This is a genomic window from Streptomyces sp. bgisy130 (assembly GCF_057708345.1).
On the sequence record NZ_JBYISA010000007.1, the window covers coordinates 57,454 to 172,796 of the forward strand.

Below are 115,343 nucleotides of genomic sequence, written 5' to 3' on the forward strand. Positions count from 1 at the left end.
GTACGCGCCGGGATCTGGAAGATCGCCGAACCGATGTCGATCCGCTCGGTCTGCGCCGCGACCCAGGAGAGCACGGTGGCGGCGTCGGAGCCATACGCCTCCGCCGCCCAGCAGACGGAGTAGCCGAGGCGATCGGCCTCCTGTGCCACCGCGAGATTGTCGGAGTCCATCCCGGCGCCCCAGTAGCCGAGGTTGATGCCAAGCCTCATGCCGCTCCCCTTACCCATCAGTAACGTCGCTGTTCCGGGGACTGTAGCCGCCGGCCGCGCCGGCTGTCATCGGCGGGTTGTCCACAGGTCCCCTGATGCCGGCTTCGGCCCAGTAATCTCAAGGCCCATGGAGCAAAGGCACCTCGGCCGTACGGGCCTGCGCGTGACCCGCCTCGGGCTCGGCACCCTGAACTGGGCGCGCGACACGGACGAGCAGGAAGCCGCCGAGCAGCTCAAGGCGTTCTGGGAGGCCGGCGGCAGCCTCGTGGACACCGCCGACATCTACGCCGACGGCGGCGCCGAATACCTCCTCGGCCGGCTGACGGAAGAGCTGATTCCGCGCGAGGATCTGGTGATCGCCACCAAGGCGGGCAGCGTCCTGGAGACGGACCGCCGGGTCGACGGCTCCCGGCGCCATCTCCTCGCCGCCCTGGACGCCTCCCTGGAGCGGCTGGGCACCGACTACGTCGACCTGTGGCAGCTGCACGCCTTCGATCCGCACACCCCGCTGGAGGAGACGCTCCAGGCCCTCGACCTCGCCGTCACCAGCGGCCGGGCGCGCTATGTGGGGCTGGCGAACTTCTCCGGCTGGCAGCTCGCCCGGGCCGGCACCTGGCAGCTCGCGGCGCCCGGTGTACGCCACCGTCTCGCGAGCGCGCAGATGGAGTACTCCCTCCTTCAGCGCGGCATCGAACGGGAGGTGCTGCCCGCGGCACTCGACCTCGGCATCGGCCTGCTGCCGTCGTCGCCGCTCGGCCGTGGGGTGCTGACGGGCAAGTACCGCCATGGGACGCCGACCGACTCCCGTGGTGCCTCGGAGCATCTGGCGGCGTTCGTCGCGCCCTATCTCGACGAGACCGCGAGCCGGGTCGTCGAAGCGGTCACCACCGCCGCCGACGGACTGGCCGTCACCCCGCTCCAGGTCGCGCTCTCCTGGGTCCGCGACCGCCCCGGCGTGACCGCGCCGATCCTGGGCGCCCGCACAGCGCAGCAGCTCAGAGCCGCATTGTCAGTGGAGACCCTTAGTCTTCCTGACGAGATCCGCCAGGCGCTGGACGATGTTTCGGCGCCGGTGCACCACTACCCCGATCACGACTGGAGCACGCTGTGAGCACCGACCGCCTCGCCGGCGAAACCCCGCCCGGGCAGGAGGCCGCACCCGGCACCGCGGAGGCTCGGACACCCGATGCCGCGGCGGGGCCGGGAGACGCGGAAGCGCCGGAGAGCGCGGCGGCGCCGGGCGAGGAGGCGACGGGGCGCGAGGAGGGCGCCGACGTGGCCGGAGCGGAGGCTGAGGCGGCCGGACCGGAGACCGTGGCTGCGGCTTCCGGGGCGGAGGCCGGCGCTGCGGCGGCCGGGGAGGAGCGCGGCACGACGGCTCCTGAGGCGGAGTCCGCCGCTCCGGCATCCGGGGCGGAGAGCGGCACGCCCGCAGCCGGGGGCGAGACCGCGGACCCCGGTGCGGCAAGCGGAAGCCCGGAAACCGGTACGCCGTCTTCTGGCTCGGAATCCGGTCCGCCGTCTACTGGCGCGGAGACTTCCGGCCCGGCGTCCGGAGCCGAGGCGTCAGCACCCGGTGCGGCGAAGGGAACCCCGGCATCCGGCTCGGCCAAAGCAACCGCCGACGCGCTGGCGGCGGCCGTGCGGGCCGTGGAGAGCGGCGAGCGGTCGGCCGCTTCGTTCTTCAATGCGGCACCCCGCCCGGCCCGGCCGGCCGCATCCGCCGCCCAGCCGGCCAAGGCCGCGCCGCAGGGCGCAGCGCAGGGCGGGTCCACGGGCCCGGGCCCGGAGGTGGCCCGGCAGCGCACCACGCAGGAGCAGGAGAACGGCGGACCGGCCCGTCCGGGCGGGCCGCAGGGCAGTGCCACCGGCCCGGCCGCCGCCGCTCCGGCAGCCACCGGCCCCGCCCCCGCTCCCCGGCCCGCCGTTCGGGCCCTCCCCGGGGTCGAGGGCGTACGGCAGGTGCTCGCGGCGGGCGGTGCCCCCGAGACGCTGGCCGAGCAGATCGCGGAGGTCCTGGGTGAGCGGGCCGCCGAAGCGCTGGGCGAGGACCCCTGGCTGCTGCTCGGGGTGCCCGGGGTCCGCCCCGAGCAGGCCGACGGTTTCGCGCGGGCGCTGCTCGGCCCCGCCTGTGGGCCGGGCGACGAACGGCGCGCACAGGCGCTGGTCGGCTGGCTGCTGGAACAGGCCGCGCTCGCGGGCCACTCCGCCCTGGAGGCCACCGCGCTGCGGGCGGCCCTCGCCCAGCGCGCGGTGCCCGAGCCGGATGACGCCCTTCAGGCGGCCATCGCGGACGGTGCCGTGCTGGTCTTCCAGGACGCGATCGACGAGCCGGGCGGCCGACCACGTCCGGCCACGGGTGACGACGACGAGGAGGAGGAGCAGCCGGTCCGGATCCTGCTCGGCCTGGACCGGTTCGCGATGGCCGAGGAAAGCGTCGCCGACGGTCTGGCACGGCTGCTCAACACCTTCGCAGCGGTGGCCGAGCCCACCCAGGACCCGGATCCGGCCGAGGCCGAGGCCGGCGAGGCCGACGCCGACGGGGCCACGGCCGGCGGAGAGGCGCAGGTCGCCGACGGGGCAACGGCCGGGGAGAGCCCCGCCACCACGGCCCCCGCCACCGACGCCCCCACCGGTACGCCCACCGACGACGACCCGTCCCCCCGGCCCGCCCGGCCCTCCGCCGCCCGCTGGGAGGCCGTGGCGGCCGCCGCGCCCTCGCCGTCGGCCGCCGAGCTCATCCGTGCCGCCGCGCACAGCGGCCTGGTGGCCCACACCGGTGCGGAGGCGGCCCGCACCGAGCCGGCCGCGCTGATCGCCGCGGCCCGCTCGCTGGGGCTGCGGGCCTTCGGCGCCACCCACACCGAGAACGGCCGCCGCCGCCTCGCCGCGCACCTCACCGGGAGCGCTCCCGACGCCCCGGCCGCCGGCTCCCCGGACCCCGCCACCGCAGCGGTGACCGTCTCCGGCCTGCTGTCCGGACGGGAGGGGCCGGGACGGGACGCGGACGGCGCCCTCGCGCTCGATCTGCTGGTCGTGCTGGACGCCCCGCAGCTGGATCTGGAGACCGCCGCCCTGCTCGTCGAGTCGCTGACCGACGGGACCCGGCTGGTGCTCAGCGGGGACCCGGGCGTGCTGTGGTCCGCCGGGCCCGGCCGGCTGTTCGCCGATCTGCTCGCGGCCCGTTTCTGTCCGCAGGTCGCCTCCCGTACCCCGGACTTCGGTCCCATCGGCGAGCTGGTGTCGGGGATCGGCATCGGGGAGCTGAGCCAGGTCGAGGCGCCCGGCAAGGAGGTGGTGATCGTCCCGGTGCGGGATGCCGGTGAGGCGGTGCACCGTAGCGTCCAGCTGGTCGCCGATTCCGTGCCCCGGGCCTTCGGTGTCCCCGCGGATCACACCCAGGTCATCACGGTCGGCCACGGCGGCGCGGCCGGCACCCGCGCGCTCAACGCCGCCCTCAAGGAGCGGCTCAACCCCGGCCCCGGCCGGTTCGGCGGCTTCGACCCCGGCGACCGCGTGGCCTACACCCCGGCCCCCGGCCGCACGGTGCCCGGCACGGTCACCGGCGCGGACGCGGCCGGGCTGCATCTCGACTGCGACGGCTCCGCGGTCGTGGTGCCGCGCGAGCAGGTCGGCACGGGAGCGGTACGGCACGGCTGGGCGCTCACCGCCCACCAGGCGGCCGGCACGCGCTGGCCGGCCGCGGTGGTCGTCCTGCCCGGCGACGCCACCGGCGGGTTGACTCGCGCCTGGGTCTACACCGCCTTCAGCCGCGGTGAGCGGCATCTGTCGGTCGTCCAGGGCGCCGACCAGGCGCTGGCCCGCGCGGTCGCCGAGGTGCCCGTGAAGGAGCGCACGACCCGGCTGCGCAGCCTGCTCCAGCAGAGCGTGCAGACCGGCGAGGAGCCGGCGGCCGACTGAGCCCTGGGGGCTTCGGCGCCCTCCGCTCGGCCCCTGTATGCCGCTGCCCCGGCCCGTCCGCAGAACAAGCGGACGGGCCGGGGCAGCGGCGTATGCGGATCAGCGGGCGGCGCCGGGGCGGCACAGGGCAGCCCGGCGCCTCCCTCACCGTTCGTTGTCGAGCGGCTCCATCAGGTCGTCCTCGCCCAGTCCCTCGTCGAAGACGGCGCTGACGTCGAAGCGGCACACCACCCGCTGGGGATCCGCCTGGTCGAACGGGGCGGACAGCCACTCCCCCGGCTCGGCCGGGTCGTCGGCGGCCGCCACCCACAGGGTGGAGTCGCCCTCCTCCAGGCCGAACTCCTTGTGCCGGGTGGCGATCTCGTCCGGTTCGAACTCTCCGAAGAGGACGCCGAGCGCCGCATGCACGCTGGTGCCGACGACCGCGGCGGCATCGGCGGCGCTGCCGGCCGCCTCGTCGGCGGCGTCCGGATCAAGATCGGCGATGCGCTGTGCCTGATGCAGCAGTCGCTGCGGTGCGGCGACGGTGTAGTCCCGGCGGATCAGCACGCTCAGCGCGCTCGGCTCTTCCGGGCCCGCGTATGCGGGCAGCGCCTCGTTTCCGGGGATCTCGAAGGGGGTGACCTCGTCGTAGGTGTCGTAGAGCAGCTCGTCATAGACCTCAGCCGCCGCGGCGAGCTCGTCGAACGCGGCGTACACGGCCGGATCGTCCTGCCCCGAGCGGCGTTCGACCGCGTCGAGGTGACGGTCCAGTGCGGCTTTGACCGCCTCGGCGGCGGCACGTACCTCGGCAGCGGAAGGCTGCGCAGCATCAGACATAGTGCAGACGCTATCCGTACCGGGGCCGGTCCCGCACAATAGATGCGATGCCGGAATACGAATTCTGCGATGTGTATGTGCCCCGGGGAGTCTCCCGGAAGGCCACCACACGCCTGCTGACGGACCATGCCGAGTACGGACACTGGGAGTTGGACCGACTGCGTCTGAACCCCGACGGGAGCCGTAAGGTACGGCTGCGCCGCCGGATCATCCGCCAGCTTCGCGCGACGTGGTGAGCGTCGCCGGGGGCTGAGAACAGCAGAGCGGGTCCCGTCGAGACGGGGCCCGCTCCATGAGCTGCCGGTGGGCTAGCTGCTGATGATCACCGGCGGGCGGCGCGCGTCTTGCGGTAGAGCAGGACGCCACCGAGCAGCATTCCGGCGCTGGCCGGAACCGCGTAGCCGATCGAGCCCGCACCGGTCTGCGCGAGGTGCCCGACGGGCTTGGCGGGCGCCGCCTGCTGGCTGTGCCCCCCGGTCTGCGGCTTGCCCGGCTTGTGCGGGGTCTGCTGGCTCGGGTTACCCGGCTGGTGCGGCTTGCCGGGGTGGTGCGGCGTGCTCGGGTGGTGCGGCTTACCCGGCTCGTGCGGCTTACCCGGCTGGTGCGGCTTGCCGGGGTGGTGCGGCGTGCTCGGGTGGTGCGGCCTGCCCGGGGTCGCCGAGGACCCGTTGGCGCAGTGGTTGCCGAAGGCGGGGTTCAGCAGCCCGCCTGCCGAGACATTGTTGCCGCAGGCGTTGACCGGTACGTCGACCGGAGCCTGGACATTGTTGCCCGACACGACACCCGGCGAGTTCGCGGTGGTGCCGGCGGCGCCGGCCCCCGTGTGCCCGCCCTGGTGGTGGTTCCCACCCTGGTGCCCACCCTGGTGCCTGCCACCGCCGTCGTTGGCGCAGCGGTTGCCGAACGCGGGGTTCAGCAGCGCGACCACATTGACGGTGTTCCCGCAGGCGTTCACCGGCACATGGACCGGTACCTGAACGTTGTTGCCGGATCCCACGCCCGGCGAATTCGCCGCCCCTCCGGCGGCTCCCGCGTCGGCCTGTGCGTAGCCGGCGGCCATGGCGAGTACGCCACTGGCGGCGGCCGCGGTGATCAGGCCCTTTCGTGCGACCTGTCTCATAGGTTGTTCCCCTGCCTAGTGCCTTACAGGAATAGGGACGAGTGGCGGTCCTCGAAAAAGACCGCCCCGCCCGCCGAAATACTCAGCGCCTCCGGAATGCGTGGCACGCCTCCGGAGAGCCGAGTCAGCCCCTTACGGGTGTAAATACAACGCCAAAGGACGTCAGAAGGTCACTTGTTGACGCAGCCGCCACCGAAGTCGGAGTTCAGCAGACCCACCACGGAGACCGTGTTGTCGCAGACGTTCACCGGGACCTGGACCGGCACCTGAATGGTGTTGCCGGACACCACACCCGGAGAGTTCAGGGCCGCACCCTGGGCACCCGAGTCGGCAACGGCCAGGCCGGCACCGGCGAGTACGACGCCACCAGCGACTGCCGCAGCTGCGACGACCTTCTTGATCATTAGTCCTCCTTGTAGGCAATACGATCCCAGCCGCGGACCGCACTGACTGCAACGAGGAAAATGCCGTTCAAGCTACGAACACATCGGTGCGTTCACTCTTTTCAGCGAAGCCGGCGCGAAAGGCAGGAAAATCGCGCCGAATTCAGCTCTGGTCGATGAACCGGTCGAGCACCCGCACCCCGAACTTCAGTCCGTCCACCGGCACTCGCTCGTCCACGCCGTGGAACATCCCTGCGAAGTCCAGCTCCGGCGGCAGCTTCAGCGGAGCGAAGCCGAATCCGCGGATCCCGAGATCGTCGAAGGACTTGGCATCCGTACCGGCGGAGAGCATGTACGGCACCGCCCGCGCGATCGGGTCCTCGGCCTGGAGCGCCGACTGCATCGCCTGCACCAGCGCACCGTCGAAGGTGGTCTCCAGCGCCTTGTCCGCGTGCACGTCCTCGCGCCTGACGCGCGGGCCCAGGAGCCGGTCCACGTCGGCCAGGAACTCCTCCTCGTAGCCCGGCAGGAAGCGGCCGTCGACATGCGCGGTGGCCTGCCCCGGGATGACATTGACCTTGTAACCGGCGCCCAGCTGCGTGGGGTTGGCGGTGTTCTTGAGCGAGGCGCCGATCAGCTTGGCGATGCCGCCGAGCTTCGCCAGCGTGGCGTCCATGTCCTCCGGGTCGAGCTCGGTGCCCAGCGCGTCGCCGAGCTGGTCGAGGAAGGACCGCAGGGTCTTCGTCACCCGCACCGGGAACTCGTGCCGGCCCAACCGTCCCACGGCCTCGGACAGTTCGGTGATGGCATTGTCCTTGTGGATCATCGAACCGTGTCCGGCGCTGCCGTCCACGGTCAGCTTCATCCAGTGCATGCCCTTCTGGGCCGTCTCGATGAGGTACAGCCGCACCTGCTCGTTGACGGTGAAGGAGAAGCCGCCGACCTCGCTGATCGCCTCCGTGACGCCCTCGAAGAGGTGCGGGTGGTGGTCGACGAGGTAGCGCGCGCCGTAGGTGCCACCCGCCTCCTCGTCCGCGAGGAACGCCAGCACGATGTCGCGCGGGGGCTTGCGGCCGGTGCGCAGCCGGTCGCGGACGACCGCCAGCGTCATCGCGTCCATGTCCTTCATGTCGACCGCGCCACGGCCCCAGACACAGCCGTCGGCGATCTCACCGGAGAAGGGGTGGTGGGTCCAGTCGTCGGCGTTGGCCGGGACGACGTCGGTGTGGCCGTGGATCAGCAGTCCTGGCCGCGAGCGGTCCTCGCCCTCGATGCGGGCGACGGTCGAGGCACGGCCCTTGTGGGACTCGACGATCTGCGGCTCCAGGCCGACCTCGGCGAGCTTCTCCGCGACGTACTCGGCGGCGACCCGCTCACCCGGGCCCGAGTGGTCGCCGTAGTTGCTGGTGTCCATCCTGATCAGGTCCCGACACAGGTCGACCACCTCGTCCTCACCGGTGACCGTGCGCGGCGGCTGCGACTCACTCATGCCGAAACCTCGTTCCGCCCGGCTCCGCACTCGCGCGGCGCGCACCTCTCCACGGTGCGCTCGGCCAGCTCGCTGAGCTCCCTCACAGTGCCTCCTCTGGGTTCACGGCCGCATGGCACGCCCTGAGGAGCGCGACCCGCGGCGGGGGTCCACTGCCATCCTCCACCCGTCGCCCGCTGGGCCCAAGGCCGCAATACTCCCGACATGCCCTGGTCACAGGCCCGCATCCGGCCACATGTGCGGGTGATCGACCACCCTCGAATGTTTGCTATTGTTTTCCACGTCGGAACGGCCCAGGGCCACAACGACAGACACCTTGTCCGGGTGGCGGAATGGCAGACGCGCTAGCTTGAGGTGCTAGTGCCCTTTATCGGGCGTGGGGGTTCAAGTCCCCCCTCGGACACGTAGATACGCACATGTCAGCGGGTTGTGACCGTACGGTCACAACCCGCTGATTTGCGTGGTATTCCAGCTCAAGGCCGAAGTCGGCGTAGAGCGGGGCTTTGTCCTCGGGGTCGGCGGCCTGGAGCCGGTCAGTCATGTTGCCGAGGGTCTTGATCATGTGGTGGATCTGTTCCTCGGTGAGGATCTCCCGCTGAGCGTCGGACGCGCCGGCGAGCTGTTGGCGGGCGGCTGTCTGCTCGTTCTGGGCGGCGGTGATCCAGCCGGCTACGACCGCGGGGTCGGCTCCGGCATCCAGTGCGGCGCGGTATCGGTCGATGCGTCGATTCGTCTCGGTGATGGTCCGCCGTGCGGCTTCCAAGGCGGGGGCGGCAGCCGGTTGCCGCTGCTGGCTCTCACACATGGCCCGGATGGTGCGGCCAAGATGTCCGGGCGCGAAGACGCGGGCGAGCCATGTGTCGAGCGCTGGAAGGATCGCATTCTGGCGCACGTAGACAGTCAGCGGATGTTCCAGGGCGGCGCTCTTGGCGTACTCGGCGGTGTAGCGGCAGCGGTAGTAGGGCTGACCGTTGTTGTAGTTGCCCTGCATCTTGCGGCGGCAGATGCCGCAGCGCAGTCGGCCACGAAGTGGGTAGGCGCGGTTGGTGGTGCGGGGGCTGCGCTCGGCCACCCCCGATCGGCGGGTGAACGTCTTTGCCCGGGCGCGGGTGAAGGTCTCCATGCTGATCAGCGGCTCATGGACCGGCTGCGCCGACCAGATCCACTGGTCTGGTGTGTTCCAGCTGAGTTTGGTGCGGTGTCCGAGGGTGACGTCGTCGATATCGAGGAGGATTTCTTCCTTGTGCTGTTTGTTCCAGACTTCGTGGCCGGTGTAGCGGGGGTTGGCGAGGATGGCGCGCACCGCGCCCTTGGACCAGGCGTGGCCGTCACGGTGCCGGTTGCGGGCGCGGTCATGGGCGGAGGGGCACGGGATGCCGTCGCGGGTCAGTCCTTCGGCAATGGCGTAATAGCCCTTGCCGCGGAGGTACTCGGTGAAGATGCGGACGACGACCGGGGCGGTCTCGGGGTCAGGTTCAAGGCGGCGGAGGTGTTTGCCGTCGGCGGCTTTGGCTGGATTGGGGTGCGGGCCCGCATCGACGAGCTGGTAGCCGTAGGGGGGTCTGCCGCCGAGGTAGCGGCCTTCGATCTTTACCTGGGAGGACATGGCAGTACGAACACGGATCTTGATGCGGTTGCGTTCGCCCTTGCTCATGCCGCCGAAGACGGACATGACCAGGTCGTGGGCCTCGTTTTCCGGGTCGATGGCCCCGCCGACCTCGGGAACCCACAGCGAAACGCCGAAGTGAACGAAGAGGGGGAAGGTGTTGCCGAACTGGTTGCCGTAGAAGGTGCGCTGGGGTTCGCCGATGACGACGGCATCGAAGCCCCTGTCCGGGGTGCGGAGCGCGTTGAGGAGGGCGGCGGCTCGTGGGCGGCGTTTCCAGGGCAAGGCGCGGGAGTGGCCGGCGTCGAAGTACTCGGCGACGATCTTGCCCCCGGCTGGTTCGATGAGCGCGCGGGCACGGGTGAGCTGCCAATTTCGGGAGGTCTCGGGGTCCTGGAGGTCCTCGGTGGAGCAACGTCCCGCGAAGGCGAAGTGGAGCATGGGCGGCTCTCTGGGCTCTGTGCGTCGGGGCACGGCGGATGACGGTGGTCCGTGGTACCTCCTGCTCTGGCCAGAGGGCCAGCCGTCCGCCGTGCCCGGTTGTCTAAGGGGTCGACTGATCCGATGTCGCGTCCCTGCGGCGCTGCCACTCCTTCTGGATGAAGCGCAGTAGTGCTGCTGACGTGTTGTCAGTGAGCTGCGGAGGTGAATCCGGGAGGCTCACCGTCAGCTCAGGAGACGGAGCGGGCGAAGGCTCCAGTCGCTCGGCCTCGGAGGCCATGAGGTTGTTCGCCCTGTTCAGCGGCATCGGTACCTCCTGTCCGTGGGGTCGGCCAAGAGCCAGGTGGGCCGTCAACACCCTCCATGGCCGCCACGCGGGGCTCTGGGGAGGCAGGTTCAAGAGCGGAAACGAGCTACGGATGCTCGCGCGTTGATGTCGCTTGGCAGCCGAGTGAAGACCAGGACGTCCTCGTGCTGGATCACTGAGAGGGGGATGCCTTGTCGGCGGGCGTCACGAACGTTCTTCATCTGGAAGAACGACGGGCGGGAAATGAGTCGGCCGTCGCGGACGCCTGCGAGGAGGGCGACGCACCGTTCGGAAGGCGTGAGGCCAGCGGCTTTGCCTGCGGCGAGGACGGCTGAGGGCAGGTCGATGAGTTCGCCGCGTTCTCGCCAGGGGCGGGTGGTGACGACGACGGTGCCGCCGGGGCGCAGCATGGTGCGGCACTGGGCGAGGATCTCGGTGAAGGCCTCAAGGAGGTGGGTGGTGGAGACGTGGGCGAGATTGTCCTGATCGTGGCCGTAGCGGAAGTTCTTCTTGACGACGCCGCGTTCGCCGGTGTCCCGGGTGGAGCGGACCTGGCCGTGGACGCTTGGACCGTAGGGGGGTGAGGTGAGCACGAGATTTGCCTCGCCGTGGAGCGTGGCGGGGATGAACTCGGTGAGCCGGCGGGCGTCGCCGCGGTGGACGGCGCCGGTGGCTTTTCCTTCTGCTTCCTCGGCGAGGCTGGCGTTGCGGGAGGCGAGGCTGGACCACTTCGGTTCGTATTCGATGCCGAGGGCGTTGCGGCCGAGGTGGAGGGCTTCAACGAGGGTGGTGCCGATGCCGCACATCGGGTCGAGGACCAGGTCGCCGGGCTTCGTGTACGTGGCGACGGCGTGGGCGGCGATGCCTGGGTGCATCTTGGCGGGGTGGGCCGCCGACCCAGGGGTATAGCGGCCTTTTCGTTGAGCGGGGGCGGAGGTGGGCGCGGTGTTCCACACCGAGTCGTAGCAGGGCACGGGAACTCCTCGGGGGTTCAGGGGTGGTGGATCGGCGTGAGGACGATCAGGTCGCTGTGGATGACACCGGGGTCGGCGTCGGCGGGCGGCGTGGGGATGAGCTGGTCGGCGCTGGGGTGCGCGTGGGCGACGATGATGTGCTGCAGGTAGCGGAAGCCAGCGGTGCGTGCGCAGGCGATGAGCGAGCCGAGCGGGTCGGTGAGACCCGCGTCGTCGTCCCGGCGCTGGCGGGTGGCCAGAAGCAGGAGTCCGTCCGCGGGCACGATGCGGTGCACACGGTGGAAAAAGCCGGACCAGCCCTCTTCCATGGCTCCGGGCATCTCTCTGACGGCCCCGCCTGTGAGGGCGTCTGTGGGTGCCGGGAGGACGTCGGGGTGGAGCTCGGCGAGCAGCATCGACATCCTGCTCGGCGTGCCGTCGCCATAGGCGACCATGTGGGCCCGGGCATCCATGCCCGGCCCGGTGTCCCGGATGGAGATCTTGAGCAGGGACGCCGGAGGCTGGTCCGGGCGGTGAGTGAACTCGGTGCGGATCTGCTCGATCGCCCAGGCGGGCAGCACAGCGCCCGGTGCGGGCACGGCGTTCGGCTGATCGGGGGCAGGGAGCCAGATCGTGGTCGGCAGGGGACGAGCGGTGTGGCGACGAGCCGTTCCTGGAGCGCGGCGGCGGGTGGAGGACATAGGCAAGCGGCGCCCGAGAACGGGGTCCAAGCCGTCTGGTGCTGACGTGAAGTAATAGGGAAAGGCGCGGGCGATCTCGTCGTGGCCGCGAGGGGCGTTCGAATCGAGAAGCCAACAGCAGGCCTCTCGCGCACGGTAGGAGTCGGCGCTCGGGCGGCTTCCGGCTTTGCCCCAGGTTGGACGATTGGCGGTCCAGTGGCGAGCCACCTGCGAGCCACTGCCGAGCCGCCCTCCGAATGGCGCGGTGCGTTCAGCGAAGACGGGTCGAAAATTCTTTGTGTTCGATTCTGGAGGTACGCCTAGAGGAGCAGTGCTGGTCACCGGAGACGGGCCGGTGGCTGGCCCTCGTACAGACCGGGCCAGTGGTCCGGCCGGCGCGCGGAGCGGGCTCGCGGCCGGTCCGCGGGTGGCACGCGGCGGTGAAAGGGCTTGCGGCGAACGTTGTCCGCCACTCCCGCGAGGAGATGCACATGCGCCACACCCCCTGCTCCGCCAGCCACCGCGTCGCTTGTACGCGTCCGCTCGACCACTCACCGCTGCAGATGTTGGAGGAGTCCTTCCTCGCGCTCGCCACTGCGCCGCAGCCGCTCACGCTGCCCGCGCGCCTGGTTTGTGAGGAGCCTGAGCAGGACGTGCTGCCGGTGGACCAGGTCCGTACCCGGCTCGCTCACGCCGCGACCTCCCCGGCGCTGCGCGAGCAGACCTGGTGTGAGGTGATCCGCCGCGCCCAGCGCCTGGGCGAGCCGTGGGACACGGTGGCCGTCGCGATGACGGTGCCGGTTCTGCGCCGGATGCTGGCGCGCCTGGCCTACCCGGCCCACCTGGAGCGCGCCGAAGTCGAGCAGGAGGCTCTCGCCGCTGTCGCCGTCGCCCTGCCTTCCGTGAACGCGGACGCCGCAGACGTCGCCAGGGAGTTGTTCGCGGCGGCCGACCGGGCCGTGCACCGGCTGGCCTACGCTGCGCGCCGCCGAGCCGAACGCGAGACCGGCCAGAATGCTGCTCACCTGGGCCGCCTCGCCGGCACTGCCCATCGCACGGATCACGCTGGCTGCCACGTCGACGTTCCCGGGGACGAGGTTGGTGAGGAGGGAGACGAGTACGCGGTACTGGTCCACGCCGTGCGGGCCCGGGTCGTAGGCATCGCCGAGGCGCAGTTGATCGCCCGGACGCGGCTGGGAGGCGAGTCGATGCAGCATCTGGCTTCCGAGCGCGGGGTGAGTGTGCGTCAGCTCTACCGCCGCCGTGCTGCCGCCGAGCAGCAGTTGGCCGTCCATCTGCGTCACCAGCTGCGCGAGCAGTAGAGCCGGCGTCGAAGGTCAGAGGCATTCAGTGGCGGACGTCAATTTCCGAGCTGTGAGTCTCTATTAGGGGTACGGCTCCCCGGGTGCGCGCCACGCACCCGGGGCCGTGGCCCCGGCGCAGGCCGCTCGTGGTCTGCTGCCAGGCCGCAGACGTGTGGGGTGGATGCACCGTCTCGTGCTGACACCCGAGCACCGTGTTCCCGCTGCCGCTCCTGAAGGAGGTCGGCCCCGGGCCGGGATCCGTGTTCACCCCACACCGCGCGGCGCCTTGTCGATGAGGTCGCCGCGCCCCCTCTTCCCGTTGCGTTCGTCTCTGCCCACGAGTGCTGGGCCTGCTGGAGGTGCGTCCGTCATGCTCGCAAGGCTTCGTCGGCCGCGCCGACGGCTGATCCGGCTGTTGGGCCGCTGGACGGTCCGGCTCACCATCGTCACCGCGTTCATCTGCTGTGTACTGCTGGTGAGCCCGCCGCAGGTGTGGGCGGTCGCGGACATCCCGACCGTGATCAAGAACCTGCGGAACTGGGTCGTCGGCATGCTCTCCGGGCTCGCCACGCTGTTTCTCACTTTCGGCGGGCTGCGCTATCTGATGGCCGGGGGTGACCCGGGGGAAGTCGAGTCCGCCAAGCGGGCTCTGAAAGCCGCGGCCATCGGCTACGGCCTGGCGATCCTGGCCCCGGTCCTGGTCACCGTGTTGCAGAGCATCGTCGGTGCGGGCACCGATGGCGGTGGCGGGAAGTGAACCCCGGCAAACGCCTCGTACGGGCCGCCCTACTTCTCATCGTCGCCGCCCTCGTTCCGTTCGCACCGTCGGCCTCACCGGCCTACGCGTACGCGGCACCCCATGCGCCCGCTGTCCCGGAACCGCCACGGCCCGAGCCACGCCCTGGGCCCGGCCCCTCCGCCACGCAGCCGCGCACGGGGGCGCCGAAGCCGGATCCCGCCCCTGGCCCGACTCCCGCACCGGGGCCCCCGTCCCCGAAGCCTTCGTCGAAGCCTTCTCGCCCGGCGTCCCCGGAGCCGGCGCCAGGGCCGACGCCGCCGGCGTGCGAGGTGATGGGGAAGGAGTGCGTCAAGGACACCTCCTCGGGCTGGGACGTACTCACCGACTTCCCCGACATGATCGTGGACGCGATCACCTCGTTCCTGGGCATGCTGATCGAGCAGGTCATGAAGCCGGTCCGCGAGTTCCTCGCCGACACTCTTCTGGCAACTCCGGACGTCACCAAGCACGCCGACGTCAAACGGCTGTGGGCCGCCATGCTGAAGATCACCTTCGGCATCTACGTGCTGTTCGTCTCTGCCGGCGGCATCACGGTCATGGGCTACGAGACCGTCCAGACCCGCTACGCGCTCAAGCAGATCCTGCCGCGGCTGCTGTTGGGGATGGTCGCGGCCACCACCTCGCTGACCGTGATGGGCAAGGCGATCGGCCTGTCCAATGCCCTCGCCCACGCGATCATGGCTACGGACATGGCGGATGCCGGGCAAGGCATGGTCGAACGCGTCCTGCCGTTCGCACTGTTCGGCGTCGCGGGACTGAAGCTCTACCTGCTTCTGCTGGCGATCTTGATGGTGGCGCTGGTCCTCGCGGTCCTGATCGGCTTCATGGTGCGCGTCGCGGTATTGGCGCTGCTGGCCGTGTGCGCACCCCTCGCCCTGGCGTGTCATGCCCATCCGCTGAGTGATCCGGTGGCCCGGCTGTGGTGGCGGGCTCTGGGCGGCTGCCTGGTCATCCAGGTCGCGCAGTCGATCACGTTCATTCTCGCCGTCAAGCTCTTCTTCGCTCCCGGGGCGACGACGCTGGGTATCCCGAAGTCCGACCAGCTCGGCACGATGCTCGCCGGTCTCGGCCTGTTCTGGGTGCTGTTCAAGATTCCCGGATGGGCATTGCAGGTGGTCCTGCGTGGCGCCCCCATCCACCAGCCGCACGCGCCTGCTGCCGTACGGATGGTGCGTCACCTGGCGTTGTACCGGCTCATGGACCACTACCTGCCCGGCATCGGGCTGCTGCGGCGCCGCCCCGGTGGCGGACATGGCGGCGGAGGCGGGGGCGGGGGCCGTGGCGGTCTGTCGGGGCTCGGTCCGCGACATGGCGGACCAGGGGGTGGGGGTGGCCGCCCGGGACGTGGCGGGAGGCGTGGTGGCCGGTCTGGTGCGCCCGGATCTGGGAGTGGCGGGGACGGGCGAGGCCGGGCGCCGGTCGCCCGTGGCCGGGTTGGCTTGCATCGCGCCGAAGGGCGAACTGCTGCGCACCGGCTGGCGCTCACAGCCCCGGAGGCTGGTCCAACGCACCAAGCCGGGGCTGCCGGCGTGACGCCCCCACCACCCGGGGGGCCGAAGCGTCGCGGCATCACGTCCCGTGCGCCTGGAGGCCCGGCGCCTCGAAGCCCTGGACCGAAGGGAGCCCTCCTCGCCCCTGCATCAAAGGGCCCCCGTGTGATCCATCCCGCCCAGGCCACCCCCCGTCGCATGCGGCCACTCTCGCCGCCCATCCCCACCGAAGCCGCCCCCGTCCAGCCACTGCCGTCTTCCCGGTGCTTGCCGCCACCGCAACCCTCGCGCCCTGCACCAGCACCGGCGCCGCGTGCGCGCCAAATGCCGCTGCGCGCCCCCGCCGAGCATGTACGCGTGCGCCCGCCCCAGCCCATCCAGCTACGGCTCCCCTTCGAAATGCCCTGGAGGTAACCCCGTATGAATGACCCCGACACCCCGGCAGGCGCGCCGCACTCCACGCGCATTCCCGCGGACATCTCCCGCCCCGACCGGCTCCTGGGCCCCTTCACCGCCCGGCAGACCGCCATCCTCGCCACCGCAGCCGGAGCCCTCTACGGCGGCTGGTGGGTGACCCGGGCCTTCATGACACCCCTCACCTACGCGGCGCTGGTGATCCCCGTCGCCGGGGCGGTGGCCGCGCTGGCGCTCGGCCAGCGGGAGGGCATCGGCCTGGACCGCTTCCTGGCAGCTGCCCTCGCCCATGCCCGCACCCCCAAACGCCGGGTCGATGCTCCCGAAGGCGTCCCACCGCTGCCTGCCGTCGTCCCCTCCCGTTGGGCGAAGGCCGCTGGACCGCCTCCGGCCGCCATGCGTATGCCGTACGACGGCGTGACCGCGGACGGAGTGCTCGACCTCGGTGCCGAGGGCCGTGCCGCCGTGGCGACGTGTTCCACCGTCAACTTCGAGCTGCGTTCGGGCGCCGAGCAGCAGGGGCTGACCGCTGCCTTCGCCCGCTGGCTCAACTCTCTGACCGGCTCAACCCAGCTGCTGGTGCGCTGCCACCGTGTCAACCTCACCTCCCTCGCCGGCGCGCTTCAGCGCAACGCCGCTGCTCTGCCGCACCCGGCGCTGGAGCAGGCCGCCCGCGCCCACGCTGACTTCCTCGCCGACCTGGCCGCCGGCGACAACCTGCTGAGCCGGCAGATTCTCCTGGTTGCCCGCGAGCAGCCCCCGCCCCGCGACGTGCGGCACGGTTCGGGCGAAGGTCGGGTGTTGCAGCGCCTCGACGAAGCCGCCCGCGCCCTGGCATCGGCCGAGATCACCGTTACTCCCCTGGAAGCCGACCGCAGCGCCCGCCTACTCGCCGCGGCGTGCAACCCCGATACCCCCGCCCTCCCTGCCAGCGGATCGGAAGGTGACCGCGTATGACCCGCCTGCTCTTTGGCCGCCGTCGCCCCTCCCCAGGCACGGCCATCGACAGCGCGGCGCTGCTCGATGCGGCCGGGCCCGAAGTGATCGAGGTCCACGCCCGCGCGCTGGCGATCGGCGCCCATCTGGCCACCACCCTGGTCGTCACCGGCTACCCGGCCGAAGTCACTCCCGGCTGGCTGGCCCCGCTGCTGAACTTCCCCGGGCACCTCGACATCGCCCTGCACATCGAGCCCGTGCCCAACCCGGTGGCTGCCGACGGGCTCAAGAAACAGCGCGCCCGCCTCGAATCCGGCCGTCGGTCCCGCTACGACAAGGGCAACCTGGATGATCCGGACGTGGAGGCCGCCGCCGCGGACGCCGCCGAACTCGCCTACCGCATCGCCCGCGGCGAGGGAAAGCTCTTCCACGTCGCCCTCTACCTGACCGTGCACGCCGCGGACGAGGACTCGCTCGCCGAGCAGGCCGCCGCCGTCCGCGCGATCGCCGAGTCCCTGCTCATGTCGGTGGCGCCCACCACCTACCGGGCCCTGCCCGGCTGGCTGGCGACCCTCCCGCTCGGCATCGACACCCTCAAGATCCGCCGCACCTTCGACACCGCCGCGCTCGCCGCGTGCTTCCCCTTCATCAGCCCCGACCTACCTCCTGCCACCGGCACGGACGGCGAGGCCGCAGGGGTCTTGTACGGGCTCAACGCCGTATCCGGCGCACCGGTGCTGTGGGACCGCTTCGCCCAGGACAACTACAACTCCATCACCCTGGCCCGCTCCGGCGCCGGCAAGTCCTACCACGCCAAACTCGAACTCCTCAGGCTCCTGTTCACGGGCGTCACGGCCTCCGTGATCGACCCGGAAGACGAGTACGTGCGCGTCGCCGAGACCGTCGGCGGCACTGTCATCGCGCTCGGCGCAGACGGCGTACGCCTCAACCCCTTTGACCTCCCAACAGGGCAAAAGGACGGCGAACACGAGGATCTCCTGACCCGCCGTGTGCTGTTCCTGCACACCTTCCTCGCCGTCCTGCTGGGCACGGACCTGGCCACGACCGAGAAGGCAGCGCTCGACCGAGCGATCCTCGCCGCATACGCGCGTGCCGGGATCACCGCCGACGCCCGTACGTGGACCCGCACCCCGCCCACGCTTGCCGACCTCGCCGCCGTTCTGGCCGACGACGGCAGCCAGACGGCGGCAGACCTCGCCGACCGGCTCGCCCCCTACACCACCGGCTCGCACGCCCGGCTGTTCAACGGCCCCAGCACGGCCGCCACTTCCGGTCACCTAGTGATCTACGCACTCCGCCAGCTACCGGAAGAGGTCAAAGCGCCGGCGATGCTGCTCGCCCTTGACGCGGTCTGGCGGCAGGTCGCCCATCGCGCCCAGCAGGGTCGGCACCTCGTAGTGGTGGATGAGGCATGGCTGCTGATGCGCGACGGCGCCGGGGCCCGTTTCCTGTTCCGTATGGCCAAGGCCGCCCGCAGGTACTGGACAGGCCTGGCCATGGTCACGCAGGACGCCGATGACGTGCTCGCTTCCCCGCTAGGGCGGGCGATCGTCTCCAACGCCGCCACCCAGATCCTGCTGCGCCAGGCACCGCAGGCCATTGAGACGATCAGCGAGAACTTCCACCTCTGCCACGGCGAACGGGAATACCTGCTCTCCGCCTCCCGCGGTGAGGCACTGCTGCTGACCGGCGACCGCCGCCACAAGGTCGCCCTGATCAGCGTCGCGGCCCCCGGCGAACACGACGTGATCACCACTGACCCCGGCGAACTCGCCGCCCAGCGCCTCGACAGCGACCTCGATCCCGACGGCTCGTACAACGAAGAGTCCTTCGACGACGAGGACTGGACCTCATGAGGGCTCACACGCTCACTTTCCCGTCACAGCCGGGCGGCCCCGCTCTCGACTTCCTGACCGACCCCAACGGCTTCTGGACGGACGTCGGCACCAGTGCCGTCGACTGGCTCGGAACCCGTGCGCCTCTTCTCGCCCCCTGCGCCGCCATCACCGTAGCCGGCGGCTACCTGCTGCGCCGCCACCTAAGCCGGTGGAGGCAGCGCCGTCTCGCCGACGGCGCGCGCTGCGTCGAGATCCTCGTCCCGCCCTTCGTCGCACCCAAAGGCGGCGGAGTCCTCTGGGCCCAGCTCTCCGGTCTTCTCCGTCCGTGGTGGCGGCGTATGACCACTGGCCAGCCTCACCTCGCCTTCGAATACACCTGGTCCCACACCGGTCTGCGTATCCGCCTATGGGTCCCGGGCACCGTCCCCCTGGGGCTCGCGCGCTGCGCGGTGGAAGCCGCCTGGCCCGGCGCCCACACCCGCGTCACCGACCCTGTCCCCCTCCTCCCGCGCGGGCACGCCGTCACCGCCGGACGCCTGCGACCGGCTCGGCCCGGCATCCTTCCCCTGCGCACCGACCACCCCACCGACCCCTTGCGCGCGCTGCTCCAGGCCGCCACCGGTATGGCCGAGCACGAGGCCGCCTGCGTCCAGATCGTGGCCCGGCCCGCCACCGGCCGGTCCCTGCGCCGCGCCCACCGTCAGGCCCGCCGTCTCAAGGCCGGGCGCACCTCTGCCCGCATGCCCGCCCTGGCTGCGCTACTCCTGCACCGCCCCCAGCCCGCCACCGCCAGCAAACAGGACCCCGAACACGGCACCGCTGTAAGACAGTCGGCGCAAAAGCTCTCCGGGCCGCTGTGGCAGTGCGCCCTCACGTACGCCGCTACTTGCGCCCCCGAAAACGAACGCGCCGATGACGTGGTGCGTGGCCGGGCGCACGCCCTGGCGTCCGCCTTCGGCCTGTTCGCCGAGCGCAACTACCTCGCCCGCACCCGCATCGCCCGCCCCGAACCACGTCTGAGCACACGGCACTTCCCCTCCCGTACCGCACTGCTCTCCGTACCGGAACTCGCCGCCCTCGCCCACCTCCCCTTCGACGCCGACGCGCCGGGCGTACGACGAGCCGGCGCCCGCTCCGTCCTGCCACCCCCGCAGATTCCCGAACCCACCCCTGGAGGCGGCGTCAAACCCCTGGGCCGCTCCGATATGGGGGCTCGCCGCGGCGTGGGACTCGCGGTCGCCGATGCCCGCCATCACCTCCACGTCATGGGCGCGACAGGATCGGGCAAGTCCACCCTCATCGCCAACCTCGCCCTCGACGACGTAAGCAGTCACCGCGGCGTCATCGTCATCGACCCCAAGGGCGACCTGGTCACCGACCTCCTGGACCGCCTCCCCGACACCTGCGCCGACCGGCTCGTGCTCATCGACCCCGACGACCCTCACCCGCCCCCGTGCCTGAACGTGCTCGACGGCACGGACATCGACGTCGTCGTCGACAACATCACCGGCATCTTCCGCCGGATCTTCACCGCCTTCTGGGGACCGCGCACCGACGATGTGATGCGCGCCGCCTGCCTGACTCTCCTCAAACACCGTCACCGCACCGGCCAGCTGGTCACCCTCGCCGACATCCCCCGTCTGCTGGGCGAAAGCGCCTACCGCCTGCGCATCATCCCCGCCCTCCAAGATCCCGTCCTACGGGGCTTCTGGGCCTGGTACGAGTCGATGTCCGAGCCGTCGCGGGCAGCGGTGGTCGGGCCGGTGATGAACAAGCTCCGCGCTTTCCTGCTGCGCGACTTCGCCCGCCGCGCGATCTCCGCCGGCCCCTCCACCTTCGACCTCACCCAGGTCCTCGACGGCGGCATCCTGCTCGCCCGCCTGCCCAAAGGTGCCCTCGGCGAAGAGACCGCCCGCCTGCTCGGCTCCTTCATCGTCGCCGGAACCTGGCAGGCCGCAGCCGCCCGCGCCCGCACCCCCGAACGCCGGCGGATCGACGCCACCCTCAGCATCGACGAGGCCCACAACTTCCTCACCCTGCCGTACCCGCTGGAGGACATGCTCGCCGAGGCGCGCGGCTACCGCCTATCGATGCTCCTGGCTCATCAGCACCTCGCCCAGCTCCCCCGAGACCTGCGCGAAGGCATCTCCGCCAACGCCCGCAACAAGGTCTTCTTCAACGCCTCCCCGGAAGACTCCAATGCCCTGGAGCGCCACACCCTTCCCGCACTGGCCGCACACGACCTCGCCCACCTCGGGCCCTACCAGGCGGCTGCCCACCTCCTCACCAGCGGCGCGGAAACTGCCGCCTTCACCCTCACCACCCGGCCCCTGCCATCGCCGGCCCCCGGCCGTGCCAAGGATCTGCGGACGGCTGCAGCCGGGCGTACCGGTCCCCGCACCGCCACCCGCCCCTGAGCACTGCACAGACCTCCACTCCATCGGTGGTGACCTGCCATGCCCTCACTTCCACGGCCAGCCTCCGGCCCCGGCTCTCGCTACACGGCCCGCGCCGCCACCACGCGCAGCCGCCCCATCCGGCGGCACGCGGACGTAGCCACCCTCACCCGCAGTCTCACCAGCCGCGACCTGTGGCTGACACGCATGCTCCATGAACACCGCGTGCTGACCACACACCAGGTCGCCCGCCTCGCCTACCCCTCCCTGCGCTCCGCCCAGCGCCGCCTACGCACCCTCCACCAGCACGCGGTGCTCGACTCGTTCCGGCCTCTCACCCAAAACGGCTCGGCCCCCGAGCACTACACCCTCGGCCCCGCCGGAGCCGCCCTCCTCGCCGCCCACGCCGGCCTGGACGTCTCAGTGCTCGGCTGGCGCCCCACGCACAACGGCCGCATCGCCTACTCCCCGTCCCTCGGCCACGACCTGGGCGTCAACGAACTCCTCACCCATCTCGCCGCCCACGCTCACGCCACCCCCTACGCCGGCCTGTCTCTCTGGTTCTCCGAACGCTCAGCAGCCCGCCGCTGGAGCGACATCATCCGCCCCGACGCCTACGCCCACTGGCGCGACGGCGACCGCCTGCTGCCCTTCTTCCTCGAATACGACACCGGCAGCCAACCCCTCCCCCACGTCGAGGCCAAACTCGCCGGCTACGCCGCCTTCACCACCGCCACCAGCACCCGCCCCGCCCTGCTCATCCACACCCGCACCCAGTCCCGCGACCAGGCCCTGCGCCACCGTCTCAGCGCTGCCGCAAGGGAATTGGACCTGAACGTGGCGACCTCGTCCGCGGACTTCACCACCACCAACCCATGGGGCCCCTGGTGGACACCGCTCCAGCCCGCAGCCCACCGCACCACCCTCACCCACCTCGCCGCCCAATGGCCCAGCCTCAGCCCGGCCTCCGGGCTGGAGCCAACCGACGCCGACACCGCACTCACCCTCCCCGTGCCTCCACTGCCGCCCGCCCCGGACACCGCACCATGAGTTCCCTGATCACGAAGGCGGCCACCGGCATCGGGTGCGCGGTCATCGCCCTGCCAGTCCTCGCCGCCCTCGTCATCGCCGCGCCACTCAGCGGCATGTCCTCCGACAGCAACGCGTCAGCCTCCCCAAGCAAACACGCCCGCACCGACATCCCGCCACGCCTCCTCGCCCTCTACCAGCGCGCCGCTCTGGAGTGCCCCGGCCTGCCCTGGACCACCCTCGCCGCAATCGGCAAAGTCGAGACCAACCACGCCCGCCACCCCACCATGGTGTCCTCGGCAGGCGCCGTAGGGCCAATGCAGTTCTTGCCTTCTACATTCAACGCCTACACCCGCCCCGTACCGCCCGGAGGGAAGAGGCCGCCCACCCCATGGGACGCGGTCGACGCCGTGTACGCCGCGACGAGGCTGCTCTGCGCCAACGGTGCCAGGAACGGCAAGAACGTCCATGCCACGGTCTTCGCCTACAACCACTCCCATGCCTACGTGAACCAGGTCCTCAAGATCGCGAATTCGTACGCGGCCGCCGTACCCACCCCAACAGGTGCTGCCGCCAAGGCAGTCGCCTTCGCCCGCTCCCAGCTCGGCACCCCGTATGTGTGGGGTGGCGACGGACCTTCCGAGGGCGGGTTCGACTGCTCCGGCCTCACCAAGGCCGCCTACCGCGCCGCAGGCATCACCATCCCCCGCGTCGCCCAGGCCCAGTACAGCGCCGGCCCCCGCCTCCCGAAAGGCGCCTCCTTCGCCCCAGGCGACCTGCTGTTCTTCGGCCCCAGCCCCCGGCACATCACCCACGTCACCCTCTACACCGGCGGCGGCAACGCCATCGACGCCCCACACTCCGGAGCAGTCGTCCGCCAAGCCCCGGCACGCACTACGGCTCCCGCCTTCCAGGGCGCTACGCGACCCGCGGCACGAGCAGGCGGTGCCCGGTGAAGCAGATCGAGGCCCGCGAAGCCGTCGAGCTCCTGCGCAACATGACCCGCGTCCTGTGCGTCGTCGGGATCCTGGCGCTCGTCTTCACCACGGTCAACGTCACCCGCTTCGCCACCAGCCGACACGTCCCCCTCCCCATCGCCGTCCTCCTCGACCCCATGATCGGGACCGCGCTCGCCGGCGTCCTCTACGTCGACGCACGCCTGGCCGCCTGGGGCATCCGCCCACCAGCCTGGTCAACCACCCTCCGCTGGAGCGCCGGCTCCACCGCCGCCCTGATGAACACCTGGGAGAGCCTGTGGCCCGACGGCCAGATCGGCTGGCCGAACCAAGCAGATCCGGCAGCCGTCCTGCTCCACCTCACCCCCGCGCTCCTCCTCATCGCGCTCACCGAGACCATCGCCGCCTACCGCCGCACCATCACCGACCTCCTGGACCAGATCGGCCCCGCCGACTCCACCGATCCGACGGATCCGACCGCCCCGTCCACCGCTCTGGCACCCCGATCGGCCCCGCCAGCCACCCAGCCGGACACGACCCCCCTGATGGCCAACACCTCAGATCACATCCCGTCCGGGCGCAACCTCCCAGACGGGCCCGGCACCCGGCCCTACGCGGCCGACAGCGCACCCCACGGCCGATCGTCCATTCCCTACCCGCCAGCACCCCACACCGGGGCGGCAGACGCCGACGTATGGCCGCACGCCATCGTCGTCGACAACGCCGCCCGCGCCGCCACCGGCAAGCCAGCGAGCATCTGGCGCCTTCGCACCGATCTGCACATCGGCCCCAAACGCGCCCGACAGATCCACCACCATCTCCGAAACCGCCACCCCGACCCACCACCCCCCATCGAATGAACCACCCCGCGCTCCGCTCACGCCCCGGAACTGACCCGAGGCCCGGAAGAAACCCACGACACCCGCGGTAGACCGATCGAGATCGGCGAACCGCTCTACCCTCGATCCGTCCCGAACCTCGCGCCACCACTCTGACCAGCACCGATCCCATGCGATCGGGCCGCTTGACTTCCCACCCGGTTCGAGCGTCCATGGTCGTGGCCGACGAGCCGCGGGCCGCATCACGCGAACCCGCGCTCACCACAGCCACGTTCGCCAGGACACACGCGATGCGCACGCGCCCGGCGAACACCCGCGGCCCGCCCACGCGGGCCCGCGCCCCGGCCGGGGACCTCACCACCCGTCTCACCACGGAATCGAGGCCCCCTCATGTCCGACACCACCTCTGGCAGGACACCGACGCAGAACCCCATCCCCGAACCGCTGACCGGGCTGACCGACGCACAAGCCGCCATCTACACCGAACTGGTCGGCCTCACCGAACCGGCCACGGTCATCGAAATCGCCCTCGCCGCAGGCGTAGGCAAGTCCACCGCTGGACGGGCACTCCCCCTGCTGGAGCAGCGCGGCCTGGCCGTACGTACCCCCGGCGGGCACAACGGTCCGTGCCGCACGCCCGACGTCTGGTACCCCACACCCCCAGCGCCTGCCCCCGTGGACACCAGCGGCGAAGCGAACCGTCAGGCACCTTCGGATACCCAGCCTGAACTCCCCATCGCCGATACTCCGGAACCGGACAGCGACAACGCAGTCCACGAGGAAACCCCGCACGACGAGACCGCGCCCAAGCCCCCAACCTCGCCGGACATCAACAGCACGGACACCACCACCGGAGAGGACAGCAACGCGCCCCAGGCGGCAGTACCCCCACAGGGCACCGCGCGCAGCGGGGGCGGCAACAGCTACGACAACGGCGTGCGGAGCGAGGACCACAACGACTCCTCTGCCTTGGAGGAAAGCCCCGAACCGCAGCCGGAGCTGGCGCAACCCATCACTCTGTCTGATCAGAAGAGGCGGCTCGCCCCCGGAGCGCTGCGGCAGATGGTCGTCGACCATCTCCACGCGCACCCCGACGAAGCATTCACCGCCACCAAGATCAGCCGTGGCATCGAGAAGTCCTCCGGCGCAATCGCCAACTCCCTCGCCACACTGGTCCGCCTCGGGATCGCCGAGCAGGTCAGCGACACACCACGCACATTCCGCCTGGCCAGTTCCACCCAGGCCGGCGACACCCCCTAACCGCTGATGCCACGGCCGGGCGCACCCCGCACACCTACGCGGGGTGCGCCCGGCCCTCGGTACCCGTGACGGCGCTCGATGATGCGGCCGCACTGTCCGCTCAGCCCAGCCCAAGGCGTTGTTTGTGCGTGTATCCGGGAACCGGAAGGCCGTCACACACAGGCCCGTGCCGCGCGGCTGGTGTGCGGGCAGTGCTGCTACGACGGCGTGGACGAGATGGAGCGCCTGGCAGCGCTCGCCAAAAAGCCATCGTGAGCGCCGCCGAGCCGGGGACGGACAGGCTGCTGGTCGCGGAACTGGTGGGGCTGCTCAACGATGCCGAGCACTACAGCGGCGGCCCCGGCTCCACCTCCGACAGCCGTCTGGACCACCTCGACCGCCGGGCCGCGCTGCTGCACCGGCTCGTCGACGCCCCCGGTGACGAGTCCTCCCGCTGCCTCTCGCAGGACGCCGAGGACCACGCCGAAGACGTACGGGCCAGGCCGACGCCTTGGCGCGTGGCTTTGTTCATGAGAACGGACAGCAGATGTTCACCACTTCGGGTTCTGGCTCAATTTCTGTGGAGCGTGGACTCTGCGTGACCGTTGATCTCGGTGATGGCTCTGAGGAGGTCGCCCGAAAACAGCCGTCCATGACCATGCCGTGGCTGACAGTTCTCAGCTGTGAACGAGGTCATGCTCGGCCTGGAGGAGCTGCTGTTCCTCTCGGCCCCAGAGATCGCGGTGGTGTCGGCAGAAGAACACGGTGAGGCGATTCGTCTTGGGATCAGATGCCGGACAGCCGGCGCCCTATGTCCGGGTTGTGGAGTCTGGTCGAGTCGGGTGCACGGCTCGTACCTGCGGTTCCCTGCTGATCTGCCCAGCGCGGGACGGAACGTGGTGCTGTGCCTGCACGTCCGGCGTTTCGTCTGCGCGGATCCCTCGTGCGAACGGCGTACGTTCGCTGAACAGATACCGGGGCTGACCCGCCGATACAGCCGATGGACCGAACGGCTGCGGTCGGCACTGGCCGAGGTCGGCCTTGCGCTCGCCGGCCGGGCCGGCGCCCGCATCGCGGACGTATTCGGGATCGCGGTCAGCCGCAGCACGGTGCTGCGACTGGTCGATGCCCTTCCAGAGCCACGGCCACGGGCCCCGCGGGTGGTTGGCGTCGATGAATACGCGATGCGCAAGGGCCGGGTCTACGGGACCGTGCTGGTCGACGTCGAGACCGGCCGGCCCGTTGACCTGTTGCCGGACCGCGAGGCGGGAACGCTCGCAGCCTGGCTCAGCGAACGTCCGGGGATCGAAGTGATCTGCCGAGACCGTGCCCCGTTCTTCGCCGAAGGCGCCAGAACCGGGGCGCCAACGGCTCTCCAGGTCGCCGACCGATTCCACCTCTGGCACAACCTCAGTGAGGCCGCCGAGCGATGCGTATCGCGGCATCGGATCTGCCTGCGAGCACCGTTCACCCTGCCACGTCAGGAGGCCGCAAAGACCCCTCAACCAAGCGACGGGGTACCCGCATCACCCTGGCCAACAGGGCACCGATTTGCCGACCGCACCCGCGAGAAACACGCAACCGTCCACGCGCTGCTGAGCCAAGGCCACAGCAGGCGAGCCATCGGCCGCCAGCTCCACATGACCCACCGGACGGTCAAACGTCTCGCTGACTCCGCAGCCCCCGAAGACCTCTTTCAAGGCCAGTGGCAAAACCGACCTACGAAGCTCGACGACTTCAAGCCCTACCTGCACGGACGGTGGGCCGAGGGGTGCACGAACGCGTGGACCCTTTGGGAGGAGATCAAGGCTCACGGATATGCCGGCGGATACGGACCGGTACGCGCCTATCTTCGCCCCTTCCGCAAAGCCGTACCGGCGGATGCACGCCCACCCACTCCCCGGACGGTCACCAGATGGATCCTGACTCGCCCCGATGCCCTGCCGGAAAATGACCGGCTCAAACTCAAGTCCGTTCTCACGCACTGCCCTGAACTGGAGGCTCTGACCAGGCACGTCCGTGACTTCGCGCAGATTCTCACCCAGCTTCAGGGTGACCGATTCCTTCAATGGATCGCCGCAGTCCGCGCCGACGACTTGCCCAGCATGCATACCTTCGTCAACGGCCTTGAACGTGACATCGACGCTGTCATCGCGGGCCTCACCCTCCCCTGGAACTCGGGCATCGTGGAAGGTCATGTCAACCGGATCAAAATGATCAAACGTCAGATGTACGGCCGAGCCGGTTTCGCGCTCCTTCGCAAGCGGGTTCTCCTGGGTTGACGGCCACTACCGCGTCGCGGATGTCTGATGCGGAGCCATCGCTGTCACGCCGACGGTCGCAGGGAACTCGGTCAGCTTGCAAGAACTCAGAACCGTGAATCATGGTGAGCGCGTCGTACATGGTTATGGCGAACATTTCGATACGCCCAGCAGAACTGAGCGACCTGGACGAGATCGTTGACGTGCACGCACAAGCCCGTACCGCCTACTACCAAGCCGGAGGGCTGCACGAGGCGGACATCGATACCGCCGACGGAGCGGCGCATCGACGAGGAGGATGGGCACGTTCCATTAAATCGAGTAACAAGAGGGTGCTCTGTGCCCTTCACGCCAGCGAGGTGGCGGGCATCGTAGCCATGGGGCCGCCTCTGTCCTCGATCGCGGAGGCGGACACGGCAACTGTCGGCGAGCTCTATCAGATCCACGTCCTGCCAACGCATTGGGGACAAGGAATCGGCAGCCAACTACACGCGACATTCATCCAGTACCTGCACGAAGCAGCTCTGCCCATAGGGCAGGTGGAGGCGTGGGACCGGAATCACCGCGCGCAAGCCTTCTACTTCCGGCATGGATGGCGCCCAACTGGACACCGGCGCCAGGGACCAGACCGCTCCAGCTACATACGCATGCACCTCAACGCAGAGACAGCTTGACCTTCAGCTCCCAGACCCAGCTGTCACTCAGCGTAGGCCGACCACAAAAGTTGATCCAGAACCCGAAGTGGTGAACATCTGCTGTCCGTTCTCATGAACAAAGCCACGGCGCGAGAGTGCGGCGACCCAGCGCCCGCACCGCGCCAGTTGAGTGATGTGCGTACTACAACGGTGCTGGACAGTCCGTGATGTGGATTTATCAGGGCACGCACCGGCGCCTGACTGACGGTCAAACAGCGCGCAGTCGAGGAGGGTCAGGCTGCTCCGGCTCGACCTCCGCAACGACCGTGAGGGGAACTGGGGCCTCGGCGTCGGTAGCCTCCTCCGCCCGGCGGCGCAGCTTCGACTTAAGGCTGATCAGCCCACTCTTGACGTGCGGCGCGGCCTTCATCGCAGCGGCTCCCAGTGCGACGCCCGTGCCGAGGATCACCAGGGCCGTCTTGGTCCCGTCGAACAGCACGGCGTGCGTGTTGAGCGTGTTGTCGTCATCCCGCGCCAGCGGGCTCTTTCCGCCCGGAGTGCTCGACTGCGAGAAGTGTGTGTCGGAGGGACGCTGCGTCAGCATCAGTTCCCAGATCGAGTCGCCCCGGTTGAACTCCATGACGCAACTGTAGAGGCGACCAGGCACGCCGCGGCCCGGAATGTAAATTTCTCCACTTTGGTCAGCGGACGGGGGCCCGAAGTTCTTGACACCCTTTCAGTCAAGGTCTTCGGGTCCCCAAGGGTGGCCTGCCGGCCGCCATAGCGCCGGGCAATCTGTGTCTGTTGGGTACCGTCGTCTACTCCTGAACGAAGTCGTAGATAGCCCGTTGAGGGTCGGTTTTGACGATGAGCCCGTCCGCGCACAGGTCGCGCAGGATCTGCCGGACCCTTTTCTCCGCTGCCCGTTGGTCTTCCCACACGTGACCGTGGTCGCCCAGAGCCTTAATGGCACGCTGCGGGTCCCAGGTGCCGCCGAGGGCGCGAATGGCCTGGGTGAGGACATGCCGGTCGGGATGATCCTTCTTGCGGTGGTTGGCGATGCTGGCAGGGGCGCCACTGTAGTTGCAGTCGGCGCACTTCTCCCACGAGCAGTCCGGATCGGTGACGGCAGCGTGGCGGATGGAATGGTGCGAGCCGAAGCCGTGGGCGTGGAGCAGTTGAGCGACGGACCCGTCGTACTTGAGGGCCATGAGCGCCGCTTCGGCGATCTTGTCGTGGCCGGCGGCGAAGAACTTGCCCAGGCCGACGTCCTTCCCGCAGCCGCACCAGCACTTGCCGGTCGGGATGAGGCGAGGCTTCTCATTACTTGACATGAATCCAAGGTAGCAACCCTTGAATTGAAGTCAAGACATAAACCCAAGGGTGACATTCAAGGGTTGGTCGACGTAAGCGGGCATACAGCCGCAAGCCGACTTCATGCACAGCAGGGTCAGCGGCGTGCGTCGCCGGGGGCGAGCAGGCTGGTCAGCTCAGAGATCGCCTCGGGAGACGGCTCGAAGTACCGGCGGACTTTCTCCGGCTTCTTGTGCCGGGGCTTGGCCATCAGCATCAGCAGGGAGGCACCCTGCTCTCCGCGGTGGGTGAGGGCGGAATGGCGGTACTCGTGCAGGTCCCATCCTGTCCCCGGCCCGCGCATGGGGGTGTGCTCAGGGCGCGGGCCAGCCCGGTGTCCGGGGAAACGCCGTGCGGGCTGGCCGCCTTCCCCGGACCGGGACGGCGATGGGGGACGAACACCGGGTCACGGGTGCGGCCCCGCAGCAGGCGAGGCAGGAGCCGGGCGGTGCCAGCGTCCCAGTAAACCGTCTCCAGCACGAAGTCCTCGCGCGACGGGCCGACGGGTGCTCGGGGGGGGAACCGGCCCCGGATTCGGACTTGGCCGTAGATGGCATGGACGGCTACGGCGCCACCGTCGTACTGGGTGTCGTGGGTGAGGACTGCGGAGCGCTGTTTGAAAGACTCGACGAGTCGGCGTACCCCTTCGCCGCGTGTGATGCCCCATGCCCCGGCCAGAAGAGTGATGTCCGTGTGGGTGGCGTGGTCGAGGTAGACCGGGTGTTCATTGAGCATGCAGCTTTTCTCCTCAGCTTGGGGATTCAGCCTGTGTGTGCGGTGTCGGATGTGCAGGGCCGGCATCAGGATCCGGCCGGTGCGCGGCTTCCCGAGGGACGGCCGGCCTGCTTGCCGCCCCGGGCGGTGCCGGGGCGGCACGGTGGTCAGGTGGTGGTGGTCAGGGCGGCGGTGGCGGCTTTGCCGATGGCGGTGGCGGCCTGGGCCGGTTCGGCCAGTTCCAGCACGGTGGCTCCGGGCAGGGGTCGGGGGTCGGGGGCGAAGGCAAGCCACAACACGGCGCAACCTGCCTTTCGCAGGGCGGTGATGCGGGTAGTGGCGCGGACGGCCTCCTCGGGGGCGTAGTAGCCGTCGGAGGCGATGACCAGCAGACGGCCCGCCCCGTGCCGGTCGAGGCTGAGTGCGGCGGTCAGGGCGTCGGTGGCCTCGGCGAGGCAGTGCCCCCTCCCGTTCGCGCTGAATTGTGTGACGGACCTGGGGACGCGTCCGGGGACGGTGATCGCGGTGACCGAGCGGTCGTAGGCGACGGTGGCGCTGCGGGAGTCGGGGTCGGTCAGCGCGGTGGCCTTGGCAAGGATCCAGGCGGCCGAGGCGATGGGGGCAGTGGCGCGGTGCATCGAGCCGGAGACGTCCACGGCGATCCCAACCCGCAGCGGTGGGGTGGGGGTCGGACGATGCACCGTCCGGGTCCAGGGTGTTGCGGTGGCGGTGGCGCCTGCGGCGCGTTGGGCGTCGCGGGCCAGAGCCTGGCGCATGTTGAGGCGTCCGGGCGGGGCAGCGGAGGCGGTGTGGGTGGTGGTGCGTTCCCGGTAGGCGGCGGCTCGCAGTGCCCTGGCCAGGCGTCCGGCTGCGGCCTTCTCGCCTGCTTGCGGCGGCCGGGTGCCGTTCACCGGTGATCGGTGGCGGCCCTTGTTGGCGTTTTTCGGGGTGAAGGGACGGCCGTCGGAGCCGAAGACCTTCTCGGCGGTCTTCGCGGCCTGCCTCGCTTGGGCGGCCTGGTCGGCCTTGGCCTGTGCGCGGGCCGCTCGGGCTGCGGTGACCTTGGCCTCGGCTGCAGCCTGGGCGGCCTCGTTCGCCTGGACCTGACTGATCACCTTGCCGACGGCTTCGGCCAGTTCTCCCTTCCGACCGTTCGACGGGGCCGGAGTTGGTGCCGGTGCGGCGGCTTCGGCACCGAGGGCCTGGCACCAGGCGCGGGCGTGTTTCATCATCGCCGGGGCGTCCTCGTCGCCGGTGGTGTGGGCTGCCGTCCAGATGTCGGCGAGGGTTTGGAGAAGGTCGGGGCCAAGGATGCCGGTGAGGGTGTTCTCCAAAGGTTCGGTCTCGTCCGGGTCGAGGATTCCGGCGTCCCGGCGGGCGAGGATCAGCCCCGCCGCGAGGGCTGCCTGCCATCGGGTGGTGGGGGCGGTGCTGGTGAAGTCGTCCAGCACCAGGGTGCGCACGGCAGCGCGCAGGTACCGGCGGTCGTTGAGGCGGCGGCGCAGGTGTGCGTGCTCGGCGCGGGATTCCTCCAGCACTTGGCCCGCCTGGTCCAGGGCTGTTCCGCGCAGCGGCGGCGGGGTGTGCCAGCGGCTGTGGACGGCGTGCGCGGCTTCGTGGACGAAGGCTCCCCAGGCAGCGGGGTAGCGGTCCTCGTCGCCGGGCCGGGCGGGGTGGATGGTGGCGGGGGCAAGCGGGGTGAAGAGGGCGGCGTCGATCTCCAGCTCGGCGGTGGTGGGGTAGAAGGCGGCGGGGGCGCCGGAGCGGGTGCCCTGTTTGCAGGTGACGAGGATGTCCTCGCGTCCGGTGAGTTCCGGCAGCCGGGCGCTGAGGGCTGCGGCGATGCGCAGCCAGTGGGCGTGCTGCGCGCTGGGGCGGGGTTCGGCGAGGTTGCCGCCGTCGTCTGCCCAGCGGGCGGTGGCCCATTCGGTTTCGGACAGGGCGGGCGGGGACGGTGGGAGGTGGTTGTGCAGCTGGGCGGCCATGGCTGGGCGTTCCCTTCATGGGAGGTAGGGGTGTGCCGTGGTGGTGTGGGGTCCGCAAGGGGTGGGCCGGTCGGCCCGGCCGGGTGGCCGGGCCCGGCGCGGGGGTTAGAGCTGTCGGCCCAAGGCCAGGGCGGTCACGGGGCGGCCGAGGGCTTTGGTGACGATCTCGGCGACCACATCGCGGTCTTCCAGGGGCGCGACGCCGACCAGGTTGGCGAAGGCGGCCTCGGTGCCCAGGACATCGGCGATCTTCTGGAACGCGATCAACTCCCGTAGCTGCGGGGCCCAGCCGACTTCCCCCGCCTGCTGACCGGTGGCAAGGTGCCGTGCGACGCGCACCGCCGTGCGGTTGATCTTCAAGGAGGCAGCCAGGTCGTAGTCCGAACCGACCTGGATCTGCACGCTGAACCGCGAGGCCAGAGCCTCGGTCAGCACCGCCCCGTGCACGCCCGGGTTGTGACCGGCAATCACGTAGAAGCCGTCGGTGGCGGTGATCGCCTCGCCCTTGTGCGCCTTGACCTGGATCTGGCGCCGTCCGTCCATCGCCGGATACAGGGCGGCCAGCACCTTCGGGGAGATCAGCGTCGCATCGTCCAGCAGGAGGGCACGCCCCTCCTGCATCGCGGTGACCAGCGGCCCGTAGACGAACTCGTACCCGCCGCTGGCGTCCTGGGTGTACTCGCCGATCAGGTCGCCGACCGTGGTGTCACCGTCCCCGGCGACCGTGATCAGGTCGGGGAAAGCGGCCTCGATCAACGAGGTCTTCCCCGTCCCCGGCGGCCCGTACAGCAATACCGCAACCCCCGCTTCGCGCAGCCTGCGCAGCGCTTCGACGTCGGGGAGCTGTGCCAGGGCCCTGGGGTGGTACTGCTGACCGTTCGGGCGGGTGATCGGCTGCGGTCGTCCGCCCGGCGGCGGAGCAGCGGTCGCAGGCTGGGGAGTTGGCCGCGACCGGGGCACCGGCGCAGGCTGACTGGGCCCAGGCGCACTGACCGCAGTCGCCTGCGCTGCGGCGGCGGTCTGGGACGTGGCGCGATACATACGGGGGTTGGAGCCCGCTCGCTCCGCCTCACCCCGGCATACCAGGGTGTCGCAGGCGTTGCCGACAGCGCCTCCCGAATGTCCCAGCATCTTCGCCAGCTCGGTAACGGTGAACATCGAACCTGCGTGATCCACCAGGATCTTCGCCACCCTGGCCCGCAACTCACCTGGGCGCGCCTTCGACGGCGCGGCCAGGGACGCGGGGGCGGCAGATACGGGTTGCGGCTGAGCCTGGGGGTGGGATGGGGATGGGGGCTGCGTCGTCACGGATGACTCCGTTCGTGGTTGCCGGAAGGTGGCAGTCAGCTACTTGTCAGCGGGCGGCGTCTGGCGCGGCACGGCGGGCCGTCGAGGCGGCTGGGGCGGCCGGGAGATGGGCTCGCTGGGGCGTCTGGGCCGGGGGATGCGGGGGATCACGGGGGCGTTGTCGTCCGAGGCATGGCACATGGCGGTTTGCTCCCTCTTCGAGGCGTAGATGGGGCGGGCGATGTCCGGCGGTAATCAGGCACACCGGAATTGTTTTTGGCCGCACTTCACCCGTGCGCGGAAATCCTCCGCGAAGGAATTAGCGGGATTCTCTATTCCCGTTTCCCGGGAACAATTCAAATATAGCTCGACCTGCATTCCAGCTGAAGCCGGATTGGGCTTGATAATGCTGGACTTCTCGCGAATTTACGACGGGAATTCAGGGAGATTCCGTAATGCTCGACACAAGGCGTCGTGGTTCCCGGAATTGACGACCGTTTCCCAGGTGCCTGCATGCGACACGGCCCCCGGCACGGCCCCCGGCACGGCCCCCGGCACGGCCCCCGGCACGGCCCCCGGCACGGCCCCCGGCACGGCCCCCGGCACGGCCCCCGGCACGGCCCCCGGCACGGCCCCCGGCACGGCCCCCGGCACGGCGGCACCTTCGGCTGCGCCTGGGCGCCGCCGCGCTTCCAGGTGTCCGAGGCCGTTCAGTTCTCCAGCAGGAAAAGAGGAGGCTCTTGATTGAGGTGGGAGGAAGTCAGGTCGCGGTGCTGGACGCCGGCATGCACGCAGGTTGCACGGGCCGGCTGCCGGTCACTGGTAGATCGGGATGCGTTGCTGCACAGAGATACAGTCGCTCTCGCCCGCGGGTGGCTCGCAGGCCGCCTGACCTGCGGCTAGGGGCCGGGCGGGGGTGTCGCATCCAAGCGCGTACACCGAAACGGGGAGGGAAACGACGCCCGAAACGACGGGGGAAGCGCCAAAGCGCCTTCGGGCCGCGACGTGGCGGCTCGCAGGCAAGTGACCTGCGATTTCACCCCATCCGGTGTGCGGTGGTCCGCGGTGCGATGAGGGCTTGGGTGGCGGGGTCGGGTTCGAGGCCGAGCTCGGCGAGGTGACGCTCGAGGCGGGTGTATGCGTGGCGAGCAGCGTCGTGGCGGCCAGCGGCCCGGTAGAGGCGGATGGCGTGTTGGGTCAGTCTTTCGTGGTCCGGGTGGAGTGCACCGAGGTGTTCCAGGAGCGCCAGGATGGCGTCCCGTTGCTGCTGGTCGGCAGGGCTGTGCTCGGCTTGGTGGGCCAGGCGGAGGGCGGCGTCGGTGGCCCGGGTGGTGAGGTGCTCGCGGATCGCATCGGCCCACAGATGGTCGGCGCCTTGGGCGAAGGGGCCGCAGTAATGGCTCAATGCCGCGCGCACGTGCGCCAGGGCGTCGGGGGTGGACTCTCCAGTGTTGGAGAAGGCTCTCTTGAGAATTCGAGTGAAATCCGAGAGATCGGTTTCGATGAGGTCAGGGTGGAGTTTATGGAGTTCCCCTTGGCGCAGGATGAATTCCCGGTCGGAGATCCCGGTCGTGGCGCGTAGGGTGCGGCGTACGGCGCGGCGGAGGTTTTTGAGTGCGTTCTGCTCTGTGCCGGGTTCCAGGTGGAGTTTGTCGGCGATATCGGCGGCCAGTAGCCCGGTGGGGTGGGCGGCGAGCAGGGCGAGAAATTCGTGGACTTCGGGTCGCAGGTTGGTGCCGACGGGTTCGTCGTGGCCGCGGACGTAGAGCGTGACGGGACCCAGGACATGGAGGCGTACGGGCGTGGTCTGCTGGAGCCGGGAGGCGGGGGTGGGAGGTGGATCGCTGGTGGCGGCCGGTTCGGGCTCCGGCTCCTCAGGGACGGAGGCGGGCTGCGGCCGGGCTACTCGTGACGGTGGTTGTTGCTTGGGGAGAGCGCGCAGATGAGGGCGCTGGCCGTGGGCACCGAGGAGGACCTCAGTCATGTCACGGCCGGCATCGGGCGTGAGGCGAAACAGTTCCAGCCGGCCTGGATGTCGGGCACTGGTGCCGGACCTGGTGGTGGTGCCGTCGGCGGCAATGTGCCAGTGCTCGGCGCCGGGCAACGGGGTATCGAGGGTGAGCACGGTCAGGATGCCGGGCTGACTGCGGGCGGCCAAGGCCTGGATTTGCCCGGTGTGGGCGGCGTCCGACGTCGCGAGGAGGACCAGCGAACCGGGGCCGCCCGCGTCGGCAATGTTCTCTGCCTCCGGCCCGGGTAGCGACGTATCGCGGTCCTGCTGGGCTCGGGCGTAAGCGACCAGGTGCTGCTCGGCCAGGCGGACCGCCTGCGCGGTGTCGGCAGCCTGGGTCAAGGCGGTGAACTGCGGTGGCAGTCCGATCAGCAGACGGGCGGAGAGTTCTTCGGGGACAACGGCCCTGACGCGCGGTGGACCGGGGCGTTGGCGCTCAGCTGCGGTGAGGATGCCGACCAGCAGGGCGCGGGCGGCGTCCTCGGCGCCCGGGCCGGTCCAGGTGCAGCCACCGGCGGTGGCCAGGGCATCGAGGGGGATTTCGGCGTTGTCGTCGACTCCGATGGTGACCGCGTCCGCGCTGCGGGGTTGCTGCGGTGGTGTGCGGCGGGTGACGAGCGCCTCGGGGTCGTCGGGGCAGCGCGGCTGTGCAGCTGCGTGCGCGGCCTGCGCGGCCTTATCGACCAGTGGGCTCAGGGCGGGTGCCGGAGCTTCGTCGTCGGGTCGGCGCACGCGGCGTTGGTACACGTACCAGTAGCGGCGCGCGGCCAGGAGCCCTGCCGCCGCCGTGACGCCGATCAAACTGGCCTCGCCGAGGCTGATGGCGGCTGGCCCCCTGTCCGCGTCCACCTTCCCGTCAGCAGTGTCACCCTCCTGGCGCGGCCTGGCCGAGGCGGGGTGCGTGCGATCGAGCTGCTGGCCGGCGGCCGGATTCTGGTCGGGTGTCGGCCGTGCAGGGGCTGGCGACTCGGACGACCTCTGCGGTGCGGTATCCGGCGCGGAAGGGCTTGCCGGGCCACCAGCGCTGGGAGGCGTTGATGTGGGCTGATGGCTGACGGTAATGGTCAGTTGCCAGCCGGACTTGAGCAGGTCCGGGTCCGTGAGCTGAGCCCCGTCGCGTTGTACGCGGTCTTTGTTGAGTGCGTAGATCCGCGGCCACTTCAGCGCGTCGCCCAAGTGCGTGCGGGCGATGTCCCACAGGGTGTCGCCTTCCCTCACCGTGTACTCAACGTGCCGGACCGCCGCAGCGCAGGCATCCCGCTCAGGGTGGCCGGGATGGAACGCCGCTGTCGAAGCCTTGACGGGTCCGGGAGCGGCTGGCAGGCGGCCTGTGGTCTTCTGCCCCGTCGAGGGGTTGAGAGGCGCCGTCACAGCGATCGGCGGCCGGACCGTGTGCGCCGCGGACGGCTGGTGGGCGCTGGCGGTTGAGGGGCGCCAGAGGCTGAGCAGGGCAACCACGAGGGTGCCGATGCACAGAGCGGCCAGCGAGCCCTTCACGGACAAGGCGGCCACATGCTCCTTGTGGGTGCGGCGGTCGTGCAGCAGCTGCGGCAGGTGGGCCGTGTACCAGCAGATTTCCCGGACCACCGTGCAGGCGAAGGCGGCCCAGCACACCCAACCCACCACGGCCAGCAAGTCGATGACCAGCGGGTCGCTGATCGGTTCCGCCAGTCGTGTGCCCAGCTCCTGCCAGGAGGAGATGCGGTTGGGCCAGGGAACACCGGTGGCCTGCCACAGGACGTAGGGCATTCCGGCCAACAGTGCGAGTGTGAAGGAGAGAGTGCTGAGCACCGTGAGGCCCGCGGTCAGACGCTCGCGTAGGGCACTGTGAGGGGTCATCGCCGAGTTCGCTCTCTGCGGCCGGGAAGGAGGAACGGTCACTGCGGAGTGGCGCGTTCGGCGTGTGCCGTGCCCGACGCGTGCAGGGTGAGGGTCCGCAGGCCGATCAGCTGGAAGATCTGCGTGTGGTAGCGGTGGGTGACTTGGACGGTGACAGCGTTGCCCTTCACGGACGCGTTGCCGCTGTCGCCGGAAGAGGCGACGTAGGCGCGGGCGGCGTGGGTCGCGTCGGCGCGTACGAGCCGAACGTCCTCGTGGTGCCGCAGGTGGCCGATGTCGAGCTGCTGCGCACCGCTGCGCGCGGCTTCCTGCGCCACGTCCAGTGCTCGGGCTTTGCCGGCGAGAGCCAGGCCGCCGTCGACGACGATTCCGGCGAAGAGCCACAGCGCAGCCACGACGCCGATAACGAACGCTGTCACCTCACCCCTGTCGTCTCCCTTGGCGAACCCGGCGCGGACACGCGCCAGATGTGCTCGGAGGCGCTGTTTCATGGTGCGCCCCTGAAGGAGTCGACGGCGGAGACGGCGGTGCCGACCAGGGGAACCCGGCCGGGCAGGCCCGTGTAGGTGAGATCGCCAAGGTCGGCGGTGCACGAGACCCGCGCCGAGACATGGGCACCTGGGGTCAGACCGCCGGTCGTGACGGTGACGCTGGGGCGCCGGCAGGTGGCTGCTCCCGCTTCTTTGAGTGCCGTGGCCGCGGCACGCTCGGCCTGGGTACGGGCAGCACGCTCGCTGCGCGCCAGGGAGGCGGCGCGGGCAGCTTGGTGGGCAGCGTCGGCCACGACGAGGCGGGCGTCTGCGAGCCGCCCGAGCGCCACGACGACCAGCAGGACCACCATCAGCAGCGGGGTGACGAGTACCAGCTCCACCGAGGCCGAACCGCGGTCGCCGTCGCGTCGGTCGCGGCCCGCCTGCGGCGTCATGACCGGTCTCCTGCAGGGGCGGTGATTCGCTCGGTGGGGCCGGAGGCCGTGCCGGAGGCGTGCAAGGCCAGGCCGGGGACGACGGCCATCACTGTCCCGCCGACCCGCACAGTGGTCTGCGTCGTAGTGCGGTCGACCGCCACGGACGGGACGGTCAGGATCCGGCTGCTGAGTGCGGCAAGGCTGCGCCGCGCCTGGGCCCGGCCGTCCGTGGCCGTCGCGCCCTTGGTGCGGGCGGTGGCCAGGGCCCGCTGGGCGGCGTACTGCGCGATGTGCCGCGCATGCCAGACCAAGGCGAACTGGACGATCAGCAGCGCGAGGAGCAGCAGTACCGGGACGACGAGCACCAGCTGGGTACTTGCCGATCCGCGGTCGTCGCGCAACCTGCGAAGGAGAGCGTTCACGGTCTACCCCAGGTCAATGCCTTTGGCCTTGGCCGTGACCTTGGCGACGATGATGCCCACGACGGTCAGGGCCAAGATGGCCAGCAAAGCGGTGATCAGGACGGTCTCGGTGGTGTATCCCGCGTCCCCGTGGTCGCGGGCCTGCTGACGGACTTGGGCCAGGTGAGCGCGCAGCCGGCGGGCCAGCGTGTCCAGGTGCAACATGGCAAGTGCTCTCTTATCGATCGGGATTGGTCGGTGGTCCGGGCACCGGGCCCGTGTGGGGGGTGTCGTTGTGGTGGTCGTCAGCTCATGGACAGCACGTGCGCGAGGGCCGGGTAGCCGATCACCAGCAGGAAGGCGGTGAACAGTCCCATCACCGGCAGCGACATCCGCTCGGTGGCCGCCTGTGCCGCGCCGTCGGACTCGGCGACTCTGCTGCGCCGCATCGCTCGTGCCTTCGCGCCGAGCGAGCCGCGGATCTTGGCGCCTTCCGTGCCGGCGAGGCTCAGCGTCGAGGCAAGCTCTCTCAGGTCGGCCACGGCCAGCTGCCGTCCCAGCTCGCCCAGGTGGGTCCAGGGGCTGGTGCGGGTGAGCTGTGCGATGTGCAGGGCGTGGCGCAGTTTTCCCGCCGCCCAGCCCTGCGGCGTGGCGATGGCCTGGGCGAGGGCTTGCTGGACTCCGGCACCGCCGGCGAGTGCGATCACCGTCAGGTCCAGGACGAGACTGAGGGTGTGGCGCATCTCGCGGCGCCGGCGTTCCGCCTGCGTGCGGATGCTGAGATCGGGGACGAAGAACAACACCGTGGACAGGGCGAGCGAACCAGCCAGCGGCATCCACCACCCCGCCCCGACATCCGCTCCCAGGCGCAACAGCAGGGCCGCAGCCCACGGCGTGACCAGCCCGACGGTCGCGCAGACGGCCTTGCCCGCCAAGTGCTGTTCCTCGTCGGTGCCGCAGACGGCGAGGTCCGCGCGCAGTGAGGTGGTGGGGAAGCCGAGTGCCCGCACCAGCGGTACGGCGCACCTCCCCAGCCTGGTCGCCCACTCCATCTCGTCCACGGCAACCGTCGGTGAATGAGGAGACGGAGCCGGCACGTTGAGAGTGGCGAGGACCTCGGCGAGCATGGGCCGGGGCGGGCACAGTCCGTAAACGAGTGTGGTCGCTCCGGCGCCGAAGAGCGCGCCGAGAAGAATGACGATCACGAGATGCCTCCCGGTTCGGCGGTCGGCGCGCTGCCGGTCGGCGCGGCGCTGATGAGGCGGACTGGTTCGTCGATATGGCCGACCGCGGACAGGTAGAGGAAGCTCGCGGCGAACAGAGCGCCCACCACGGCCATGACGACCTGGCCCGTCCAGGTGTTGAAGGGGTCCAGGTAAGGGCGGTTGAAGACCACCAGCCCGAGCGTCATGCCGAGGGTGACGATCACCGTGACGCGTACTCCGGTCCGTACGCTGGCGCGGCCGGCCTCGATGCGCTGGCGCATGGCCACCTGCTCACGTACCGACTCCGCCAGCTCGCCCAACAACGGCGCCAACTGGCTGGCCTGCTGTTCGGCTGCCGTGATCAGAGCGGCCACCACCACATCGGCCAGCGGATCGTCCACCTCCGCGGCAAGCGCCCGTAGCGCGGTCGGCAGGGAGTGCCCCGACCGGACAGCGGAGGCGAGTTTTCGCATCTCCGGCTCAAGCGCAGCCGGTGCAATGTCCGCCGTCGCCAGGACCGCCTGTTCCAGACCTGCCGCCGCGGACAGGGTGTCGCGCAGCATCTCCGTCCACGCCGCCAGTGCCTCCATCCGCTCCGTGCGCCGCGCTGCGGCCCGGTCCGGTCCGAGCAGGCCGGGGAGCGTGAGCATGGCCACCGTGGTCAGCACCGCCGCCACCGGCCACGTCGTCAACGCCCCTGCTACGAACCCGGCCGTCACCGCGACGACCACGCGCCGGGTCGTCCAGTCCGCAGGTAGCCCCGCCATCACCCTGTGCAGGAAACCAGGCCGGTCCTCACGCTCACCCCGCCGTACGACGCCATAACCGACCGCCACAATGCCCAAGCCGCACGCGGTTCCGCACGCCACAGCCAAGGCCGTCAACGTCCCCGACCCTGGGCTGAGCACGGGCATCACGCCACTCCCCACGACGGGAAGGCGTCGCTGTCGGCCTCCAGTCCGGCAGCGGCCAGGTCGTGGAAGGTCTCCGTGCGCAGCGGGGTGGCCGGAACGGCTCGTCCGTCCGGGCCGGGACGGTAGACCTCGTTGGAGACGACCTGGGCCCCGTCCGCGTCGATGACCTCGCGCACCGAGTCGATCACCCGGCACCCGGCAGCATCCCAGCCCAGGTGAACGACGAAGTGGACCGCGGAGGCGACCATCAGATTCGTCGCCTCCAGCGAGAGTCGCTCGGGGGCCTGTGCGGCGTACGAGGCGAGTTTGGTGAAGACGCCGCGCGAGGTGGAGGCATGGATAGTGGACAGTGAGCCGTCATTGCCCTGCGACATCGCGTTGCACATCGGGATGACCTCGGCTCCGCGGATTTCGCCGACGATGACCCGGTCCGGGGACATCCGCAGCCCCCAACGCACCAGCTCTGCCTGGTCGATGCCGCCCTTGCCTTCGATGTTCGGCTCACGCGCCTGCATGGCCACCACATTCGGATGAGCCGTGGCATCGGCATCCAAGCCGAGCTCGAAGGTGTCCTCGATCGTCACCAGACGCTCCTCGGGCGGGATCTCATGGGCGAAGGCCCGCAGCACAGTGGTCTTGCCGACATTGGTGCCACCGCCGATGACGATGTTCTTGCGCGCCCGCACCAACGCCCTCAGAAATGCCGCAAGCTGCTGGTCACACACTGCCAGGCGCACCAGCTCAGCCATCGAGGCCGCCGGGAAGCGGTGGCGGCGGATCGTCAGCGACACCCGGCCAGTGACCGCCATGACGGCGAAGAGGCGAGATCCATCGGCAAGTTGCAGATTCAGGCGGGGCATCCCGCGGTCGAAGCGCCGCTCCTCGCCGCCCGTCCCGGCCGCGAGGGTGCGGACGAGTTCCACCAGCTCGGCGTCCGACGCCGCTACCGGGATCTCGCGCCGCCACGTCCCGGCCGCATCCTTGACCCACACCACGTCGCAGCCGTTGATGCAGATGTTCTCGATCGTGGTGTCCGCCAGCAGCCGCTCCAGGCTGCCCGTACCGAACAGGGCATCCATGACCGCTTGGGCGACCCGCTCCTCGACGGCCGCATCGACGACCTGGCTGCCGTGGGCGAGGGCGAGGCGGCGCTGGGCGCCCAGCTCCTCGGTCAGCAGCCGTCCCACGGTGGCCCGGCGCGACGTCTCGTCCTCCGCAGGCAATCCCGCCGTGTCCCGCTCGCCGGCGTACTCCGCCAGACGCGTCGATACCCTCTGCCGCACCAGGAGCGCCAATTCCTGCTCGCCTTGCGCGGGGACCACGCCCGGCGGCATCAGCGTCTCGCCCATGAGGTCCTCCCTTCATCTCCCGCGGCGGACACCGGATCCCGCCAGTTGCGCTCATCCGCATGGGCCTCGGCCTGGCCGTCCCGGCGATCGGCCAGCTGCCGAGCCAGCGTTCGTGCGGCAGCCATCAGCGGCAGCACTCGGAAACCCGTCGTCCGCAGCACGCCACGACGCGGTCGGTTTATCGCGGCTACGGCCTTGGCATCCCATGGCAGAAACACCACCCGGTCCATGCCGAGCGACGCGGCGATCTCGTCCTTCGGATAGGGGCACGGTCCGACAATCGCCAGCGTCAAACGCCCGGCGAATGCCCCGGCGTCCAGCCTGTACGTGGACACATGGGTCAGCGGCTCCGCACCGCCCCTCGTCACCAGCACCACGTGATCGGCGGCCCGCAGCAGAGGCTCGACGTCGTCGCCGAGGCGCCCGGCATCCAGCAGCACGGTGCCCTGCTCGTCCTCCGCGCCCAGCAGCACGCGCCGGCCGCCCTCGGTCGCCAGCAGTCGCACCGCCTCGGTACACGGACGACGCCCCGGCACCGCAGCCACCACCCGCACACCGAAAGGAAGCTCACCCACCGCTCCCAGCAAGGACCCCGGCTGCGGTTTCCCAGCAGCAGCCGCCACATCCAACAACGAGGGGGCAGCCGGCAACCCGAAGCGCATCATGACGTCCCCGCCGGACCCGTCCGCCTCCACCACCACCGGGCGCACCCCGCCATCCGCCTCCTGCGGCCACGCCGCAGCCAACGCCAGCGCCGTCGTCGTCACCCCCGGCGCACCCGTCACCGACCCGACCACGACCAGCCGCCTCATGGAGCCTCACGCCCCTCGGCAGGCAGCACCACCACACGCGGATGCTCCAACTGCGCCGCCCGACGCGCTGCCGCGGTCTCCACCAGCACCGTGACCACCCGCGGGCCACCCGCCGACTCCGGCGCCCGCATCCCCGTCACCGTCCCGGCCACCCCCGACGGGGCCTGCGTCTCTTCCTCGCCTCCCACAGCACCGGCCCCCGCCGGTCCCGGAAGGACCGCCACACGTTCCCCCGTGGACAGATCCGGCGGCGCACCGCCCTGCTCCACCGGGATCGCCACCTGCGAATGACCTGGCGGAGGGAAGCCGGCACTCGTTCCCACCTGCCCTGGCGCCAGCAGCGCACCGGTCACGAGCGGCACCCGCGCCTTCCGCCCCAGAACCGCGGCACGGTCGGTGCCCGGCACCACTCCTGCCTCGGCAGCGACCTGCACCACGCGCAGGTCCCCCTGCTTGAGCACCTGTCCCGCCGGCACGTCATGAGCCAGCACCAACACCGGCCTCCGCTCGCCCATCGCCTGCGCGACCACCGCGAACCCGACCGCCGACACCGCCACGGCCCCCAGACCAGCCCACACCCAGCCCAGCCGACGCCGACGCCCACCCGACACCTCAGGCTTTCTCTCGGGACCCGGCCGACGCGCTCCCGGCACCCCGATACCGGCGCCCTTCGTAGCCGAAGAAGACAAGGAGGTACCCACAATTCACCTCACCATTAAGGAATTACGACTTTCGCCAAACGGCCAACTCACAGAAGCGAAGGCCTTCCCTCCAGCCCGTCAGCGCGTGACGACCGTCTGCACTTCATCCACCACCAACTGGCGCTCCGCAGCCATCACCAGCCCCGGAACCACACCGGCCTGTCCGTTCCCGTGCCACTCGACATCCCAGGTCACCCGCACCGACACCGTGAACACCCCCTTCGGCTCACCCAGTGACGCACGCTGATAGGTGTAGCCGCAGTCCGGCGACGACGCCCTGGGGCCATAGCTGTCCGAGTACGGCGTCCCCGGCCCCAGACATTCCACGGTGCCGCCATCGCCCATCGACCACACCGCCTTCCGAGGCCGAGCCGTCGCGGTCACTTCCACCCCGTCCACCGCAGCCGAGGTGGTAACAGGAGCCCACGTCCCGCGCTCCACCCACATCCACGTCGGCACTCGCACCACCTGCCTGAAATCCTCAGGCGGACTCGTACGGATCACCGGCCTGGGCAACTTCAGCCGCTCCACAGCCCGCTGCACCACCACCTTCACTGGCACATCCGCCCTCGATTTGTGCGCCCTCTCGCCGTCGACGCGCGGAAAAATGCCCTTGCCCGCACTGAACAGCCCCATCAAGACTGAACGGTGCCTCAAGTCATGCAACGTGAAAGCCGAGGTCTCCTTTCGCCCCCGATTCGCAGGCGCCGCTGGGGCTGTGGGACCGCTCTTGCCCGGTCCGGATGGCCGCTTCGATACGCTTCCAGCGGCCACCTCGCAGGCGCTGGGGGCGCAGCTGACCCCGGCGAAGCGGTGAGCGATGTCATCGGCCCTTACTGCGACGGACGGTGTCCCCGCAGCCCATACGCAAGCGAACACGATTGCCGTCATTGCCCTCAGCGCCGACTGCGGCGATTCCGTCAGCACGACCCGGATTCGTGAAGGTAGAGCTTCGACACCTTCCACATTCCGCCGCTGAGCCGCACCGTGGCTTCTGCCTTTTCGTGACCACCGGGCACGTCATTCTTCAGCTCGCCGTTCAGCTTGTACTCCAACCACCTCGTGCTATCAACGCAGTCCCTGAGAACAACTTCCTGGCTTCTCGCCGAAACCACCTGCGGGTCCACCCCGGGCGCGCCCTTGCTCACGATTTTGTCCGCCTTCGCCTTGCGCAAGCCGTACTTCATCAGTTCAAGAGCACCACCGGTCGCGTGATCGTCCAGCAGCGGAGATGTCGCATCGGACGTCTCAGACGCGGCTGCGAGATCACGCCACATAGCTCGGTAGACCGCCAGGGCTTCCGCATGCTGTGAACCAGGCTTATGAGATGTCGCCGACTCCACCGGCCTCTCAGGCAGCGGTCTGTCGTCAGAACGGCTTCCTTCGCATCCACTCAACAGCAAAGCCACAGCGGTCACGCAGGCCGAGGCGCGAAGCCACCTCACCCGTTGACTGAGTGTCACATTTCCCCACCTTCCATCACCCACTGCACCTAAATAACCACCCTCCGTGATCGATTGCAAATTGGAGTTACCCGGCGTTGCGCCGTCCAACCGTCACGGGAGCAGGCAACCCGCTCGCCTCCCGCCGCACCCTCCGGAGCGCCGCGCACCTGCCATACTCTCGAAAGGGAGGCGCAGGCCTCGCCCGATACGGCGACAGCCTGCGCACTTCATCCGCTGGGCCGGACTCAGGCCCTCGGAATAGCCATCCAGGCCACCTTCACCCCTTCACCTTTCCGAGCCGTGAAGCCCCAGGCGCCGCAGGTAAGTTGATGAACGATGTGGAGCCCTCTCCCCCTCTCCCCCAAGACCTCCAGCAACGCGTCCACGCCGCCGCCGCGCTTCTCCGGCTCGGGTTCGAACGGGGCGGCTGGCAGAAATGCGGGGATCGCCGGGATCCGAGGATCCCGATCCACCACCTCGCAGATCAGCTCGGCTGCCGTACAGCGCAGCCGCATCTCATATGGGCCGGGCGCATGCTCAAGAGCATTGGCGACCAGCTCGGATACGGCCAGCACAGCGTCATCGAGCACTTCGCCCCCGCAGCCGAACTGGTCCAGGGCGCAGTTCAATGCAATTCGGGCCCGCGCCGCCACATCGGGGGTACTGCCAGTCCAGCGCCACAGAACCTGGGTGGTTCCCTCCGCTGCGGGCGGGGGCTTCGAGGTCATCGTCGGCCCCCTCGCACTGCGTGCCGCCCGCGACCGACGCGACGGTGACGCCCGCACCCTGGGCGTACGCACATGATTGCTTCGGTGAGGATGACGGGGCCCGTGTGAGTGAGCAACAGCGACAGGGATGCGGTGACGAACAGGAGTGGAATCATTCCGGAGACCTCCATAGCGATCGCGACCGGGACGCGACCACCGAACCGTGGCGCTCGTGAAGAGCGGAACCCACTGGTCAAGAGGTCTTTGATGGCGCTGAATTACTTTCTGCGATTCACCTCTCCCCTTGCGAGAGTTGGCGTCATCGACCGTCAGGGCGCTTCGGGCAAGGGAAGACGAATACCCTGGGAATGTGACGGCAAGGTCAGGTCGCTAGGTCTCTCAGGATCAGTGCAGATACGCTCATTCTTGGGTCTTTCGCTTCTGCCAGTTGCCTGGCCTGAAAAACTCTGACTCACCCCCACTGCTCGACACACGGAGACCAGCACAGTTCCTCTCGCTTTCTCTCCTCATTTTTCACGGGCTGCAACTGCTGCCCTCGGATGAGGCCCGGCCGATCCCATAGCGCTATGGGTGCCGCCAATTCGGCCATGGAGCGATAACGGTGGCGTCGTCGAGGTAGCCCCCTCATGGCCGGAACGCGACCGCCAGGGCACCGAAGAGCCGACACCCCTCGCGTTCGTGCTCGCAACGCCACCCACCCCACCACGCTGCCGGGCTCCGAAACGTAGCGCGGAATTCACCCAAGCGGTACAGGGGTCTCATCGGGAAGTTTTTGATGGAACCTGCCGGGATTCCAATTACCTTCCATTCTTTCTATGTCTGGTCGTGACTGATTCACTTGCAAGGGCCGCTCGATGATGGAAGGCTGCGGAATGAGGTGCGTTGCGAACTGTTATCGAACGAGCTGTCACGGTGCAAGCACTTCAGAGACGGACCACAGCAGGAATTGTGAACAAGGATCGGGCCCTCGCCCGGCGTACCGGGTGAGGGCCGCAGCCCTCACCCGGACGGTGACGACGTTGAGCAGTGTGTTCGTCACCGCTGAGGACAGTGCAAGGTCAGGCGAGGGGCAGTCGGGCGTAGGTTTCCCACTCGTACATGTGCTGGTCACGGTTGAGCACGATCAGCTCTACGCTGCGGACATGGGCTGTGGCCGGCTCGCTGTCTACGGCGTCGACGGCTGCCTGGATGGGGGCGGCCGGTCCGGAGTCGTTGCTGTAGGCGATGGAGACGTGCGGGGCAAAACCGTCGTCCTCGGGGACGTCGGACCAGACAGTGCCGATTGCCTCGCGCAGCGCCGTGCGTACTCCTGTCGGTGGGGCGCTGGGTGCTGCTTCCCACCGGACAGCCTCTGGGGTGATCTCGGGACGGTTCAGGGCCAGGTCGAAGGCGGGGATACTTGAGAGGCGTTCACCGGCCGCGTCGAGGATCGCCTGGAGATCGGTCTTGCGAACCTCGCTGGCGAAGCCGAGGCCCTGGGTGGTGAGGTGCAACCAGGAATCCGGTACCAGGTCCAGGCCGTTGACATTGGCCAGCGCGTGCCGGTATTTGGCGGCGAGCCGGTGGACGTCGGGGGCGTCTTGGAAGGTGAAGTGGAAGGTGAGAAATCTGCTTCCTAGCTGCCAGCCGGGCCTCCACCACCAGTGGTTGGTCATGTGACTGTGCTGCGCTCGGTGTCCTGTCATGCCGGGATCCCATCAGTTCGTGAGTGTTCCTGGCGAGAGCGCCAACCGGCGCGGAGTGGATTCCAGATACCAGCTCTTCACCGCCGATTGCAGGTGGGAGGCGGTCCGACTCTCGGCCAGCGGCGATCGGGCGACGATGGCGGCGAACTCGTGCATTCGCTCGGCAATCGGTGCCAGTCGCTGCTCGGGCGTCAGTGTGAGGACCGGGCGCAGGGCCTCCGCGGCGCCGTCAGGTTCGCCCATCGCGATGTGGGCGCAGGCGAGGGTGATGCGCATTTGCGCAGTGGTGCCGTAAGCGTGCGGCGATGGGCCGACCAGCGCACCTGTCGCCTCCTTGAGAGCCGCAGATGCTCGCCCGATACGCAGGTTCACCCCCGTCGAGTAATTGACTCGTCGGAAGTCCAGACACGACAGAACACCGCCCACGTCGTCACCGCCCTGTAGTGACTCCTGCACTTCGTGTGCCCGGGCCAGGGCAGCGTGGGCTTCGTCTGCGGCTCCGAGCCGGGACCAGGCATCGGCCTCCTGGCACGCCAGCAGCACGCCCACGGTGCCCGATGGCTGAAGGGCGACGCCTTCATGAGCGAATGCAATGGCATCTCGAAACCGCCGGTCCCAAAACGCGATCTTGGATCGGGTTGAAAGGGTCCAGGCCCGAAGCTGGGTGTGGTCGGCGAGGGAGGCACATAGCCATGCCGTGCGTACCTGGGTGTCGGCGTGATCGAGCCGTGGGCTCAGGTCGGATGACATCCAGGCCAGCAGGCAGCACAGATAGCCGGCCAGTACGTACAATTCACTGGATGGTTTTGGTCGCTGATGTCCCCTCAGCAGAGCGAAGATGCGATCGCGTAGCCGGCGGGCATCACAGAAGACGATCGCGGGTTCGCGGCACAGGTAGTCCCTCCCCAACGCACGCACGTCCGCCGTCAGCTGCTCCAGCGCGATGTCCCCGACGTTCGTGGTCTCAGCCCACTGCGCCCAGAGCGCGGACTCACCGGCAGCGGACTGCACAGGGTCCGCTTCGGGCTCCGGCACGGCCACGTTCGCCGGCGCAGGGCTCTGCGGAGCTTGGCGACGGAGTGAGCCATGCTGGAGGAGCTGCAGTTCTCCTGAGGGCATTTCCTGTCGGTCTTTGAAGTCGATCAGGTCCTCGGCCGCGCATCCGAAGACTTCCGCCAAGACCACCAGGACGCTCGGAGTGGGCCTTCGGCCGGTCCGGCTTGGCCACTTTTCCCATCTCGCCGCCAACGAGGCATCTGCTGCGACAGCCACACCCGGGCGGGTGGCGGCCAGGTCATTCACCCGGTCCGCGACTTCTTGCAGTGTCAGACCATGGGCGAGCCGCCATGCCGCCCGCGGCCGGATCCCAAACTGGCCGCGAATCTCCAACGCGATCTGCGCTGGGGTGCAGTCCGCTTTGTTCATCACCGCCCGCAGTTGGTCAGCAGCAGCCCGGGCGGCACCTGTCGCAGTTGAGACCATCTCACTCCTTCGAGGTCTTCGTGCGGATTCACGGTAGAGCCGCACCAGAGCCCTTCGACATCAAAACCAAGCAACTGCGAGGTACGGGTGTCCAGTTCTCCTCGCACGTCACGACATCACCGCAGGTGGAAGCGCCTTGGTGGTGTCCAAGAGAATTGGTCACCGGTGCCCGCGACAGGGGCCTCCGGGATTGAAAGCGTAGGAGTGCGCCCGCACCCCCCGCTGGGCGTACGCCTACCTGGAGGTGCCCCGTGCCCCCGCACCGTGTATCAGGAGCCGAGCCCCTCGGGCCTGCATGGCCAGCCGAGGTCGCCGAGATCTATGACGGTTCGCCACCCGCCCCCAGCTCCGCCCCCGTGAGCAGCGCGCCGTCCTGCCACAGCAGTGAGGCGGAGATCGTGATCAAGCGCACCCGCCCGTCCAATCCCCCGCAGACCTCGGCCTCCGCAAATCGTCAACAGCTCGCAACCAGCGTCCCGGCAGTAGACGGGGGTGATCTCGCAATCGGTCGGCTCGATCTACGAGAGAGTGAGGCAGAGCACTGCAGGCGGGGGTGGGTGACGCGTGCATATCCACCACCACGGTCCGAGGCGAGTAGCGAAGATTCCCCAATCGACAGGGACACGATCAGCGCGACTATCCAACGCGCGCTGTGTCTCGGCTCCGGTCGGCCAGAGCCCGACGCACTGATCGAACTGGAAGAGGAATTGCGTGGGCACATCGCTCTCCTCCTCCCCGAGATCCGTGAGTCGGCCCGGCAGCTATGGCCCGACAGCATCGAGGCACATCGGCTGAAGGCCCGGCTCGACGGAATCGAACGACAGACCAGGCAGGGTCTCGGGCAGGGCGCGCTCTCCGCTCACGTCCAGGTGAACCAGCTCGCTCGGGATTGCCAGTATCTGCTGGCCCGGCACACTGCGGAGATCCAGCGATGAAAGCCACCATGCCCCCGCTGGCCTTCGTCTACGACCGCTGCGCGAGCCGCTCCCGGCGACAGCTCCGCATGCGGCTGGAGGGCTGCCGCCACTATGCCGAGGGCATGGGCTGGGCTATTGCCGGCTGCTGGGTCGACCTCGGTGAGCACGCACTCGCCGTGCACCGCCCACAGCTGGCCGCGCTGCTGACCGCCATGCGGACAGCAGAGGACTGTCCCGTGGTGCTGTGCCTTGTGCACACCGGGGAAAGGCTGGCAACCGACACCACGCAGCGTCTGCTGCTCGAACAGCGAGTCCTTGCAGCCGGAGGCCGGACGGTCACCACGTTCGACGAGTCCGACCTGCCGACCCTGAGCGCCATTCTGGAGGGGAAGGCCCCGTGACTCCGCATCAGCGCCGCATCGTCGCCTACCTGACGTGCCTGGCCGCGCTTGCTCTTGTGCTCACCATCGGCATCATCGGCGGTGGCCATGACTAGCTTGAGTCACCGTCCTCAGGTGGGCGATGAAGTCGAGTACGCCACTGGCCGCCGGGCGATCGTCACCGACATCAGGAAGGGCATTCCGTACCTGCGAACTGCGGGGCGCAGGGAATGGCCGGCAGAGGATCCAGACTCACTGACAGTGATGCGGACGCGGTCGCAGCGGATTGCGGACGGTGACCTGTGATGAGCGGCGCCGACGCCCGCGCAGCCAAGAACACCCACCCGCTTATCCCTCTGCCGCCCGCTGCTCGCCCTCGCAGTTCCTCGTCCTGACACCGCCCAGCTCGATTGTCAGTGGCACCACAGACGCCCTCAACGCCCCGGCTCTTCGCAGCGTCGGATACGGGCCTCTGAAGCTGCCAGCGCAGCACACACAGCACGGCAGGACCCCGGTGGTGCGGGAACCGCACCGCCTCCCAGACCGCCCCGGGCCGGGACGCCCCTGACTCGCCTCACTGGTCCCCACCCGGGGCGTAACACCGAACGAGAAGCGCCCGACGAAAGGAGCAGACCACGGCCGTTCCCCTCCCGAAAGCCGATGTGGACTGGACCGCGCTGCGGAACTTCGCGGCACTGCGCGGACAGCTCAGGTGCCCCTGACTCCGATCTTCAACGACCTCGCAGTGACCCCCGCCGCTGCCGCCGCGTCACGTAGTGACGCAGTCGTGGTCAGTTTCGTCAGAGCTGCGTACGGTCGCCGATGTACCTGGTCATCTCGCAGGCCATCCGCGAGATTCCGGCGAATTTGACGCACAGTTTGGTATCGGTACCGGTGTCGAATCTGCCCCACGTATGGCTGAGCGTACTTCCGACCCGGTGTGCCTGCGCTGTGCTGAAGTGCCGCCCATTCATGTAGAGGCTGACCTTCCGGTGCTTCGTCCCCCTTGAGGGGTTGGTCCAGATCGCCGTCACGGAATTCGAATGATTGCGACCCTCCAGACGGATACAGACCTGAGGTCCCGAGAAGTGGTGCGTACAAGCACTGGTGTCAGCCGCAGCCGGGCCCGCGGTCGCAACGGGGAGCAACACCGAGACCATCACCAGAGGGACGGAACGCTTCAAAAGCGGACTAGATGTCATGAACGTCATGCTTGCTCAACGCCCTGTCGACACGAAGGCATCGTCGCCTTCGCTGCGATCACCCAACCAGCCGAGCCTCGTCCGTCCCTCACAAGGGAACCCGCCCGGGGAGGACTTCAAGGTTCGGAACATGCCCCGGCATAGCTGCAGCAGCTCCGGATGGGCCCTGCCGCACGCCGCCCGATGAATCGGGTGGTGAGCTTCGCCAAGGCTCACGAGGCCGTTGGGAGGAATCCGATTTGCACGAGCCCGGTGGGCCCTCGGCGAGGAACGAACTGCGCCCGGCCCGGGGGCATGGGAGTGGCCTTGGTAGTGCCGATGAGCGGTCCTTCTTCTGGGTCGCCGGAGAGGATGATCCCTTGGGCGCCGAGTTCTTTGAGGCGTCGGGTGACGGGTTCGAAGGTGGCGCGGGCGGCGCCTGCGGTGGAGCGGGCCACGATGACGCGCAGGCCGATGTCGCCGGCGTAGGGCAGGTACTCGGCGATGGCCTCGAGCGGGTTGCCTGAGGGCAGGGCGACAAGGTCGTAGTCGTCAATGACGACGAAGATCTCAGGCCCCTGCCACCAGCTACGCGCACGCATCTGTTCGGCAGTGGTGTCTTCGGTGGGCATGCGAGTGCCCAGCAGCGGGCCGAGCTGCGCCAGCCCCTGCTCCAGGGAACCCACGGCCGGCGCATAGTGCAGGACATGGTCCTCGGGAAGATGCCCGAACAGGCCGCGCCGGTAGTCACCGACCAGCAGCAGCGCTTCATGGGGTTGATGCTGGTCGGCGATGCGCTGGGCGATCAGGCGCAGGAGGGCGGACTTTCCTGATTCGCTCTCGCCATAGATGACCAGGAGCGGGTCGGTGTCGAGATTGACGTACACCGGGGAGAGGGTGGCTTCCTCGACCCCGATGGCGCAGCCGAGCTCAAGCGTTTCGCTGGCCTTGGGCAGGTCGTCCGCGGACAGCCGGTCGGGAAGCATCCGGACGGGTGGGCACACCGACCCGGGCCAGTGAGCCTCGATCTTCGCCACGAGCTGCTCGCTGCTCCATGCCGGGTTGTCCACGGAGCCGGAGTCGGGGTTGTCGAGGTGGGGTAGGGCGGTGACGAAGTGGAGTCCTCCTGCTGCGAGGCCGTGGCCGGGGCGGTTGATGGGGATGTTGCGGGCGCGTTTGCGGTCGTGTGCGGAATCGAGCGGGTCCGCCAGGCGCAGTTCCAGGCGAGCGCCGAACTGGTCGGTGAGCGCGGGGCGCATCTCGTTGTACCGGGAAGCCACGACGACGAGGTGGACACCGTAGGCGAGACCGCGCAGCGCCAGAGCTTCTATGTCGGGGACCAGGTTCTCCCACTCACGTTTGAACGCGGCCCAGCCGTCGATGACCAGGAAGACATCGCCCCACAGATGGTCGTCGTAATGGCCATCCGCGCGGCGTGCGCGGTACGTCTGCATGGAGTCGATGTGATGGGCGTGGAAGAACTCCTCCCGCTCACGGAGGATGCCCATCACCTCGGCAATGCTCCGCCGCACCTTGCCGGCCTCCAGCCGTGACGCGACGCCTCCGACGTGGGGAAGTCCGGCGAGGGAGAACAGGCTGCCGCCGCCGTAGTCCACGCAGTAGAACTGCGCTTCCCTCGGCGTGTGCGTCAACGAGAGCGACAGTATGAGTGTGCGCAGGAGGGTTGATTTCCCTGAGCGGGGGCCTCCGGTGACGACGACATGACCGCCCGGACCGGAAAGGTCCTGGGTGAGGATGTCGCGACACTGTTCCAACGGCTTGTCCGCGATACCGAGCGGAATGGTGAGACTCAGGGTCTGCGGGTCGGCTGCATGCAGACCACGTTCGACTGTGATCGACATGGGTGGCAGCAGCTGGCCGAGGGACGGGGAAATCTCCAGTGGAGGCAGCCAGATCTGCCGTGCGGGTGTCCCCTGCCCTGCCAGGCGATCGACGATGACGTCCAGGACGGTCTCGGCGGGTGCGGTCGATGCCTGCGGATTCGCCTCCTGCTCCGAGGCCGGCGCGTCGAATGTGGCGCAAGCCGACTCCGCTGTGAAAAGCACGGGGGACCGCTCGACGACGCGCTGACCGGCCACTGGAGCGGCGGCGGCCTGGTGCGGGGCGGATACGTAAGCGGACTTGAATTGTGTAGCGGGTTCGGTGCCGTGCTGCAAGAGCCCGGCACCGGGGACCGGGGGCAGATAGTAGGCGGCCGGGGTGCCGAGTGCGGTGCGGGACTCGTCAGCGGAGAAGGTGCGCATCACCAGCCGGTAGGACAGGTAGGTGTCCAGGCCGTGGAGTTGTCCCTCCTCCAGGCGCTGGGTGGCCAGCAGCAGGTGTATTCCCAGGGAACGACCGATACGGCCGATCTGCAGGAACATCTGGAGGAAGTCGGGCCGGGCGGCCAGCAGCTCGCTGAACTCATCCAGCACGATCAGCAGGGACGGTAGAGGCTCCAGCTGGGCGCCCGCAGTTCTTGCCTTCTCGTAGTCGTGGATGTTGGCGAAATGGCCGCTGGAGTGCAGCAGTTCCTGGCGTCGCGTCAGCTCGCTGGTGACCGCATCGTGCATACGATCAACGAGTGCGAGGTCCTCTACGAGATTGGTGATCAGCGCCGCCACATGTGGCAGGTCGGCCAGGCCGGCGAATGTCGCCCCACCTTTGAAGTCCGCCAGAATGAAGTTCAACGTCTCCGACGAGTGCGTGGCGGCCAGTCCCAGGACCAGCGTACGCAGCAGCTCGGACTTACCCGAGCCGGTGGCACCCACACACAGACCATGCGGCCCCATGCCGCCCTGGGAAGCCTCCTTGAGGTCCAGCGCTACGGGCGCGCCGTCGCCATCGACACCGATGGGTACGCGCAGCCGGCCCTGGGGGCCGCGCGGGCGCCATGCCTGCGCCACATCCAGCGACGCTGGGGCGTTGATGCCCATCAGCTCGGCGAAGTCCAGGTCGCCCACCAGCGGATCCACGTCTTCCTCGGCGTGGCTGCGCAAGGGAGCCAGCGCACGGGCCAACGCCACCGCCTCCGTGCCCGACAGGACATCCGGAACACCCTCGTACGCCGCGCCGGCCCCGGACTCCAGACGCAACTCGCCCGGCGAGACGGTCATCACCGCCTGACCGTAGCCGTCCCTTGCAGGATCGCTGCCGGGCTCGACCTCGAGAACGGTCATGCCCAGGCGCTCCTCCCAGCCGACGCCCGACCCCTGCTCCTTCAACACGACCAGGTGCGGCCGGTCGAGAAGCGGCTGGGCGTCGCGTTGAAACTCTGGTCTCGTAGTGAGGTCATCGGCCAGCAACTCCTCAAGGGCGTCCAACGAGCGGCACACCAGGAGCCCCGGCCCGGTCCCATCCGTAGCTTTGTGGTGCTGGACGTGCGGCAGCCACTTGACCCAGTCCCACTCCGGCAGTGCTCCCGGCGCGGCGACCACCGCGATCCGTAGGTCATCAGGCGAATGCAAAGCCGCCAGCTGGCACACGATCGCCCGCACCGTCCCATAGACGGCTTCCGCATCGCCTCGGATCAACAGCCGTGGGAAGGCACGCAGCGACACGGCCAGAGGCAGGTCATCGAGCTGTGCGTAGGCGGCCAGGAATTGCCGCAGAGCGTGCGCGGCCAGCGGATCCCACTCATCGGCCGGCTCTGCCCGGGGCACGACCAGCGTGGTAGCCAGCTCCTGCGGGCCCCGCCCGATACGCACCTCAGCGAAGTCGTCATCGGCCGGCCGCCGTTCCCACAGGCGGCGGCGATGCGCAACAACGGCCCACAACTGGGCCGGCTCGGGGAAGGCGTAGCACTCCGAACGCCGTTGGCGGCGCGCGGTCTCCCGCACCTCCTCCCGGGCGCGCGCAAGGTGCCTCAGATAATCCCGCCGTTCCCCGTTCATGTACGTAGCCGGTCCGCGCAGGGCCCGCACGACCTGGGCCAAGGCCATCGCCAGCGTGGAGACCACCATCACGGCGCCCATCACCCTCATGAACGGGTGTGAGCCCGGAAGGAAGAAGAACGCCGCGGATCCGCCCATCCCCATCATGGGCATCAGCATCAATGCGACCGACTCGCTCCCCTTCCGGGGCAGCGTGGGCGGAGCCTTCAGCCGAAGCTCGTCCTTGGGATATTCAGGAGGCAGCGTCCGGACAGGACGCTTGACGGTAACGGTTGCCAACGGGCGTCCGGCTACTGCCCGAAACCCGAGCCGGGCCGCTGCCCGTCATACGGCGTCTGGGCACCTCCCGGTCGCGGCGGAGTCATATATACGCTGGGAATGACAGGGGGCGCAGGCGGGACGACAGGGCGGCGTCGCCGGATCACCACCACGGCCAGAGCAGCCATGAGTCCTAGGACCACCACCCCCGCGACAGCCGCTATGACGTACACCGACCGGTCTCCGCTGGAGGAGGTGCCGGGCTTCGCGGATTCGGCGGGTGCGGCTGCGGAGGGAGTGGGCGACGGCGTTGGCAGGGGCCCGTTCTTTGATCCGGCAGGAATGTCGGCGGTCAGCGCACTGTAGGGGCGGATGAAGCCATAGCCGTAATGCTTATCCGGAACCTTCAAGCCGGTCGCCGATTCCGGCAGCTTCGCCGTCTTCACGAGGCGGTTGGCGATCTGACCCGCCGTGAGATCTGGAAACCTCGCACGAAGGAGAGCGGCGGCTGCCGAAACGTAGGCCGTGGAATTGGAGGTTCCACTCCCTCCGCCGTACTGGCGGCGCGGACCCGCGCTCACCACGTCCACGGCGGGCGCTGAGAGCAGGACGTGTGGCCCGTAGTTGGACTTGTCCCAGATCTTCCCGGAGGAGTCGACACCGCCCACTGAGATCACACCGGGATAGCTTGCTGGATAGTTCGGCGTGCCAACGCCGTCATTCCCGGACGCGGCCACAATGACGGCGCCTCGCTCCTGCGCATACCGGATGGCGTCGTCCATGCCGGGGACCTTGAACTCATCCCCCAGGGACAGGTTGATGACCGTCGCACCATGGTCCACGGCGTAACGAATCGCTTGCGACACCGGAGCATCCCCTTTGCCGGTGCCGACACCCAAGCCGTCGTCCGTGTTGACGCGCAAAGACAGGATCTTTGCGGCAGGGGCCAGTCCCATGATGCCTGCGCTACCACCTGGCCCGTGGCCATGGCCTGCAATCAACGACGCCATGGCGGTGCCGTGTACATCCTCCTGCTCGCGGTCGGCACGGCCGCTGCCCTTGAGGAAGTCCTTGCCTGGCAACACATTGCCTACCAGATCGGGATGAGTCCCGTCGACGCCAGAGTCGACGAGGGCGACGGTCACCCCTTTCCCCATGGACACTTTCCGAATGTCATCCACGTCGAACGACGCCACAGCCCACTGCCGATCGCGAATGGAATCAGCGACTGCAGGCGGCGCCAACTGCACGACAGTGGCCCCACATAGCAGCACCGCCCCACCCGCCGACCGGACCCACCGCTTGAACGTCACTCCCTGCCGCTTCCTTCCGAACTGTCCGGCCCCAACTCACGCTCCTGCTGCACCGGCACCTCAGTATCACCGCGCTCCTCAGAGGGCGGCACCCCGATGACTCCAGGCACCACGTCGCGCTGCGGAACCCAGGTCTCCTCATCCTCGACCAAGTAGTCCGGCCTCGATGAACCCCGCCGCTCCCGGTCCTCACGGCCCGAGCGTCCACTAGGCGGCACACCCATTGGGCCCCGACCTCGCGAAGACGGTCCCGAGCCGCTGTTGAGGCCGCCACCCCGACTGCGATGCAGACCCGAGCCTCCCTGAGCGCCCTTCCCCGGCGCACCTGGCTTAGCCGGCTCTCCGACGACACCGCCGGGACGCCGCGTCAGCCCACCCTGGCGCCCACGCGCACTCCCGGAGCCGGACGCACCAGAGCCACCCGTACCACCGATCGGTGGCCGCGCCCCCTGGCCCGTCCGATCAGGGGCCCCCGGCGCAGTAGACCTTCCCGAACCCGCACGACCACCTCCAGGAGTCGCTCCCGGCACCGGCGAACCGGGGCGTGCCGGCCTGCCGCCGAGCGGACCACGCCCGCCACCAAGCGGCAGACCACCAGAAGGCACGCCTGGCTCGCCGGTCCCCGACCCGAAGTCGCGAGGGGCCCCTCCGACTACCGGACCGCCAGAGCCTGCGCGCGACGGACCGACGGGCGTCGGAACCCCGCCTCGCACACCATCCAGCGACGTACCAGGACGCGGAGCCTTCGGTGCAGAGGGATGCACCACCGGACCGGCAGAACCCCCCTCGTGGGGCGCACCGTTCGTCCTCACCGGGCGCGGCGATGTCATCCCGCCTGAAGCAGACGTACCGCTGATCGTCTTCGTGCTCGTCGAACTGGAGCCGCCCTTCCGCGGACTCGCAACACCGGCACCCATGGATCCCGCGACCACAGGCGGTGGCACGACTCTGTCCGGTGGATCGATCGGCTTCCACCGCTCGCGATGGGGCTTACCTGCCAAGTCCTGCGCCTTGGCGTTGTAGGAGGCCCCGAGCTTTTCCATATGGCTGGCGGCCTGCAAGGCGATCTCCCGTCCGCGGGAGAGGCTGTCGGCATTCTTCGCGAGAGCATCTTTTGTGCTCATGCCCTTGGCGATGTCCTTGTTGAGACCCTCGTCGCTCCGCTGCCCGCCATCGGCCAGCCAATCCGCGCCATCCTTGATCTTCGAACCAATGGCGTGAAGAACTCCGCCGTTCCCCTTCTCCTCACCCACGGTGTCCTGCAAGGCCATAACAGCGGTTTTTGCCTCGCGAAGGTCACTCGCAGCGGACCTCAGAGTGTGGGAAGTGTTCTTCGCATAAAGCGCGCCATGCTTGAGGCTCGTGCTCAGGATCTTCGCCCGCGCGGCGAAGGCGTCGGCCGCCGCGCCGTGCCAGTGCTCCCGAACATCCGCCACAGCCTTGTCCAGCAGATCCCGCACACTGCCATCGGGTGCATCGCCAGCCATCTGATCATGGACATGCATCCAGTGATCGGCGATCTCTTCAACCTTGCCCGGCTGTGCGTCCTGCACCATGCCCTTCAACTTTTCGAGCGTATGGCTCGAAAAGTCTGTGTGGTGCCCGCCCCCACGACTACTCATTCCCGTCCTCCCCCGTTCTCTCGCCCCAGGTGCGTAAGGCGAGAGGCCTCTCTATTTATCAGCGCATCGACGCGCGGACGTCTTGCTCTCGACTGTCGTAACCACTCAGCACCACTGAGGACTTCTGGCTCACCTCAGCGATCATGCTCTTTAGCTCGGCGACCATGCCGGCAATCTCCTGCTTCATCTTGCCGTGCGCACCCCTCAGCGCAGTCTCCTCACCGAACTCCCGCCCCAGGTAGCCCTCCGGCAGCTCTGTCTTGTACTCCGCGGTCGACCCGACCCCGTCCATGGCGTCCACCAGCGAGTTGAGCCGAGTGATCACCTGTTGTAGCGCACTCAGATCGACGCGATATTCCTCAGTCACCCGAAATCCCCCGGTCCTCACAAAACACTCGCCCGGCACCCATGGCACAGCTAATTAATGTAACCCCTTGCCCGGAAGGCGCGTCAACCACGGCCGTTCCGCCCCTGAAACACCTCATATTCTGGCCGAATATCGACATACATCTGGCTGCTTTGCGCCCGGTCGCTCAGGCGAGACTCTCCTTGGCAACGGCCAATTTTCGAGCTGTTGCCGGGGAAATGCCCTCAACAGCCGGTCGAGCTCGGCCTCGACTCCCTTGACTGTGAGGCACGGACCCCTGCGACCACAGTCCGAGGTCACACACGATCAGGGGGGGAGGGAGATCTCCCCTGCCCGCTCCGAGGTAATGCCACCGCCAGACTCAGCCGGCACTCTTCACCTTGGGCACACCGTCCGGGATGTTGAGAGGCTCCTTGCATCTCATCGTGGAGTGAGCGTGCTCAGCGACCCGGGAGGCAAGGTAAGCGAGATCCTGGCGGCGTTTGTCGTTTCCCTCGACGGCAGACCCGGAGGCATGTGCTACGACAGCAATGTAAGTCGTAATGGCTTTGCCGTCGTCGTTCTTGGGTTGATTCCGGGGCAAGGTGCACGGCACATGTATGGCGGCGTCCTTCTCGTAAGACACAGCGCGGTCGCCAGCATCGAAGGTCATTTTCGGCCCGGCTGCACCGGGGATTTGCGATCTCGTGAATCGTTCCCAGTCTGTGGTCGATCCTCGCTCAAGGTTTGCAGTGACTCGAAGAGCCTGGGTATTGCCAGCCGATACAGTGCAGTTTTCGAGAAGGGAACCATCCCGCGCGTAATCCACCCATGAGGAAGTCACGGATGGATCTCTTGGGATATTCCGGGTGACGGGGCCAACGTCGGTGGATACCACAGTACCCCCACAGATATCGGCCACATCATCGGTTGTGTTCGGGCTGAGCAGGGTGCGCTCCACTGCCAGGGTGCCGCCGACACCCACGACAAGGGCGGCAAACACCGTCACCAAGCGCCGCCCCCGAGGGGCGCGCCGCGCTGCATCTTCTTGTCGAGCGGGCGCGTTGTCAGGAGCTGGCTTTGTCATTGATGTTGCCCTTCACGGAGACGAAGCCGAGTGAGTTGCCGTCCTCAGCTCCGCGTTGTACGGCGGCCTGTATGTCTTGTCTTGACAGCCCCGAGGGATGGTTCGCGTTGGCCAGGGAAGCGGCGCGCTCGGTGACTGTGCGCAGAGATTCCTGATTGTTCTCCATCTCGCCGGCAGCACTGTAGAGGGCATCACCCTTGGGGTCGCGTACGAATCCCCCGGTGATGGAATCAATGAGCCTGCCACTCACATCTCCCGCCGCGGCGCCCACGAGTGCCCCTCCGATGGGTGACACGATGTGGCTGGTGCCGACCCCGACGCCGATTCCGACAATGGTCTTCGCCCAACCACCGCTGTCGGCCAGCGCCTTGTTGAACTTCGAGTCGTTGTCCACGGCGCCCTGAACAACTGCATCCTTACGCCCGTTGTCGATAATGCTTTCGATCTGGCCACCCCGACGAGTGAGCTCTTCCAGGGTCTCCGAGTTGGTCCTGTCGTTGGCGTCCGGGTGGGCGAAATGATAGTTGAGCACTTCACTGGTGTACTGGGTCTGGCCGTAGTTGATACCGGCGAACCCGTCTGGGTCCTTGCCCACCGTGTACAGAAAACGGGTTATATCGCGCGTCCCATTTCCTTCAGGGAAAAGGAGCGGAGGATTCTTCCCTCGTGGGTAGAGCGAGTCCAGCTCGCCATCGGAGGTACCGTCATCGCGCCCTCCGGAAAGCAGGTGGTGAATGTCCGGCATATATTCGGCCGACATCCTGCCGAGGCTGCCGCCCATGCCGTCGTGGATGGTGCTGTCGTCTTTGGAGACGGTGGTGATGACCTTGCTCATCACTTCTGCCTCGTCCTTGGTGTGGGGCGCACCGGGCTCGGGTGGAGTGCCGAAGTCATGGCCGGTCGTCGCTGCCTCCAGGGCGTGGCCCAGGGAGCTGTAGCCCGCGAGGCCGTCCTTGGTGTCCCCGTCCGGCGTCGAGTCGTCCGGCCAGACACGGTCCTTCATCAGGTACTCGAGATCCTTGTCGGACCCGAAGAAGCCCGTGGACGCCTTGTGGTTGTGGCCGAGCGCCTCCATGAATCCGGTCATGGGGTCGTTTCCCCGGTCCTTGGAGCTGCCGAAGTTCAGATCGGACTCGGTTTGGTATGTCCAGGGGTTGGGGGCACCCTTGATCGACGGATTGAAATTCCGATCCGTATCAAGAAGCTTCTTCCCGTAGTCCTTGAGGAAGTCCGAGTCGTAATTACCATGCCGCATCAGGTTGCTCATCACCTGGAATCCGTACGGGTTCGCCGCATCGCCGGAGCCAAGCCGCCGCGGCCCCAGATCGAGCATCTCGCTCTTCCAGTGCTTCATAGCGGCGCTGTCACTGTGGGTGGCGGTTCCCAGTGTGGTGCCCAGGTTCTCCTGCAAGTGCTTGAGCAGGGCGCGACGCTCTTTGTCGGGCTCGGTCGAAGGCTGGTAGGGCTTCTGCTCCGGATCGGCCACCTTGGCCCAGAAAGCCAGGGCTCCCTTGGGTCCCATGCCGACAGCGAGCCGCTCCGAGAACTCCTTGTCATGCTCCTTGACTTCAAGGATGCGATTGAGCTGGCTGAGCTGCTTGTCAGAGAGCTTGCCGCCACTCTTGGTCAGCGCCAAGGCCTGATCGGCTTCGGCCGCGTCGAGTGAGGTGTGGACCTTGGTGTTGAACCCGAGGTTCTTCGCGCCGTTCGCATCACGACGCAGCGCGTAATTCAGTCCCTCGTCGGCGACAGTCGCACGTTTGACCACCGTAGCGATGCGGCCTCGCAACGCCTGGATTTTCTCGTCCCGCTGCTTGAGGTACGTGTGATCGGGATCAGCATTGCGTCCTGCGCTTCGAGTGGGGTCGGCGTCGACAATGGTCCCATCCTCGGTGACCTTGAGCTTGTCGGCCGGGGCATCTTCCTCCACGATCCGGCGGAGCTGCTTCTGGAGGGTGTGGAGCTCCTCATGCGCATCCTGGAGGAGTCGCGCGATGTCGCGGGATTCATCGGCTGCGGCCTGGTACTGCTTGCGCAGCTTGGCCAGGGCACCCTGAGCCTTGTCGGCGGCCTCGCCCTCCCAGTCGGCTTTTAAGAGATTGGCAACGCGCGCATCGAATGATTCAGTGAGACCCTGGTACTTCTTCGGAACGAGATGCCATTCGTCGGCAGCCGATTTGAGCTTGCCGAGGTTGGCGTGCATGATGTCGGAGAAATCGACCATTTTCACTTGCCCCCGTGGTTGATCGAGTTCATCCGGGCCTGCTCTCCCCGATCGGTGTCCTTGTACGCCGTAGCGGTGTTGTGCAGGTTTGCGCACGCATCAGACAGCTGCTCACTGAATTTGACGGCTTCGTCCGCCCAACGCGCTCGCATGGCGTCAAGCCCGCCCGCACTCTCCCAGCCCCGTAGGCCGATGACCGAGTCATCGGTCGCGTTCAGGGCAGCCAGGCCTACCTGGTCAGTGTCGGAGCGGATCGCTTCCAGGGCACTCTCCGCCTTGGTCAGCGTGGCGATGTGCACTGACGCCTGCCCGCTCCCTGCGCCGGCGTATCCGTCGATGTTGGCCGAGTTGAGCTGCATGGCAACGTTCTGCTTCCGCGCAGCATCAGTCAACGTGCCATCAGAGTTGTAGCGGAAGGGATTGAGCCGACGGTCCCAGTCCTCGTTGTAATTCACATGCCCCCCGTATCGCCAGTGCATTCGACACTCTGTTGAGCTAGATCACTGCGACGCGCAAGCGTAGCTGAGAGCCTCGTGCTGAGGTACCGACGCCGCGGTCCGCCGCCTTGCTGCGCACGACGCATCGTCACTTTCCAGCCAGAGCCCAACCGTTGAAGGCCAGAGGCCAGGCATGAAACCGCCCAACGGCAGCATCTGGGTACGGGCTCGCCGCTGCGCCGATCCAGGACAGCAGGCGATCGGGTGACCTGCCACGCAGTCGGCGCGTGGCGCCCGCGGTAGGTCATCGGCCATGCTGCCCTCCGCCGCGGCGTGCAGTCGGATCCACGCCCCATCTTCGGCGTAACCGATCAGGCCACCCGGAGGTCGGCGGCCGGTACGCCTGGCTCATTGTGTGCCTGGTGTCCACTCAGTGCGGCCGCGCCAAGGATCTTGTTCCGATGCGTTACAACGTCTCGAAGTACGTTCGATCCACAGACACGTCCTCGACCTGCCGGACGCGCGTCTCCACTCCCAGGCTGTGCTGCTTGATGAGATCGCACAGCTGCTCCCCGTCGATGAGGTCGATCGGCTTGGTGCCGTCCCGGGTGGCCTCGTCGCGCGCCTGCTGAGTGAAGGAACTCGTCGTGATCAACAGACCCTTGTCCCCGCGCCCGGCCATCGCGCCCCGGAAGTCGCGTACCTCCGGGGCCCTGACGCTTTTGCGGTACCGCTTGCATTGGAAGAAGACGGGGAAACTCAGGAGCGAAAGCCTGTAGACACCGACGCCGTCGATCCCACCATCGCCGCTCTTGCCCGTGACCTGGGTGTTCACGAAGCCCGCCGCGCGTAGCAGCCGCTCGGCCAGCCGCTCGAAGGCATCCGGCTTCATAGCGAAAAGCGTCTCCAGCAGCACGGTGCGCCAGTCGGGCTCACCGTCTTGGGCCTCCGGAGGTTCCTCGGGTGCGCTCACCTGCGTTGCGTCATTCACGGGCGAGTTGCCTGACCCGCGCCTGCGGGGGCCATTGCCCCTCCGCTCGTCGTTGTACCGCCGCTGCAACGCCTGCATGTCCTCCTGACGCGCCCTGGCTCCGAGCTCTGTGATCGTCCAGCGTCCGGCGCGCGAGCTGTCGATCAGCCCACCGAACCTGAGGACGGTGCGTGTCCAGCCCAGGCGGTAGTCGATCACCGTCTGAGGGCCGTCCTTATGGAGGGCGCTTTGCTGTGTCTCGGAATAGCCCTCGCGACGAACCACCTCTTCGTAGATCTCTGCGTTAGTGGCCTCGCGTCCGAGGGTCTGCAGAGCGCACAGCGTGGGCCATGTCAGGTCGCGAACCCGAGGCACGGTACGGTCCCGATCTGCGGGCATGCCCTCGGATCCCGCCGTGGCGGGATCCCCCTCTGCTGTCGTCACGTTACGTTCTCCCCCCCAATGCGCCCCTCCGGCGGACTGGCTGGCACTGTGCTGGCTCCAAGGCGGGCGATCGGGTGACCTACCGGAAAGACATAGAAGCACGCCTTGCCGAGCACCCTGGAACGAGTACTCAGGAGGCAAACCGCCGCAGGCGGGACAGGAATCCGTCGATGCCAGCGAGTTCGGGGCACCGTGCCCTCCGGCAGGCGGCGGCGCACCTCGGCGGCTGTCAGTAACGCATTCGCCGGACCAGCCCGGCAGGACCCTGGCGCGTCTGGTTCCAGCGCGTGGAAGAGATCAGCCACCGGCGAGAGCAGGCCGTCACCGCCGACGGCCGTGCAACCGCGGGCCGGTTCGCCGAAACGGCCATCGGCTCCAGCTCCGTGATCTGCCCATCGCGCAGCGCGCCAACGGCCCAGAAACTGCAAATCCCCATAAGCGCGTTTCGTCTTCTCCAGCCCGAACGAGAATCAGCACGGTGGCTGTACAGGCCACGGTCGCCGCCCCGTGAGGGCGGTCGTCACATGCCCTACGACCTCGATCCACGCTCCGCGCGCCAGCGGCAACGCTGACAGTCAGTCCCGCGCGCTACCGATCATCTACGCGCCCGGCTCGCTGACGGCGAGCGTATGAGGCGTCCAAACTCTCCAGATCAGTGGTAACTATGGTGCCTCATATCGTGCTTGACAGCGCAGAGCTGCGACCATGAGGCTGGGGCAGATGGACTCTGTCGTGAATGGCGAGGGGTTAACGCAAGCGAGCGCATCACGAGCTCTGGCATCGGCATGCAGCCAAGTGGGACTGGCCCCTCAGCACGTTGATCTGCTGCGGCTGGGCGAGAACGCGATTTACGCGCTGCGGTCCGAGGGCGTCGTCGTTCGAGTGGCCCGGGCCGATACCGAAGACATCAAGCGGAAGGTCGTCAAAGAGCTGGCGATCTCACGTTGGCTCGCTTCACAGGACTTCCCAGCTGTCCGGACCTGCGATGAACTACCGCAGCCAGTCCAGGCGGAAGGCAGGCTCGTTACGTTCTGGGAGTATGTGCCCCCGAGCCAGGTCGAACCCGACGTGGTGGGTCTCGCTGGCCTCCTGCGTGACCTCCACGCGTTGCCCCGCCCTGACTTCCCTCTTCCCGTACTCGATCCCTTCCCGATCATGCGGCGCCGTCTCGCGCTTGCCCAGGGCATCGAACGACAGGATGTTGAGTTCCTCACCGAAGCGTGCGACCGCAGCGAATCGGCCTTCCGCAGCATCATGGCTGATGACACCGGAGGCCTGATCCACGGGGATGCCCACCGGGGGAATCTGCTGGCACGCGACGGTCAGGTGCTCCTCATCGACTACGAAGCTGTCGCGATCGGTCCCCGCGCCTGGGATCTCATCCCGACCGCTACGGCCGTCGACAGGTTCGGCCTGTCGCCCACCGACTACACCGCTTTCTGTCGAACGTACGACTGGAATGTCACCGACTGGCACGGATACGAGGCGCTTCGCGCCGTGCGGGAGCTGGGCATGACCACCTGGCTGATGCAGAACTCCCAATCCGGGCCAGCAGCAGCCGAATTCGCTCTCCGCATGGACTCTCTACGGAAGGAAGACCGTGAGCGGCGCTGGCACGCGCTCTGACGGGGAGAACCCGTTACCTTTCGATCCCTATGCCTCCAGGGAGAGCCTGCGCCTGACAACCGTCTACGCGACCCACTGGACCTATGACCCTGCCAAGGTCGATCAGGCCGCGGGACGTCCAGGAGACGTCCTTAACCTGGGGCGGCTGGCCAGGTACTACAACACATCTGACCAGCAATTACCACGGGTCCTCAGACGTGAATCGCTCGACTGCTCCAGCCTTGCCTGTCAGCGCTGGTGCGCCGGTGAGGCGGTCTCAGCGCAGCTGTGGCACTTCCTTGTCCCCTCAGGCCAAGTAGTCGTCGCCCTGACTTTGGATGTACCGGGGACGCTCATCGAGGCCATCCCCCTGTTGGAGGACCTGTACTACGCCAGCGTCACCTGTGCAGGCCAGCCGCTTGAACAGCTGGCGGCGGACCGGATCGGCTGCGGCCCGACCGGTGACGGGACGGTTCCAGGGTTCCTGCCCGAACGGCATCAACTGGTCTTCCATAGCCTCGACACACCGGATCAGGCTCCGAACGACGACATCGTCCAGCGCGTCATCTACCGCACCGACCTGCCCTACCGCGCCGAACACAGCTCGATCCGCTACCCCGCAGAACTCAACCGGCGTCCTACCACCGTGGGCGCGCTGGGCCCGTACGTCAGCCTCATCTGCGGCCACCAGGACTACATCGAGAACTGCGTCCTGCTCTCCGCCGTGCAAGCCGTGGGCTCCGCAGCTCGCCTCCGCGAGATCCGAGCAGTCGCCTACACCTACGTGCACCGATTCCGACACCGCGCCACCGGCCAAGGGGGTGCACACGACCGACGCACCAAGCTGGAGGACATCTCCGACGGGCTGAGCCAACTCGAAGTCGAACTCAGCTACAGCGTCGAGGCCGGCGGAGAAATCGGCGTGCTTGTCCCCGCCCTACGCGTCGAGAGCTTCCATCAGGAACTGTTCGCCGCCATAGGAGTCACCGATCGCGCAGCCACCATCGGACTCATGCTCAACCGCCTGGGCAACGCCATCGCCGCTGAGCTGACCTCGGTCGAAAGCATGGAGCAGCGAGCCGCCGACCGCCGCCGCGTCCGCACCGTCGTCGCCGTCACCTTCGTCACCACCGTCAGCGGAACCCTCAGCCTGCTCTTCGGCTTCCTCGGCATCAACGCCCGCCAAGTCGACGAACACCGATCCATGTTCGACAACCACTACACCCCGATCTACGCACTGATCGTGACCATCCTCCTCTGCGCCTTCGCAATCTTCGCCGGCATGCGTCTCCAGGAACGCTGGGAAGAGCGCCGCGACCGAGGCAGATCACGCACCTGGGAAGGCACGCACCGGCTCCTGGCCCGTGAGGCCGGCTCCGTCGTGCTCGACCCCGCAACACCGCCCTCTCCGTCCCAGCGTCTCCCTGGATCCCGCGATCCGGAGGCCGGAACCCAGCCCTCTCGCACCAGCCTCCACTGACACACCGCCTACCGATCCGGCCTGTACCGCCACCGCCCTAGCTTCGCCTTGTTCGCGCTGGCTACCACAAGGAGCTATCAGGGCTCGTCAATCGAACAGTGGGCCCGGCGCCGCGCCCCCGGTGCCTTGGTTCGGCAAAGCAGAGACCAGCCCCGTAGGGACCCGGTACGGTCCTGGTCGAGAACCGGTAGGAGGATCGATGCCGACGACGGTGGTGGGGTTCCGGCTGGGAAACGGCACGCACCAGGTCACGACACTGGTCACCCAAACAGGGCGGCTGCATCTGGCCAGCGGGCTGTACGGGCAACTCGGCAGAGCCTCACGACCACGGATGCCGATCGGCGAGAACCCCGTCCACGCCCGCATCATGAACCTGCGAAGCCTGCACACCAAGTACACAGCCCGCGGATACCACGAGGTACTCATCCCGCCGACATGCGTGCGACTCCAGGCCGGGGAACCGCCGCTGGCCGGCGCGCGAGACCACCTCGCGGACCCGGCCGCCCCAGAACTGCTCGGCGAGTTCGCCGGCGCCGCCCCCTCCAAGCCCCAGAAGCTTGAGGACGCCATCTACACGTTCTACGCCGCGATCGGCGCACCCACCCGACCCCGCGGCCCCGTCCCCGCCCCACGCCCAGCCCCCGCTGCGCTGACACCACGCGCTGCTGAGCTGCGACGCCTGCTCGGCAACGGCACACAGTTCACCGGACCAACGCATTCCCCTTTCGGATACTCGGTCACCGCGGACGAAGTGCGCCTGCCCATCCACTACGGTGCGAGGCTGCACCGCGACGACGTCGTCGAACTGCATGCCGCGCTCACCGCGTGGCTCACTCTCAATCCAGCCAACCCCCCGAACAGGGACACGGCGCGGCAGGTGGAGAAGCAGCCCAGGCGGTGACCCACGGCTGGAACCCGCCGTCGGCGACGGACTCAGTACCGCCACCGTCGGTTGCCGTTGGGACATCGCGGCCGGACGGATGAACACCGAACACCGGTCCGGCCGCCGTCCACGTCCCGCACGTCCTCGACACCATGGCGCTCATGATCGACGGATCAGCCCCGCGCCGGCGTGGAGCACCGCCCTCCCTTGGCGTGGTCCCAAGCGCCTTCGGACCCCCTCGCATCAGCGGGAAGCACATTGCAGCGGCCATCTGGCGGTTCCTTCGGGTCGGCCCCCGCATCGGCGGGAAGTGCGCAGCAAGCCCACATCGCCGCGTCAGACCTTCGGGCCACCCCCGCGTCGGCGGGGAGACTCGAAGACCCTCTACTTCACAGGGGGCTGAACGTTGTGGAGCTCCGCGCTAAAGCTGATGCCGAAGGCGAAGCGCGGCACAGCCGACCTCCTGCCGGTTTGTGGGGATGGGAGGAAGGGCCCCGTTCAGCGCCCGGTGCCACCGGTGAGTTCGATACGCGTTAGGAGCTCGCGGACGCGCCGGGCCTCCGGGCTCGTCGGGTCCAGCTTGTGCAGCAGACCGCGCAGCACCTCGGCGGCCTCCCGCACGCGGTGCAACGCCAGCAGGAGATCGGCGATCTTCTGCCGGAGAGCGAGGGCCTTCCCGTTCTTCGAGCCCGGGAGCAACGCACGATACGCGTCGAGGGCCTGCTCAAGCTCACCGAGCGCGGCGTGGCACAGCGCGATCTGCTGCCGGTTCTCGCGCACGTCCTCGCTCTCCGGCCCTTCCATCCCGGACACAACCGACGTGAGCAACTGGAGGGCGGTGAGCGCCCGACGATAGCCGCCGCCCGCGAGCAGTACGGCGGCCTGCACGCGTCGGGTCTCCACCAGCCGTGGGTCGTCCGGGCGAGCCTGGGCGAAGATCTCCTCAAGGACTCGTCGTCGTTGCGCACGAAGCCCCTCCCTCGACCACACGGGAGCCCCGGAATTCACTCCTCCCCCCGACTCTTCACCGGATACGGTGAACTCATCATCGGGGTTGACCAAGGGGTGCGGCGTGAGCGTGGTGCAGATCCGATCCGTTCGGCGAGTTCTTGAGGAGCGGTTTACCGGACTCATCGACATGTCCGACGTTGCGCACCTGTCCGGTGACAATCTCCATCAGCGCTTCCTGAGCCGTGCCCTGGCGGCCCTGGCCGTGCAGATCGAGCACCAGGGAAGTGACGCCGCCTGCGGCCAGGCGGTGTTCGACGGCGAGGACGACCGTGGGCTCGATGCCATCGCCATCGACCGTCGCCCCCGGCCCGCTCGTATCTGCCTGGTGCAGGCGAAGTGGAGTGACAAGGGCAAGGGCGGCTTCAACGAGGCCGATGCGCACAAGATGATGGAGGGCGTCGAACTGCTCCTCGATCTCAAGTTTTCCAAGTTCAACCGGCGGTTCCAGCGGCACGCCAAGGTCTTGGACGAGTGCTACGACGGCAAGACTGTGGCACCCAAGATCACCGTGGTTCTCGCCCTGATGAGGACCGAGCCGATCAACCGCGATGTGCGTGAACTGCTTGAGCGGAAGATCAAGAAACTCAACGACGTCGAGGACATGGTCGACTACAAGGTTCTCGACCTCCGCGACTTCCACCGTGCGGTCCTCGGGGACGCCGCCGCCCCGAAGGTCGACTCCACGATCCGGCTTGAAGGCTTTGGCCAGGAGACCAGCCCGTACAAGGCGTTCTACGGCACCATGACGGTCCCGGAGATCGCAGAACTGTACGGAGAGCACCGTCGAGGGCTGTTCGCACGCAATATCCGGGACGCCCTCGACCTGACCGACGTGAACGTCAAGATCCGCAGCACGCTGACCGATTCGCCCGAGCACTTCTGGTACTTCAGCAACGGCATCACCATCCTCTGCGAGACCATCAAGGCCACCCGCAAGGCGGTGCCCGGCGGCGTCGGTGACTTCCTCGTCACCGGCGCGAGCGTGGTCAACGGGGCGCAGACCGTCAACGCCATCTACAAGTCGTACGACGAGAACCCGGACGTCTCCCGCACGGGACGGGTTCTGGTGCGGCTCATTTCACTGGAGGACTGCCCTCCGGGCTTCGGCGACCAGGTGACGACCAACACCAACACGCAGAACCCGATCGAAGAGCGGGACTTCAAGTCGCTCGACCCGGTGCAGAACAAGCTGCGCGACGAGTTCGCCCTGGAGCTGAGCCTCGCCTATGTGATCAAGCGGGGCGAGAAGGAGCCCGACGCCGAGCACGGCTGCACGCTCACGGAGGCCGCGGAGGCGCTCGCCGCCGTGCATCCGAACGCGGAGTACGCCGCCGTCGCCAAGCGTGAGCAGGGAGAGATCTGGGAGGACGATACCTATCAGGCCCTCTTCGGGACGGATCCGGATGCCCGTCGGGTGTGGAGGTGCGTCCTGCTGCTGCGCGCGGTCCGGGCCAGCCTGGAGGAGAAGCGGGAAGAGCTCGTGTGGCGCGCGGCGTCCATGGCCAGCTACGGGGACCTGCTCGTCACGCACGTGGTCTTCCGGCAGCTCGACACCCGCGAGCTCTCGGACCAGGGCTTCGACTGGGATGCCCAGCTGCAGCGCGTGCCGAAGCTGGTCGACGAGGCACTGACGCGGTCTCTCCAGGCCATCGACCTCGAGTACGGCCCCACCAGCCACATCATCGCCGCGGTGCGCAACACGGAGCGGATCCGTCAGGTGGCCCGTATGGCCATGCGCGGCATGCTGTCGGACGGGCCCGTGCCGGAGCTGATCTCCGACTACCAGGCGGCGCCTCAGGCCGGCCGTCAGGTCAATGCTGTGAAGACCCTCATCGAGCTGGGCACGATCGAGGAGGGCGCGATCCTGGAGTTCCGACCGTACTCCGCCCCTGAGCGTCGGGAAATGACGGAATGGCTCGCTCAGGAGCCGAGCCGGACCCAGGCTGTGTGGCGGAATAGTGCGAGCAACCAGCTGCAGTGGCGTCACGACGGAGAGTGGTACTCGCCCAGCGGGCTGGCGCGGAAGATGCGCTACGAGGCGTCCGGCGTGGACCGCGCCGCGCAGGGTCCGGTGCGGTGGTTCCTGCCGGAGGCAGGGTCGCTCGCGGAGCTCGCGGAGCGTGCCCGCGCGGAGGCGGACCTGCTCGTGGGGGTCGAGCCCGAGGTGGCACCGGATGGCGAGCCCGATACGGCGGGGGCCTGACGGTAAGCGGCGACGGGGCGCCAGCGCCCTTCCTTGTCAGTGTCTCGCTGTAAGGTCGCGCAGCGTCCGAACGCATGGCACGACCTCCCCGGGAGAGGTGCCGGCGACCCGTCCCTGCGGTCGTAGGATCGCAGGCGGTGGCCCAGGTGGCGACGATTCCGGGATGCCCACTGAGATCGTCGCCGCCGGTACGACTGAGCACAGGAAAGAAGCGGCAAGCCGATGGAGGAACTGACCTTGGACCTGGATATTCCGCAGCAGCCCGGAGAGAACGCGGGCCGGGCGGCGGGGGAGGAAGAGTCCCAGGTCGTCGCCCTGAAGGAGGGCGAGGTCGCCGACTACATCAGCGGCAAGGCGATCAAAGAGACACCCAAGGAGAAGGTCCGCCAGCGCATCGCTCGCGCGCTTGTCCACGAGTACGGGATCGACCCCGGCGACATGGAGCGTGATTTCGCCCTCACGGTCAGTGAAGAGGGTGCCAAACGGAAGCGCACCAAAAAGGCCGACATCGCGGTCTTCGAGTCGGGCATGGCTCACACCACGGCCAATCTACGCCGGGTGGTGATCTGCAAGCCCGAGCCCAAGCAGACCAAGAACGTCTTCAAGCTGCGCATGCCCGACCAGGCGCGGAAGGACCTGGAAGAGCTCCAGGAACTGATGGGCAATGACGGCCGTCCGCTGTGCGCACACGGCATGTGGACGGACGGCGCCGACTACTTCTTCCTCAAGAAGGTGGTCGACGACTTTGGTGTGAACTTCGAGGACCGCAGTGACTGGGAGATCACCGACGGGACGGACGGCAGCCGTACCGTCGCCTCGCACCAGCGACTGCGTCTGGCCGAGCCGGAACGACTCAAGGCCGCCTTCCAGCGTTGCCACAACTACATTCACGGCAACGAGGGCATGCCAAAGGACGCCGCCTTCTGGCAGTTCCTCTACCTGCTGTTCGCCAAGATGTATGACGAGCGCGTCAGCCGGGGCACGGGTCACGGGCGGTTCCGCACCGGACTGAAGGAGATGTTCGAGGAAGACGGGCGCGCCGCCATCGCCAAGCGGGTGCGGAGCCTCTTCGAGGACGTCAAGATCCAGTACAGCGAGGTCTTCAAGCCCACCGACGAGATCACCCTGTCCGACCAGGCGCTCGCCTTCATCGTCAGCGAGCTCGCCCACTACGACCTCAGCGCCTCGGACATCGACGCCAAGGGCATCGCCTACCAGGAACTCGTCGGCACCAACCTGCGCGGAGACCGCGGGCAGTACTTCACCCCTCGAGTCGCGGTCGACCTCATGGTGGAGATGCTCGATCCGAAGCAGGACGAGACCGTCCTCGACCCGACCTGCGGCACCGGCGGCTTCCTCCAGGCCACCCTCAAGCACCTGCGCGACAGTTGGAAGAATGAGGCTGGCACCTTGGGCTTTCCCGATACCAAGGAGGAGCAGGTGCGCTACGGCGATCTGCTCAAGGAGTACGCGGAAAAGCACCTATTCGGTGCCGACTTCGACCAATTCCTGGTGCGGGCGACGACCATGGACGTCATGATGCTCGCGCAGACCACGGGCAATATCTTCCACATGGATTCGCTCGCATTCCCGCGCGGACACCTTGCGGATGTCGAGAAGGCGAAGAAACAGATTCCGCTCGGCGAGACCGTGGACGTACTGCTGTCCAACCCGCCGTTCGGCGCGGACATCCCGATCAGCGACGAATCGGTGCTCGGCGACTTCCGTCAGGGCATCGCCAGGTCGTGGGGGCGCGACCCGGTGACGGGAGAGCCCACGGCGAGCCTGACCAGCACGCCGAAGAGCATGGCCCCCGAGCAGCTCTTCATCCAGCGGGCCATCGAGTGGGTCAAACCCGGCGGACGGATCGGCATCGTCCTGCCCAACGGCATCCTGTCGAACCCCGGACCGACTGACGAGGCGATCCGCCGCTACATCCTGGAGCACTGCTGGGTCCTCGCCAGCGTCGAGCTTCCCGTGGAGACCTTCATCGTCGACGCCAACGTCAACATCCTCACCACGCTGCTCTTCCTGAAGCGCAAAACCGAGCAGGAAGTGCGTAACTGGAGGATGAAGACGGAGAAGGCGTATCCGGTCTTCATGGCGGTCGCCGAGAAGGTCGGCTTCGACCGTCGAGGAAACGAGCTGTACAAGCGCACACCCGACGGCGAGCCCGTGGTCGAGACCTCGGTCGTGGTCGAACGGCTCAACATTCGGGGCAAGGAAGTAGCCCGGCCGCTGAGGCACAGCAAGAAGGTCATCGACAACGATCTGCCGGTGATCGCTGAGAAGTACCGGGAGTTCCGGGCCGAGTACCCGGTGCCGGGTATCGACCCGCGCGAGGCTGCGGGGGCGGGCGCATGAAGGTCGCCGACCTCGCCAACCCCGTGATGTCCGGCTGGTTCGCGGACCAGGGGCTCCGGCTGGACGCGTCGCCGTACGTCTCGGGCGCGCTGGCGATGAAGGAGATGCTCAAGCGGGTTCCGAAGACGGAACGGCTGGAGGGCCTGACGGCTGGGCACAACGGAGGGATCTTCAACGGGCCCATGTTCCGGCGGGTCTACCTCACGGATCCCGAGCACAGTGTGCCGTTCCTGGGGACGAAGGACATGATGGCGGCCGACCTCACCGGCCTGCCCCGGTTGCGGAAGACCGACGCCGAGTCGGCGGCGCTGTCGTATCTGGAGCTCAAGCCGGGCATGACTCTGATCTCGTGTTCCGGGTTCAACGCCGGCAGGCGCGCCTATGTCCGCCCGGACATGAAGGGGGTCTGGTCCTCGCAGGACACCCTCAAGGTCGAAGCCGATCCGGAAAGGATCAAGCCGGGGTACCTGTACGCCTTCCTGCTCAGTGAGTTCGGCGAGGTGCTTGTGCGGGGCTCGGTCTACGGGTCGGCCGTGAAGCACATCGAGCCGCACCACATCGCGGGGCTTCCGGTGCCGCGGTTCGATGCGGCTCTGGAGGAGCGGATCCACAAACTGATCGAGAAGAGTGCGGAGCTGCGGGCTCGGTGCCAGAAGGATCTGGTGGCCGCGACGAAAGACTTCTTCGACAGCAACGGGCTCTCCGAGCTGAACGAGATCGGCTGGCACCAGCAGGACCGGGACCTCGGGTTCGCGGTGGAGAGCGCGGGGCCGACCTCGATCCGGGCGCTGAACTTCGCGCCGAGGGCGCGGAGGTTGCTGGAGAAGCTGGGATCGGTGCCAGGCTCTGCCTTGGGCGCGATCTGCTCTGGCGGAACGCTGAGCACGGGAGCCCGTTTCAAGAGGATCGAAAGCAATCCGGAGCACGGTGTTCGTCTGATCGGGCAGCGTCAGTCATTCTGGCTCCGTCCCGAAGGCCGGTGGATCAACGAAGCTCAGGCTCCCGACGATATCCGCCTGCAGGACGAGACAGTCCTGGTCGCGGCGCGGGGCACGCTTGGGGAGAACGAGGTCTACAGTCGCTCGGTCTTCATCACGGGCTCCTGGCTCCAGCACGCCTACAGCCAGGACTATGTGCGCGTAGTGAGCGGCGACTCCAAGGTATCTGGCGCCTACCTCTTCGCCTTTTTCAGGTCCGAAGCGGTGTTCAGGGCGCTGCGCTCCATGAGCGTGGGAGGGAAGCAGCAGGAGTACCACCCCAGGTTCCTAAGGGATCTACCTGTTCCGCTCGCGGCACCAGAAGACCGTACCCGCATCGCCGCCACCGTCCGCTACGCCTACAACTGCCGCGGCCGCGCCGACGTCCTGGAGGACAAGGCGCTCGCGCTGCTCACCGCCGCCATCGAGGAGGCCGCCAGGTAATGGGAGCCAGGATCGTTGCTGTTGGGGAGGCCGTCAACGATGCCGAGCGGAGGGTGATCGCGCACCTGCGTGATCACGCCCCCGACGACTGGACGGTCCTGCATTCCGTCGAAATCCCGAGCCGGGACCGAGAGCGGCTCTTCGAGGTCGATCTCGTTGTGGTGACCGGGCACGCGGTGTACGTCATCGACGTGAAGGGCACCTACGGCCGGATCGAAACCGACGGGAGCCGCTGGTACCCGGCGCGCCGCGCCCCGTTCCGCAGCCCGGTCCCCAAGCTGCAGAGCCATGCCAAGCAGCTCAAGACGATCCTGGAGACCGCGCACCTGCCGCTTTCCCGGCTTTACACCGACGCGCTGGTCGTTCTGACCGCCGCGGACGCTGCCCTCACCGACTCGACCCCGTTGCAGCGCGACGCGAAGGCCACCGTCACCCTGGACGGCCTGATCGGGCGGCTGGCCGATGCCGGCCGGGTGCCGGTGACGTCCGGCCGGTTCGACATCGACGTCTCTGCCCACCACGAGGCGATCGTCAGCACAGTCCGCGGGGTCTCCCGGGCGCCCTCCGGCCCACTCCGGTTCGGCAACTGGCAGGTGATCGAGAAGCTCAGCGAGTCCCAGCACGCCGAGGGCGTCGACGTACTCGCCGAGTACCGCGCCAAGCACGCCCTGATGGTGCAGGGTTCAGGGACGGTCCGGCTTCAGGTGCGCAAGACCGACCCGTACGCCCCGGCGGCTGAGCGGATCCTCGAGCGGAAGCAGATCGGGATCGCCTACGAGGCGCTCGGCAAACTGCCCTCGCATCCGAATGTCGTCGGGGTGCGGGACTTCCTCGCCGACGACGACCAGGGTGTGTGCGTCACCGTCTTCGAGGACGTTCCTGGGCACGCCCTGAAGCTGCATCTGACGGGTGGTGGCAGCGCCGATGCGCTGACCGCAGACTCCAAATTGCGGACGGTCCGCGACGTCCTGCGTGGGCTTGCCCACGCCCACAGCCGTCGGATCGCCCACCGCGAGCTCACTCCGTCGAACATCCTGATCGCCCAGGACGGCCGGGCAATGCTGACGGGCTTCGAGTACGCCAAGACCGCGCAGCGCCGCCTGCACACCGTGGGCCTCCAGGCACACCGGGTTGCCGACCCGGCGTATCTGGCGCCCGAGTGCCATGCCGATCCCGCCGCCATGGGCATGGCGGCGGACGTGTACGCGGTCGGAGTGATCGGCTATCAGCTGTTCACCGGCGAGCTGCCCTTCTCCTCGGCCACCGAGCAGGCCGGTGCGGCCGGACGGCTTCCCGCCGGGGGCCTGGAGAGCGCTGGGGTGCGGGTAGAGCTCGCACACTGGCTCCAGACCCTGTGTGCCGCGGACCCGGTCGCACGGCCCACTGCCATCGAGGCACTGCGCCGCCTGGACCTTGCCATCGGCGCGAGCAGAGCGCCCGCCAAGCGCATCGGCTCCTCAGCCGCTGCTCCGGCTGGACCACCTTCCGCCGACAGCGGGCCGGAGAACCTGGACGCCCCGCGTGGCCCGGAGTTCTACCGGGACCTGCCGGCAGACTTCCAGCTCGGCACGAAGTACCTCGTACGACGGAGGCTTGGCCGTCCCGGCTCGTTCGGGGTGGCCTACCGGGTGTACGACACGATAAGGAGCGTCGACCGGGCGGTGAAGCTGGTCCTGCGGGACCGGGACTCCGTCCTGGAGCGGCTGCGCCGCGAGGCCGATGTCCTGGCGCGGCTTCAGGGCGCGCCGCATCCCAACGTGGTGGCGATGGTGGACGCAGACCGGCTGCCGACCCCAGACGAGTATCCATACCTGGTCTTCGAGTTCGTCGACGGCAAGGACGTCGCCGAGGTGATCCGGGGCGGCCGGATGGGAGCGGCGGACGTACTGCGGCTCGCCGTCGACACCGCGCGCGGACTGCGACACATCCACGACCTCGGGGTGTGGCACTGCGACATCAAGCCGAGCAACCTGTTGTGGACCGACGACGGCGTCAAGTTGATCGACTTCGGGATCGCGAAGACCTCCGACTCCTCCGAGGGGCACACCTACACCAGCCCCCGTTACAGCCCGCCCGACTTAGACCAGGTCCCTGCCGATGCAGGCGGGTACACCGACCGCGACTTGTTCGGGCTCGGTGTCACCCTGTACGAGGCGCTCACCGGCGGGACCCATCCATGGGATGCGAGCCGCCCCCTTCCGGGCGTCCGGCCCATCGATCCCCGGACCGCCTACAGCGGCTTCGGTGACCTCGCGCCCGGCTTCGCCGACACCATCCTGCGGGCGATCTCGCCGTACCGGGGTGAGCGGTTCAGCACTGCCGAGGAACTGCTGCAGGCACTGGAGGGCCTCCAGTCCGCGCGGGACGCCTCCGCTTCCGCACCGTTGTCCCCCGCACGTTCACAGCTGCCGCCGGCTCCGCCTACCAGCGACAGTCCGGGGGGCGCGGAGCTTCCCGAGCCGAACAGCAATCCCTTTGTCACTCACCTGCAGACCCTGTACAGCCAGAGCCGCAGTTCCAACCGCGGCACCCGCGGCCTCGACCCGCGCGCCATGTCCGTGTATATCGAGACCGCCCTGGACCGCGAACTCATTCCCGCCCTCCGCCGCGGCGAGCACGCGCTCGTCGTGGTCACCGGCAACGCGGGCGACGGCAAGACCGCCTTCCTGGAGCGCTTTGAGCGCCAGGCCTGCGAGATGGGCGCCGACTTCGGACCGCAGCGGCCCAACGGCAGCGACTTCACCCTGGACGGACACCGGTTCCGTACCAACCATGACGGCAGTCAAGACGAAGGCAACGTCGCCGGGGACGAGGTTCTGGAGGAATTCTTCGCCCCCTACGCCGGCGTGTCGCAGGACGACTGGCCGCAGGCTTCCAGGGGCGAGACGCGCCTGATCGCCGTCAACGAGGGGCGGCTGATCGACTTCCTCAGCCACCGCCACGACCGTTATCCCCACCTAGCCAAGCTCGTCAATTTGGGTCTGGCGGGCGGGAATACCGGACAGGCCGTTGCCGTCGTCAACCTCAACACCCGCGATGTGTCCGCTCGGTCTGTCGACGCCGACGGCGTCCCTCAGGACGGTGAGTCGCTCCTGGAGCGCATGGTCGACCGGATGACCCAAGAGAACTTCTGGGAAGACTGCGCGAGTTGTGACCTGGCCACCGTCTGCTACGCCCGGCACAACGCCCAGACCTTCCAGCACCCATCGGCCGGCCCCCAGGCCAAACGGCGCTTGCGCCGAGTGTACGAGCTCACCCAGCTTCGCGGAAAGCTCCACATCACCCTGCGTGACCTGCGCTCGGCGCTCGCCTTCACCCTCACCTCGGGCCGCGACTGCACCGAGATCCACCAGCTGTACGCGGACGGCAACGCCCGCCGCATCCTCGACGGTTTCTATTTCTCCGCGCACCTGGGCACACCCCCTGCGGACGTCGGCACCCCGCACGAGCGCGACCGCCTGCTCGCGCTACTCCGTGAGGCGGACGTCGCCGCCGCCCCCCAGCCCCGGCTCGACCGTCGACTGGACTACTCCGGCCTCCTGGAGGACGGGGCGCTGGTAACCGTGGACGGGCGGGGGGACCGCGATCGGGTCCTGCTCTCCGGGCAGTTCGCCGAGCTCGCCCGGTCGGGCGGCGCCCACGGGGCCCGGGCCGCCGAACATCGCCGCTACCTGGACGCCGCGCGCCGCCTTCTCTACTTCGAGCTCCACGACGAGGAACGCGCCCAGCGGATGCTGCCCTACCCTTCCGTGCTGCGCTTCATGGACCTGTTGTCCGCCAGCGGGGACCTCGTCGAGGAACGTGACACGCTCCTGCGCGCCCTCAACCGGGGAGAAGGCCTGGTGGCCCCCGAACGCATCGGGAACGCCCTCGCCCTGAAGGTGCGCGAGGTCACCGGCGGCACCGTTCGCAGCTTCCGCCGCTTCCCCGCCGAGGGGTTCCGCCTTGCACCCGGCGTCCCGCACTCCTCCCCGTACATCGAATCCGGGCGGACCTCGCTGCGCCTGAGCTACCAGGATCCGGCAGGACACCAGGGTGGCACGGCGGAGCTCGACATCCGGCTCGACCTGTTCGATCTGCTGCAGCGCTTCGAGCAGGGCTACCGGCCCTCGGTCGCCGACCTCCAGGGACAGCAGCTGGCCCTCGCCGTCTTCAAGAACCGGCTGTCCGCCGTCCCGTACCAGGAAGTACTCCTCACCACGCACGGGCACGACCTGCGCCGTATCCACCGAAGCGAGGACCGGGTCCTGCACATGGAGGAACTGACAGCCGGGCCGTCCGGCGACGGACCGGGCGAACGGGACATCGGACAGCGCGGCATCGATACAGACGGGGCACAGGAGGAAGCGGCATGGCGCTGACCGGATCGCTCGGCACGTTTCACCACCCCGGCGTCAGCCGGATCGACTACAAGCCCCTGGACATGGACCGGGTCCTCACCGCGCTCCTCGCGCGGCTGTGGCATGACGGCAAGCCCAGCAAGATCAGCCGGGACAAGACCCTCGACGTGGAGGTGTTCGTCAAGCGGTTCCTGAAACACTCCGAGGTGTTCGACGGCTTCGACCGGGAGACCACCGCCCGCTGGACCGCCACCCACCTCTTGGACCTGGTCAACCGGGGAAAAGCGGACGAGTCGGTGGCAGGCCCCAGGCCGCTACACGGTTTCGTCTACCGGTTCCGCAACAGCCGCAAGTCCCGCCCCTACGGGGCCGACGAGCAGTTGTACGAAATGCTTGCGGCCGACGACGGGGCACTGAAGGGGCTCCGCGAGTTCTTCTTCTCCGACGTCGACCGTTCCACCGGTGAGATCGCTCCGGGCCCGGACACCGACGTGGAGACCCAGGCCCTGTTGCACCTGGTCGAACTGGCCGGCGGCCAGATGCAGGACCGGCCGGACAATGGCAAGCCCCGCACTCCCCATCCGCCGCTTTGCGCGGAACCCGCCCAACTGCTCTGCCAGGACGTCATGCGGCTCCTCTACCACCAGGACTACATCCCGCGCACCGTACTGGTGGACCACCTCAAGACGCTCTTCGCCTTCCACCTGGCGCTCTATCACCTCCGCATGGTGAAACTGCTGCCCGCCGCCCTCACGCACGGTGCGGTACCGGCCGCCTGCCGCAAGGGCCACACCGGTACGACGGCGGCCGACCGCTGCCCGTACCAGGTACGCCTCTTCCTGGATTTGGAGGGTACCCCCGGCACCCGGACCGCCGCCCTGGCCGAGCACAGTGCGGACATCTGGTACCGGCGGATTCCCCGCTTCGTACAGGCCACCTACCAGATCAAGAAGTTGGACGAGTTCGCCGAGGACCTCGCCACCCAAGATGACGGCCCGGCCCGGTCCGGTGGCAGAAACTACGCCACCCTCGACGAAGCGCTGAGGCTGCTCGGCAAGTCGTACGCCAAGAAGCGCGACTCCTTCTTTCAGCAGCGCGCCACCCGGGTACGGGACGAGGAGAAGGAGCTGCCTCCCGAGGTCAAGGGGATCACCCAGTTCAATCTGGCCCCCTTCGACGAGTACACCGAGATGCTCATGCACTACCGGGGCCGCTATTACCGGGGCCAGTTCGTGAAGTGCCTGGACTCCATGCTGCTCAAGCACCGTCCCGGCGCGCTGATCGCCCAGCCGCGCGGCGGACGCAGCGGCGACGCCTCGGCTCGCCGCTTCATCTTGGACGCGCGCCTCCTCGAAGTGCTGCTCCAGGTGTCCCTCCTGCGCGAGGAGGCCGGTGGGTCAGGGAACCTCGCCACCGCCCCGATGCGGGTGGACGAGTTCCTTGCGCTGCTGCGGGACCGCTACGGGCTCCACATCGACCGGCTCCCTGAGGGCGACGGTTTCACCGGAGCCCACCTCGACGACCAGGCGGCGCTGCGCGCCAACTCCACGGCGTTCCTCAGCCGGCTGCGGGAGATCGGCTACTACCAGGACATGTCCGACGCCTACCTGACGCAGACCATCACCCCCCGGTACACCATCGGCACCGCGGCACGGACAGGAGCCACCCCTCGATGAGCAGCGGCACGACGGGAATGACCGAAACCACGTCCAAGGACATGCGCGACGCCCTCGAAGGCGTCCTCGCACCCCGGCTCGCCGCGCTCGTCGCAGCGCGAGGCGCCGGGCACTGCATGCGGATCACCGAGGTGGAGGCCGAACTGGCGGCGGTACTGGTGCGCCGCCTTCGGGGGGCGGTCGGCCCTGACGCCACGGTCTGCCTGCTCCTGACCGAAGCCGAACTCGCCCTGGACCAGTCGTTCCACGACGTCGGCGTCACCAGCACCAAACTGGTCGAACTCCGCAACAGGACTGAGGGAGAGGGCGTCCTGCCCGGACCGCTTCTGGTCTTCGTCCCGCCCGGTACCAAGGTGAGCGCCGAAGACTCCTTCGGCATCGCGACCTTCGAAGAGGTGCCGCTCGGCGACGCCTACGCCCATCTCGCCGAGCACCTCCTCGACCAGGTCCCCGGGCGGCTGCGCCCAGGAGTCGACGCGCTGTTCGCCACCCTGCACGGCCTCCCCGGCCCCCGGGTCGGCGACCGTGCCGTCGCCCAGTATCTCCTCACCCTCCTGGCCAATGACTACCGTGAGCAGGTAGCCGGGGCGGCGGTGTACCACTTGGGACTCGTACCGGACTTCGACCTGTTCACCGACCCGGACCTGGTCTCCGAGCGTGTGGCGAAGAATCATCGCCTGGTGGAGAAGCTCGCCACTTCGCAGCGCTCCGAGCGGCAGCGCGTCCTCGATCTCGGCCTCAGCGACAGCGACTTCGCCTCCCGTCTCGCCACCTTCGCCTCCCGTTGCGGCCTTGAGGACCCAGCGGCATGGACACGCCGCATCGTGGTCGACCGGGAGAACTGGCCGCTGTCCTTCGGCAACTGGCGCATCGAAGAACGACGGCGTGCCGCCATCTCCATCGAGGTGCGCGAACTTGGCCTGCCGACGGTCGGCGACAGCTCCGAGGGCGCTCATGCCCACCCCGCCCTCTCCGCCATCGTCGGCCAGCCCTACCTGCTCGCCGGGGAAAAAGGCGCACGCGCCCTCACCGTGCGCTTCGCAGTACAGCCCGCCCCCCGCACGGTGGAAGGGCTTGCAAGATTCCGCGTCGAGATCGTCTCGGAGAGCGGCGGCCCGATCGGCCGGATCACGCACAAAGGCAAGGGCACGCGCCCGAAGCCCGAGTACGAGGCGACCCTCCTCCGCCTCAACAAGGTCGACTGGGAGGAGGGTTGGCACTACGTCAGAGTCGTCCCACTAGACGCGGACGACGAGCCCCTCAACGTACTCCCCGGCGCGCACGGCCTGCCCGGCGGTGAGAGCGAGCACTTCTACGTCGTTCCCGACGGCGAGATCGAGGAGCCCCCCGAGCGCAGCGCCGGGCGCTTCGCTGGAGTCGCCCAGGCACTGAGGTCCCTGCAGCTCGACGCCCTGGCCGCCGCCGAGGATCCCACACGGGTCACCGCCCTCGACGCACGCTGGCGGCCGGTCACCGCACGCAGCCCACAGCAGATCCTGAACGTACGAATCCAGACCGTCGGCAGCGCTGAGATCCGGCTCTCGCCGCTGCTCGTGCAGGCCCAGCAGGATCTGCTTGCCCGGCCGGACGACACCTCGCTGCGCCGGATCCTCTTGCGCCCCGACGGCACCGCAGAGATGCCCGCCGGCACGGACGAAGACCTCAAGGATGCTCTGACGGGACGGGCGTCCGAGGCCTACCACGACTTTCTCTCCGCCCGGCGGGCCTACTTCGCAGCGATCGGCGGGCAGACCGACCGGACGGCGCAGGACGGTCCGGCCGCAGCGGCCGGACTCCTCGTCAGCGAAGCCGTCGACTTCGAGCAGATCCGGGACGAACTCGTCGCGTATGCCGAGGCGTACGCAGAGCTGGTCGACGCCCAGTCGCTCCACGCCGAACGGACCGGCGAGACCGGGCGGGGCCGCGCAGTGACAGCCCTGGCCAGGATCCAGCAGATCGACTGCGTGGCGGCGACACTCACGGACGGCATGGGGCGCCGGGACACCGTTCTGGTCGTCTCCCCGACCCACCCTCTACGCGCTCTGTGGCTGGCCGCATGGTCCGCCCTGGGCCTGGACTGGACACAGCGTCTGGCATCCGGCGACAAGCAAGCCGTCCTCGCGGTCAAGGATTCCCTCATGGAGTCCCTGGCCCCCCTGGGCTTCCCGTTCGCCGTCCCTCGACAGGACGGCCGTCTGATGGCCGCCGCTGACAACCTCACCCCGTACTGGGGCGCCTATCTCCCCAGCGAGACGCCAGACCCCCGCGGCCTGCTCGGCAGGCTCGCCACCGCACTGCACCTGCCGACCACGGGCACGCGTTCCGTTTCCGGGGCCCTGTCCGGGACAGCGCTCGCCGACCGCATCGAGCGGTACATACGGCTCCATCCGTACGTCCGCACGCTCGTCATGAACGTAGTCAACGCCGGCCGTGCAGAGATCGTTGCCGACGCCCTTCTCCAACTCCAGCGTCGCGATACCACCCGTTCCCTCGCCTACGACATTCGTCTCTGCGTGACCGATCCGCAGGCCCCGGAGACCGGCGAAGCGCTGGCGGAACTGCAGAGTGCCCAGAGTGCGGTCACATCCGCCGAGGCGGAGGCATTCCTGCACACCACCGGCCCCGGACGCACGGTGAAACTTGTCCACTCCGTGCGCTCCGTTGCGGAGTTCACCAGCCAGGCCGACGACTTCGACGCCCACCTCACCGTCCTCATCGACGCGTTCGGCGGAGAGCAGCACGCCGCCACCGTGCACCGGGGCATCGCGCACGCCCCTGTCCACGGCCTGGTCCAGACAACCGCCGTCACCTACGAGGACAACGAACAGCAGATCGTCTGGCGCACCTCCCCGCGGCACGGCAACGCCCTCGCCCTTGAGGAAGCCGAGGACCTAGCGACTCTGATGAGCCGTCTGCCCGGGCTGCTCACCACCGCAGCCGCCTGTGTGGCCACCGCCGGGCAGGCCCCGAGGAGCGTGCCTTGCACTGTCCTCGCCTTGGACACCGCTGACCGGGCCCTGCTCTACCAGGCCCACGAGACCGGCGACTGGGTCGTCACCATCGACCGGACCCTCGGCCTGGAGTACTTCGACCACGCGGGACGGCACGGCCGCCCCGAATACGTCATCGACTACGCGCCCTCCGCCGGCAACGGACTCGGGCACCAGATCATGGTGAGTTCGAACTCGGTCGACGAACTGCGCACCCTGCTCGGCCCGACCGCCCGGCAGCACGGTCTCGAAGTCGAGGAACGCCACCTCGACACCTTCTTCGACCAGCTGCGGCTGCTGTCGGGGAATCTCGCCTTCAAACTCGCCTCCACCGCACCCAACCAGCGCACCGAGGTCCTCGGTCTGTCGCTGGCCCGCCTCTATCTGGACTACCAGGACGTCCTGCACAACCAGATCGTCGTCCCGCTCGACGCCCACCCCGAGCTGTACGCCGAAGCACGCCGCCAGGCACGCGAACTCGGCGGCTCCCTCTCCTTCCAGCGCAGCGACCTCGCGCTCTTCCACCTCGACGCACGGACCCGCACCATCGCCTGCCGCCTCGTCGAAGTGAAGTGCTACACCGCGCTCGACGACATCAGCACCTACCAGCGGCTCAAGAACAAGATCGGTCAACAGCTGGAGCGCAGCCAGACCGTCCTCGCCGAGTCCTTCGACCCCACGTACGACACCCCAGACCGTGTTGACCGCCCCGTCAAGAACCTCGCACTCGACACAATGCTCCGCTTCTACCTGGAGCGCGCGGCCCGGCACGGCGCCATGGACAGGAGCGCCCGCGAGGCCGCGCACGATTTGCTCGACACTCTCGATGACGGCTACCGGCTGCGGTTCACCCGCAGCGGCCTGATCTTCGACCTGGCCCGGACGGGAACAGACCGGGAGACCGACGGCGGAGTGGAGTTCCACCGGATCGGCAGCGACCTCATCAACGAACTGATCCAGGCGATCCTCACGGTGCGGCCCGGCCTGCAGGCCGCCCAGGACTCTGCTGCGGAAGAGAGGACGGACGAGGAGTCGGCGCCGGAAGGATCCGCTACAGCGCCCACGCTGGCGTTGCTGAACCTGTCCGTGCCCCGCCTCAGCGACGCGAGCTTCCGCGCGGAGGAGCCCCAGGACGCGGGGGAGCGCAGCTCTGCCGAGCAAACTTCTGGGAGCCCGACGGAAGACGGGAGCGCGGAGTCCGGCGAGGCAGACAATCCGTTGCACTCGGCCGAAGTGCAGGCCCCGCAGGCCCAGCAGCAGCCGACGTCGTCGCCGGACAAGATCTCCCCGTCCGAGGCAGAGCCTGAGCCCGCGGCCGGGGCGTCAGCCTCTGCGGAAGACAGGCATGCGCACGCGGCCACCGTGCTCGACCCGCCCAGCTTCCACGACGCACCGACCGCCGATGCCCCGAGGCAGGCGGTGCCGTCCACGCCCCGGGCCGACGCCGGAGCCGCGCGGCCCGACGTCTTCCTGGGCGTTACTCGGCCCTCGCCGCAGTACGGAGTGCTGGGTGAGGCGGCCGGCCGTACAGTCGCCATCGACCTCGACGAGACGCACACCATCAGCCTCTTCGGAGTACAGGGAGGCGGTAAGAGTTACACCCTGGGCACCCTCATTGAGGCGGCGTCGCTGTCAGCCCCGCCCGTCAATCTCCTTCCGCACCCGCTGGCCACCGTGGTATTCCACTACAGCAAGACCCAGGACTACGCCCCCGAGTTCACCTCAATGGTGCACCCCAACGACGACGAAGCCCAGCTCGCCGCTCTCAAGGAACGCTACGGAGCCGAGCCTCGGGCCCTGACCGACGTCCTGCTCCTTGCGCCCGAGGCCCATGTGGAGGAGCGGCGCGCGAAGTACCCCGGGATCGAGGTACAGCCGCTGGCGTTCTCTTCCGCCGAACTCAAGGCAGAACACTGGAAGTTCCTTCTCGGAGCCGTCGGCAACCGGTCCACCTATATCAAGCAGATCGCCAAGGCCATCCGTAAACGGCGCAACGACCTGAGCCTGGACGCGATCCGCCAGGAGCTGGCCGACTCGCACATGGCGGACCACATCAAGGACCTGGCCGAGGACCGGCTAGAACTCGCCGAGGAGTACATCGACGACAGTGTCCGGCTCTCCAGCCAGATCCGCCCCGGCCGCCTCATCATCGTGGACCTGCGCGACGATCTCATCGAGAAGGACGACGCCCTCGGCCTGTTCGTCGTCCTCATGCAGCTCTTCGCCGACGCCCAGGATGGCGACCGCCGATTCAACAAGTTGGTCGTCTTCGACGAGGCGCACAAGTACATCGACAGCCCCGACCTGGTGGCGGGACTCGTCGAATCCGTCCGCGAGATGCGCCACAAGGGCATGAGCATCCTCGTGGCGAGCCAGGACCCGCCGTCTGTACCCGTCCAGCTGATCGAGTTGTCCAACCACGTGATCCTCCACAAGTTCACCTCCCCGGCTTGGCTCAAGCACCTGCAGAAGGCGAACGCGGCCCTCTCCGGCCTGACCTCGGAGCGGCTGGCCCGTCTCGGCCCCGGCGAGGCCTACGTCTGGTCAAGTAAGGCCACCGATCAGGCGTTCACCCACGGCGCCGTCCGCATCCAGTGCCGCCCGCGCGTCACCCGGCACGGTGGAGGAACCAAGACGGCATCTGGCGGCGGATCTTAGCGGTGTGGACATCAAGTGGCACTTCTCGATGAGGCGTACCACCAGGGACGCGGTTCCGATGGCGCCACGGATACCGGTCACCCGATCCGCGGACCAGGCGGTGACCCGCCTGTGAGGGCGGGCACGGGCGGCCGTCACCGCCAGAGATCCAGATCCGTGGTGATCGTCGGAATCCGTGGGGCATTGGTATCGATCCCCCCTCGGACACGGACCAAATCCCCACGGTTTCTCTGAAACCGTGGGGATTTGTCGTTGTTGCGGGCGTGCGGGGTGGGGGTGATCTCGGCGTGGATGGTCTGGTGGCCGGGGGCGTACGTGAGCTGGAGGCCGAGCTGGTGGTAGATCGCTGATGGAGCGGACGAGGCGGGCGATCTCGTCTCGGGTCATGCGGCGGGGGTGGGTGCCGTGTGCGGTGGTGCGTAGGTCGGCTTCGGCGCGGGCGTGTGTGGCCTGGGTCTCGGCGATCCACTGGGTGATGACGGTGGGGCCGGCGCCGGCTTCGAGGGCGGCGCGGTGGGTGGTGAGTTTGGCGTCGCAGTCGGCGATCAGGGCGCGGGCGGCTTCGGCCCCGGCGGTGTCGGGGTGGCTTTCGGGTTGGGCTGCGGCGGCCATGAGGTCGATGGTGCCGTCGAGGCGGTGGGGCTGGAACACGGTGGTGAGCCAGTCGTCGAGTGGTGGGTGATCCACTTCTCTCTGAGGTAGACGTTGCGGGGGTGGTGGATGCGGTTGGCCAGCGCGTATTCCTCGGGGCCAGGAGGAACGACTGCTCGAAGTCCGCCTCGCCTGCCCCGACATCGCCCGCGCCTGCGACCTCGCTCGGACCTTCGCCGACCTCGTCCGCCACCAGCGCGGGCACCTCCTGCTCGAATGGATCCGCCAAGGCGAACAGAACGCCCCGAAACCGATGAGCGGCTTCGCTGGAGCTCAGGCGTGGTCGAAGGCCACGTCAACCGGATCAAAACGCTCAAGCGCGCAATGTACGGCCGGGCCTCCTTCACACTCCTTCGAGCCCGGATCCTCACCCAGCCATGAGCTCACGAAGCTGCGGTCAGAGCCCTTTTCAGATCGCCAACACTGTGGAGATAGCAGGGTGGACAGTGTGAGTATGAGGCTGCGGCGGAGGACAGGAGCAGAGCATGGAGCCAGGTGAGAGGTGGGCATATCGCTCCGCGCCATACCACGGTTCGGTCAGCGAGGTTGAGGTACTCAAGGTCGGCACACAACGCCCGCGCCGGGTGAAGGTGCGGTTCGTCGTGGACGAGGAGGAAGGCCGCGAGGAGTGGGTGCCGCCAGCGCGGCTTAGGGTGCCGTGGGCGCAGAAGGACGAGTGGCTGGAGAGCCAGCGTCGGTGGGACGAGCTGACCTGTGACGGACCGGGCGATGAGGATGCCGAGTTCCTTGCGGCGAGCACGGTCTTCGACGAGTGCTCGGTGGAGGGGGTGGTCTCGATGGGGTGGAACTATCGCGAACGCGGAGTCGTCTATATCGACGACGTTTCTGCCTTGGCAGCCGTGCTGGATGTGTCAGAGGATTTCTTCGTCGCTGATCCGCGTGCCATCGTCGACGACGCAGGTGCCGTAACAGCGCCGTGGCCTACTACGCTGGGCGTCGCTCGTTTGCTCGCCAGGTCCCAGGCCGAGTCCTTGGTTGCCGTCCTCGCCGAGGAGGAGGAGCGGACAAGGCGCCGGGCTGTCTATGGCGAGTATTACCGCGGACGCGGCAAGAACCCGGGCACGCACATCAGCGCGGAAATCTGCGCGGAGGTAGATCGCATGCACAAGCCCGGCAGGGACCTGGTCCTGCAGTGGTGCGGGGCCGAAGCGGTCGACAACCGTGCTGAGCTCACGGCGTTGCGTGACGAAGTGGTGCGCATCGGCAAGCTCATGGAGGAAGCGATCCGCTCGTTGCGGGAGGCCGGGCGGCCACGGGTAGCGGACAAGTTTGAGCGGCAGCTCGGCGTCCCGCTGGAAGTACTACGCGAGGCCCCTGGAGGCGATGCGTATCCGTAGACATCTGCCGACAGCATATGAGGAGAGCCGAAACCGTGGGGTCTCGGACCACTCTCAATGACCGCCAGCTCACCGTGCTTCGCCGCATTTGCGAGGGCAGCGCGCCGGTCACCTCGGCAGACTCGGCTCTGACTGCCACTGTGTACGCGCTGCGGAGGCGTGGACTGGTCACCACTGCTTGGGCTGACGGCCGATGGACGGCCGCCCCCACCGATGCCGGCCGGCGGACTTTGGCCGAGGCGGACGGCATCGTCACGGCAGTGGTCCCGAGCTCAGAAGAGACAGCGTCCGGTGTCGACTTGGAATCGCCGACATCGGCAATGATGACGGAGGCGGCAGCTCGACTGATCGCCGATATCGAGCGCTCGGGAGGTTCCCTTCGGATCAGCAATCCGGCGCCGAAAGAACGCGCCAGGATGCGCCGCCTCCTGCATGCCGCCAGGGCCACACACCAGGTCCCAGTTGGCCACCACCTTGAATACAGCGGGCGCGACAAGGGGGACCTCGTCATCCGACTGGTCACCGGCGAATATCCCAGGCGCGCCCCGACGCCAACCGAGCGTGTGCCCGTTCAGAAGGACCTCCTGCCGGAACAACTACATCCCGTTGTCCGCCAAGCCGCTGTGCCCGTCTGCGCGGACTGCCGGAAACGTGCCCGCCAAATCCTGCATGCGGTCTGCTTGGCGGCGGAGCAAAAAGACTTCGCGATCAGCAACGCAGCACCCGAATCCGACGCCGTCTTGTCGATCGGTGCCCGCGTTAGCGAGTTCCCCGTCGTCCTGACGGAGGGGGTCGTCGAGGTCCGTGATCCAGAAGGCGTGCAGTACGCCTGGCAGCGCGTGACAGCACGCACCACATGCCCCTCCCACGAACTGGAGATCGGTCTGGCCTACGACTGGGCGCACCGAGGCCGCCGCTACCGTTGGGGCGACCGGAAGCGCTGGCGGCTGGAGGACAAGCTCCCCGACCTCCTGCGCGAAATCGACCAGCGCTCTCGGATCGACGAGGAACGACAGCTCGCACAACAGCGCAAGGTCGAAGAGACCGAGCGACGCTGGCACGAAGCCATGGACCGAGCACGAGTAGCGTTCATCCACGCGCACCGGAAGAAAACTTTGAACGACCAGGTCGAGGCGTGGAACGAGGCGTCACGCATCCGTGCCTACTGCGACGCTCTCGAACAGCACCTCCAACAGGCGCCGACCGGCGACGGGGACAGAGTGGATGCAGTACGGGAGTGGCTCTCTTGGGCACGTGACCACGCCACCCGTATCGATCCAGTACCTCGATGGCCCGGCATGCCAGAAGACCCGGATATCAGTCCCAGTGATCTCCGTCCCCACCTGGAGGGCTGGAGCCCGTACGAACCCAAACGAGACCGCTACCGGTAGCCGCACTCACCCAGACCGAGGTCGAACCGGAGCCGCATCTGGGTACTGACTAATTCGTAGCCAGCCAGGTCCGGTGCGCTGAACGGATTGGGCAGGACGGAGATGCGTCGCCGCGTGTGGTCCAGGACATGAGAGACGTACACGATGAAGTACGTCTCGCCCGGCTTTAGCCGGGAGGCGCACCGTACCTCGGACTCGCCGAGGATGATCTCGCCGCTGTCGCCAGTGGAAGCCTTCACCTCGTAGTAGTAAGTCTGGTCGCCGTCGTGGATGACGAAGTCATAGCCGAGCCGGTCGTCTCCCTGCTCCCCGCCGACGAGCCCGTGGACGCGTAGCCCGGACTTCCACGAATCCTGTGGCGCCACGCCGAACTGCTCGTGCAGCCATGCAGCCACCGCTGCCTCACCGGCGAGCCCGACCGCCGTGGTCAGGTCTGTATCGGCGGCGGACGCCCGGAAGGCGCCGCCCGGGGACCTGTTGCCGGACGGAGTACGGGGCCGTGGAATCCGGGGTGTCAGCCGCGCAGCCGACCGGGCCGGGGTGGCCCGCTGCTCGGCCGTGAGATCGGCGGCCACTTCGCGGGCGAGCGCTGGCAGATCATCAGGCCGTGCAGACAGGGATTTGCCGTTAAGGAGCACCGCAGGTGCCGAGCTGGATGTGCCGGGCTGGGAGCCGCCCGTTCCACTGCCGGCGCTCTGGGCAGTCACGGGCGAGCGTTTCGTGCCCAACCCGAGGTCCGCACGCCGGTCCGACAGAGGCATCCCCTCGGGCCAATATCCGCAGGTCTTCAGCCAATCGAGCAGCGCTTTCGTGGGCAGGACCTGGAAGTCCAGCAACCCGTTGTCATCACGTTCACGCAGGATGTCCTGTGCCGCTGGAATGACTTCGTACTGGCCGAGGCTCTGGAGCTGCGCCCACTCCTCGATCAGTTGCCGCAGTCGTGGCACTAGCTTGTGGACCGCTGTGTTGAACGCCTCCCGCACGTTGGCCAAGGGCTGCAGCCGCAGTGGTGCGGCCGACACGGCAGGCAAGTTGGCGCGCGCCCATGCGTCGGCGTGGGACTGGAGCAGTTTGTCGGAGAGGTCCCACAAAGTCGTATGCCATGACGGGTCCGGAACGAGGTCTGGAAGGGAACGCAACCGCACGTATCCGGACAGGGAGCGGCCGGACCGGTACACATCCGCGTGGGCGTCCCGGACCCGCTCGGCGAGCGCCGCACGGTTCCGCTGGAGCCAGGTCGCGAACTGCCTCTCGTGTCTGTCCCTGTTGTCGATCTGGGCCAGACCCAGCGTGTGCCAGGCCCGGTTGGCCTCGGCCAGCGAGACCGAGAGAGAGCTCAGTTGCCGTTCCGTGTCGTCCTCCTCGAGCAACCGCACGAGCAGCCCGGCGCTCTCCGCGCCTATTCCGTCGGTGAGCCACGCAAGGAGGGCGGTCCGATCGCGGAAGTCCTCCATGCGTTGCTGCAGTTCCTCCGCCAGGTCGAGGTCGAGGCAGGCGAGCAGGGGGACAATCCGCACACTGCCGGAGCGCTGCGAGGTCCGCTCGGCGAGGACCGCCTCAAGCTGGTGCGGCCTGATATCCAGGACGGCAGCGATGTCCTCGTCAGCGACTAGGTCCACCTCCAAGCCGCGCTCTTCCAGCTTCGTCAGCGTGGCCCACAGGTCGCCCGCGAGGTAGGGAGCGCCGATGAGCGCGGCCACGGCCGACGCGGCGTTGCGCAGCACTCGCCATCTGGTGCGACGCCCGGTATGGACGACGACGATGCGGGAGCGGTCCGGGTGCGGGTGGAGCAGAGCGCGGTCCGCTCCGTTCTCGGTGAGGCGGTGTCCCGCGATCCAGACGACGGCCTCGTCGGCCACGGTCACGTCACAGCTCCGCAGCACCCCGTCGACGTCCGTCACCATCACGGGTTCCGGGCGGGAGGCCCGTTCCTCGTCGAACTCCACCACTGCCGCCACGAGGGTGCGCAGCCACGGCCCAGCGTACTCCGGCAGAGACGTTCGGGGCGCTTTGTGGACGGGCAGCCGGTCCGTCTGGATGTCGTGCTCAGCGTCGACGCACCGTTGGACGCCGAATGGTGACGTCTGCTTGAGGAATGCGTGGATCCGGCCACCGAGGGCCTTATCGCCGACCGGGATCACGGGGACGGCGACACGGTCCAGGAGCGCCCGGTTCTGGGCACCGTGCGGGTCGGGCACGAAGACTGGTTCACCAACTGCTTCGGCGTCGAGCACCTCCAGGACTCCTGCCCGGGTGACCAGCAGTCGCTGGGGTGTCGTGGGGAGCCGACCGTCGGTGCTCGGAGCGCTGCTGCCCTCCGGGAGCAGCTGTGCCCATGCCTTTTCGTACTCCTGCCTGATCTCGTGCGCGATTCTGCCCTCTCGGAGATGAGGGTCGGTTTCCACGATGTCCGGCAGGTGGCGGAGCCGGTCAGAGGCGGTGTGGGGATCATCCCAGGAGCGGCTGCCGAGCAGGCTCAGCCGGTCTCGGAGCCGGCCGGACTGTCTGCGGCGCAGCGTCGCAGGCACCACCGTGAGGAACGTGGGCGGATTCTGCGTGCCGTACCACCACCAGGCGGTATCCGCCGTGACGAACGTGGCACCGGCTGACCCGCGCGGCACGGACGTCTGGGGTACCCACGGTTCGTGTGCGAGAAAAGCCGACAGCGGGGTCGGCCACAGGGTCCCGCTGAAGTCGCTGTGGCGGATGAATCGCATCTCCAGCGCGGTGTCGGGCCATGTGGCGAGCCCGTGCACGATGAGCTCCGCATAGAGTCTGCGGTCCTCCTCGGAGAAAGCCGCGTAGTCGCCCTGTCCAGGCAGGATGGCAGGGTGGGTGCGCGGTCGGTATTCGACGCTGGTGTAGGGGACGGGGCGCCGGTTCGGCCAGCGTGCGGCGGTGGCTCTCCACTTCGGCAGCTGAACGGCGCCGTTGCGGGGAGTCGGGCACCAGAACCAGCTGGGCCGGTTGAGGTCTTCTCCCTTAATCTTGTCGACGAATGACTCGTAACGGGGCCGGAGCCCATGAACGACGCCATGCCTTTCAAGGAAGCGCCGCATGGCATCCACTGGGATGCCGGTGTCCGCGCAGAGGTGCTCGGGGCTTTCGAGGAGTCGGCCCGCCGTGGTGGCCAGTACCCTTGAGAGGCCTTGGACGCCGGCCAGCAACCGGGTCAGCGTGTCGTCGATGGAGGCGTCCTCACCGGGCCAGCCCGGCCCGAACATGGCCCGGTTCGCGTCGAGCCAGCCCGCCCGGGTGGGTACGTGAAGATTCTTGAGGACTGGAGCCTTGCGGCTACCGCGTTCCAGCGCATATGACACTGCGCAGGCGTAGCGCAGGCACTGGAGCCGTACATCACCGTCCTCATCGTCCGCGCTCAAGGCGGATGCGACGACATCGAGTACTCGCTCAACCCCATACTCGTGGACGAGGTTCCCCGTTATGAGCCACTTCCGTCCCCGGGCTCTGCGCTTGCGCCGCTTGCTGGACCAGTCGATCGACTCGTGCAGAAAGAACAGGCGGTCGGACAGCGCCTTGGGAAGTGGAGGCAGAGTGCCATTCCCCGTGGGCCCCCGGTCGAGAAATACGCCCTCCGTGCCGGCCAGTGCCAGCGTCATCGTCGAACTGAGGACGATCCGCCTGCCTTTCAGGGCGGAACCGTCGGGGAAGCACTGGGACAGGTCGTAGTAGAAGTCCGCCCACCAGCTGGGAACGAAGGTACCGTTTCCTGCGGCCAAAGCGAGCTGTTCCGCCCAGGCCACGAGCAACCTCACCGACGGCTCGAGTCCCAGCCCTCTGGCACTGGCCAGATCAGCCAGCTGCTGCAACCGGCCGGGGTGGAGGTCAGGGTCAACCAGATTCGTGACCCCCGTGGCGGCGACCGCGGGAGGGGTGAAGACCAACGCGGTGGCACCGTGTTTCCACAGGAACGCCTGAGACAGCGACGTCCGTTGGTCGGGCAGCGTGCCGAGCGCGGGGATGAAGGGCACATCGTCGATGTCTTGGTCCAGCTCCTGGAACGCCGAGTCCAGCCGGCCGATGGCGTCCTGTCTCCAGCACATCAGGTCGACGAGTGCCGCGGGCGGCAGCCGCACGCGATCTTCCGCCTCGGCAAGTGTCGCCCTGGCGCACAGATCAGCGACCGTCTCGAGCAGCAGGCCATTCCACGGCACAGCCTCGTTGAATGAACGGCGGTTCATCTCGGCGAGGAACGGCGCGTGCACATAGCCTCGAACGGGCGCCGGGATCTGCTCACCCATGGGCAGAAATGTGTAGAGGCGCCCGACGGCCAGCGGATCGCCGACTGGGACCGCCACCTGGACTTCGGCCTTCTTCTCCCAGGCCGCCCAGTCGTGGCGCATCATGCGCTTCTCGATCGACGCGGTGATCGCGTCCCGCGCCCGGTCCGGGTCGACCTTCCCACGGATGACGATCAACTGGGTCCGTCGGCGCAGCGTGACTCGCTGCACCTTAAGACCGCGCGAGTTGTGGAGCGTCTCCACCTCGCGTGCGTAGTCTTTACGCCGGGACTTTCCCGCGACCTTCCGTACCAGCGACACTCGCTCCAGGCGGTCCAGGAACAACTCGAACGGAGCCGTGTCGTCCATGAGTTCCAACAGCTGTGCCTCGGCGGCCGAGCGGGCCTCGGCGGACTTCAGCGGCAGGCGCACTACAGTGACGAAACCCTGGCGCGCGAAGCGCTGGGCGGCTGTTGGTACGTCCTCCAGGAAGACCGGCACCTTAAGCCGGAGAAGATTCTCCCTCAAGTAGGCAGAAAATCCGGATCGTTGGGGGGCCACATCGCGCGCTAACGCTTCGAAGTCGTCGAGCCGAGCGAAGCGGAAGGTAAACCCGTCGAAAACGCGGGACCCGGCCTGGGCCACGCTGTACACCTCAGGTGCGTCGCACAGGTGCAGCACACTTTTGAAGCCGACTCCCTTGTGGCCGATCCCCTCGTCAGCACGCTTACTGGACAGGGCGATGCTGCACAGAGCCTTGAAATCCCTGCCGCCGAACAGCTTTCCACGGTTGGCCACGTACAGGGTTCCGTGATCGCCCTCGTCCTCGTCGAGCATGATCTCGACGCGCCCGTCGGCGGCTCGCATCGAGTGGGCGTCATGCGCGTTCTGGAGTAGTTCGATGAGTACCCGTCCCTCATACTCGGGCGAGATGATCATCTCCGCGACGGCTTTCGCCTCACGCGCCGCGTCCCGGCCGTCGTCCCAGTCCCGCAGACAGCCCCGGACCTCGATCAGGGCTCGATCTCGGACACGCTTGCGCAGGGCAGCAGTTCTTCGCGACGGTACGTTTCTTGCCCTCGACCGATGTTCCTTGCGTGCCATACCGCCCCCATTTTCTCGCCTGCCCGCCGAAGGCGACTCGGCCGATGATCCTACTGAGCGCGCAGGAGCGGCGGAGGCCGTTGCGTCATGCTGGAGCCCCGGACGCGCTCATCAGCAGGTCGACCGGTGTAGCCGGTGCGGAGCAGGAAGGCGCTGCGGCGACCATGAGACTCGACGCCCAGGCTTACGACCCGGTGCTTGGCGTGGGGAGACGGGTCGGGCTGGGAGGCGTTTTCCGCCGGCTGTGACTATTGCGTGGTTTCAAGGGGAGCCCTCAGCCGCCCCGCTGCGGATACGCGGGCGATCCAGATGTCGCGGGGTAGCGGGATGACAGCTTCTCGGACGTAAACCGCTCAGTGGGTAGTCGAGAGTGCCGCCCTTCGCATATTCGGAGGGGCAGCGGCAACGGTAGTGAGGGTGTCCTTGGTTCCGAAGCCGGCACTCAACGTGCCTGCTGTAGGTCGTGGCAGCGCTGGTCAGCCTCCCGGCGGTAGGGCCCCGGGTCCTGCAGGGCCCGAGCCTGGATGAGCCGGTCGAGGAGCACGTCGCAGGGCGAAGTCGACGCGCCGCAGGTCCTCGCCGACCGGCTCGCCCGCCGCCTGGCGGACCAGATGCGTCTGGGTGGGCCGATCCAGGACCTGGTGAGTTGGCTGATGGCCTCGCTGCCCACAGCGCGGTGCGGATGATCCCGGCCTACTCCCCAGGGCTGCGGCGATGGTTCCGCCCTGCCGTAAGGCGCAGCGTGGCCAAGCTGCTGATCCCCGAGCCCGCGGTGATCCCTCCGTGAGCAAGCCGTTCGCAAAAGGCATCGCCTGCTCCCTGCACCCGCAGGGTCAGAGCCACGCCCTCACTCAATGCGATCAGTCCACTCGCCACCTGACCTCGGAGTCGCATCTCCCAGTTGGCGGTCGAAACGTTGCGGGGCTCCAGGCGGCGGCCAAGTCCCGTAAGCCATCCAGTTGCTCAGCCTTTACAGTCATACCCGGAGACCTGAGCCCTCCGATCTTACGAATGACTAGATCAACCCACGCCATGAAGGCAGGACAACCTTTAGTCGGAAGCTCCGCAAGACCCTGTCGCGAAGTCACGCTCACCAGCGATGAAGCTTGCGACAGCGCCGTCGATAATATCGAACATGATAATTCTGCCGCCGAACTTTGGCGCGACTGGCGCGAAAATGATATTTTCGCCACCGTAGTCGGCGGTGGTTGTGGTTTCCCCAGCATATGTCTCGAGTACACCGCTTCTGCTGGTGCCGATGTGAACACCCGAAGCTGTTGAGATATTCATTGATGGTGGCACGACGTAGATCGCAACAAGTCGATTTTGCGCGAAGCGCAGATATAGTCCCTTCGGCCCTCCTTTCACGATGTGGTCTGTACAGTGGCGACCAGTATCCCGACGCTCCTCGGAGATCGACAGCCCGATGGCCTTCTGCGCTTCACTGCGGTTCATCCCGATGCGCAGCGGACCCATGCCATTGACGGTGACGCGCTGGCTACTCAGATCAACCCGACTGTGAGCCTCCGACTTTGGGTGTGCCCAGCGCGTAAGACCCAAGCACGTCATCCATGGGTAGAGATGAATGCATTGGTATAGGGAGACTCCTTGCACTGCGCCCTTCGCTACCGTTTCGAAACAGCTATGACTTGACAGCCCCCACAAGGTGCCCACGGGGTAACCGGCCAATCTCGTCTTTTGAGTGATCTCCGTGATGCAGATAGCAGGAGCATGGAATCTCTGCACTTCTTGCATCAATGAGAGAAATTTTGGATTGGATAGCAGCCCGCTCCGGTCAGGCAGTCGTATGGCCTTCGCAACTCCCCAGTCATACCAGGACACCGAGAAGTGAGACTTCCCATCCTTGAGATTCGGGAATTCCGCCCAGCCTTGAAAGGTCTTCCCAGCTGGAACCCGCCATGTGCGATGCGGGTGTTTAGAGCAGTAGCTATTCACTTCATTGTAAGTTTTTCCAGCAACGGTTATTTTCGTATTCAACGGTCTCGTGCAAGTCAGCGTCTGAGGTGAAGAGCTCACGTTTTGATAGAGGACATTGATTTTGAGTGTACTTCTAGTTGCCTCGACAGTGGTGATGGCCAGTACCCACTTGCTGTCGCGGTGAATCTGCTGCCCAATTGCGTAGGTACCGGGGCGGGGCGGCGACTGTGCTGCCATTACCTGAACCGGATATAGCGCCGCGAAGAGCATCCCTGCCAGGGCGATAATGAGAGTGATTTTTCGGCGCATCTGGACACCCCACTAGATCCTTATCCATAATTGCTGGTCCTCGATCACAGCGAGATGCAGGAGCAGTGCCTCCCGCGGCGGCTGAAGGACTCTTCGATCGACCTTTCGTCGATGCACCTTTGCTACGTCGACCTGCAGTGCGGCGTTCCCGATCAGTCCGCCGATCCCGAAAGCTGATGGCGCGGCAGCAGACCCTTCTGCCTGCTGAGGCACCCCACCGCCGGGCGAGAGATTCCGCACTGCGGCTTTCGTCACGCTCGGTGAATGTGGGCTGCGACGATCACTCCGTCTTCAACGGTGTACGTGCCGGCGAAGTACCGGTGTGTGCCGTCGGTTTGCGTGGCATCAAGCTCAACCTCGACCGTGTTGCCGGTCACTGAGCGGATGGTGACATCATCTCGGGTTGTGTCATTGAAGGACTGCACGAAGGAGTCGTACGGCCGCCCAGTGATGTGCCTCCCGCCCAGTGTCCACGCAGCCACGTACTCACCGTTGTTGATGGCCGTAAAGTACGCATCGACGACATCGGCGGGGTCGGGTATGGGCTGGGCCGGTCGGGCCGGACCGTGGCCGGCTGCCATAGCGGCGACATGGTTTGGTGTTGTCGTCGACGCCCTCGGATCGGTCCCGGTGGGCTGGACAACGCCGAACAGTGCGCTGACTCCGACGAGTGCCAGGACGATCACGATCCTAGCCATCGTCGTCACAGAAGTTCCTTGTCCTGAACGTGGAAGCTTCGTCATAGGAAATCCCGAGAAATCCGCATGGACGGTGTTCCCTCTTCCAGCATGCGCGGGTCATCCCGCTACTGCATCTGCAAGCCCAACACGGGTAAATAGTTGATGAGTCGACGACGTGTAGAATGCTTGGCATCCGCATTGTGGTGGCATGAAGCGACTCGTAGCCCAGGCAGGCGTACACGTGGAGCCACAAGCCATGGCAGAGGGCGCATCAGGGCTCTAGCCTCGATCTTTCGTGACGGTCCGTCGGTTCCTTCGGCAAACCGTTTCGGCTGTTCGGGCTGGTGGCAGCCAGGCTGATGGCCCGGCTGTCGCGTCGGGTGGGCGCCGGGTTCCACGGCTCCGGTCGGGTGGTGCTGCTTGCAGGGAACGGGAATGTGCGGGTCAGCCGGGGTTCGGGAGAGCTTCGAGCCGTGCCAGGGCGTTGGTGATCACGTCGGTCCAGGGCCAGTGGCTGGCGAACCGTAGATACCGGCGGCGGGCGGTCGTGACGATCTGGGCGGCGGCGGAGAAGAGGCGGAGCCGGAGGCGGCGGGGTTCCCACCTGCGGGTTTCGTCGGCCAGGGCGAGCATAGGCATCCATGCGAGCAGGTCGAGGGCGATCTGGACGATCTCCAGCCAGATCTGGTTCTGCGCGGTGTCGTGCAGGGGCAGGTTGCGCAGGCCGGTGGCGCGGGCGGCCCGGATGCGATCCTCGGCCCGTGCCCGCTGGCGGTGCCGCAGTTCGAGTGCGGCGATCGGAAGGTCCGCTGTGTTGGTGGCGAAGCAGGTCAGCCGTAGTCCGTCGGCGTCGGTGATCCGCAACTGGGCGCCGGGGTGTGGCCGTTCCTTCCGTACGATCAGCCGCATGCCCCTCGGCCAGCCGTTCAGCACGTCACCGGCGATCTCGGCGACCCAGGCGCCGTCACGGATGTCGCCGCCGGTTTCGACGGCCGGTGTCCAGGCCGGGGCCGGGACCTTGAGCACTGCTTGGTGGATGGCATCGGTGATGGTCATGCCGACCGAGTACGACAGCCACCTGCCGCGCTGGGCCAGCCAGGCCACGAACTCGTGGGTGCCGCCGCCGGAATCGGTACGGATCAGCGTCCGCCGACCTCGCCGGTAGGTCTTCGGCAGCTGGCCAGGGCCAGTTGAGTAGTGGCGATGTGGTCCGCGGCGGTGTTGCTGCCTGCGTTTCCGGGCCGCAGGACAGCGGCCACCGGCTCGCCGGACCCGCCGGTGCCGTGGTCGACGAATCCCATCAGCGGGTGGTGCCCGAAGGTCTTCTTCCAGGTGGCGGCCGCGTCCTGCTTGTCGGAGTGGGAGATCACCAGGACACCGTCCAGGTCCACGGTCACCTGCCCGTCGGCGTCCGGCGCCGTGTCGCCGGCAAGTTGCCAGACGTGTTCGCACACGTGAGCGCGGGCCTGGCGGATCGCGGTCAGTGCACGGTTCCCACCGGCGGCGAGGGTGTCGATGAGCCGGGAGACCGTCGGATCTGAGGCCACCGGCCCGAACACACCGGGCTCTGCCCGCAGCATGGCGACATCGGCGAGACAGTCGCCGCCGAGCGCAACCGCGAGCGCAAGATCCAGCACCGTCTTGCCGGGATCGTGCACCGCCCGGGGCTTCCGCCAGGGTGCAAGTGCCGTCGATATCGCCTGATCCAGACCGGACTTGCGGACCGTCTCCACCAGCAGCACGGCCCCGGCCTGCGAGACGACCCCGCGACCGCCGCCCTCAGCGCGGACACGCGGGTACGACCCGATACGCTTTTTCACCTGGAAAGTGCCTCCGACAGGGGCGGGAACAAGGGCCTAGACAATCCTCATTCTCGCTGGTCAGAGGCACTTTCTGCTGTCCTGATCACCTACTCGACAGCCCACTTCGTGAAAGCGCGAGGCTAGAACTCCCCAAGAACCCTTGCGGCCCTGGTCGCGTCACGGCCGCGCCCCCAACATGCAGCGATAGCTGGCCTGCGGCGGCGGCCGTCCTTCCCAGGGCGGTCGCCGCCTCACCACCTGTGGGCGGGGCACGCAAGGCCCCAGCTGCCTCCAAGAAGCCGCACTCGCCCCACACGATCAACTACGGCGTGCAGCAATCAGGATCGGCCACGGCCTCGTCGTAGCAAGGCATCCCCGGGGCCGGGAACGAGGAGCAGGCCGCAACGAACCCGTAGCGGTCGCCTGCCGTCTGCTTCTTCGCGCCGAGCTGGGTCCCACCGCTCAGCGCACTCCTTCTCGCTGGGACTGGCATACGCGGCGGCGCTGCCGTCGGCGATCTTCTGTCGCTGCATCGCCAGTGCTCCGCTGCGTCCAAGCCTGTACGACTCGCGCACTCGATTCAGGTGTGCAGCACGCCGCTCGCCCTGCGTCGGCTTCCTCTTCATAGGCCCGGGTTCTCCGCCTTCCAGCCCCCGCGCACCCAGGTTACAGATCCCGCCCGGTAGCTGGCCGGGGAAGGCCGAGGCGCCTGTCGAAACAGGGGTCTCGCCGGTGGTGCCGAACGACGGTTCTGTCATGTTGATCAGGACGTTCACCCACAAATGCTAACTGGCCGTACCTGTACAAGACCCGGGCCGTTGAGCTCCCCACCGGTAGGCTCCCGGCGTGACTCATGAGACTGCGCGCGATACCGAGGGCGAGGCTCCAGGAGCGGAAGGCGCGTCCAACGCCGAGCGCCAATCGGACTTCTGGGCGTGTGAGCCAGACATCATCGACGCCCTGAGCGGCGCGAACCAGCAACTGGACGCTGCCGCAAGGTGGATGACTCTCGGCGGCAACCCCGTTCAGCCCGAGGATCTGGCCGCACAGCTGCATAGACTAAGCGGCACCCTCTGGCACGCACTGTTCGCAGTCCATCCCTGGCCCTGGGCGTACGGAGACCTTGAAATCGAGGGGAAGATGAAGCGCGCCGCTGCGCTCGCCAGCGAGATGGAACAGGTCCTCGGAGAGTTGGCGCAGAAACCTGTCCGCGACTCGGCTGGCCCGTCTTGACCGGCCTTGGGACATCGGTACAGCCGTTACTGCGAGGCGCCCGACGTGTCGGCGGTGCTGCGCCGCCAGGGCTGGACGCCCGGCACCACATGCTGACAGTCGACCGGCTCTCCCGCGCCGATCGCGCGGCACTGAAAGTCGGGCTGCTCGTGGGCAACCACGCGGTCACGGTCTCGGCGTCAACGGTGCCGCCATCGGCTGATGTCTTGGGGGAAGTCCAGGTGAGGTGAACCCCGCGGTGAGACACTACGCGGATGGCGATGAAGCACCTGGCCGATCTGCGGCAGTTGGCAGACGGGTTCACCGAGGCAAACGGCTGGCCGGATCTGCCCTGCCCCGCGTGCCTGGCAGGCACGCTTGCTCCCAAGGACAGCGATGCCATGATCACAGAGCAATCGTGGCTTAGCCGCCAGATGTACGAGAGGCCTGATGCAGATCCCGACTGTATCAGCGGCTATTTCCACGGTTCGCTGGAGTGTCGTCTCCCGTCGTGCGGTGAGATCGTTGTGGTCGCGGGAGAATACCAGGTAGAAGCGGGGGCTGGACCTCATGAGTACCAGGGAGAATTCTACGGGAATTCCTATAAGGTCCAGTGCTTCGTTCCGGCCCTCTCGCTCATCCGCGAGGATCACGCCTTCCCTCAGCGCGTAAATGATCTGATCGTCGCAGCTTCGGCGGTGCTCTGGATGGATCCCAGCTCTGCAGCGAACCGCGTCAGAGCAGCCATTGAGGAGCTTCTGACACTGCAAGGCGTCCCCAAATCGCACATATCAAAGAGCCGCAAGCGCATCAGATACACAGCGCACAAGCGCATTGAACTATACAAGGAGAGGAACCCGAGGTTCGCTGAGGCCGCGGACCTGCTAATGGCTGTCAAGTGGATCGGGAACGATGGCAGCCACGGCGGTGAACTCGGTATCGGTGAGGTGCTGGACGGTGTGGAGCTGCTGAACCACGCGCTGGAACTGATGTACGACACGAACGCAGCTTGCCTCAAGCGTAGGGCGGCCGAGATCAACAAGCGCAAGGGCATCCCGCGCAAGCGTGCGGCGAAAAACTAGGGCCTGTCTGGAGTTGTGGTCACGTGGCTGGGAAAGGTTTGGACGGCACGATGCCCGGGCTTGTAACTTTCAGGCGACCGTGACACCGCCCGAGGCTACGGCAATTGCAATTCACCCCGAATCGGTGGCATGTGCGTATGGTTCAAGTCCCCCCTCGGACACGTGAAGCATCGAAGCCCGCACCGGCCTCCAGGCCGGGGCGGGCTTCGGTCGTTTCTGTTCGGGCGTACGCGGAAGGGCCCGCGCACGCCAGGTCCGTGGCCGGTCGCGGCCCGTACGGACTTGAAGCACCGGCCGGGCCGGTGTTCTCTTGCCGGGTGAGACGCAGATCCCCGGTTCCCCCCGCCCCGCTCCCCCAGCGTGACGGGATCGATCCCGTACGGGTGCGGCTGCCCGCCGATCCGGGCGGGGTGTGGGGCACTGTCCGGGACCATCTCGTCGACCGGTTCCAGGGGGCGATCGGGGCCGGGCGGGTGGACGCCATGCTGGGTGCGGGGCGGTTCGTCGGGGTGGACGGGGTGCTGAGCGGGGGCGAGGCGTATGCGGCCGGGCGGTATGTGTGGTTCCACCGGGACTTCGCGCCGGAGGTGCCGGTGCCGTTCGAGGTGGGCATCGTCCACCGGGACGAGCGGATCGTGATCGCCGACAAACCGCACTTTCTGGCCACCACACCGCGCGGGCGGCACATCACCGAGACGGCGCTGGCGCGGCTGCGGCGGGATCTCGGGCTGCCCGCGCTCCAGCCCGCGCACCGGCTGGACCGGCTGACGGCGGGGCTGGCGCTGTTCGTCGTACGGCCCGGGGACCGGGGCGCGTACCAGAACCTGTTCGGCGAGCGGCGGGTGCGCAAGGAGTACGAGGCGGTGGCGCCGTACGACGGGGCGGTGGCGCTGCCGGTGACCGTGCGCAGCCGGATCGTGAAGGAGCGCGGGGTGATGGCCGCGCGCGAGGAGGCCGGGGAGCCGAACGCGGAGAGCCGGATCGAGCTGGTGGAGCGGCGGGGCGGGCTCGGGCGGTACCGGCTGTTGCCCGCGACCGGCCGTACCCATCAGCTGCGGGTCCATATGAACGGCCTCGGGCTGCCGATCCGCCATGACCCGGTCTATCCGGTCGTCACGGACCCGGCCCCGGACGACTTCGGCGCGCCGCTCCAACTGCTCGCGAAGGTCCTGGAGTTCACCGATCCGGTGGACGGCCGCGTACGGCGGTTCGAGAGCCGGCTGCGGCTGGCGGAGTGGGCGGACCGCCCGATCGCCCGATCCTGAGATCCAGGTGCGGGGTGCCGCTTATGCTGACCGCTCTGACGGGGTTCACGGACGGCGGCGGGGGCGGCGGTGCGGGTACGGATCGAGGGCGGGCGGGGCCCGGAGGCCGGGGGTCGCACGGCACCGGTGGGCCGGGCCGGGCGGCGGGAGTAGCGCGGTGGCGGCGCTGTCCGATCCGTCCCGCTCGTGCGCCGTCCTGATCGGCACCCATGCATATACGGAGCTGGACGACATTCCGGCGGTGGCGCGCAACGTCAGCCGGCTGCGGGAGCTGTGCCGTGATCCGGCGGTCTGGGGGCTGGCGGACGCGCGGTGCCGGGTGCTGCGGCAGGCGTCGCGGGAGGCGATCCTGAAGGCGGTGGAGGACGCCACCGCCGAGGCGACCGACACCGTGGTGGTGTATTACGCCGGGCACGGTCTGGTGGATCCGCATTCGGGAGAGCTCCATCTCGCGCTGCCTTGGTCGCAGTCGGGCCCGTCGTACACGGCGCTGCGCTACGAGGAGCTGCGGTCGGTCCTGCTGCGCCCGTCGGACGGGCGGCCCACCGCACGGCGGAAAGTGGTGATTCTGGACTGCTGCTGGAGCGGGCTGGCGCTGGACGGCCTGATGCAGGCCCCGGATGTCGCGCCCGCGGTAGCCGTCGAGGGGGCGTGTGTGCTCACCGCCACCGCCGCGACACGGCAGGCGCTGGCTCCGCCGGGAGAGACGTACACCGCGTTCACCGGGGAGCTGATCCGGCTCGTGGCGGACGGGGTGCCGGGGCGGCCCGCCCTGCTGAGCATGGCGGCGCTGTTCTCTGAGCTGACGGCGGCGCTCACCGCGAAGTCCCGGCCGCTGCCCCAGCAGAGCACCCGGCAGACCGCCGGGGAGATCTGCCTGTTCCGCAACCGCGCAGGGGAGGCGGTCGCGCGGCCCGCGGCGGAGGAGGCGCCGCCGCGGGTTCCGGCGGATGGGACGGCCGGGGCGACGGCCCCGTCCGGTGGGGTGGCGTCCCCGGCGCGGCGGGTGCGGGTGCCGGCCGGCGGGGCGGAGTCCGGCCGGCCGCAGCTGGTCCCGGTGGCGCTCACGCAGACGCGGTCGATGTGGCTGGGCCGGTACCCGGTGACCCATGCGCAGTTCGGGGCCTTCCTCCGCGATCCGGCGAACGCGCGCTGGCACCCGGCGGCCGCGCGGGCGGCGGGCACGGACGTGGACGACAACTACCTGGCGGGCTGGAACGGTGCGGACTTTCCGGCGGGGCGCGCGGACCATCCGGTGGTCGCGGTGAGCGCTCCGGCGGCCCGCGCCTATCTGGCCTGGGCGGGCCGCCGACTGGGCTTAGCGCTGCGGCTGCCGACCGTGGCGGAGTGGGAGCTGGCGGCGCGGGCCGGGCGGAGCGGCGAGTGGTGGCGTGCGGAGATCGCGGCGGGCCGGGTGAACTTCCTGGGCAGTCATGCCGCGTTGACCCCGGTCGGGGAATTCCCGGCGAACCCGTACAACATCGGCGATCTGCTCGGTAACGTCTGGGACATCTGCGTGGACGACACAGGGGCGCCGGTGTTGCGCGGCGGGGCCTATGACACCCCCGCGGCTCGGCTGCGGGAGCAACTGTCGCCACGGTCACCGGTCGAGTGCCGCGGGAACGTCGGATTCCGGTGTGCCGGCGACATGTGACGACGAGAGGAGATCCATGCGGGGGGACGCCGTCGACGAGGTGCTGAGCCGGCTGCCGCACACCTGGACAGCGGACGAGGCCGAGCGGATCGCGCAGCGCTTCCGGGACAGCCGGCCGGCCGTGCCGAAGCGCCTGGTGAGCAGGTTGTGGCAGTACTGGCTCCAGCAGTGCCCGGACGAGCCGCTGTTCGGTGACACCGAGGACGATCTCGCGCTGGTGCTGCACGCCGGGGCGCTGGGGCTGCGGGTGCCCGCCGGTGATCCGGTGACCGACGACGGGCCGGTCGCCCGGTGGGCCCGGCGGGCCCGGGAGGCCGCGGAGTGCGGGCCGCTGTGTCCCGCGCCGCTCGCCTGGGGGCCGCGGGCCGCGCTCGCGCCGCAGGTGCGGGCCGCGCTCCCGTCGTCGCTGGTGCGGGCGTGGGTGGCGGGGGACGAACAGGGCCCGGTGGAGGTGCTGGTGGCCGGCGCGGGCCTGCCCGAGATCCGCCAGCAGGTGGTGCAGGCGGCGCTGACCACCTGTCTGCGGGTCAACGGGCTGGGCGACGCGGAGAGCGGCGACTTCGTCGGCGACCACATCGGCGTCGGGCTGATCCGGGTCACCGCCGGGCTGTCCGGCAGCCAGGCCACGCCGGACATCCCGTCGGCGTTCCGCGCCCGGTCGGTGACGGTGGCGGATGCCGCGTCGTCGACGGCCCGGGGCGCGCTGCGCGACTTCGTCGGCCTGCTCCGGTCGCTGGCCCATGAGACCGGCCTGGTGGAGGTCGCGGACCTGGCGTACGCGGATCTGGTGACGTACACCCAGGGGATGCGGGCGCTCGCCGACCGGGCGGCGGGTGAGACGGACCGGGCCTTCCTGCGCGCGCCCCGCGCCGCCGGGGACGACGATCTGGTGTCCCTTCAGCCGTATCTCCGTACGGTCAAGGGGCAGGGGGCGTCCGTGGGGCTGGAGTTCAGCCCGGATCTGTTCACCACGGACGCCTATGTGAGCGTCGAGCAGGCCCATCAGCGGGTGCTGTCGCAGCGGCTGACGATGGACGCCCGGCTGCGGCTGGACCAGCTGGAGACCGAGATCGAGCAGCTGACGGCCGACCAGCGGGCCTACGAGCAGGCGAGCGAGGAGGAGCGGCGAACGCTGTGGCCGGCGACGGTGCTGCTGGTGGTGCGGTTCGACGAGGCGACCGGGCGGACCATCCGGCTCACCGAGCCCGAGGAGGTGCCCACCGAGAAGTACTACGAGGTCAATGTGCCGCATCTGATCAAGATCCGGAGGGCCTGGGCCAAGCGGATGCGGGAGCTGGTCGAGCAGTTGGAGACGGCGGTGCACCGGCCGCACGCCCCGGCGCGGCAGGTGGCCGCGGGGCGGTTCCTCGATGCCGCGTTACGGGGCGTCGTCCCGGACGAGAGTCCCGCCACCGAACGGGCCTTTCGCGCCTGGTGCACGCAGGCCGCGCCGATGCTGTGGTTCGAGTGGCGGTGCGCGCTGCGCCGGCACGGCATCGCACCGGAGGATGTGTTCACCCCGCACACCGTGCTGATCAGCCGCTATCTGCCGCCGACCGCGGAGGACCCGGCGGTGCTGTTCAGCCACCCGTACACGCTGGTGGACACCGCCCGGTCCGCGGTCCTCGCCGATGCCGGGCGCGGCGTGCTGGTGGTGCGGGACGCCACGGACCACGCCGAGCCGGCCCCGGCCGACGCAACCGGCCCGTCCGCGCAGGCGCTCTGGGACGACCTCGCCGCACTGGCCGAACAGCCGCAGGCCGAGGAGGAGTTCAGCCGCCGGTTCCTCGCGGCGCTGCGGGCGCGGCCGGACGGTATCGCCCGGCGGATGATCGAGGCGCTCCAGCCGGCCGGGCCGGACGCCGCCGAGGAGGACCGGATCGAGGTGGCGCTGCGGACCGCGGAACGGCACACCTCGCTCGGTGAGGGGATGGACCGGGCGCTGATGGCGATGCGCAACGAGGCGTTCCTCACCGCGCGGGAGTGCCTGGACGACATCCGCACGGAGACACGGTGGCAGGCCCGCGTCTGGCTGCTGCGGGCGATCGTGGAGTGCCGGGCCGCCCGGCTGGAGTCCCGGGAGATCCCGGGTCTGCTCGGGCATCAGATGCCCGGACTTCCCGATGTCGCGCTGCGGGCCCTGGACGAGGCGGGCAGCGCGGACGAGGAGTTCACCGGGGACTGGCTGGAGAGCCTGCCGGAGGCCGGGCTGGACAAGGGCATCCGGCGGCTGTTCCAGGGGCTGCCGCGGGCGCGGGCGAGCTGCCAGGGCGATCCGCTGAACAAGGTGAGTCCGGAGCGGGAGTACGCGGTGTGGCTCTTCCGGAACGCGGTGGAGTACGCCCGGCTGGCCCGGCAGCTGGACGAGGCCGGTGAGGAGCTCGCCGAGCATCAGGAGGCCGTCGACGCGGCGCTGGCGAAGCTCGGCCGGGCACTGGAGGAGATTCTGCTGGGGCCGTATGCCGGGGGGTCGCGGGGTGCGGCCGAGGAGCTCTTCGAGGTGCTCACCGGGCAGGAACCCCCGCGCTACGGCCGGGTGGCGGGGAGGTAGGACATGGACAACGAGCTGTATGTCGTATGGATGGTGCGGAGCTCGGACCGTGCCAGGGCGGCGGCCGAGGAGGCACTGGGCAACTTCGCCGCGCATGATCTGCTGCACCGGATCGGCCGGTTCAGCGAGGCCGAGGGCAAGCTGGCGGAGCTGGCGGCCCGGGTCCGGGCCGCCTTCACCCCGCCCGAGCTGCCCGCCGTGTTCACCGGGCGGCATCTGCATCTGCTGGTCGGCCCGACCGCGCAGCCGCTGCTCGCGGAGCTCCTGGGGTGCCCGGAGTCCGAGGTGTTCGCGACCCTCTTCGACGGGCATCAACTGGACCGGGCGCTGCGGGAGACCGGGCACCACCAGGACGGGATCGATGACGCCGAGTTGCTGCTGCTGGCGCTGCTGGCCCGGCTGCCGAGGCTCGCCGCCCGGCACGGTCTGGAGTCCCGTGACTGGGGTGGCTTCGTCGAGGGCCGGGGCTGGCTGACCCCGTACGCACAGGACCGGCTCACCGAGCTGGCCCGGCGGCGCGGGTGGCCCGCCGAGGCCGCCCCGACCCAGGTGCTGGCGGGGGTGCTCGAAGGCGTCGGCGGGCAGCAGAACGATGACGAGGCGGCGCGGTTCGACGCGCTGGCGCTGATCGAGCTGCGCCGCCGGATCGGTCTGCTCACCGAGCAGATGCGCGACGACGCACTGGAGCACGCCGAGACGGCCCGGCTGCTGGCGCCCGATCTGAGCAGCGTCGGCCGGCTGCCCGCCTGGCTGGAGCTGTACGAGCGCAATGCCGTGGCCGTGGGGCTGCGGCGGCTGTTCACCGGCACCGTGACGGTCGGCGAACAGCTCCACGGGCTGTACAGCCAGCCGCCCCCGGAGACCGGCCGGCCGGAGCCCGACGCGCCTCTTCAGGTGATCAATGAGGTCCGTTACGGCTTCCTGAAGCGGCGGCTGTCGTTCGACATCGCCTGTGAGGTGGAGGCCGACGGGAAAACGCACACCGCGGTCGTGCTGCGCTGCCGCGGGGTGCTGCCGGAGCAGTACCCGGCCATCCGTGACACCGTCCATCAGCTGCACGGCGCCGAGCTCGCCGGGCAGGGCGAGAGCCTGGGCGAGCGGCTGCTCAACACCGCGGTGCCGCAACGCCTGGGGCTGCCGGGCCGGTTGCGGTCCGCGCTGCGTGACCACAGCGCCGAGGCGGTGCAGTGTGTGGTGCTGACCGGTATCCGCCGCCCGATCGCCGTGCCCGCGCCCTGGCGCGATCATCTGGGTACGGCGCTGCCGTATGCCGCCCCGCCCGGCGCAGACACCGTGTTTCCCGCGGTACCGGAGGTGACGCGGGCGCTGCGGGGGAGCGTGCCGGGCTCCCGGCAGGTCGTCGAGGTGGACTGAGGCATTCCCCGTTTTCGCCAACTAAGCTGTGACAACAAGGAGTTGTTCACTTCTCTCGATCCTCCGGGAGGGCCGGTGCCCACGACGAGCAACCCTGCGATCCGTAATCTGCTGACGCTGGACGGTGCGGTGTCACCGGCCGGTCCGGCCAGGTCGGGCGAGGCGTCCCCGGCGCTCGCCGCGGACCGTCCGATCACGCTCGACGACATCGTCGTCAAGACCCTGGCGGTGTTCGCCGTCCTGGTGGCGAGCGCCTTCCTCACCGTCTTCCTGGAACTCGGGTACCTCGCCCTGCCCGCCCTGTTCGCCGGGCTGGGCCTGGGGATCTTCCTCGGTCTCCGGCCCCGGCCCAGTGCGGCACTGGCCCTGCTGTTCGCGGCGGTCGAGGGGATCGTGCTCGGCGAGGCGACGCAGTTCTTCGACGCGCTGCATCCGGGGGTCGGGACCCAGGCCGTCCTCGGCAGCGGCTGTGTCTTCGCCGGCATGCTGGCGGCGTATCGCACCCGGAAGGTGCGGATCGGCGCGAAGGCGACGCGCTGGGCGGTCGGGGCGGCGCTCGGACTGCTGGGGCTGCTGCTGGCGGAGCTGGTCGCGTGGTGGGGGTTCGGCGCAGACCTGGGGCTGCGGGACGGCGGCGTCCTGGCCCTCGGGGTGAGTGTGCTCGCGGTCGCCGCCGCGTCCTTCTTCCTCCTGCTGGACTTCGAGGCCGCCAACCGCCTGCTGCGGGCCGGTGCCTCCCACCGGTGGGCCTGGTATGTCGCGTTCGGGCTGACGATGACCCTGGTCTGGCTCTACTTGGAGCTGCTGCGGCTGCTGTCGTACCTCCGGTGGTGGTGAGACAGCAGCCTGCTCTCCCCCTTCGCACGGAATATCCGGTGCGGGCGGCCGCCGGGCCTGCGTAGGGTGCGCAGGCCGGTGAAGCGGGAGAAGGGCTGACGGACGCATGCTGATCTTCGATGCGGATGACACGTTGTGGGAGAACAACGTGATCTTCGAGCGGGTCATCGACGAGTTCCTGGAGTGGATGACCCATCCCGAGCTCGACCGGGACGGGGTGCGGGCCGTGCTCGACGGGATCGAGGCGGCGAACGCGCCGACGCTCGGATACGGCAGCAAGGTCTTTCTGCACAGCCTCGGGGAGTGTGTGGCGCGGCTGCGCGGACGGGCCGCGACGGCCGAGGAGTCGGCGCGGATCGCCGGGTGGGCGGCGGCCTTCGCCGGGGACCGGGTGGAGCTGATCGCCGGGGTGGCCGAGACCCTGGCCGAGCTGGCCCGGCGGCACGAGTTGCTGCTGCTGACCAAGGGCGACACCGAGGAGCAGCAGCGGAAGGTGACGGCCTCCGGGCTGACCCGGCACTTCCGGGACGTGCACATCGTGGCGGAGAAGAACGTCGCCACCTACGAGGAGCTGGTGTGCGCCTACGACCTGGTGCCCGGCTCGACATGGATGATCGGGAACTCCCCGAAGTCGGACATCCTGCCGGCCCGTTCGGCGGGCCTGAACGCGGTGTTCATCCCCCATGACCACACCTGGGTCCTGGAGCACGGTGAGCTCGACCCGGCCGACGAGAAGGTGCTGCGGCTGCCGGCGTTCGGCGAGCTGCTGCGCCACTTCTGACCACTTCTGAACGGACCGAGGGCAGTGGAAGGGGAGGAAGGGGAGATGACAGCGGTGGGACCCAAGGTGTCCTGTGTCTTCGTGTGCCATGACGGCGCCGGGCGGGTGCTGCTGGCGCGGCGGAGCGCCGGGGCCCGGGACGAGCCGGGGACCTGGGACTGCGGCGCGGGGGCGCTGGAGTTCGGGGAGTCCTTCGAGACGGCCGTGGCCCGGGAGGTGCTTGAGGAGTACGGGGTACGACCGCTCGGCATCGAGCAGATCGGGGTGCGCAATGTGCTGCGCGGCGATCCGGTCGACTCGCACTGGGTCGCGGTGGTCTTCGCCGTACGGGTGGCCCCGGACGGGGTGACGATCGGCGAACCGCACAAGTTCGACGCGCTCGGCTGGTTCGCCCCGGACGCGCTGCCGGAGCCGCTGCATTCCCAATGCGGGGAGACGCTGGGGCTGTTCGCGGCAGGCGCCCGGGGGCTCGGGGGACGATGAGGCCCAGGCGTCCGACGAGGCGACGGCGCGGCCCTGCCCGGGGGCGTGCGAGGGCCGGAGCCTTGTCAGCGGACGACGTCGAAGACGTTCTTCTGGAGGCCGTTGCCGTAGACGTCGTGCTCGACGAGCTTCAGCTTCTGGGTGTCCTTGTCCGTGGTGCTGAAGAGCCGCTTGCCCGCGCCGAGCAGGAGCGGGAAGACGAGCAGGTGGTAGCGGTCGATCAGGCCGGCGTCCGAAAGCGCCTGGTTCAGGGAGGCGCTGCCGTGGAGGATGATCGGGCCGCCCTGGGTCTCCTTCAGCGCGGCAACGTCATCGAGGGAGCGCAGAATCGTCGTCTCGCCCCAGTTCGATACCAGTGCGTCCTCGGTCAGGGTGGTGGAGACGACGTACTTCGGCATCACCTTGTAATCGGCGAAGTCCGCCATGTCCGGCCACACCGGGCTGAACGCCTCGTAGCTGGTCCGGCCCATCAGCATCGCGGTGGCTTCCTTCTGCTCCCGGCCCTTGAGGTCGAATGCCTCGGGAAGGAAGTCGATGTCCTTGAAGGTCCACCCCGCGTTCCGGTAACCGGGCTCGCCGCCCGGGGCCTCCACGACGCCGTCGAGCGAGACGAAAGCAGTGCTGATCAGGGTGCGCATCTGAGGTCCTCGGTGTCTCGTGTCCGGATATCAGCGGTTCGGCCGGTGCATGTTTCGCCCACAGTCGCGGCTGTCGCGCACCAGTCATGATCTCTGACTGTGGATCACGGAGGAAGTCATCGGTCGTCGCCCGGCCAATGTGCTCAACGGGCGGCACGGCCATACTCATGGAGCCGACCTCGGTGATCCAGGCGAGACGGCCTGGCCGGCGACGACCCGGACCGTCCGCAGGGCCGCTTCGAGGAGTTGTTCGTCGGCGTTCATATCGGCGTCCTCGGAACCGGCGTGGAGCGGGAGCCGGGTGCGTCGGCCGATGAGGGCCCGCAGGTGCGGCAGGGCCGGGCGGGCGTGCTCTCCCATGGCCGCCAGGGTGGCCATGGCGGCGGGGCCGAAGAGATCGTCGTCGAGATACTGCGGGAGGACGGCGAGCAGGTCAGCGGCGGCCGCCGGGCCCTCGTGGCGCCACAGGCGAATTTCGGGGAGCGGGTCGGTGCGCAGCGGTCCGGGCGGGCACGAGGTGTGGCGCGCGTACAGCAGCAGTGCGTCGGCCAGGGCGATCCGGGTGGCGGGGTCGGGGTGGCTGTCGAGCGCGGTGCGGGCCCGGTCGGTGCCGCCGGCGCGGACGAGGAGGCGGGCGGCGGTCCGGCGGGCGTCCGGTCGGGGTCGTGGAGCCGGGCCGCGGCCGCCTCGATCGGGCCCGGCCAGGGCTGGGGACCGCTGAAGGACAGCTCGGTGAGCAGGGTGAGCGCGGTGCGGCGTACGGCGGGGCGCCGGTGGCGGGTGAGTGCGGTCAGCTCCTGGGTGACCGGCCCGTCCGGGTCGGCGCGTACCGCGTCGAAGACGGTGGTACGGACGGTGGAGCCTGGGGTGAGGGCGGATCCGTCGAGGACCGCCGCGGTCACGTCGGCAGGGCGGTCGGGATCGGTGGCTGACGGGGCGGGGGGCCGGGTCCTGGCCCGGGGTCCGCGCGGTCATCGGGTGGGGCGGTGGCCGCCCTTCCTGTAGGTCATGGGGTGGATCGTGGCCCACGGGAAGGGGGGCGGCAACCGGTTTTCGGGGAGGCGGGCCGAGCAGTGGGCCCGCCCCGTCCCTCCTACAGCGGTGCGATGTCGGTCAGTTCACCGCCTTCCGTCGACAGCCAGCGGGTGATGCCGAGGTCCCGGAGGAACGTCAGGTCGTGGCTGACGACGAGGAGCGCGCCCTCGTAGGACTCCAGGGCGGTGACCAGCCGGCGGACCGAGGCGAGGTCGAGGTTGTTCGTCGGCTCGTCGAGCAGCAGCAGCTGCGGGGCGGGTTCGGCCAGCATCAGCGCGGCGAGCGAGGCACGGAAGCGTTCGCCGCCGGAGAGCGTGCCGGCGAGCTGGTCGGCACGCGCGCCCTTGAACAGGAAGCGGGCGAGCCGGGCCCGGATGCGGTTGTTGGTGGCGTCCGGGGCGAAGCGGGCGACGTTCTCGGCGACGGTCAGCGCGGGGTCGAGCACCTCCAGCCGCTGCGGCAGGAAGCGGTAGGGGACATGGGTCTCCGCCGTGCCGGACTCCGGCGGGATCACACCGGCGACGGTCCGCAGCAGGGTGGTCTTGCCGGAGCCGTTGTGGCCGGTCAGCGCGATCCGTTCGGGGCCGCGCACGTCCAGATCCGCGGATACGCCGTAACGGGCTTGCAGCGCGCGCAGGGTGAGCACGGTCCGGCCCGGCGGCACGGCGGTGTGCGGCAGATCGATGCGGATCTCGTCGTCGTCCCGGACCGCCTCGGTGGCCTCGTCGAGCCGGCCCCTGGCCTCCTTGAGGCGTTCGGTGTGCATGATGCGGTGTTTGCCCGCGGATACCTGGGCCTCCCTCTTGCGTTCGTTCATGACGATCTTCGGCTCGCGCTTCTGGGCGTTCATCTTGTTGCCGTATCGGACCCGGCGGGCCAACTTGATCTGGGCGTCCGCCAGTTCGCGCTTCTGGCGCTGGACATCGGCCTCGGCGACCCGCAGCATCCGCTCGGCCGCCTCCTGTTCGACGGCCAGGGCCCGTTCGTAGGCGCTGAAGTTGCCGCCGTACCAGTGGACCTCGCCGTCGCGGAGGTCGGCGATCCGGTCGACACGTTCGAGGAGTTCGCGGTCGTGGCTGACCACGACGAGCACGCCGGACCAGCCGGAGACCGCGGTGTACAGCCGCTCCCGGGCCGCCCGGTCGAGGTTGTTGGTCGGCTCGTCGAGCAGCAGGACATCCGGCCGGCGCAGCAGCAGGGCCGCCAGCCGGAGCAGGACGGACTCACCGCCGGAGACCTCGCCGATGGTGCGGTCGAGGTCGATACCGGGCAGTCCGAGCTGGTCGAGGGTGGCGCGGGCGCGCTCCTCGACGTCCCAGTTATCGCCGATGGCGGTGAAGTGCTCCTCGCTCGCGTCGCCGCCTTCGATGGCGTGCAGCGCGGCGCGCGCGGTGGCGATACCGAGCGCCTGGTCGACCCGCAGGGCGGTGTCGAGCGGGGCGTGCTGCGGGAGATAGCCGACCTCGCCGGCGACCTTGACGCTTCCCGCGGACGGGGTGAGTTCGCCCGCGATCAGCTTCAACAGGGTGGACTTTCCTGCCCCGTTGAGGCCGATCAGGCCCGTGCGGCCGGGGCCGACGACCAGCGGGAAGTCCTCCAGGACGGGGCTGCCGTCGGGCCAGGTGAAGCCGAGGCCGGTGCAGACGATGGAGGCGGCGGACGGGGAGGCGGAGGGCATAGACATACAGGTCTCCTGGGCGCGGGTGGGGTGCATGGGGACTGCGCTGGGAGACACCGCGTCGGAACGCCGGTGTGCGCCGGGGTACGCCGTGCGGGTACGCCGAGGTCGCGGACGGGCCGCGTGAGGCATGATCCGCCGCTCCGGATACCGGAAGCGCAGGGCGGATCACCGCTCACGGGCGCGGTGTCTCATGACCTCAGACGAGCAACGGCCTTCTCCGATCGGCGGCAACAAGAACAATGCTGACGGTACGGGGGACGCCGCCGAAATGCAAACGCTATTTTCGTTGCGTTTATTTTTTCTCCGGACGGCGTCCCCGGGCGCTACTCCCCCGCCCCGGCGCGCGGCCGCAGCCGCACCCGCGCCGGACCGGTCGCCTGGAGGGTGATCCCGGCCGAGACCGGCACCTCCTCGTCCACGGCGTCGAGTTCGTACGTGCGCAGCAGCACGGCCAGTGCCAGCACGGACTCCAGCATCGAGAAGTGCTGTCCGATACAGGCACGCGGCCCGCCGCCGAACGGGAACCAGGCATAGCGGTGCCGCGCCGCCTCCCGCTCCGGGTCGAAGCGCCGCGGGTCAAAGCGCTCCGGCTCCGCCCACAGCTCCGGGTTGCGGTGGGTCACCCAGGGCGCAACGACCACATCCGCACCGGCCGGTATGCGGAATCCGCCGA

General features: G+C 68.5%; 82 protein-coding genes, 1 tRNA gene and 2 pseudogenes (2 of these 85 only partly in view). 42 read left to right on the top strand and 43 right to left on the bottom strand.

All coding sequences use genetic code 11. The features are described from left to right. Nucleotides 1–209, bottom strand: the beginning of a protein-coding gene (locus AC3EUV_RS12080) for an LLM class F420-dependent oxidoreductase (protein WP_432144840.1). The gene continues 847 nt to the left of window position 1, outside the view; the window shows 209 of its 1,056 coding nt (coding positions 1–209); the start codon lies at nucleotides 207–209; its stop codon lies beyond the left edge, outside the window. Nucleotides 210–336: 127 nt separating this feature from the next. On the opposite strand from AC3EUV_RS12080, the gene AC3EUV_RS12085 reads away from it, so the two are divergent. Together AC3EUV_RS12085 and AC3EUV_RS12090 are read left to right on the top strand one after the other, a co-directional pair. Then, on the top strand, nucleotides 337–1,320 hold the full coding sequence (locus AC3EUV_RS12085) for an aldo/keto reductase (protein ID WP_432144841.1): 984 nt from the start codon (nucleotides 337–339) through the stop codon (nucleotides 1,318–1,320). Continuing rightward, entirely contained in the window at nucleotides 1,317–4,130 is a 2,814-nt protein-coding gene (locus AC3EUV_RS12090; RefSeq protein ID WP_435602842.1) for a helix-hairpin-helix domain-containing protein, read from the top strand. Before AC3EUV_RS12085 ends, AC3EUV_RS12090 begins: the two co-directional genes overlap by 4 nt. Nucleotides 4,131–4,274: 144 nt before the next feature. On the opposite strand, the gene AC3EUV_RS12095 is transcribed toward AC3EUV_RS12090, so the two are convergent. Beyond that, the gene (locus AC3EUV_RS12095) at nucleotides 4,275–4,949 is read right to left on the bottom strand and encodes a hypothetical protein (RefSeq protein WP_435602843.1); all 675 of its coding nucleotides are present in this window, start codon (nucleotides 4,947–4,949) and stop codon (nucleotides 4,275–4,277) included. Nucleotides 4,950–4,996: 47 nt separating this feature from the next. Here AC3EUV_RS12095 and AC3EUV_RS12100 point away from each other — a divergent pair, with 47 nt between their 5' ends. Further along, complete coding sequence (locus tag AC3EUV_RS12100) at nucleotides 4,997–5,185, top strand: DUF5703 family protein (RefSeq protein ID WP_030416245.1); 189 nt, start codon at nucleotides 4,997–4,999, stop codon at nucleotides 5,183–5,185. Nucleotides 5,186–5,271: 86 nt separating this feature from the next. On the opposite strand, the gene AC3EUV_RS12105 is transcribed toward AC3EUV_RS12100, so the two are convergent. The 3 genes from AC3EUV_RS12105 to AC3EUV_RS12115 form a co-directional block, all read right to left on the bottom strand. Next, nucleotides 5,272–6,069, bottom strand: a complete 798-nt coding sequence (locus tag AC3EUV_RS12105; RefSeq protein WP_432144843.1) for a chaplin — start codon at nucleotides 6,067–6,069, stop codon at nucleotides 5,272–5,274. A gap of 170 nt (nucleotides 6,070–6,239) precedes the next feature. Next, nucleotides 6,240–6,473 (bottom strand): chaplin, encoded by a 234-nt coding sequence (locus AC3EUV_RS12110; RefSeq protein ID WP_432144844.1) that lies wholly within the window; start codon nucleotides 6,471–6,473, stop codon nucleotides 6,240–6,242. Between the two features lie 142 nt (nucleotides 6,474–6,615). Continuing rightward, complete coding sequence (locus AC3EUV_RS12115; protein ID WP_435602844.1) at nucleotides 6,616–7,941, bottom strand: M20/M25/M40 family metallo-hydrolase; 1,326 nt, start codon at nucleotides 7,939–7,941, stop codon at nucleotides 6,616–6,618. 318 nt (nucleotides 7,942–8,259) lie between these two features. On the opposite strand from AC3EUV_RS12115, the gene AC3EUV_RS12120 reads away from it, so the two are divergent. Next, nucleotides 8,260–8,344: transfer RNA gene (locus tag AC3EUV_RS12120), tRNA-Leu, on the top strand. On the opposite strand, the gene AC3EUV_RS12125 is transcribed toward AC3EUV_RS12120, so the two are convergent. From AC3EUV_RS12125 to AC3EUV_RS12135, 3 genes are all read right to left on the bottom strand, one after another. Continuing rightward, entirely contained in the window at nucleotides 8,309–9,988 is a 1,680-nt protein-coding gene (locus tag AC3EUV_RS12125) for a recombinase family protein (RefSeq protein WP_435602845.1), read from the bottom strand. The two genes, AC3EUV_RS12120 and AC3EUV_RS12125, sit on opposite strands and share 36 nt — an antisense overlap. Nucleotides 9,989–10,384: 396 nt before the next feature. Then, nucleotides 10,385–11,269 carry a TRM11 family SAM-dependent methyltransferase gene (locus AC3EUV_RS12130; RefSeq protein ID WP_435602846.1) on the bottom strand — a complete coding sequence of 295 codons (885 nt, stop codon included), beginning with the start codon at nucleotides 11,267–11,269 and terminating at the stop codon, nucleotides 10,385–10,387. Between the two features lie 17 nt (nucleotides 11,270–11,286). Next, the gene (locus tag AC3EUV_RS12135; protein WP_435602847.1) at nucleotides 11,287–11,847 is read right to left on the bottom strand and encodes a hypothetical protein; all 561 of its coding nucleotides are present in this window, start codon (nucleotides 11,845–11,847) and stop codon (nucleotides 11,287–11,289) included. A 572-nt stretch (nucleotides 11,848–12,419) separates the two neighbouring features. Here AC3EUV_RS12135 and AC3EUV_RS12140 point away from each other — a divergent pair. The 13 genes from AC3EUV_RS12140 (at nucleotide 12,420) to AC3EUV_RS12200 (ending at nucleotide 28,124) form a co-directional block, all read left to right on the top strand. Beyond that, complete coding sequence (locus tag AC3EUV_RS12140) at nucleotides 12,420–13,250, top strand: hypothetical protein (protein ID WP_435602848.1); 831 nt, start codon at nucleotides 12,420–12,422, stop codon at nucleotides 13,248–13,250. A gap of 352 nt (nucleotides 13,251–13,602) precedes the next feature. Beyond that, nucleotides 13,603–13,989 carry a pilin gene (locus AC3EUV_RS12145; RefSeq protein ID WP_414504776.1) on the top strand — a complete coding sequence of 129 codons (387 nt, stop codon included), beginning with the start codon at nucleotides 13,603–13,605 and terminating at the stop codon, nucleotides 13,987–13,989. Between the two features lie 314 nt (nucleotides 13,990–14,303). Further along, a complete protein-coding gene (locus AC3EUV_RS12150; protein ID WP_435602849.1) occupies nucleotides 14,304–15,935 on the top strand; it encodes a TrbL/VirB6 family protein in 1,632 nt (543 codons plus the stop codon). Nucleotides 15,936–15,941: 6 nt separating this feature from the next. Further along, nucleotides 15,942–16,892, top strand: coding sequence for a PrgI family protein (locus tag AC3EUV_RS12155; protein WP_435602850.1), 951 nt, complete (start codon nucleotides 15,942–15,944; stop codon nucleotides 16,890–16,892). Further along, nucleotides 16,889–18,748, top strand: coding sequence for a VirB4 family type IV secretion system protein (locus AC3EUV_RS12160; protein ID WP_435602851.1), 1,860 nt, complete (start codon nucleotides 16,889–16,891; stop codon nucleotides 18,746–18,748). The genes AC3EUV_RS12155 and AC3EUV_RS12160 overlap by 4 nt, the downstream gene beginning before the upstream one ends. After that, a complete protein-coding gene (locus AC3EUV_RS12165; protein ID WP_435602852.1) occupies nucleotides 18,745–21,147 on the top strand; it encodes a DUF8128 domain-containing protein in 2,403 nt (800 codons plus the stop codon). The genes AC3EUV_RS12160 and AC3EUV_RS12165 overlap by 4 nt, the downstream gene beginning before the upstream one ends. Before the next feature lie 39 nt (nucleotides 21,148–21,186). After that, nucleotides 21,187–22,176, top strand: coding sequence for a replication-relaxation family protein (locus tag AC3EUV_RS12170; RefSeq protein ID WP_435602853.1), 990 nt, complete (start codon nucleotides 21,187–21,189; stop codon nucleotides 22,174–22,176). Then, nucleotides 22,173–23,111 carry a C40 family peptidase gene (locus AC3EUV_RS12175; RefSeq protein ID WP_435602854.1) on the top strand — a complete coding sequence of 313 codons (939 nt, stop codon included), beginning with the start codon at nucleotides 22,173–22,175 and terminating at the stop codon, nucleotides 23,109–23,111. The genes AC3EUV_RS12170 and AC3EUV_RS12175 overlap by 4 nt, the downstream gene beginning before the upstream one ends. After that, entirely contained in the window at nucleotides 23,108–23,971 is an 864-nt protein-coding gene (locus tag AC3EUV_RS12180) for an extensin (protein WP_414504770.1), read from the top strand. The genes AC3EUV_RS12175 and AC3EUV_RS12180 overlap by 4 nt, the downstream gene beginning before the upstream one ends. 369 nt (nucleotides 23,972–24,340) lie before the next feature. Next, nucleotides 24,341–25,210, top strand: coding sequence for a helix-turn-helix domain-containing protein (locus AC3EUV_RS12185; protein WP_435602855.1), 870 nt, complete (start codon nucleotides 24,341–24,343; stop codon nucleotides 25,208–25,210). A 251-nt stretch (nucleotides 25,211–25,461) separates the two neighbouring features. Then, a complete protein-coding gene (locus AC3EUV_RS12190; RefSeq protein ID WP_435602856.1) occupies nucleotides 25,462–25,791 on the top strand; it encodes a hypothetical protein in 330 nt (109 codons plus the stop codon). Between the two features lie 81 nt (nucleotides 25,792–25,872). Then, nucleotides 25,873–27,471: an ISL3 family transposase gene (locus AC3EUV_RS12195; RefSeq protein WP_435602857.1), complete on the top strand. Its 1,599-nt coding sequence runs from the start codon at nucleotides 25,873–25,875 to the stop codon at nucleotides 27,469–27,471. Nucleotides 27,472–27,572: 101 nt separating this feature from the next. Beyond that, the gene (locus AC3EUV_RS12200) at nucleotides 27,573–28,124 is read left to right on the top strand and encodes a GNAT family N-acetyltransferase (protein ID WP_254068601.1); all 552 of its coding nucleotides are present in this window, start codon (nucleotides 27,573–27,575) and stop codon (nucleotides 28,122–28,124) included. Between the two features lie 229 nt (nucleotides 28,125–28,353). Here AC3EUV_RS12200 and AC3EUV_RS12205 read toward each other — a convergent pair whose 3' ends face one another. From AC3EUV_RS12205 to AC3EUV_RS12300, 20 genes and pseudogenes are all read right to left on the bottom strand, one after another. Then, entirely contained in the window at nucleotides 28,354–28,725 is a 372-nt protein-coding gene (locus AC3EUV_RS12205) for a hypothetical protein (protein ID WP_435602858.1), read from the bottom strand. Nucleotides 28,726–28,903: 178 nt separating this feature from the next. Further along, complete coding sequence (locus tag AC3EUV_RS12210; protein ID WP_435602859.1) at nucleotides 28,904–29,419, bottom strand: hypothetical protein; 516 nt, start codon at nucleotides 29,417–29,419, stop codon at nucleotides 28,904–28,906. Nucleotides 29,420–29,535: 116 nt separating this feature from the next. Continuing rightward, nucleotides 29,536–29,939 (bottom strand): annotated as a pseudogene (locus AC3EUV_RS12215) (site-specific integrase); the annotation flags it as partial. 380 nt (nucleotides 29,940–30,319) lie between these two features. Next, on the bottom strand, nucleotides 30,320–32,137 hold the full coding sequence (locus AC3EUV_RS12220; protein ID WP_435602860.1) for a vWA domain-containing protein: 1,818 nt from the start codon (nucleotides 32,135–32,137) through the stop codon (nucleotides 30,320–30,322). Nucleotides 32,138–32,242: 105 nt separating this feature from the next. Then, nucleotides 32,243–33,328, bottom strand: a complete 1,086-nt coding sequence (locus AC3EUV_RS12225; protein WP_435602952.1) for an AAA family ATPase — start codon at nucleotides 33,326–33,328, stop codon at nucleotides 32,243–32,245. Nucleotides 33,329–34,460: 1,132 nt separating this feature from the next. Further along, nucleotides 34,461–37,274 carry an AfsR/SARP family transcriptional regulator gene (locus AC3EUV_RS12230; protein WP_435602861.1) on the bottom strand — a complete coding sequence of 938 codons (2,814 nt, stop codon included), beginning with the start codon at nucleotides 37,272–37,274 and terminating at the stop codon, nucleotides 34,461–34,463. 38 nt (nucleotides 37,275–37,312) lie between these two features. Continuing rightward, nucleotides 37,313–37,765: a pilus assembly protein TadG-related protein gene (locus AC3EUV_RS12235; RefSeq protein WP_435602862.1), complete on the bottom strand. Its 453-nt coding sequence runs from the start codon at nucleotides 37,763–37,765 to the stop codon at nucleotides 37,313–37,315. Next, on the bottom strand, nucleotides 37,762–38,145 hold the full coding sequence (locus AC3EUV_RS12240) for a TadE/TadG family type IV pilus assembly protein (RefSeq protein ID WP_435602953.1): 384 nt from the start codon (nucleotides 38,143–38,145) through the stop codon (nucleotides 37,762–37,764). The genes AC3EUV_RS12235 and AC3EUV_RS12240 overlap by 4 nt, the downstream gene beginning before the upstream one ends. A 50-nt stretch (nucleotides 38,146–38,195) precedes the next feature. After that, complete coding sequence (locus AC3EUV_RS12245) at nucleotides 38,196–38,603, bottom strand: TadE/TadG family type IV pilus assembly protein (protein WP_435602863.1); 408 nt, start codon at nucleotides 38,601–38,603, stop codon at nucleotides 38,196–38,198. A gap of 3 nt (nucleotides 38,604–38,606) precedes the next feature. Next, complete coding sequence (locus AC3EUV_RS12250; protein ID WP_414504760.1) at nucleotides 38,607–38,807, bottom strand: hypothetical protein; 201 nt, start codon at nucleotides 38,805–38,807, stop codon at nucleotides 38,607–38,609. An 80-nt stretch (nucleotides 38,808–38,887) separates the two neighbouring features. After that, the gene (locus AC3EUV_RS12255; RefSeq protein WP_435602864.1) at nucleotides 38,888–39,787 is read right to left on the bottom strand and encodes a type II secretion system F family protein; all 900 of its coding nucleotides are present in this window, start codon (nucleotides 39,785–39,787) and stop codon (nucleotides 38,888–38,890) included. Next, on the bottom strand, nucleotides 39,784–40,554 hold the full coding sequence (locus AC3EUV_RS12260) for a type II secretion system F family protein (RefSeq protein WP_435602865.1): 771 nt from the start codon (nucleotides 40,552–40,554) through the stop codon (nucleotides 39,784–39,786). The genes AC3EUV_RS12255 and AC3EUV_RS12260 overlap by 4 nt, the downstream gene beginning before the upstream one ends. Nucleotides 40,555–40,700: 146 nt before the next feature. After that, nucleotides 40,701–42,050 carry a TadA family conjugal transfer-associated ATPase gene (locus AC3EUV_RS12265; RefSeq protein WP_435602866.1) on the bottom strand — a complete coding sequence of 450 codons (1,350 nt, stop codon included), beginning with the start codon at nucleotides 42,048–42,050 and terminating at the stop codon, nucleotides 40,701–40,703. Further along, nucleotides 42,035–42,862: a MinD/ParA family ATP-binding protein gene (locus AC3EUV_RS12270; RefSeq protein ID WP_435602867.1), complete on the bottom strand. Its 828-nt coding sequence runs from the start codon at nucleotides 42,860–42,862 to the stop codon at nucleotides 42,035–42,037. The genes AC3EUV_RS12265 and AC3EUV_RS12270 overlap by 16 nt, the downstream gene beginning before the upstream one ends. Beyond that, nucleotides 42,859–43,473, bottom strand: a complete 615-nt coding sequence (locus AC3EUV_RS12275) for an SAF domain-containing protein (RefSeq protein WP_435602868.1) — start codon at nucleotides 43,471–43,473, stop codon at nucleotides 42,859–42,861. Before AC3EUV_RS12275 ends, AC3EUV_RS12270 begins: the two co-directional genes overlap by 4 nt. Before the next feature lie 168 nt (nucleotides 43,474–43,641). Continuing rightward, nucleotides 43,642–44,202, bottom strand: coding sequence for a hypothetical protein (locus AC3EUV_RS12280; RefSeq protein WP_435602869.1), 561 nt, complete (start codon nucleotides 44,200–44,202; stop codon nucleotides 43,642–43,644). Between the two features lie 281 nt (nucleotides 44,203–44,483). Then, the gene (locus AC3EUV_RS12285; protein WP_435602870.1) at nucleotides 44,484–44,840 is read right to left on the bottom strand and encodes a hypothetical protein; all 357 of its coding nucleotides are present in this window, start codon (nucleotides 44,838–44,840) and stop codon (nucleotides 44,484–44,486) included. Nucleotides 44,841–45,253: 413 nt separating this feature from the next. Beyond that, nucleotides 45,254–45,736, bottom strand: a complete 483-nt coding sequence (locus AC3EUV_RS12290; RefSeq protein ID WP_435602871.1) for an ATP-binding protein — start codon at nucleotides 45,734–45,736, stop codon at nucleotides 45,254–45,256. 1,058 nt (nucleotides 45,737–46,794) lie between these two features. Beyond that, nucleotides 46,795–47,421 carry a 2'-5' RNA ligase family protein gene (locus AC3EUV_RS12295; protein ID WP_435602872.1) on the bottom strand — a complete coding sequence of 209 codons (627 nt, stop codon included), beginning with the start codon at nucleotides 47,419–47,421 and terminating at the stop codon, nucleotides 46,795–46,797. 12 nt (nucleotides 47,422–47,433) lie between these two features. Next, a complete protein-coding gene (locus AC3EUV_RS12300) occupies nucleotides 47,434–48,903 on the bottom strand; it encodes an NsdA family TPR-like regulatory protein (RefSeq protein WP_435602873.1) in 1,470 nt (489 codons plus the stop codon). Between the two features lie 557 nt (nucleotides 48,904–49,460). Here AC3EUV_RS12300 and AC3EUV_RS12305 point away from each other — a divergent pair. Then, the gene (locus AC3EUV_RS12305; protein WP_435602874.1) at nucleotides 49,461–49,838 is read left to right on the top strand and encodes a DUF6415 family natural product biosynthesis protein; all 378 of its coding nucleotides are present in this window, start codon (nucleotides 49,461–49,463) and stop codon (nucleotides 49,836–49,838) included. Continuing rightward, on the top strand, nucleotides 49,835–50,221 hold the full coding sequence (locus tag AC3EUV_RS12310) for a recombinase family protein (RefSeq protein WP_435602875.1): 387 nt from the start codon (nucleotides 49,835–49,837) through the stop codon (nucleotides 50,219–50,221). Before AC3EUV_RS12305 ends, AC3EUV_RS12310 begins: the two co-directional genes overlap by 4 nt. Before the next feature lie 1,393 nt (nucleotides 50,222–51,614). Here the strand turns inward: AC3EUV_RS12310 and eccCa are convergent. From eccCa to AC3EUV_RS12325, 3 genes are all read right to left on the bottom strand, one after another. Beyond that, complete coding sequence (gene eccCa, locus AC3EUV_RS12315) at nucleotides 51,615–55,553, bottom strand: type VII secretion protein EccCa (protein WP_435602876.1); 3,939 nt, start codon at nucleotides 55,551–55,553, stop codon at nucleotides 51,615–51,617. Between the two features lie 11 nt (nucleotides 55,554–55,564). Continuing rightward, the gene (gene mycP, locus AC3EUV_RS12320) at nucleotides 55,565–56,845 is read right to left on the bottom strand and encodes a type VII secretion-associated serine protease mycosin (protein WP_435602877.1); all 1,281 of its coding nucleotides are present in this window, start codon (nucleotides 56,843–56,845) and stop codon (nucleotides 55,565–55,567) included. Between the two features lie 1,680 nt (nucleotides 56,846–58,525). Then, nucleotides 58,526–58,834 carry a hypothetical protein gene (locus AC3EUV_RS12325; protein ID WP_414504747.1) on the bottom strand — a complete coding sequence of 103 codons (309 nt, stop codon included), beginning with the start codon at nucleotides 58,832–58,834 and terminating at the stop codon, nucleotides 58,526–58,528. 430 nt (nucleotides 58,835–59,264) lie between these two features. Between AC3EUV_RS12325 and AC3EUV_RS12330 the strand changes: the two genes are divergently transcribed. Then, a complete protein-coding gene (locus tag AC3EUV_RS12330) occupies nucleotides 59,265–59,648 on the top strand; it encodes a hypothetical protein (RefSeq protein ID WP_435602878.1) in 384 nt (127 codons plus the stop codon). Nucleotides 59,649–59,880: 232 nt separating this feature from the next. Here AC3EUV_RS12330 and AC3EUV_RS12335 read toward each other — a convergent pair whose 3' ends face one another. From AC3EUV_RS12335 to AC3EUV_RS12345, 3 genes are all read right to left on the bottom strand, one after another. After that, entirely contained in the window at nucleotides 59,881–62,124 is a 2,244-nt protein-coding gene (locus AC3EUV_RS12335; RefSeq protein WP_435602879.1) for a WXG100 family type VII secretion target, read from the bottom strand. Between the two features lie 2 nt (nucleotides 62,125–62,126). After that, on the bottom strand, nucleotides 62,127–62,579 hold the full coding sequence (locus tag AC3EUV_RS12340) for a hypothetical protein (protein WP_435602880.1): 453 nt from the start codon (nucleotides 62,577–62,579) through the stop codon (nucleotides 62,127–62,129). Between the two features lie 448 nt (nucleotides 62,580–63,027). Beyond that, a complete protein-coding gene (locus AC3EUV_RS12345) occupies nucleotides 63,028–63,975 on the bottom strand; it encodes a restriction endonuclease (protein WP_435602881.1) in 948 nt (315 codons plus the stop codon). Nucleotides 63,976–64,695: 720 nt separating this feature from the next. Here AC3EUV_RS12345 and AC3EUV_RS12350 point away from each other — a divergent pair. The 3 genes from AC3EUV_RS12350 to AC3EUV_RS12360 all read left to right on the top strand — a co-directional run bounded on the left by AC3EUV_RS12350 (nucleotide 64,696) and on the right by AC3EUV_RS12360 (nucleotide 67,961). Beyond that, the gene (locus AC3EUV_RS12350; RefSeq protein ID WP_435602882.1) at nucleotides 64,696–65,601 is read left to right on the top strand and encodes a phosphotransferase enzyme family protein; all 906 of its coding nucleotides are present in this window, start codon (nucleotides 64,696–64,698) and stop codon (nucleotides 65,599–65,601) included. Further along, complete coding sequence (locus AC3EUV_RS12355) at nucleotides 65,576–67,060, top strand: hypothetical protein (RefSeq protein ID WP_435602883.1); 1,485 nt, start codon at nucleotides 65,576–65,578, stop codon at nucleotides 67,058–67,060. Before AC3EUV_RS12350 ends, AC3EUV_RS12355 begins: the two co-directional genes overlap by 26 nt. A gap of 199 nt (nucleotides 67,061–67,259) precedes the next feature. Further along, nucleotides 67,260–67,961 (top strand): hypothetical protein, encoded by a 702-nt coding sequence (locus tag AC3EUV_RS12360; RefSeq protein WP_435602884.1) that lies wholly within the window; start codon nucleotides 67,260–67,262, stop codon nucleotides 67,959–67,961. A 480-nt stretch (nucleotides 67,962–68,441) separates the two neighbouring features. Here the strand turns inward: AC3EUV_RS12360 and AC3EUV_RS12365 are convergent, their stop codons facing one another. Beyond that, nucleotides 68,442–68,846 carry a tetratricopeptide repeat protein gene (locus AC3EUV_RS12365; RefSeq protein WP_435602885.1) on the bottom strand — a complete coding sequence of 135 codons (405 nt, stop codon included), beginning with the start codon at nucleotides 68,844–68,846 and terminating at the stop codon, nucleotides 68,442–68,444. Nucleotides 68,847–69,081: 235 nt separating this feature from the next. Here AC3EUV_RS12365 and AC3EUV_RS12370 point away from each other — a divergent pair, with 235 nt between their 5' ends. From AC3EUV_RS12370 to AC3EUV_RS12405, 8 genes are all read left to right on the top strand, one after another. After that, the gene (locus AC3EUV_RS12370) at nucleotides 69,082–71,157 is read left to right on the top strand and encodes an AIPR family protein (protein ID WP_435602886.1); all 2,076 of its coding nucleotides are present in this window, start codon (nucleotides 69,082–69,084) and stop codon (nucleotides 71,155–71,157) included. Nucleotides 71,158–71,379: 222 nt separating this feature from the next. Further along, nucleotides 71,380–73,521 carry a methylation-associated defense system DNA methyltransferase MAD2 gene (gene mads2 / locus AC3EUV_RS12375; RefSeq protein WP_435602887.1) on the top strand — a complete coding sequence of 714 codons (2,142 nt, stop codon included), beginning with the start codon at nucleotides 71,380–71,382 and terminating at the stop codon, nucleotides 73,519–73,521. Further along, complete coding sequence (mads5, locus tag AC3EUV_RS12380) at nucleotides 73,518–74,942, top strand: methylation-associated defense system restriction endonuclease subunit S MAD5 (protein WP_435602888.1); 1,425 nt, start codon at nucleotides 73,518–73,520, stop codon at nucleotides 74,940–74,942. Before mads2 ends, mads5 begins: the two co-directional genes overlap by 4 nt. Then, nucleotides 74,942–79,303, top strand: coding sequence for a methylation-associated defense system protein kinase MAD6 (gene mads6, locus AC3EUV_RS12385; protein WP_435602889.1), 4,362 nt, complete (start codon nucleotides 74,942–74,944; stop codon nucleotides 79,301–79,303). Before mads5 ends, mads6 begins: the two co-directional genes overlap by 1 nt. Continuing rightward, nucleotides 79,294–80,958 (top strand): methylation-associated defense system protein MAD7, encoded by a 1,665-nt coding sequence (gene mads7, locus AC3EUV_RS12390; protein WP_435602890.1) that lies wholly within the window; start codon nucleotides 79,294–79,296, stop codon nucleotides 80,956–80,958. Before mads6 ends, mads7 begins: the two co-directional genes overlap by 10 nt. Continuing rightward, nucleotides 80,955–86,606: a methylation-associated defense system ATP-binding protein MAD8 gene (gene mads8, locus AC3EUV_RS12395; protein WP_435602891.1), complete on the top strand. Its 5,652-nt coding sequence runs from the start codon at nucleotides 80,955–80,957 to the stop codon at nucleotides 86,604–86,606. The genes mads7 and mads8 overlap by 4 nt, the downstream gene beginning before the upstream one ends. 1,253 nt (nucleotides 86,607–87,859) lie before the next feature. Further along, entirely contained in the window at nucleotides 87,860–88,615 is a 756-nt protein-coding gene (locus AC3EUV_RS12400) for a hypothetical protein (protein ID WP_435602892.1), read from the top strand. 299 nt (nucleotides 88,616–88,914) lie between these two features. Then, nucleotides 88,915–90,006 carry a hypothetical protein gene (locus AC3EUV_RS12405; protein ID WP_435602893.1) on the top strand — a complete coding sequence of 364 codons (1,092 nt, stop codon included), beginning with the start codon at nucleotides 88,915–88,917 and terminating at the stop codon, nucleotides 90,004–90,006. Here the strand turns inward: AC3EUV_RS12405 and AC3EUV_RS12410 are convergent. Continuing rightward, nucleotides 89,997–95,348 carry a sacsin N-terminal ATP-binding-like domain-containing protein gene (locus AC3EUV_RS12410; RefSeq protein ID WP_435602894.1) on the bottom strand — a complete coding sequence of 1,784 codons (5,352 nt, stop codon included), beginning with the start codon at nucleotides 95,346–95,348 and terminating at the stop codon, nucleotides 89,997–89,999. The genes AC3EUV_RS12405 and AC3EUV_RS12410 overlap by 10 nt on opposite strands. A 524-nt stretch (nucleotides 95,349–95,872) precedes the next feature. Between AC3EUV_RS12410 and AC3EUV_RS12415 the strand changes: the two genes are divergently transcribed. Continuing rightward, a complete protein-coding gene (locus AC3EUV_RS12415; RefSeq protein ID WP_435602895.1) occupies nucleotides 95,873–96,034 on the top strand; it encodes a hypothetical protein in 162 nt (53 codons plus the stop codon). A gap of 364 nt (nucleotides 96,035–96,398) precedes the next feature. Here the strand turns inward: AC3EUV_RS12415 and AC3EUV_RS12420 are convergent, their stop codons facing one another. From AC3EUV_RS12420 to AC3EUV_RS12430, 3 genes and pseudogenes are all read right to left on the bottom strand, one after another. Then, a complete protein-coding gene (locus AC3EUV_RS12420; protein WP_435602896.1) occupies nucleotides 96,399–97,595 on the bottom strand; it encodes a hypothetical protein in 1,197 nt (398 codons plus the stop codon). A gap of 251 nt (nucleotides 97,596–97,846) precedes the next feature. After that, a complete protein-coding gene (locus AC3EUV_RS12425; RefSeq protein ID WP_435602897.1) occupies nucleotides 97,847–98,302 on the bottom strand; it encodes a hypothetical protein in 456 nt (151 codons plus the stop codon). A gap of 417 nt (nucleotides 98,303–98,719) precedes the next feature. Beyond that, nucleotides 98,720–100,095, bottom strand: a pseudogene (locus AC3EUV_RS12430) (IS1380 family transposase). Nucleotides 100,096–100,923: 828 nt separating this feature from the next. Here AC3EUV_RS12430 and AC3EUV_RS12435 point away from each other — a divergent pair. The 9 genes from AC3EUV_RS12435 to AC3EUV_RS12475 all read left to right on the top strand — a co-directional run bounded on the left by AC3EUV_RS12435 (nucleotide 100,924) and on the right by AC3EUV_RS12475 (nucleotide 111,316). Beyond that, nucleotides 100,924–101,310 carry a hypothetical protein gene (locus AC3EUV_RS12435; protein ID WP_435602898.1) on the top strand — a complete coding sequence of 129 codons (387 nt, stop codon included), beginning with the start codon at nucleotides 100,924–100,926 and terminating at the stop codon, nucleotides 101,308–101,310. Nucleotides 101,311–101,564: 254 nt separating this feature from the next. After that, nucleotides 101,565–102,371 carry a DUF4145 domain-containing protein gene (locus AC3EUV_RS12440; protein WP_435602899.1) on the top strand — a complete coding sequence of 269 codons (807 nt, stop codon included), beginning with the start codon at nucleotides 101,565–101,567 and terminating at the stop codon, nucleotides 102,369–102,371. Between the two features lie 317 nt (nucleotides 102,372–102,688). Next, a complete protein-coding gene (locus AC3EUV_RS12445; protein WP_435602900.1) occupies nucleotides 102,689–103,636 on the top strand; it encodes a pseudouridine synthase in 948 nt (315 codons plus the stop codon). A 157-nt stretch (nucleotides 103,637–103,793) separates the two neighbouring features. Beyond that, nucleotides 103,794–105,290 carry a caspase, EACC1-associated type gene (locus AC3EUV_RS12450; RefSeq protein ID WP_435602901.1) on the top strand — a complete coding sequence of 499 codons (1,497 nt, stop codon included), beginning with the start codon at nucleotides 103,794–103,796 and terminating at the stop codon, nucleotides 105,288–105,290. A 16-nt stretch (nucleotides 105,291–105,306) separates the two neighbouring features. Beyond that, the gene (locus tag AC3EUV_RS12455) at nucleotides 105,307–107,841 is read left to right on the top strand and encodes a hypothetical protein (protein ID WP_435602902.1); all 2,535 of its coding nucleotides are present in this window, start codon (nucleotides 105,307–105,309) and stop codon (nucleotides 107,839–107,841) included. 3 nt (nucleotides 107,842–107,844) lie between these two features. Then, complete coding sequence (locus AC3EUV_RS12460; protein ID WP_432144849.1) at nucleotides 107,845–109,215, top strand: hypothetical protein; 1,371 nt, start codon at nucleotides 107,845–107,847, stop codon at nucleotides 109,213–109,215. A 75-nt stretch (nucleotides 109,216–109,290) separates the two neighbouring features. Further along, nucleotides 109,291–110,052 carry a Bax inhibitor-1/YccA family membrane protein gene (locus AC3EUV_RS12465; protein ID WP_432144850.1) on the top strand — a complete coding sequence of 254 codons (762 nt, stop codon included), beginning with the start codon at nucleotides 109,291–109,293 and terminating at the stop codon, nucleotides 110,050–110,052. A gap of 106 nt (nucleotides 110,053–110,158) precedes the next feature. Then, the gene (locus AC3EUV_RS12470; protein WP_435602903.1) at nucleotides 110,159–110,833 is read left to right on the top strand and encodes an HAD family hydrolase; all 675 of its coding nucleotides are present in this window, start codon (nucleotides 110,159–110,161) and stop codon (nucleotides 110,831–110,833) included. Between the two features lie 45 nt (nucleotides 110,834–110,878). Next, a complete protein-coding gene (locus AC3EUV_RS12475) occupies nucleotides 110,879–111,316 on the top strand; it encodes an NUDIX hydrolase (protein WP_432144852.1) in 438 nt (145 codons plus the stop codon). Between the two features lie 65 nt (nucleotides 111,317–111,381). On the opposite strand, the gene AC3EUV_RS12480 is transcribed toward AC3EUV_RS12475, so the two are convergent. Together AC3EUV_RS12480 and AC3EUV_RS12485 are read right to left on the bottom strand one after the other, a co-directional pair. After that, nucleotides 111,382–111,954, bottom strand: coding sequence for a dihydrofolate reductase family protein (locus AC3EUV_RS12480; RefSeq protein ID WP_432144853.1), 573 nt, complete (start codon nucleotides 111,952–111,954; stop codon nucleotides 111,382–111,384). A gap of 165 nt (nucleotides 111,955–112,119) precedes the next feature. After that, nucleotides 112,120–112,314 (bottom strand): hypothetical protein, encoded by a 195-nt coding sequence (locus AC3EUV_RS12485; protein ID WP_432144854.1) that lies wholly within the window; start codon nucleotides 112,312–112,314, stop codon nucleotides 112,120–112,122. Between AC3EUV_RS12485 and AC3EUV_RS12490 the strand changes: the two genes are divergently transcribed. Then, on the top strand, nucleotides 112,303–112,959 hold the full coding sequence (locus tag AC3EUV_RS12490) for a hypothetical protein (protein WP_432144855.1): 657 nt from the start codon (nucleotides 112,303–112,305) through the stop codon (nucleotides 112,957–112,959). The two genes, AC3EUV_RS12485 and AC3EUV_RS12490, sit on opposite strands and share 12 nt — an antisense overlap. Nucleotides 112,960–113,047: 88 nt before the next feature. Here AC3EUV_RS12490 and AC3EUV_RS12495 read toward each other — a convergent pair whose 3' ends face one another. Next, nucleotides 113,048–114,673 (bottom strand): ABC-F family ATP-binding cassette domain-containing protein, encoded by a 1,626-nt coding sequence (locus AC3EUV_RS12495; RefSeq protein ID WP_435602904.1) that lies wholly within the window; start codon nucleotides 114,671–114,673, stop codon nucleotides 113,048–113,050. A 320-nt stretch (nucleotides 114,674–114,993) separates the two neighbouring features. Then, nucleotides 114,994–115,343, bottom strand: the final stretch of a protein-coding gene (locus AC3EUV_RS12500; RefSeq protein ID WP_435602905.1) for a cytochrome P450. The gene runs 1,075 nt beyond the window's last position; only the last 350 of its 1,425 coding nucleotides appear in the window; its start codon lies beyond the right edge, outside the window; it ends in the stop codon at nucleotides 114,994–114,996.

Bases quoted from the DNA above. Each gene is read 5' to 3' on its own strand.
- AC3EUV_RS12085 (WP_432144841.1), top strand. From the start codon at position 337: ATGGAGCAAAGGCACCTCGGCCGTACGGGCCTGCGCGTGACCCGCCTC.
- AC3EUV_RS12095 (WP_435602843.1), bottom strand. From the start codon at position 4,949: ATGTCTGATGCTGCGCAGCCTTCCGCTGCCGAGGTACGTGCCGCCGCC.
- AC3EUV_RS12100 (WP_030416245.1), top strand. From the start codon at position 4,997: ATGCCGGAATACGAATTCTGCGATGTGTATGTGCCCCGGGGAGTCTCC.
- AC3EUV_RS12105 (WP_432144843.1), bottom strand. From the start codon at position 6,069: ATGAGACAGGTCGCACGAAAGGGCCTGATCACCGCGGCCGCCGCCAGT.
- AC3EUV_RS12110 (WP_432144844.1), bottom strand. From the start codon at position 6,473: ATGATCAAGAAGGTCGTCGCAGCTGCGGCAGTCGCTGGTGGCGTCGTA.
- AC3EUV_RS12115 (WP_435602844.1), bottom strand. From the start codon at position 7,941: ATGAGTGAGTCGCAGCCGCCGCGCACGGTCACCGGTGAGGACGAGGTG.
- AC3EUV_RS12125 (WP_435602845.1), bottom strand. From the start codon at position 9,988: ATGCTCCACTTCGCCTTCGCGGGACGTTGCTCCACCGAGGACCTCCAG.
- AC3EUV_RS12140 (WP_435602848.1), top strand. From the start codon at position 12,420: ATGCGCCACACCCCCTGCTCCGCCAGCCACCGCGTCGCTTGTACGCGT.
- AC3EUV_RS12145 (WP_414504776.1), top strand. From the start codon at position 13,603: ATGCTCGCAAGGCTTCGTCGGCCGCGCCGACGGCTGATCCGGCTGTTG.
- AC3EUV_RS12150 (WP_435602849.1), top strand. From the start codon at position 14,304: ATGGGGAAGGAGTGCGTCAAGGACACCTCCTCGGGCTGGGACGTACTC.
- AC3EUV_RS12155 (WP_435602850.1), top strand. From the start codon at position 15,942: ATGAATGACCCCGACACCCCGGCAGGCGCGCCGCACTCCACGCGCATT.
- AC3EUV_RS12160 (WP_435602851.1), top strand. From the start codon at position 16,889: ATGACCCGCCTGCTCTTTGGCCGCCGTCGCCCCTCCCCAGGCACGGCC.
- AC3EUV_RS12165 (WP_435602852.1), top strand. From the start codon at position 18,745: ATGAGGGCTCACACGCTCACTTTCCCGTCACAGCCGGGCGGCCCCGCT.
- AC3EUV_RS12170 (WP_435602853.1), top strand. From the start codon at position 21,187: ATGCCCTCACTTCCACGGCCAGCCTCCGGCCCCGGCTCTCGCTACACG.
- AC3EUV_RS12175 (WP_435602854.1), top strand. From the start codon at position 22,173: ATGAGTTCCCTGATCACGAAGGCGGCCACCGGCATCGGGTGCGCGGTC.
- AC3EUV_RS12185 (WP_435602855.1), top strand. From the start codon at position 24,341: ATGTCCGACACCACCTCTGGCAGGACACCGACGCAGAACCCCATCCCC.
- AC3EUV_RS12200 (WP_254068601.1), top strand. From the start codon at position 27,573: ATGGTGAGCGCGTCGTACATGGTTATGGCGAACATTTCGATACGCCCA.
- AC3EUV_RS12205 (WP_435602858.1), bottom strand. From the start codon at position 28,725: ATGGAGTTCAACCGGGGCGACTCGATCTGGGAACTGATGCTGACGCAG.
- AC3EUV_RS12210 (WP_435602859.1), bottom strand. From the start codon at position 29,419: ATGTCAAGTAATGAGAAGCCTCGCCTCATCCCGACCGGCAAGTGCTGG.
- AC3EUV_RS12220 (WP_435602860.1), bottom strand. From the start codon at position 32,137: ATGGCCGCCCAGCTGCACAACCACCTCCCACCGTCCCCGCCCGCCCTG.
- AC3EUV_RS12230 (WP_435602861.1), bottom strand. From the start codon at position 37,274: ATGACCCCTCACAGTGCCCTACGCGAGCGTCTGACCGCGGGCCTCACG.
- AC3EUV_RS12235 (WP_435602862.1), bottom strand. From the start codon at position 37,765: ATGAAACAGCGCCTCCGAGCACATCTGGCGCGTGTCCGCGCCGGGTTC.
- AC3EUV_RS12250 (WP_414504760.1), bottom strand. From the start codon at position 38,807: ATGTTGCACCTGGACACGCTGGCCCGCCGGCTGCGCGCTCACCTGGCC.
- AC3EUV_RS12260 (WP_435602865.1), bottom strand. From the start codon at position 40,554: ATGGCGGGGCTACCTGCGGACTGGACGACCCGGCGCGTGGTCGTCGCG.
- AC3EUV_RS12265 (WP_435602866.1), bottom strand. From the start codon at position 42,050: ATGGGCGAGACGCTGATGCCGCCGGGCGTGGTCCCCGCGCAAGGCGAG.
- AC3EUV_RS12270 (WP_435602867.1), bottom strand. From the start codon at position 42,862: ATGAGGCGGCTGGTCGTGGTCGGGTCGGTGACGGGTGCGCCGGGGGTG.
- AC3EUV_RS12285 (WP_435602870.1), bottom strand. From the start codon at position 44,840: ATGTGGCGTGATCTCGCAGCCGCGTCTGAGACGTCCGATGCGACATCT.
- AC3EUV_RS12290 (WP_435602871.1), bottom strand. From the start codon at position 45,736: ATGACCTCGAAGCCCCCGCCCGCAGCGGAGGGAACCACCCAGGTTCTG.
- AC3EUV_RS12295 (WP_435602872.1), bottom strand. From the start codon at position 47,421: ATGACAGGACACCGAGCGCAGCACAGTCACATGACCAACCACTGGTGG.
- AC3EUV_RS12300 (WP_435602873.1), bottom strand. From the start codon at position 48,903: ATGGTCTCAACTGCGACAGGTGCCGCCCGGGCTGCTGCTGACCAACTG.
- AC3EUV_RS12310 (WP_435602875.1), top strand. From the start codon at position 49,835: ATGAAAGCCACCATGCCCCCGCTGGCCTTCGTCTACGACCGCTGCGCG.
- AC3EUV_RS12335 (WP_435602879.1), bottom strand. From the start codon at position 62,124: ATGGTCGATTTCTCCGACATCATGCACGCCAACCTCGGCAAGCTCAAA.
- AC3EUV_RS12350 (WP_435602882.1), top strand. From the start codon at position 64,696: ATGGACTCTGTCGTGAATGGCGAGGGGTTAACGCAAGCGAGCGCATCA.
- AC3EUV_RS12360 (WP_435602884.1), top strand. From the start codon at position 67,260: ATGCCGACGACGGTGGTGGGGTTCCGGCTGGGAAACGGCACGCACCAG.
- AC3EUV_RS12370 (WP_435602886.1), top strand. From the start codon at position 69,082: ATGTCCGACGTTGCGCACCTGTCCGGTGACAATCTCCATCAGCGCTTC.
- mads2 (WP_435602887.1), top strand. From the start codon at position 71,380: ATGGAGGAACTGACCTTGGACCTGGATATTCCGCAGCAGCCCGGAGAG.
- mads5 (WP_435602888.1), top strand. From the start codon at position 73,518: ATGAAGGTCGCCGACCTCGCCAACCCCGTGATGTCCGGCTGGTTCGCG.
- mads6 (WP_435602889.1), top strand. From the start codon at position 74,942: ATGGGAGCCAGGATCGTTGCTGTTGGGGAGGCCGTCAACGATGCCGAG.
- mads7 (WP_435602890.1), top strand. From the start codon at position 79,294: ATGGCGCTGACCGGATCGCTCGGCACGTTTCACCACCCCGGCGTCAGC.
- mads8 (WP_435602891.1), top strand. From the start codon at position 80,955: ATGAGCAGCGGCACGACGGGAATGACCGAAACCACGTCCAAGGACATG.
- AC3EUV_RS12410 (WP_435602894.1), bottom strand. From the start codon at position 95,348: ATGGCACGCAAGGAACATCGGTCGAGGGCAAGAAACGTACCGTCGCGA.
- AC3EUV_RS12415 (WP_435602895.1), top strand. From the start codon at position 95,873: ATGAGCCGGTCGAGGAGCACGTCGCAGGGCGAAGTCGACGCGCCGCAG.
- AC3EUV_RS12420 (WP_435602896.1), bottom strand. From the start codon at position 97,595: ATGCGCCGAAAAATCACTCTCATTATCGCCCTGGCAGGGATGCTCTTC.
- AC3EUV_RS12440 (WP_435602899.1), top strand. From the start codon at position 101,565: ATGGCGATGAAGCACCTGGCCGATCTGCGGCAGTTGGCAGACGGGTTC.
- AC3EUV_RS12455 (WP_435602902.1), top strand. From the start codon at position 105,307: ATGCGGGGGGACGCCGTCGACGAGGTGCTGAGCCGGCTGCCGCACACC.
- AC3EUV_RS12460 (WP_432144849.1), top strand. From the start codon at position 107,845: ATGGACAACGAGCTGTATGTCGTATGGATGGTGCGGAGCTCGGACCGT.
- AC3EUV_RS12470 (WP_435602903.1), top strand. From the start codon at position 110,159: ATGCTGATCTTCGATGCGGATGACACGTTGTGGGAGAACAACGTGATC.
- AC3EUV_RS12475 (WP_432144852.1), top strand. From the start codon at position 110,879: ATGACAGCGGTGGGACCCAAGGTGTCCTGTGTCTTCGTGTGCCATGAC.
- AC3EUV_RS12480 (WP_432144853.1), bottom strand. From the start codon at position 111,954: ATGCGCACCCTGATCAGCACTGCTTTCGTCTCGCTCGACGGCGTCGTG.
- AC3EUV_RS12485 (WP_432144854.1), bottom strand. From the start codon at position 112,314: ATGGGAGAGCACGCCCGCCCGGCCCTGCCGCACCTGCGGGCCCTCATC.
- AC3EUV_RS12495 (WP_435602904.1), bottom strand. From the start codon at position 114,673: ATGTCTATGCCCTCCGCCTCCCCGTCCGCCGCCTCCATCGTCTGCACC.